At 32.5% G+C, this 105247-nt stretch carries 98 protein-coding genes and 3 tRNA genes; 49 read left to right on the top strand and 52 right to left on the bottom strand.

Annotated elements, in window-relative coordinates; translation table 11 throughout:
* The first annotated feature begins 146 nt into the window (after positions 1–146).
* Positions 147–638 carry a thermonuclease family protein gene (locus M9Q43_RS12130; RefSeq protein WP_262319152.1) on the top strand — a complete coding sequence of 164 codons (492 nt, stop codon included), beginning with the start codon at positions 147–149 and terminating at the stop codon, positions 636–638.
* A gap of 93 nt (positions 639–731) precedes the next feature.
* On the opposite strand, the gene M9Q43_RS12125 is transcribed toward M9Q43_RS12130, so the two are convergent.
* Positions 732–804, bottom strand: a tRNA-Phe gene (locus tag M9Q43_RS12125).
* Between the two features lie 123 nt (positions 805–927).
* Here M9Q43_RS12125 and M9Q43_RS12120 point away from each other — a divergent pair.
* The 6 genes from M9Q43_RS12120 (at position 928) to M9Q43_RS12095 (ending at position 7373) form a co-directional block, all read left to right on the top strand.
* The gene (locus tag M9Q43_RS12120; protein ID WP_262319151.1) at positions 928–1662 is read left to right on the top strand and encodes a type III pantothenate kinase; all 735 of its coding nucleotides are present in this window, start codon (positions 928–930) and stop codon (positions 1660–1662) included.
* Positions 1655–2908: a hypothetical protein gene (locus M9Q43_RS12115; protein WP_262319150.1), complete on the top strand. Its 1254-nt coding sequence runs from the start codon at positions 1655–1657 to the stop codon at positions 2906–2908. The genes M9Q43_RS12120 and M9Q43_RS12115 overlap by 8 nt, the downstream gene beginning before the upstream one ends.
* Positions 2909–2926: 18 nt before the next feature.
* Positions 2927–4291 carry a tetratricopeptide repeat protein gene (locus M9Q43_RS12110; RefSeq protein ID WP_262319149.1) on the top strand — a complete coding sequence of 455 codons (1365 nt, stop codon included), beginning with the start codon at positions 2927–2929 and terminating at the stop codon, positions 4289–4291.
* A 34-nt stretch (positions 4292–4325) separates the two neighbouring features.
* On the top strand, positions 4326–4853 hold the full coding sequence (gene lptC / locus M9Q43_RS12105; RefSeq protein WP_262319148.1) for an LPS export ABC transporter periplasmic protein LptC: 528 nt from the start codon (positions 4326–4328) through the stop codon (positions 4851–4853).
* A 49-nt stretch (positions 4854–4902) separates the two neighbouring features.
* Positions 4903–5085, top strand: coding sequence for a hypothetical protein (locus tag M9Q43_RS12100; protein ID WP_262319147.1), 183 nt, complete (start codon positions 4903–4905; stop codon positions 5083–5085).
* 230 nt (positions 5086–5315) lie between these two features.
* Positions 5316–7373: a peptidylprolyl isomerase gene (locus M9Q43_RS12095; RefSeq protein WP_262319146.1), complete on the top strand. Its 2058-nt coding sequence runs from the start codon at positions 5316–5318 to the stop codon at positions 7371–7373.
* A gap of 343 nt (positions 7374–7716) precedes the next feature.
* Here M9Q43_RS12095 and rpmA read toward each other — a convergent pair whose 3' ends face one another.
* On the bottom strand, positions 7717–7977 hold the full coding sequence (gene rpmA / locus M9Q43_RS12090) for a 50S ribosomal protein L27 (RefSeq protein WP_133610147.1): 261 nt from the start codon (positions 7975–7977) through the stop codon (positions 7717–7719).
* A gap of 31 nt (positions 7978–8008) precedes the next feature.
* On the bottom strand, positions 8009–8683 hold the full coding sequence (gene rplU / locus M9Q43_RS12085; RefSeq protein WP_262319145.1) for a 50S ribosomal protein L21: 675 nt from the start codon (positions 8681–8683) through the stop codon (positions 8009–8011).
* A 186-nt stretch (positions 8684–8869) separates the two neighbouring features.
* Here rplU and M9Q43_RS12080 point away from each other — a divergent pair, with 186 nt between their 5' ends.
* Positions 8870–10195, top strand: a complete 1326-nt coding sequence (locus M9Q43_RS12080; protein WP_262319144.1) for a M16 family metallopeptidase — start codon at positions 8870–8872, stop codon at positions 10193–10195.
* Between the two features lie 12 nt (positions 10196–10207).
* Positions 10208–12259: a M16 family metallopeptidase gene (locus M9Q43_RS12075; RefSeq protein WP_262319143.1), complete on the top strand. Its 2052-nt coding sequence runs from the start codon at positions 10208–10210 to the stop codon at positions 12257–12259.
* A gap of 47 nt (positions 12260–12306) precedes the next feature.
* Here the strand turns inward: M9Q43_RS12075 and M9Q43_RS12070 are convergent, their stop codons facing one another.
* Positions 12307–13176, bottom strand: a complete 870-nt coding sequence (locus M9Q43_RS12070) for a DMT family transporter (protein WP_262319142.1) — start codon at positions 13174–13176, stop codon at positions 12307–12309.
* Between the two features lie 108 nt (positions 13177–13284).
* On the opposite strand from M9Q43_RS12070, the gene M9Q43_RS12065 reads away from it, so the two are divergent.
* Entirely contained in the window at positions 13285–13659 is a 375-nt protein-coding gene (locus M9Q43_RS12065; protein WP_262319141.1) for a heavy-metal-associated domain-containing protein, read from the top strand.
* A 48-nt stretch (positions 13660–13707) separates the two neighbouring features.
* Here the strand turns inward: M9Q43_RS12065 and gldD are convergent, their stop codons facing one another.
* From gldD to mutY, 3 genes are read right to left on the bottom strand one after another with little or no spacing between them, the layout of a single operon-like run.
* Positions 13708–14265: a gliding motility lipoprotein GldD gene (gene gldD, locus M9Q43_RS12060; protein WP_262319140.1), complete on the bottom strand. Its 558-nt coding sequence runs from the start codon at positions 14263–14265 to the stop codon at positions 13708–13710.
* A gap of 54 nt (positions 14266–14319) precedes the next feature.
* Positions 14320–14721 (bottom strand): single-stranded DNA-binding protein, encoded by a 402-nt coding sequence (locus tag M9Q43_RS12055; RefSeq protein WP_262319139.1) that lies wholly within the window; start codon positions 14719–14721, stop codon positions 14320–14322.
* Between the two features lie 37 nt (positions 14722–14758).
* On the bottom strand, positions 14759–15808 hold the full coding sequence (gene mutY, locus M9Q43_RS12050) for an A/G-specific adenine glycosylase (protein WP_262319138.1): 1050 nt from the start codon (positions 15806–15808) through the stop codon (positions 14759–14761).
* Positions 15809–15939: 131 nt separating this feature from the next.
* Here mutY and M9Q43_RS12045 point away from each other — a divergent pair, with 131 nt between their 5' ends.
* A complete protein-coding gene (locus M9Q43_RS12045) occupies positions 15940–16233 on the top strand; it encodes an HU family DNA-binding protein (RefSeq protein ID WP_008254909.1) in 294 nt (97 codons plus the stop codon).
* A gap of 326 nt (positions 16234–16559) precedes the next feature.
* Positions 16560–18110 carry a ribonuclease E/G gene (locus M9Q43_RS12040; protein WP_262319137.1) on the top strand — a complete coding sequence of 517 codons (1551 nt, stop codon included), beginning with the start codon at positions 16560–16562 and terminating at the stop codon, positions 18108–18110.
* A gap of 76 nt (positions 18111–18186) precedes the next feature.
* On the opposite strand, the gene M9Q43_RS12035 is transcribed toward M9Q43_RS12040, so the two are convergent.
* Both M9Q43_RS12035 and M9Q43_RS12030 read right to left on the bottom strand, forming a co-directional pair.
* Positions 18187–18948: an SIMPL domain-containing protein gene (locus M9Q43_RS12035; RefSeq protein ID WP_262319136.1), complete on the bottom strand. Its 762-nt coding sequence runs from the start codon at positions 18946–18948 to the stop codon at positions 18187–18189.
* A gap of 79 nt (positions 18949–19027) precedes the next feature.
* A complete protein-coding gene (locus tag M9Q43_RS12030; protein ID WP_262319135.1) occupies positions 19028–19468 on the bottom strand; it encodes a nucleoside deaminase in 441 nt (146 codons plus the stop codon).
* Positions 19469–19510: 42 nt separating this feature from the next.
* On the opposite strand from M9Q43_RS12030, the gene M9Q43_RS12025 reads away from it, so the two are divergent.
* Together M9Q43_RS12025 and M9Q43_RS12020 are read left to right on the top strand one after the other, a co-directional pair.
* The gene (locus M9Q43_RS12025; RefSeq protein WP_408611266.1) at positions 19511–21286 is read left to right on the top strand and encodes a 1-deoxy-D-xylulose-5-phosphate synthase; all 1776 of its coding nucleotides are present in this window, start codon (positions 19511–19513) and stop codon (positions 21284–21286) included.
* Positions 21279–22223 (top strand): DUF3078 domain-containing protein, encoded by a 945-nt coding sequence (locus tag M9Q43_RS12020; RefSeq protein WP_262319133.1) that lies wholly within the window; start codon positions 21279–21281, stop codon positions 22221–22223. Before M9Q43_RS12025 ends, M9Q43_RS12020 begins: the two co-directional genes overlap by 8 nt.
* 58 nt (positions 22224–22281) lie before the next feature.
* Here the strand turns inward: M9Q43_RS12020 and M9Q43_RS12015 are convergent, their stop codons facing one another.
* From M9Q43_RS12015 to M9Q43_RS11980, 8 genes are all read right to left on the bottom strand, one after another.
* Positions 22282–25512: a PA domain-containing protein gene (locus M9Q43_RS12015; RefSeq protein ID WP_262319132.1), complete on the bottom strand. Its 3231-nt coding sequence runs from the start codon at positions 25510–25512 to the stop codon at positions 22282–22284.
* Between the two features lie 90 nt (positions 25513–25602).
* A complete protein-coding gene (gene dgt / locus M9Q43_RS12010; protein WP_262319155.1) occupies positions 25603–26946 on the bottom strand; it encodes a dGTP triphosphohydrolase in 1344 nt (447 codons plus the stop codon).
* A gap of 18 nt (positions 26947–26964) precedes the next feature.
* Positions 26965–27477, bottom strand: coding sequence for an RDD family protein (locus tag M9Q43_RS12005; RefSeq protein ID WP_262319131.1), 513 nt, complete (start codon positions 27475–27477; stop codon positions 26965–26967).
* Positions 27478–27483: 6 nt separating this feature from the next.
* Positions 27484–27708, bottom strand: a complete 225-nt coding sequence (locus M9Q43_RS12000) for a hypothetical protein (RefSeq protein WP_262319130.1) — start codon at positions 27706–27708, stop codon at positions 27484–27486.
* A gap of 86 nt (positions 27709–27794) precedes the next feature.
* Complete coding sequence (locus M9Q43_RS11995) at positions 27795–28088, bottom strand: hypothetical protein (protein WP_262319129.1); 294 nt, start codon at positions 28086–28088, stop codon at positions 27795–27797.
* Between the two features lie 66 nt (positions 28089–28154).
* A complete protein-coding gene (locus M9Q43_RS11990; RefSeq protein ID WP_262319128.1) occupies positions 28155–30587 on the bottom strand; it encodes a ribonucleoside-diphosphate reductase subunit alpha in 2433 nt (810 codons plus the stop codon).
* A 112-nt stretch (positions 30588–30699) separates the two neighbouring features.
* Complete coding sequence (locus M9Q43_RS11985; RefSeq protein ID WP_262319127.1) at positions 30700–31677, bottom strand: ribonucleotide-diphosphate reductase subunit beta; 978 nt, start codon at positions 31675–31677, stop codon at positions 30700–30702.
* A gap of 267 nt (positions 31678–31944) precedes the next feature.
* Positions 31945–32511 (bottom strand): DUF3109 family protein, encoded by a 567-nt coding sequence (locus M9Q43_RS11980; protein ID WP_262319126.1) that lies wholly within the window; start codon positions 32509–32511, stop codon positions 31945–31947.
* A 150-nt stretch (positions 32512–32661) separates the two neighbouring features.
* On the opposite strand from M9Q43_RS11980, the gene M9Q43_RS11975 reads away from it, so the two are divergent.
* The 3 genes from M9Q43_RS11975 to M9Q43_RS11965 are packed head-to-tail and all read left to right on the top strand — an operon-like array spanning position 32662 to position 34063.
* Complete coding sequence (locus tag M9Q43_RS11975) at positions 32662–33243, top strand: MarC family protein (RefSeq protein ID WP_262319125.1); 582 nt, start codon at positions 32662–32664, stop codon at positions 33241–33243.
* An 11-nt stretch (positions 33244–33254) separates the two neighbouring features.
* Positions 33255–33452 carry a hypothetical protein gene (locus tag M9Q43_RS11970; protein WP_262319124.1) on the top strand — a complete coding sequence of 66 codons (198 nt, stop codon included), beginning with the start codon at positions 33255–33257 and terminating at the stop codon, positions 33450–33452.
* A gap of 2 nt (positions 33453–33454) precedes the next feature.
* Positions 33455–34063, top strand: a complete 609-nt coding sequence (locus M9Q43_RS11965) for an FAD-dependent oxidoreductase (protein ID WP_262319123.1) — start codon at positions 33455–33457, stop codon at positions 34061–34063.
* Here the strand turns inward: M9Q43_RS11965 and M9Q43_RS11960 are convergent, their stop codons facing one another.
* From M9Q43_RS11960 to M9Q43_RS11950, 3 genes are read right to left on the bottom strand one after another with little or no spacing between them, the layout of a single operon-like run.
* Positions 34064–35635 (bottom strand): S41 family peptidase, encoded by a 1572-nt coding sequence (locus M9Q43_RS11960; RefSeq protein WP_262319122.1) that lies wholly within the window; start codon positions 35633–35635, stop codon positions 34064–34066.
* Between the two features lies 1 nt (position 35636).
* The gene (locus M9Q43_RS11955; protein WP_262319121.1) at positions 35637–36065 is read right to left on the bottom strand and encodes a deoxycytidylate deaminase; all 429 of its coding nucleotides are present in this window, start codon (positions 36063–36065) and stop codon (positions 35637–35639) included.
* Positions 36065–36658 carry a HupE/UreJ family protein gene (locus tag M9Q43_RS11950; protein ID WP_262319120.1) on the bottom strand — a complete coding sequence of 198 codons (594 nt, stop codon included), beginning with the start codon at positions 36656–36658 and terminating at the stop codon, positions 36065–36067. Before M9Q43_RS11950 ends, M9Q43_RS11955 begins: the two co-directional genes overlap by 1 nt.
* A gap of 135 nt (positions 36659–36793) precedes the next feature.
* Here M9Q43_RS11950 and M9Q43_RS11945 point away from each other — a divergent pair, with 135 nt between their 5' ends.
* The 4 genes from M9Q43_RS11945 (at position 36794) to M9Q43_RS11930 (ending at position 39860) form a co-directional block, all read left to right on the top strand.
* Positions 36794–37225: a tellurite resistance TerB family protein gene (locus tag M9Q43_RS11945; protein ID WP_262319119.1), complete on the top strand. Its 432-nt coding sequence runs from the start codon at positions 36794–36796 to the stop codon at positions 37223–37225.
* Positions 37226–37429: 204 nt separating this feature from the next.
* Positions 37430–37801 (top strand): hypothetical protein, encoded by a 372-nt coding sequence (locus M9Q43_RS11940; RefSeq protein WP_262319118.1) that lies wholly within the window; start codon positions 37430–37432, stop codon positions 37799–37801.
* Positions 37802–37818: 17 nt separating this feature from the next.
* Positions 37819–38334 carry a hypothetical protein gene (locus tag M9Q43_RS11935; RefSeq protein WP_262319117.1) on the top strand — a complete coding sequence of 172 codons (516 nt, stop codon included), beginning with the start codon at positions 37819–37821 and terminating at the stop codon, positions 38332–38334.
* Between the two features lie 161 nt (positions 38335–38495).
* Complete coding sequence (locus tag M9Q43_RS11930) at positions 38496–39860, top strand: T9SS type A sorting domain-containing protein (protein ID WP_262319116.1); 1365 nt, start codon at positions 38496–38498, stop codon at positions 39858–39860.
* Between the two features lie 71 nt (positions 39861–39931).
* On the opposite strand, the gene fbp is transcribed toward M9Q43_RS11930, so the two are convergent.
* On the bottom strand, positions 39932–40939 hold the full coding sequence (fbp, locus tag M9Q43_RS11925; protein WP_262319154.1) for a class 1 fructose-bisphosphatase: 1008 nt from the start codon (positions 40937–40939) through the stop codon (positions 39932–39934).
* 114 nt (positions 40940–41053) lie between these two features.
* On the opposite strand from fbp, the gene M9Q43_RS11920 reads away from it, so the two are divergent.
* Positions 41054–41530: a GNAT family N-acetyltransferase gene (locus M9Q43_RS11920; RefSeq protein WP_262319115.1), complete on the top strand. Its 477-nt coding sequence runs from the start codon at positions 41054–41056 to the stop codon at positions 41528–41530.
* Positions 41531–41539: 9 nt separating this feature from the next.
* Positions 41540–42793, top strand: coding sequence for an aspartate kinase (locus M9Q43_RS11915; protein ID WP_262319114.1), 1254 nt, complete (start codon positions 41540–41542; stop codon positions 42791–42793).
* Between the two features lie 74 nt (positions 42794–42867).
* On the opposite strand, the gene M9Q43_RS11910 is transcribed toward M9Q43_RS11915, so the two are convergent.
* Entirely contained in the window at positions 42868–43065 is a 198-nt protein-coding gene (locus tag M9Q43_RS11910; protein WP_262319113.1) for a hypothetical protein, read from the bottom strand.
* A gap of 217 nt (positions 43066–43282) precedes the next feature.
* Here M9Q43_RS11910 and M9Q43_RS11905 point away from each other — a divergent pair, with 217 nt between their 5' ends.
* From M9Q43_RS11905 to M9Q43_RS11885, 5 genes are all read left to right on the top strand, one after another.
* Entirely contained in the window at positions 43283–46687 is a 3405-nt protein-coding gene (locus tag M9Q43_RS11905; protein ID WP_262319112.1) for a hypothetical protein, read from the top strand.
* Positions 46688–46750: 63 nt separating this feature from the next.
* Positions 46751–50200, top strand: coding sequence for a T9SS type B sorting domain-containing protein (locus M9Q43_RS11900; RefSeq protein WP_262319111.1), 3450 nt, complete (start codon positions 46751–46753; stop codon positions 50198–50200).
* Positions 50201–50202: 2 nt separating this feature from the next.
* Positions 50203–50961 carry an enoyl-CoA hydratase/isomerase family protein gene (locus M9Q43_RS11895; RefSeq protein ID WP_262319110.1) on the top strand — a complete coding sequence of 253 codons (759 nt, stop codon included), beginning with the start codon at positions 50203–50205 and terminating at the stop codon, positions 50959–50961.
* Positions 50958–51140: a hypothetical protein gene (locus tag M9Q43_RS11890; RefSeq protein WP_262319109.1), complete on the top strand. Its 183-nt coding sequence runs from the start codon at positions 50958–50960 to the stop codon at positions 51138–51140. Before M9Q43_RS11895 ends, M9Q43_RS11890 begins: the two co-directional genes overlap by 4 nt.
* Positions 51141–51150: 10 nt before the next feature.
* Positions 51151–51600 carry a 6-pyruvoyl trahydropterin synthase family protein gene (locus M9Q43_RS11885; RefSeq protein WP_262319108.1) on the top strand — a complete coding sequence of 150 codons (450 nt, stop codon included), beginning with the start codon at positions 51151–51153 and terminating at the stop codon, positions 51598–51600.
* A 39-nt stretch (positions 51601–51639) separates the two neighbouring features.
* On the opposite strand, the gene accC is transcribed toward M9Q43_RS11885, so the two are convergent.
* The 6 genes from accC to pdxA all read right to left on the bottom strand — a co-directional run bounded on the left by accC (position 51640) and on the right by pdxA (position 56627).
* The gene (gene accC / locus M9Q43_RS11880) at positions 51640–52986 is read right to left on the bottom strand and encodes an acetyl-CoA carboxylase biotin carboxylase subunit (protein ID WP_262319107.1); all 1347 of its coding nucleotides are present in this window, start codon (positions 52984–52986) and stop codon (positions 51640–51642) included.
* Positions 52987–53077: 91 nt separating this feature from the next.
* Entirely contained in the window at positions 53078–53563 is a 486-nt protein-coding gene (gene accB / locus M9Q43_RS11875; RefSeq protein ID WP_262319106.1) for an acetyl-CoA carboxylase biotin carboxyl carrier protein, read from the bottom strand.
* A 26-nt stretch (positions 53564–53589) separates the two neighbouring features.
* Positions 53590–54585, bottom strand: a complete 996-nt coding sequence (locus tag M9Q43_RS11870) for a beta-ketoacyl-ACP synthase III (RefSeq protein WP_133609362.1) — start codon at positions 54583–54585, stop codon at positions 53590–53592.
* A 167-nt stretch (positions 54586–54752) separates the two neighbouring features.
* Entirely contained in the window at positions 54753–54947 is a 195-nt protein-coding gene (rpmF, locus tag M9Q43_RS11865; protein ID WP_008255033.1) for a 50S ribosomal protein L32, read from the bottom strand.
* A 9-nt stretch (positions 54948–54956) separates the two neighbouring features.
* Complete coding sequence (locus tag M9Q43_RS11860) at positions 54957–55496, bottom strand: YceD family protein (RefSeq protein WP_262319105.1); 540 nt, start codon at positions 55494–55496, stop codon at positions 54957–54959.
* Between the two features lie 81 nt (positions 55497–55577).
* Positions 55578–56627 (bottom strand): 4-hydroxythreonine-4-phosphate dehydrogenase PdxA, encoded by a 1050-nt coding sequence (gene pdxA, locus M9Q43_RS11855; protein WP_262319104.1) that lies wholly within the window; start codon positions 56625–56627, stop codon positions 55578–55580.
* A 58-nt stretch (positions 56628–56685) separates the two neighbouring features.
* On the opposite strand from pdxA, the gene M9Q43_RS11850 reads away from it, so the two are divergent.
* Positions 56686–57276, top strand: coding sequence for a riboflavin synthase (locus tag M9Q43_RS11850; RefSeq protein WP_262319103.1), 591 nt, complete (start codon positions 56686–56688; stop codon positions 57274–57276).
* Between the two features lie 9 nt (positions 57277–57285).
* Here M9Q43_RS11850 and M9Q43_RS11845 read toward each other — a convergent pair whose 3' ends face one another.
* From M9Q43_RS11845 to mce, 3 genes are all read right to left on the bottom strand, one after another.
* Positions 57286–57489 (bottom strand): hypothetical protein, encoded by a 204-nt coding sequence (locus M9Q43_RS11845; RefSeq protein ID WP_262319102.1) that lies wholly within the window; start codon positions 57487–57489, stop codon positions 57286–57288.
* Between the two features lie 221 nt (positions 57490–57710).
* Positions 57711–57784 (bottom strand) — tRNA-Ile (locus tag M9Q43_RS11840).
* Between the two features lie 59 nt (positions 57785–57843).
* Positions 57844–58245, bottom strand: a complete 402-nt coding sequence (gene mce / locus M9Q43_RS11835) for a methylmalonyl-CoA epimerase (protein ID WP_262319101.1) — start codon at positions 58243–58245, stop codon at positions 57844–57846.
* A gap of 208 nt (positions 58246–58453) precedes the next feature.
* On the opposite strand from mce, the gene rbfA reads away from it, so the two are divergent.
* Both rbfA and M9Q43_RS11825 read left to right on the top strand, forming a co-directional pair.
* Positions 58454–58846: a 30S ribosome-binding factor RbfA gene (gene rbfA, locus M9Q43_RS11830; protein ID WP_262319100.1), complete on the top strand. Its 393-nt coding sequence runs from the start codon at positions 58454–58456 to the stop codon at positions 58844–58846.
* 1 nt (position 58847) lies between these two features.
* Positions 58848–60041 (top strand): ABC transporter permease, encoded by a 1194-nt coding sequence (locus M9Q43_RS11825; RefSeq protein ID WP_262319099.1) that lies wholly within the window; start codon positions 58848–58850, stop codon positions 60039–60041.
* 59 nt (positions 60042–60100) lie between these two features.
* On the opposite strand, the gene M9Q43_RS11820 is transcribed toward M9Q43_RS11825, so the two are convergent.
* The 3 genes from M9Q43_RS11820 to M9Q43_RS11810 are packed head-to-tail and all read right to left on the bottom strand — an operon-like array spanning position 60101 to position 67651.
* Positions 60101–61975: an OmpA family protein gene (locus M9Q43_RS11820; protein ID WP_262319098.1), complete on the bottom strand. Its 1875-nt coding sequence runs from the start codon at positions 61973–61975 to the stop codon at positions 60101–60103.
* An 18-nt stretch (positions 61976–61993) separates the two neighbouring features.
* On the bottom strand, positions 61994–62914 hold the full coding sequence (locus M9Q43_RS11815) for a PorP/SprF family type IX secretion system membrane protein (protein ID WP_262319097.1): 921 nt from the start codon (positions 62912–62914) through the stop codon (positions 61994–61996).
* A gap of 54 nt (positions 62915–62968) precedes the next feature.
* Positions 62969–67651 carry a T9SS type B sorting domain-containing protein gene (locus M9Q43_RS11810; RefSeq protein WP_262319096.1) on the bottom strand — a complete coding sequence of 1561 codons (4683 nt, stop codon included), beginning with the start codon at positions 67649–67651 and terminating at the stop codon, positions 62969–62971.
* Positions 67652–67812: 161 nt separating this feature from the next.
* On the opposite strand from M9Q43_RS11810, the gene M9Q43_RS11805 reads away from it, so the two are divergent.
* Positions 67813–68565, top strand: coding sequence for a UDP-2,3-diacylglucosamine diphosphatase (locus tag M9Q43_RS11805; protein WP_262319095.1), 753 nt, complete (start codon positions 67813–67815; stop codon positions 68563–68565).
* Here M9Q43_RS11805 and M9Q43_RS11800 read toward each other — a convergent pair.
* The 3 genes from M9Q43_RS11800 to M9Q43_RS11790 form a co-directional block, all read right to left on the bottom strand.
* On the bottom strand, positions 68562–69818 hold the full coding sequence (locus M9Q43_RS11800; RefSeq protein ID WP_262319094.1) for an MFS transporter: 1257 nt from the start codon (positions 69816–69818) through the stop codon (positions 68562–68564). The two genes, M9Q43_RS11805 and M9Q43_RS11800, sit on opposite strands and share 4 nt — an antisense overlap.
* Positions 69811–71511: a single-stranded-DNA-specific exonuclease RecJ gene (gene recJ, locus M9Q43_RS11795; protein ID WP_262319093.1), complete on the bottom strand. Its 1701-nt coding sequence runs from the start codon at positions 71509–71511 to the stop codon at positions 69811–69813. The genes M9Q43_RS11800 and recJ overlap by 8 nt, the downstream gene beginning before the upstream one ends.
* 116 nt (positions 71512–71627) lie before the next feature.
* Entirely contained in the window at positions 71628–72053 is a 426-nt protein-coding gene (locus M9Q43_RS11790; RefSeq protein WP_262319092.1) for an OsmC family protein, read from the bottom strand.
* A gap of 116 nt (positions 72054–72169) precedes the next feature.
* Between M9Q43_RS11790 and M9Q43_RS11785 the strand changes: the two genes are divergently transcribed.
* Positions 72170–72637, top strand: a complete 468-nt coding sequence (locus M9Q43_RS11785) for a UvrB/UvrC motif-containing protein (RefSeq protein ID WP_262319091.1) — start codon at positions 72170–72172, stop codon at positions 72635–72637.
* On the opposite strand, the gene rsmI is transcribed toward M9Q43_RS11785, so the two are convergent.
* Positions 72638–73315, bottom strand: a complete 678-nt coding sequence (rsmI, locus tag M9Q43_RS11780) for a 16S rRNA (cytidine(1402)-2'-O)-methyltransferase (RefSeq protein ID WP_262319090.1) — start codon at positions 73313–73315, stop codon at positions 72638–72640.
* Positions 73316–73502: 187 nt separating this feature from the next.
* Positions 73503–74468, bottom strand: a complete 966-nt coding sequence (locus M9Q43_RS11775) for a hypothetical protein (protein WP_262319089.1) — start codon at positions 74466–74468, stop codon at positions 73503–73505.
* 101 nt (positions 74469–74569) lie between these two features.
* Here M9Q43_RS11775 and M9Q43_RS11770 point away from each other — a divergent pair, with 101 nt between their 5' ends.
* From M9Q43_RS11770 to M9Q43_RS11725, 10 genes are all read left to right on the top strand, one after another.
* On the top strand, positions 74570–75202 hold the full coding sequence (locus tag M9Q43_RS11770; RefSeq protein ID WP_262319088.1) for a thymidine kinase: 633 nt from the start codon (positions 74570–74572) through the stop codon (positions 75200–75202).
* 1 nt (position 75203) lies between these two features.
* On the top strand, positions 75204–77648 hold the full coding sequence (locus tag M9Q43_RS11765) for a bifunctional UDP-N-acetylmuramoyl-tripeptide:D-alanyl-D-alanine ligase/alanine racemase (protein WP_262319087.1): 2445 nt from the start codon (positions 75204–75206) through the stop codon (positions 77646–77648).
* A 67-nt stretch (positions 77649–77715) separates the two neighbouring features.
* Positions 77716–78093: a large conductance mechanosensitive channel protein MscL gene (gene mscL, locus M9Q43_RS11760; RefSeq protein ID WP_262319086.1), complete on the top strand. Its 378-nt coding sequence runs from the start codon at positions 77716–77718 to the stop codon at positions 78091–78093.
* Positions 78094–78204: 111 nt separating this feature from the next.
* Complete coding sequence (locus M9Q43_RS11755; protein ID WP_262319085.1) at positions 78205–78615, top strand: hypothetical protein; 411 nt, start codon at positions 78205–78207, stop codon at positions 78613–78615.
* 236 nt (positions 78616–78851) lie between these two features.
* Positions 78852–79841, top strand: coding sequence for an aspartate-semialdehyde dehydrogenase (locus M9Q43_RS11750; protein ID WP_262319084.1), 990 nt, complete (start codon positions 78852–78854; stop codon positions 79839–79841).
* Positions 79842–80048: 207 nt separating this feature from the next.
* Entirely contained in the window at positions 80049–80357 is a 309-nt protein-coding gene (locus M9Q43_RS11745; RefSeq protein WP_262319083.1) for a hypothetical protein, read from the top strand.
* A 64-nt stretch (positions 80358–80421) separates the two neighbouring features.
* Positions 80422–82803, top strand: a complete 2382-nt coding sequence (locus M9Q43_RS11740; protein ID WP_262319082.1) for a TonB-dependent receptor — start codon at positions 80422–80424, stop codon at positions 82801–82803.
* Positions 82804–82814: 11 nt separating this feature from the next.
* Positions 82815–83369 carry a type 1 periplasmic binding fold superfamily protein gene (locus M9Q43_RS11735; protein WP_262319081.1) on the top strand — a complete coding sequence of 185 codons (555 nt, stop codon included), beginning with the start codon at positions 82815–82817 and terminating at the stop codon, positions 83367–83369.
* Between the two features lie 108 nt (positions 83370–83477).
* Positions 83478–85580 carry a prolyl oligopeptidase family serine peptidase gene (locus M9Q43_RS11730; RefSeq protein WP_262319080.1) on the top strand — a complete coding sequence of 701 codons (2103 nt, stop codon included), beginning with the start codon at positions 83478–83480 and terminating at the stop codon, positions 85578–85580.
* Between the two features lie 78 nt (positions 85581–85658).
* On the top strand, positions 85659–86108 hold the full coding sequence (locus M9Q43_RS11725) for a hypothetical protein (protein WP_262319079.1): 450 nt from the start codon (positions 85659–85661) through the stop codon (positions 86106–86108).
* On the opposite strand, the gene M9Q43_RS11720 is transcribed toward M9Q43_RS11725, so the two are convergent.
* From M9Q43_RS11720 to M9Q43_RS11685, 8 genes are all read right to left on the bottom strand, one after another.
* Positions 86101–86547, bottom strand: a complete 447-nt coding sequence (locus tag M9Q43_RS11720; protein ID WP_262319078.1) for a hypothetical protein — start codon at positions 86545–86547, stop codon at positions 86101–86103. The two genes, M9Q43_RS11725 and M9Q43_RS11720, sit on opposite strands and share 8 nt — an antisense overlap.
* A gap of 78 nt (positions 86548–86625) precedes the next feature.
* Positions 86626–87429, bottom strand: coding sequence for a TIGR00266 family protein (locus tag M9Q43_RS11715; protein ID WP_262319077.1), 804 nt, complete (start codon positions 87427–87429; stop codon positions 86626–86628).
* 107 nt (positions 87430–87536) lie between these two features.
* Positions 87537–87857, bottom strand: coding sequence for a hypothetical protein (locus M9Q43_RS11710; RefSeq protein ID WP_262319076.1), 321 nt, complete (start codon positions 87855–87857; stop codon positions 87537–87539).
* Between the two features lie 42 nt (positions 87858–87899).
* On the bottom strand, positions 87900–88724 hold the full coding sequence (locus M9Q43_RS11705) for an SDR family NAD(P)-dependent oxidoreductase (protein WP_262319075.1): 825 nt from the start codon (positions 88722–88724) through the stop codon (positions 87900–87902).
* 10 nt (positions 88725–88734) lie between these two features.
* The gene (gene mtgA / locus M9Q43_RS11700) at positions 88735–89475 is read right to left on the bottom strand and encodes a monofunctional biosynthetic peptidoglycan transglycosylase (RefSeq protein WP_262319074.1); all 741 of its coding nucleotides are present in this window, start codon (positions 89473–89475) and stop codon (positions 88735–88737) included.
* 3 nt (positions 89476–89478) lie between these two features.
* Entirely contained in the window at positions 89479–90591 is a 1113-nt protein-coding gene (locus M9Q43_RS11695; protein ID WP_262319073.1) for an NAD(P)/FAD-dependent oxidoreductase, read from the bottom strand.
* Positions 90591–91283: a DedA family protein gene (locus M9Q43_RS11690; RefSeq protein ID WP_262319072.1), complete on the bottom strand. Its 693-nt coding sequence runs from the start codon at positions 91281–91283 to the stop codon at positions 90591–90593. Before M9Q43_RS11690 ends, M9Q43_RS11695 begins: the two co-directional genes overlap by 1 nt.
* A gap of 2 nt (positions 91284–91285) precedes the next feature.
* Complete coding sequence (locus tag M9Q43_RS11685; RefSeq protein ID WP_262319071.1) at positions 91286–92548, bottom strand: dicarboxylate/amino acid:cation symporter; 1263 nt, start codon at positions 92546–92548, stop codon at positions 91286–91288.
* A gap of 85 nt (positions 92549–92633) precedes the next feature.
* On the opposite strand from M9Q43_RS11685, the gene M9Q43_RS11680 reads away from it, so the two are divergent.
* Both M9Q43_RS11680 and M9Q43_RS11675 read left to right on the top strand, forming a co-directional pair.
* Positions 92634–94535 carry a S9 family peptidase gene (locus M9Q43_RS11680; protein WP_262319070.1) on the top strand — a complete coding sequence of 634 codons (1902 nt, stop codon included), beginning with the start codon at positions 92634–92636 and terminating at the stop codon, positions 94533–94535.
* 71 nt (positions 94536–94606) lie between these two features.
* Positions 94607–95122: a hypothetical protein gene (locus M9Q43_RS11675; RefSeq protein WP_316044638.1), complete on the top strand. Its 516-nt coding sequence runs from the start codon at positions 94607–94609 to the stop codon at positions 95120–95122.
* Here the strand turns inward: M9Q43_RS11675 and M9Q43_RS11670 are convergent.
* Complete coding sequence (locus M9Q43_RS11670; RefSeq protein WP_262319069.1) at positions 95114–96412, bottom strand: HTTM domain-containing protein; 1299 nt, start codon at positions 96410–96412, stop codon at positions 95114–95116. The two genes, M9Q43_RS11675 and M9Q43_RS11670, sit on opposite strands and share 9 nt — an antisense overlap.
* Positions 96393–97337 carry a bifunctional riboflavin kinase/FAD synthetase gene (locus M9Q43_RS11665; RefSeq protein ID WP_262319068.1) on the bottom strand — a complete coding sequence of 315 codons (945 nt, stop codon included), beginning with the start codon at positions 97335–97337 and terminating at the stop codon, positions 96393–96395. Before M9Q43_RS11665 ends, M9Q43_RS11670 begins: the two co-directional genes overlap by 20 nt.
* Positions 97338–97470: 133 nt before the next feature.
* Between M9Q43_RS11665 and M9Q43_RS11660 the strand changes: the two genes are divergently transcribed.
* Positions 97471–100191, top strand: a complete 2721-nt coding sequence (locus tag M9Q43_RS11660; protein ID WP_262319067.1) for a zinc-dependent metalloprotease — start codon at positions 97471–97473, stop codon at positions 100189–100191.
* A gap of 47 nt (positions 100192–100238) precedes the next feature.
* Here M9Q43_RS11660 and pth read toward each other — a convergent pair whose 3' ends face one another.
* The 3 genes from pth to M9Q43_RS11645 all read right to left on the bottom strand — a co-directional run bounded on the left by pth (position 100239) and on the right by M9Q43_RS11645 (position 102544).
* A complete protein-coding gene (pth, locus tag M9Q43_RS11655) occupies positions 100239–100859 on the bottom strand; it encodes an aminoacyl-tRNA hydrolase (RefSeq protein WP_262319066.1) in 621 nt (206 codons plus the stop codon).
* Between the two features lie 91 nt (positions 100860–100950).
* Entirely contained in the window at positions 100951–101553 is a 603-nt protein-coding gene (locus M9Q43_RS11650) for a 50S ribosomal protein L25/general stress protein Ctc (RefSeq protein WP_262319065.1), read from the bottom strand.
* A gap of 49 nt (positions 101554–101602) precedes the next feature.
* The gene (locus M9Q43_RS11645; RefSeq protein ID WP_166236887.1) at positions 101603–102544 is read right to left on the bottom strand and encodes a ribose-phosphate pyrophosphokinase; all 942 of its coding nucleotides are present in this window, start codon (positions 102542–102544) and stop codon (positions 101603–101605) included.
* A 166-nt stretch (positions 102545–102710) separates the two neighbouring features.
* Between M9Q43_RS11645 and M9Q43_RS11640 the strand changes: the two genes are divergently transcribed.
* From M9Q43_RS11640 to M9Q43_RS11630, 3 genes are all read left to right on the top strand, one after another.
* A tRNA-Leu gene (locus tag M9Q43_RS11640) sits at positions 102711–102790 on the top strand.
* A gap of 251 nt (positions 102791–103041) precedes the next feature.
* On the top strand, positions 103042–104298 hold the full coding sequence (locus M9Q43_RS11635) for a site-specific integrase (RefSeq protein ID WP_262319064.1): 1257 nt from the start codon (positions 103042–103044) through the stop codon (positions 104296–104298).
* A gap of 85 nt (positions 104299–104383) precedes the next feature.
* On the top strand, positions 104384–105223 hold the full coding sequence (locus M9Q43_RS11630) for an RteC domain-containing protein (protein WP_262319063.1): 840 nt from the start codon (positions 104384–104386) through the stop codon (positions 105221–105223).
* The last annotated feature ends 24 nt before the right edge of the window (positions 105224–105247 follow it).

Here is a 105247-nt window from a genome sequence, read left to right as displayed (position 1 = left end):
CGAACTTCTCCTAACGTCCCGACATATTTAACATGTCCTTTTTGTTGAGCCATAAGCTTAAATAAAATAATTATGTTTTGTGAAAAATTTCATTTAAATTTACAACATAAAGTACTGATTTACAACGTATTAAATAAAGTAAAATAATGCATTTTAACGCAAAAGAAACCACGATTAAAAAAAACCTTCTCAAAATTGTAAAGTTTGTTGATGGTGATGGAATTATTTTAGAAGATATTATTTCAAAAAAGGAATTTGAAGTTAGATTTTTGGGTATAGATGCACCCGAAATAAATTATTGTAATAAGATAAAACAAGATGAAAAAGAGTTGCAAGTTCCAGCTGCACTATTAATCAAATTAGGTTATTTATCATTTAACTTTTTAAAAGATCAAGTTAATTTGGGTGATTATTGCACATTAGTACAGGAGCAAAATAATTTAGTTGATAAATACGGAAGACATTTAGGCTATCTTATTTTAAATGATGGTAGAGTTTTGAACGAAATTATGATAAAAGAAGGCTATGCAAAGCCATATAACGATGTTTTCTGTGAAATGCTTCCATTGTATCAAGAATGGAATTTACAAGCTAAGACAAGCAAAAAAGGTTTATATTCAATAATTAATATTTTCTAAAACTATATTTAAAACACCGTACAAAAACCGTACAAAAACAAAATAAAAAATCCGTAATTACTTGATTTTCAAGTGTATTACGGATTTTAAAAGTGGTACCTCCAGGGATCGAACCAGGGACACATGGATTTTCAGTCCATTGCTCTACCATCTGAGCTAAGGTACCTTTACAATTTAGAGCATTACTGCTTGTTGATTGCGGGTGCAAATATAGAACGATTTTTATATTTTCCAAAACAAATAATAAAAAAAAATCAATTTGTATATTTGTCCCATCTAAAATAAAAGCATGCTTATTACTATCGATGTCGGGAATTCAAGAATTAAAGTCGCTGTATTTGAACAAAATACACAAATCGAGTTGTTTGTATTTGAACCGAAAGAAGCACAAAAAAAAATTGAAAATATTTTAAAAAAATATCCAAATGCAAGCCATTCTGTAATTTCTAGCGTTGGAAAACTCAATTCTTCTGTTTTAAATTATCTTCAAAAAAATACAAATCTTCAAATTATAAGTCACGAAACGAAGTTTCCGTTTACTAATTTATATGCTACACCAAAGACATTAGGAATAGACCGAATGGTAGTTTCTGCTGGTGCTGTTTTAAAATATCCCAACCAAAACAGATTAGTAATCGACGCTGGAACATGTATTACTTATGATTTTATTGATGAAAATAACAACTATTTAGGTGGTGCCATTTCGCCAGGAATAAAAATACGCTATAAAAGTTTAAACGATTACACTTCAAATCTTCCGCTGTTAGAAAAAAAAAATATTGAGCTTTTCATTGGAAACTCAACCGAAAACTCAATTCATAGTGGAATAATCAATGGTATTTGTCATGAAATAGATGGGTTTATTTCCCAATATTCTCTTAAAAATCAAGATTTAACAATAATTTTAACAGGAGGCGATACAGATTTTTTGGCTAAAAGATTAAAAAGCACCATATTTGCCAATTCAAATTTCTTATTAGAGAGTTTGAATACTTTATCAATTTATTTAAATGAAAATGATTAAAAAAATTATAGTTGTAGTTAGTATTTTCATGGCTACATTTTCTTGGGCTCAAGACAACACTTCTTCTCCTTATTCTTATTATGGATTAGGCGAAATCAAATTTAAGGGTACTCAAGATTCAAGAGCTATGGGTGGATTGAATATTGTAGGAGATAGCATTCACTTAAACTTAATAAACCCAGCTTCATATTCAAAGTTAAAACTTACCACATTTGCTGTTGGAGGAACAAGTAATTTCAACAAGCTTAAAACCGATTCAGATAACGAAAAAGCACAAAGAACAACTTTAGATTACATCGCAGTTGGACTTCCATTAGGGAAGTTTGGAGTTTCATTTGGACTTACCCCTTTTTCAGCTGTTGGATATAAAAACCAAGATATTTCTGCTATTGATGGAGAAGAAAGAACTAGATTATTTTCTGGAGAAGGTACCATTAACAGAGTATTCATTGGAACTTCTTATAGCATAAATAAATCGTTAAGCGTTGGATTTGACTTTTCATATAACTTTGGAAAATTAAACAGTCAAGCTGTAGAGTTCTTATCTGAACCAGCAATTCAATTAGGTACCAGAGAAAAAAACAGTTCAAATATTAAAGGAATATCAGCGAATATAGGATTGTTGTATAACACACCTATAAACACTAAAACAAATCTCTACACAAGTTTTACATTTAGCCCAGAATCAAAACTAAATTCAGATAATTCTAGAAACATTGCTACAATAATTTACAACATTAATGGTGCAGAATTAGTTGCCGACGAAGAAGATATCGATGTAAACGACACAAAACTTATTGTTCCTACAAAATTTAGCTTTGGTGCAGGTATTGGTAACACAAAAAAATGGTTAGTTGGAACAGAATTGACATTTTCACAAAATAGTAAATTGGTTAATCGATTTGATGATATTTTAGATGTTGATTTTGAAAATTCAACAAAAATTTCAGTTGGAGGTTATTATATACCAAAATATGATTCCTTCTCAAGTTACTTAAATAGAGTTGTTTATAGAGCTGGTTTCAGATATGAAAATACAGGTTTGATAGTAAACAATGAAAGTATTAACGATTATGGCATGAATTTTGGTTTAGGTTTACCAGTTGGAGCTTCAAGTATTAATTTAGGCTTTGAATTTGGTAAAAAAGGAACCACTTCAAACGGATTAATAGAAGAAAATTACTTCAACGTAAGTGTGGGATTATCATTAAATGATATCTGGTTTAAAAAGAGAAAAATTGATTAATAATTATAGTGTAAAAAAATGAAAACTAAATTATCTTTATTACTTATAGCAATAGCAGGTTTATTCACTCAAGCTCAAAACACAGAAGCTTGTTCAGAAAACCTTCAATTAATGGGACAATTGGTAAAAGAAAAAAACGTTGAAGCATATGACTATTTAACGTTATTGAGAAAGGATTGTCCTTCTTTTCACAAAAGCATCTACTCTTATGGTGAGGCTGCAATTAAATTGAAAATTGAAAAAGCAACAACTCCACAAGATAAAGAAAAATATGCTCGTGATTTAATGAAATTTTATGATGAGCATGATTTGAATTTCCCTAACAATGGTGCAGGAAATAAAATGAAAAAAGGATTAGTTCTTTTTGATAATAAATTAGGTACTGACAAAGAAATATATGATTTGTTAGACAATGCTTTTAAAACAGACTATGCAAATTTCAAGTATGCAAAAGCAATGTATGTATATTTTGAAATTTTAGTTAAAGACTTCAAAGCTGGAAATAAAGGTGTTGAGTTACAACAAATCTTTGATAAATATGATGACCTATCTCAAAAATTAGTTGAGGAAGAAGATGAACTTACTAATGAAAAAGACGGTTTATTAAGTAAAGAAGAAGCTGGAGAAACCTTAGCTGACAAAGAAATCAAAAGAAAAGAAAAAATTGAAAGCAACTTAGAAATTTTTGCAGGTGTTAAAAATGACATGGACAACATTATTTTAGAACTTTCTACTTGCGATAAGTTAATTCCGTTCTATCAAAAAGGATTTGAATCTAACAAAGGTAATGAAGAGTGGTTAAAAAGAGCTGCAAATCGTTTAGAAGCTAAAGGTTGTGATACAGATCCATTGTTCTCTAAAATTTCTGAAGCATTATACAAATTAAACCCAAGTGCAGAGGCTGCTGAAAAATTAGGAGTAGTAGAATACCAAAGAAAAAACATCAGCAAATCGATGGATTATTTTAATCAAGCAGCTGATTTATATAAAGACAACTCTAAAAAAGCTAATGTATACTACAAAATGGCAAGTATTTATAGCAAAAGCAACAAAGTACAAGCGCGTAACTATGCAAGAAAAGCTTTAGCGGTTAAACCTTCTTATGGAAAAGCATATTTGTTAATTGCCCAATTATATGGAAGCAGTATTAACGATTGTGGAAATGATCAATTTGAAAAAAGAGCTATGTATTGGTTGGCAGCACAATATTGTGACAAAGCTGGTGCAGCAGATTCATCAATAAAAGGATTAGCAAGTAAAACTGCTGCAAGTTACAGAGCTGCAGCTCCATCTAAAACTGAAATTTTCCAATCAGGAAAAGCGGGACAGAGAATTGCTTTTAATTGTTGGGTTGGTGAAAGTGTAATGGTTCCAAATTTATAAAATGAAGAAATTCATAAAAAATAATATAATTAACATGGTCACGATATCTATCGTGACTATGTTTTTTTCATGCGAAAGTGATATTCAAAAAGTTAAAAAATTAAGCGAAACTTCTTTTATTCCAACTGGAGAAGCAGATTCATTGAATTTAAAATATACCGATTCAGGAAAAATTAAATCAATACTTGTGAGTCAAAAAATGCTGGATTACAGCAATATTAAAAATCCATTTACGGAATTCCCAAAAGGTATAAAAGTGACCATGTATGACAACGCTGGTCAAACAACAACAATAGTTTCTGATTATGCAATTTCGTACAAAAAAACAGATATTATTGACCTACAAGGCAATGTAACCATCACATCTCATGATGGAAAAAAATTAGAAACTTCGCAATTGTATTTTGATCAAAAAAATGAATGGTTTTTTACAGAAAAACACTTTAAATATACCGATGAAAAAGGCGGGTTTCTTCAAGGTCCTGGTGTAGATTTTAGCAAAGATTTCAAAATTTTTAACATGCAAAAAAGTAGTGGGCAAGTAATGTCTATTGAAAAATAATTACATAATTATCTATAAAATTATTACTTTTGATAAAAACTAAACAATTATGTCTTATTTAAAATTCATACAATACATTTACTTAATTTTTGCAGCATTCTTTTTTTATGACGCTGCAACAAAATTTAAAAACAACGAATCATACGGATTAAGCCTAATTATTGCATTAGTTGCTATTGGAATGTTCTTTTTTAGAAGACATTTTTACAATAAATATCAAAATAAAAAATAATACTTCTCACACTTTAGAAGTGTTAAAAATCAATTACATTTATTAAAAAAAGTATTCATTGCATCCTTTTTATTCACTAATAAAAAGATTGCAAACTTTTATTTCCAACCAAATAAAGAAAAAAGTAAAATTTCTTTAAAAATTAGGCTAAAAATATGTCCTTACTATTTTATTATTAAATAGATAATTGTATTTTCGCCCTCTGAATAAAAAAATTAAACACAAATAAAATGGCAGTTTTATCTAAAATTAGACAACGCACAGGATTACTTATAATTGTTATCGGGTTTTGTTTATTAGCTTTCTTAGTTGGTGATGCTTTTCAAAGCGGAACATTTGGTTCTGATGCTAACGAAATTGGATCAGTAAACGGAACTGATATTCCAACACAAGAGTTTTTGCAAAAAGTTGCAATGGCTGAAAAACAAGGACAAGGAATCAGCAATACACAAGCTTTTAACAGTACTTGGGAACAAGAAGTTAGAAGCATTATCCTTTCTGAAGAGTTTGAAAAATTAGGTTTAAAAGTTGGTGACGAACAATTTATCAACGTAATTAAACAAAATCCTAATTTTGCTCAAAATCCACAGTTTTTAAATGCTGCTGGTTTATTTGATGAAAATAAATTTAAAGAATTTTTAAAATCAATCAAAAACGCTCCAAACCAAGAACAATGGTTACAATGGAAAGCTTTTGAAGGAAATATTGAAAAATATACTGTAGAACAAATGTACAACACTATGATTAAATCTGGTGTTTATACAACTAAAGCTGAAGGTAAATTGGCTTACAAATTAGAAGCTGATAAAGTTGATTTTGATTATGTTATGGTTCCTTTTTCATCTATTAATGATGACCAAGTAAAAGTAACTGATGCTGAAATCATTGACTTCATGAAAAAAAGTCCTAAAAAATACAAGTCAGACAATACAACATCTATTGACTTTGTTTTATTTGAAAACAAACCTTCAAAAGAAGATGAATTAGCAATGTCGTCAAAAATTAATGAATTAAAAACAAAATTTGATTCAGTATCAAATGTTGGTAAATTTGTTAATGAAAATTCTGATATCAAATTTGACTCTACTTACTTAGCCAAAAAAGATCTTCCATTAGAATTTCAAGAGCAACTATTTAATCTTCCAGCTGGTAGCGTTTTTGGACCATATGTTCATAACGGACACCAATGCTTATCAAGAATGATTGGTAGAAAAGCAAACGCAACTGCAAAAGCAAGTCATATATTATTAGCTTACAAAGGGGCTCCTCAATCTGCTGCAACAAGAACTAAAGAAGAAGCGCAAGCTTTAGCAAATTCATTATTAGCTCAAGCAAAAGCAAATCCTGACGGATTTGGAATGTTAGCAATGACAAATTCTGATGATCCAGGGTCAAAAAACAATGGTGGTGAGTATGACAACATTACTCCTGGGCAAATGGTTCCACAATTTAATGATTATGTATTTAACAATCCTGTTGGTTCAATTGGAGTAGTTGAAACAGACTTTGGATTCCACGTAATTAAAGTTTCAGGAAAAAACGATGCTGTTTTAATGGGAACAGTAGCACAAAAAATACAACCTTCAGACGCAACAATTGATGCTACTTATACAAAAGCAAGCCAATTTGAATCTGATGCATTAGAAAACAAAGATTTTGCCGCTTTAGCAAAAAAATCAGGAGTTGAAGTTGTTAACGCAAATAACATTAAAGCTTTTGACGAGTATGTTCAAGGTTTAGGTTCACAAAGAGAAATTGTAAGATGGTCATTTAGTAGTGACACAGATATTAATAGTGTAAAACGTTTTGAAACAACTCAAGGTTTTGTTATTGCAAAATTGAAAGATAAAAACGAAACAGGATTATTACCTATCGAATTAGCAAAACAATCTGTTGAGCCATTATTAAAAAACAAAAAGAAAGCAGAATTAATCAAAAAGAAAATGAATGGTAACACTTTAGAATCGGTTGCAAAATCATCTGGAGCATCTGTTCTTCCTGCAATAGGAGTTTCTTTAAAAACACCTGTTATCCCTAATATTGGAAGTGAACCAAAAGTAGTTGGAAAAGCATTTAATTTAGCTTCTGGAAAAACATCTGAAATTATTGAAGGAAATGCCGGTATGTATATGATTAAAGGGAAATCTGTTATTAAAGCTGCTGATTTACCAAGCTACACAACATACATTAATCAAGACAGAACTCAAAACCAGTCGTATTCAGTTTCAAAAGCATACACTGCATTAAAAGATAAAGCTGAAATTAAAGACAATAGAGGTAATTTCTAAAAGACAACCTCACATCTATTAAAAAAGGGATTAACACTTTGTGTTAATCCCTTTTTAATTTTTATTATCAAAACAAATTAATATATGAAAAAAAGATATACTAAATGTCTTTAATTCGATTACTTACAATGATTTTGAATTAACATCTAAAACCTCTAACAATAAATAAAATCCCTTAAAAACAACAATAACTACAACACTTCCCATTTCAAAACATAAGAATCAATATATAATCTTAAGTAAGGATGGCATTATAAAAGCAAATCAAAATAAACAACACAATGTAAAAAACAAAAAAGCCTTTCAATGTGAAAGGCTTTTTTATATGTGCTAAATAAAATTATTAAGCTTCAAATGGAATAACAGATACATAAGATTTGTTTTCCGCTTTTTTCTGGAATTTTACAACTCCATCAACTTTAGCATGTAAAGTATGGTCTTTTCCCATGTAAACATTTTCACCTGGGTTGTGCTTAGAACCTCTTTGTCTAACAATGATGTTTCCAGCAATAGCAGCTTGACCACCATAAATCTTTACGCCTAAACGTTTCGATTCTGATTCTCTACCATTCTTCGAACTACCGACACCTTTTTTGTGAGCCATGATGTTTTGGTTTTATAAGTTAATACTAAAATTAAACAGCTTTACCACCGTTTAACTCATCTTGTAATTTTTTTAATTCGTCCATTTTACCATCAGCAGCTAATTGCGCTTGTTGAGCCCAAGTAGTTGGATCTAAATGTTGTACTTTAGAAGCAGATGCATCTAAAATTGCTTTTACTTCTTCAGCAGATGCAGCAGCTAATTTTGCAAATGTATCAATTCCTGCAGCTACTAATGCTTCAGCAGCTTTTGGACCAATACCTTCTACAATAGCTAAATCATCACCTTTTTTAGAAGCTTTAGCTTTTGGAGCTTTCTCTTCTACAGCTTCAACTAATTTTTCAGCTTTTGGTGCTGCTTCTTTTTTAGGAGCGGCTGCTTTTTTAGTTGAACCACTTGCCAAAATTCCCTCAATTAAAATTTGAGTAAATGATTGTCTGTGACCGTTTTTCTTTTTGTAACCTTTTCTTCTTTTCTTTTTGAAGACAATTACTTTATCACCTTTTAAGTGTTGTAACACTTTGGCTTCTACTGAAGCTCCTTCTACAGCTGGGGCGCCTAAAGTTACGCTACCGTTGTCATCTAACAAAAGAACTTTATCGAAAGAAACTTTCGAACCTTCTTCTGAAGCTAAACGGTGAACATAAACCTTTTGGTCTTTGCTTACTTTGAATTGTTGCCCTGCTATCTCTACGATTGCGTACATAACAATGAGTTTAGTTAAAAATTTTAAGGTTGCAAATATACAATAATTTATAAATCAAACAACTAATGATTGTAATAAAATACTAAAAAAAATATTTCGATGCATTTTTATATAAAAAATAACGATTTTTGTAACATTATTAGAAAATTGCGACTTATAAAAATTATATCAACAAATTAATAACGTATGAAAAAATCTTTAATGGCTTTAGGAACTGCACTAATGCTTGGCGGAACTGCTTCAGCTCAAAAAGTAACATTCGAAGAGTTTGATTTAGACAATGGCCTTCATGTTGTGCTTCATCAAGACAATTCGGCTCCAGTTGTAATCACTTCGGTTATGTATCATGTAGGAGCAAAAGACGAACAACCAAATCGTACAGGTTTTGCACACTTTTTTGAACACCTTTTATTTGAAGGAACAAAAAATATAGCTCGTGGAGAATGGTTTAAATTAGTTACAGCAAATGGAGGAAACAACAATGCTAACACTACAGACGACAGAACATATTACTACGAAGTTTTCCCTTCAAACAATTTAGAGTTAGCCATTTGGATGGAATCTGAACGATTAATGCACCCTGTAATTAATCAAATTGGCGTTGACACACAAAACGAAGTAGTTAAAGAAGAAAAAAGACTTCGCGTAGACAATCAACCTTATGGAAACTTAATCAAAGCGGTTAAACAAAACATGTTCAAAGTACATCCATATAAATGGACAACAATTGGTGAAATGGAACATTTAGATGCTGCAACTTTAGAAGAGTTTCAAGCATTTAACAAAAAATTCTATGTGCCAAATAACGCTGTTTTAGTAATTGCAGGTCAATTTGACAAAGCACAGGCTAAAGAATGGGTTAAAAAGTACTTCAGCGCTATTCCTAAAGGAGCTCCTGTTACACGTCAAAAAGTAGAAGAAGCACCAATTACACAAGAATTCAAAGCGTCTTGGGAAGATCCAAATATTCAAATTCCAATGTTGGTTGCTTCATACAGAACACCTTCAATGAAATCACGCGATGCAAGAGTTTTAGATATGATATCGACTTATTTATCAGATGGTAAAAGTTCTAAATTATACAAAAAAATTGTAGACGATAAAAAAATGGCTTTACAAATTGGAGCTTTCAACTACAGTCAAGAAGATTATGGCATGTATTTGATTTATGGTTTACCAATGGGTGATAATACTACTGCATCAATCTTAAAAGAAATTGACGAAGAAATTGCAAAAATGCAAACCGAATTAATTTCTGAAAACGATTTCCAAAAACTTCAAAATAAATTTGAGAGTAATTATGTAAGTAACAATGCTTCAGTAGAAGGAATTGCAGATAATTTAGCAACTTACTATATGTTATATGGCGATATCAATTTGATTAATACTGAAATTGATATTTATCGTTCTATTACAAGAGAAGAAATCAGAGAAACAGCAAAAAAATATCTAAACTCAAACCAAAGAATGATTTTAGATTATGTTCCTGCTAAAGACAAAGCTCAAAACTAAGATCGAAAACATATGAAAAAAATTATATACATCGCAGCCAGTTTATTTTTAACAATAACTATGCAAGCACAAGATAGACCACAACCTAAATCAGGTCCAGCTCCAACAATTAACATTAACAAGCCGCAAAGTTTTGTGCTTAAAAATGGGTTAAAAGTTTTAGTTGTAGAAAATCATAAATTACCAAGAGTTTCTTTTAACTTAACATTAGACAATCCTCCATATGCAGAAGGAACTAAAAAAGGAGTTTCTGATATATTAAGTTCAATGATTGGAAATGGAACGCAAAACATTTCTAAAAATGCTTTCAATGAAGAAATTGACTTTTTAGGAGCAAATATTAATTTTTGGGATTCAGGCGCTTCAGCAAATGGATTATCAAGATATTCTAAAAGAATCTTAGAACTAATGGCTGACGGAGCTTTAAATCCGTTATTTGTTCAAGAAGAATTCGACAAAGAAAAAGCAAAACTAATTGAAGGTTTAAAATCTAACGAAAAAAGTGTAACAGCAATTGCTGGAAGAGTTGAAAACGTTTTAACCTTCGGAAAAGAACATTACAAAGGTGAATTCACAAGTGAAGAAACATTAAACAACGTAACATTAAACGATGTCATTTTAAACTACAATACTTATTTTGCACCAGGAAATGCTTATTTAGTAATAGTAGGAGATGTTAATTTTAAAGAGGTTAAAAAAGAAGTTGAAAGACTTTTTGGAAAATGGAAAAAAGCAACTGCTCCGCAATTATCTTATTCAAATCCAAAAGACGTTCAATACAGCCAAATTAACTTTATTGATATGCCAAATGCAGTACAATCAGAAATTGCTTTGGTAAACTTGTCAAATTTAAAAATGACTGATAAAGAATATTTTGCAGCTTTATTAGCAAACCAAATTTTAGGTGGCGGTGGTGAAGGTAGATTATTTTTAAACTTACGTGAAAAACATGGTTGGACATACGGAGCATATTCTTCAATTGGTTCAGGAAAATACATTAACAAATTCCGCTCAGGTTCATCTGTTAGAAATGCAGTAACTGATAGTGCAGTTGTTGAAGTTTTCAATGAATTAAAAAGAATTAGAACCGAATTAGTTTCTGAAGAAGATTTAAAAAACGCAAAAGCTAAATACATCGGAAACTTTGTAATGCAAATTGAAAAACCTTCAACTATTGCAAGTTATGCTTTAAACAAAGAAACCCAAGGTTTGCCAGATGATTTCTACGAAAACTACATTAAAAATATTAATGCCGTTAGTGCAGAAGATATCAAAAATGCAGCAAATAAATTTTTCTTAGCAGATCAAACAAGAGTTGTAATCGTAGGAAAAGCCGCTGATGTTTTACCTGGATTAGAAGCAATGAGTAAAAGAGAAAAATTACCAATTTTCTACTTTGATAAATATGGTAATCCAACAGAAAAACCTGAAGTTAAAAAACCAGTTCCAGCTGGAGTAACTGTACAAACAGTTCTTAATGATTACATTAAAGCTATTGGTGGTGAAAAAGCAGTTAAAAATGTAAAAACATTAGCTGTTTTATCTTCTGGAACAGTTCAAGGAACACCGTTAGAATTAGTTGTAAAAACAGCTCCTAAAAAATTAGGTGTTGAAATGAAAGCCATGGGAATGGTGATGATGAAACAAGTAGTGAACGAAAAAGAAGCTTACATGGTACAACAAGGTCAAAGAAAAGACTTTACTGGAGATGACTTAAAAGACATGCAAGCTGATGCAACAACATTTAAAGAATTAGCTTTACTAACAGATAAAGATGTAACATTAACTGGAATTGAAAACATTAATGGTGCAGATGCTTATGCTATCAAAAACGGAAAATCAACATTATATTATGATGTAAAAACAGGATTTAAAGTTGCTGAAGCTAAAGATATTGAACAAGGTGGTCAAAAAATGACACAAACAACTTACTACCAAGATTATAAAGATGTAAAAGGATTAAAATTCCCATACAAAACTATTATGAATGTTGGTATAGAAATCGAATTAACAACGTCTGAAGTTAAAATTAACGAAGGTGTTACTGATGCAGATTTTAAATAATATCAGATACTGATTTTTAAAAAGCACTCAAGAAATTGGGTGCTTTTTTATTTTCTACTCGAAAAATAAACCCCCACTAAAACAACTAAAGCACCAATTACCTGAACAATCGACAAGGTTTCATTCATAAATAAATAACCTAACATAATAGCCACAACCGGAATTATGTAAGTAACAGAAGAAGCAAAAACTGGCGATGAAAGTTGAATTAATTTAAAGAATAAAATATTAGAAAATCCTGTGCCAACAATTCCTAAAACAACAATAAAGCCAAGCGAAGTTTGTACTTTTTCTAGATGTACAATATCAAAAAAACCAGAAAAATAAAGCACTAACAAAGCAGGAACAAACATCACTACAAAATTCCCAGTACTAATAGCTAACGGTTTTAAATCAGATAAATATTTTTTAATTAGATTTACGTTAATTCCATAAAAAATTGACGCAATAACAATCAAAATTGCATAATAATAATTTTCCGTTGTGTTTTCACCATCACCAAATAAAACCAACAATACACAACCAATAAAACCAATTATTACTCCAAAAATTTGTCTTCGTTGAACATCTAATCCAAAAAAGAATAAACCAACAAGCAACGTATTCAAAGGTGTTAGTGAGTTTAGTATAGCACTCACAGAACCATCTATTTTGGATAAAGCAATAGCAAACAAATAAGCTGGCACAAAAGTTCCAAACACAGAAGTCAATGCAATATATTTCCATTTATACAATGGAATTTTTGCAATTTGCTTAAAACCTACAATCATTAAAAATAAAGCAGCAAATAATATACGTAAACTTCCTAATTGTATTGAATTTACACCTTGCAAACCCAATTGCATCAATATAAAAGAACTTCCCCAAACACAGCCTAAAAAGCCTAATAAATACCACTTTGTCGAATTGTTTTCCATAGCATAATTTTCTTCTTCAAAATTCAGGCTTTATTTTTAAAATAGCACTATGATTTTTTGTAAATTTGCAACAACTTAAATACGAGTTATATTATAAATTTTATTTCCATGAAAAACATCAAAAACATAGCTTTTGCAATAACAATTACGCTTTTTGCTGTAAGTTGTAAAAAAGAAACAACTCCAGAACCTAAAGAAGTTACAACAGCCAAAACAGAAATTGCTGCAGAAAATTTAGAAACTGCAAGTTTTACAATTGAAGGAATGACTTGCGAAGTTGGCTGCGCAAAAACAATCGAAAGTAAATTAGCAGGAACTGATGGTGTTAGTGAAGCTAAAGTAGATTTTGAAACAAAAATCGCCACAGTGAAATTCGACAAAACAAAACAAAGCATCGAATCATTAACTAAAACAGTTGAAAAAGTAGGTGGTGGTGATTTGTATAAAGTTACAAAATCTGAAAAAAGTACTGATAAAGCTTAATTATCAAAACGAATTATAAAAAAATCCGCTGAAATTCAGCGGATTTTTTTATTTCCATTCTAATGTTTCCATAATTCGTCGCATATCATCTTGAAGATATTTTGCAGCTGGTAATATTGAATCAAAATTTGGTTTTGCATAAAAATATACGCTACCAGTTATAAAATTTTTAGTGCTATCCGTTGCATAAAATTGCGCATTTGTTGCTGCATTTCCACCAACCTGATAAAACATTCCATAAACCTTCTTTTTGTCATTAATAAAAGGTTGTTCTAAAATATCATCTGCTTTAATAACGTGTTCATAAGTGAGCTTTTGCGCATCTCTAAGCAAATCATTAATATTATTATCAACTGATTTATGCGTTAAATAAATGGTGGCTTTCATTTTTGGATAATTGATTTCAAACGAGCAATTTTTATCCTTAATTTGACCCGATTTATTTACATCAAACTGATAAGCACAATTTGTTTTTAAAGTTTCATACTTTGCGTTTGGATATTCTAAGCTTAAATGACCTTTTGGTTTTGGAACAGATTCATCTCCACAAGAAAACAATCCGAATACAATAATCAGTGCAAAATATTTTGTTATTTTTTCTTTCATAATAAGCTAACGAATAGTAATAGATTTTATTTCTTTAAACTAAATAAAAATCTATTAATAAGGAGAATCATCTGGAATACTTCCAGTTGGAAGCGACGATTTGCTTAAATCCGTTTCTTTTTTGGTAGTTAAAAACGTAAATTCAGTTACTTGAATTTCTGTTGTGTATTTTGTAGCACCATCTTCTGCTTGCCATTGACGCGATTTGATTCGTCCTTCAATGTAAATTTTATCTCCTTTAGAAAGATATTTTTCGCAGATTTCGGCTGCTTTATTACGAACTACAATGTTGTGCCACTCTGTAGAAGTAATTTTTTCACCTGTTGTTTTATTAATATACACTTCGTTAGTAGCTAATGGAAACCTTCCTATGCAGTTACCTCCTTCGAAATAATGCATTTTAATTTCATCTCCAAGATGTCCTATCAAAATGACTTTGTTTAATGTACCGTTCATGGCTTGTAATTTTATTGGGTTAATCAAAAGTAATAATTTATAACGAATTAAAATAATTTGAAGCCATAAAATTATGAATCACAATTGGAAAAGGCAATTTTTTTATTTCTGTAAGTGTTTTTGAATCAGGTAATTTTACATCAAAATTGAGTTGAAAAAAACGAATATATAAATTTTGATGCGATAACTTATGCTGAATTATTTGCGAATTCAACACAAAAAAATCAGTAGGTTTTTGATTGAAGAAATATATTTCAGTTAACTGATTCATAAAATCAAGCTCAGAAACTAATTCATCTGTTTCCATTAACGGAAACTCATATAAATTTTCCCAAATTCCTTTTCCTTCACGTTTTTGCACAATATAATTGGAATCCGAATCTTTCAAAATCAAATAATTCAAATAGCGATTCGTCACTTTTGTTTTCCTAGACTTTACAGGTAATTCTGAAACTTTTTTATACTGAAGAGCCGCACAACTCGAATTTAAAACACAAGAATTGCAATCTGGATTTTTAGGAACACATTGCAAAGCACCAAATTCCATGATTGACTGATTAAAAAGCGCTGGATTATTAATTGGTAAAACTTCTTGCGCTAATTTTTGAAATTCTTTTTTTGTTTTTCCATCCGAAATATCATTATCAATATTAAAATAGCGACTCAATACTCTAAAAACATTTCCATCAACAACTGCAACAGGTTCGTTATAAGAAAATGAAGCAATTGCAGCTGCCGTGTACTCGCCTACTCCCTTTAATCTAATGAGGTCTTTGTAGTTGTTGGGAAATTCCCCATTTAATTCGTTAGCAATATATTTTGCAGTAGCGTGTAAATTTCTGGCTCTAGAATAATAACCTAATCCTTGCCATAATTTTAAAACTTGTTCTTCATTGGCATTTGCCAAGTCAAAAACTGTTGGAAATGCTTCTGTAAAAGCTAAAAAATAAGGTAATCCTTGCGCAACTCGCGTTTGTTGCAACATGATTTCTGAGAGCCAAATTAAGTACGGATTTGTAGTGTTTCGCCAAGGTAAATCGCGCTTATTTTGTAAATACCAATGAATTAAAGAGTTAGAAAATTCCATGTTTTTTTATTGGACAACAAAAATAAATCTTTAGTAATTAAAATTTAATCAATTATGATTGATTTATTGTTTTTTTAATTCTTATATTTGCAAACTCAAAAAAATACACAATATATTAAATACGAAAGAAAATGACGAAAGCAGATATCGTAGCGAAAATTTCAGAAAAATTAGGTCTTGAAAAAGGAGATGTTCAAGCAACTGTTGAGACTTTTATGGAAGAAGTAAAAAACTCATTAGAAACTGGTGACAATGTTTATTTAAGAGGTTTTGGTAGTTTTATCATCAAAACAAGAGCTGAAAAAACAGGAAGAAACATTTCTAAAAACACTACAATTAAAATCCCTGCACACAACATTCCAGCATTTAAACCTGCTAAAGTGTTTGTAGAAAGCGTTAAAGAAAAAACAGAAGTTACAGTATAAAAATAAATTATTAATCTAAACACCAACATGTTATGCCAAGTGGTAAAAAAAGAAAAAGACATAAGGTAGCAACTCACAAACGTAAGAAAAGAGCGAGAGCAAACCGTCATAAAAAGAAAAAGTAGTTTAAAACTACTTTTTCTTTTTTAGAAAAAAGTTCATTGAAATTAATCAATTCAACATTGATTATCGGGAAAAATCCTGTAAAATTATTATTTAATCCATCTGTACGGGTAAAATTCAGAATTTAGAATTCAGAATTTAGAATTTTTCTAACTTCTAATTTCTAACTTCTAACTTTATTAGTACGGATAAAAATGTACCGCATGAACAAAGAATTAATTATTCGATCAGGTTCAGACGCTGTAGATTTTGCCTTATTAAAAGATGGTAAACTAATTGAATTACACAAAGAAGAAGAAAAACAAAGCGATTTTGCGGTTGGTGATATTTTTATTGCCAAAATACGTAAACCCGTTGCCGGCTTAAATGCCGCTTTTGTAAACTTAGGTTATGAAAAAGATGCTTTTTTGCATTATCATGATTTAGGTCCAAATCTTCCTTCTTTGATGAAATTTATTAAACTTGTAAGCGCAGGTAAATTAAAAGATTATTCACTCAAAAATTTTCCTTTTGAAGCTGAAATCAACAAAGACGGATCAATTATGGATATTTTAAGTCCAAATCAGTCGATTTTAGTTCAAGTGGTTAAAGAACCTATTTCTACAAAAGGTCCCAGAATTAGTTCTGAGATTTCTTTAGCAGGAAGATACGTGGTTTTAGTTCCTTTTTCAGACCGAGTTTCTGTTTCTCAAAAAATAGATTCTAAAGAAGAAAAAGACAGACTAAAAAGGCTGGTTCAATCCATTAAACCAAAAGGATTCGGCGTTATTGTGCGAACAGTAGCCGAAGGCAAAAAAGTAGCCGAACTTGATAAAGATCTACAAACCCTTTTAGAAAGATGGTCATCGATGAGCAGACGATTACAAACTGCACATCATCCATCAAAAGTTCTAGGAGAGTTAAACAAAGCTTCCTCTATTTTAAGAGATGTATTTAACGATACATTTTCTTGTATTCATGTAGACGACGAAGATTTGTATTTAGAAACGAAGGAGTATTTGCAAGAAATAGCTCCGGATAAAGTGTCTATCGTAAAACACTATCAGTCAAAAGACTTACCTCTTTTTGAGAAATATCATATTGAACGACAAATAAAAACGTCTTTTGGAAAAACAGTTTCCATGAGCAAAGGTGCTTATTTAATTATTGAACACACAGAAGCGTTACACGTTATTGATGTAAACAGCGGAAACCGTTCAAGCAAAGCACTAAGTCAAGAAGATACTGCTCTTGAAGTTAACATGATTGCCGCAGCAGAAATTGCTCGACAATTAAGACTTAGAGACATGGGCGGAATTATTGTGGTGGATTTCATTGACATGCAAAATCCAGAAAACCGCAAAGTTTTATATGATTTCTTAAGAGAAGAAATGAGTGACGATAAGGCCAAGCACAAAATCTTGCCTCCTAGCAAATTTGGATTAATTCAAATTACTAGACAAAGAGTCAGACCAGAAGTAAACATTAAAACAAGAGAAGAAGACCCCAATAATGAACATGGGGAAATTGAAGCTCCAATTTTAATCGTTGATAAAATTGCAACTGACCTTGAACGCATTATAAAAGACCATAAAAAAGTTGTACTTAACGTGCATCCGTTTGTGGCAGCATACCTTACCAAAGGTTTTCCATCATTACGTTCAAAATGGTTTTTTGAACATAAAAAATGGGTGAAAATTATACCTCGTGACGCTTACACGTATCTAGAGTTTCATTTCTTCGACAAAGAAGGTAATGAAATTATAGTGAAATAATATGGGATGTATCCTATAAAATAAAAAACCGCCTTTCGAAAGATTGGCGGTTTTTTTGTATCTTGAAATTAAAGTTTTAATCTAATATATATTCCAATCGCACAGTAATTCTTGCTGTTTTATTTTTGCTGTAGGTGTCGTTATTTCCTCCGTAGCTATCTTCTTCGGTAGAACCTTGACCTGTAATTTGGAAAACACCCATACTTGCCGATTTTAATTTTCCTAAACTTCCATCAGCCGTTTTTACAATTTTTTGTGCACGTTCACTAGCATCTTTTGACGCGTTTTGAATCAAGCTATGCTTTAAACTTGGTAAATCAGAATAAGTATATTGAATAGAATTAGAAGACAATTCAATTCCCGAATTAATTAATTCAGATGTTTTACTAGATACTTCTTCAATTCGTTTCATTAATTCAGGGTTTTTCTTAGCTGAAAAAGTAATGGTTTGTGTAGCTTCATAACCATCAAAAACTTGTTCATATTTGGTTTGATAAGCAACTTCTGTATTTTCAGTTCTAACTTCTCTAAAACGTTTGTTGAATTGCACCGCTCCAAACGTAAATTCTTCTTTCTTGAAACCTTTGCTCAAAAAGAAATCGGATACAATTTTTTGATCAGAAATCATCTTGTTGTACGCTTCTTTAATGTCAAAACTTTTGGTTGTAAAACTTCCGGACCATAAAATTTCATCTGAAACGAAATCTTTTGTTCCTAATCCAATTACGGAAATAGTGTCTAAATTTTCATTACGATTTTTAAATGCCGAACCTAAAATAAATGCTGTAATAATTATTGAAATTCCAATAATTAATGTTGATTTTAATCTGCTTTCCATACTTTTTAAAGATTAGTTTGTTTTCTAATGCAACATCAAAAGGCATACCAAGTTACAAAATTTTAAGTCACTTTGAAAACTATCTTCTGCTTTTAAAAAAAGCAATCATTAAATCAGCACATTCTTTTTCTAAAACTCCTGAAACTACTTGGGTTTTCGGATGTAATTGTGTTCCCATTTTTTGAAATCCACGATTTTCATCGGAAGCACCAAAAACAATTTTAGAAATTTGTGACCAATACAAAGCGCCTGCACACATTTGGCAAGGTTCTAACGTAACATATAAAGTGCAATCTTTTAAATATTTTCCACCTATGAAATTCGCTGCACTGGTTATGGCTTGCATTTCGGCATGAGCGGTAACATCGTTTAATAGTTCGGTTAAGTTATGGGTGCGAGCAATTACTTTATTATCGATAACAATAACAGCTCCTACGGGAATTTCGCCTTTTTCAAAAGCCACTTCGGCTTCTTGTAAAGCTTTCTTCATAAAAAAGGTATCGGTAAAAATATTCTCCATAAGTACAAAAATACGATAACCAATTCTTACTTTTGTGCTGTGATGAAAAATTTGCTTTCAAAAATTAACAATCCTACCGATTTAAGGAAACTTCCTGAAAATCAACTACCTCAATTAGCCAAAGAATTGAGAGATTTTATCATTGATATTGTTTCGAAGAAAGAAGGGCATTTGGGAGCCAGTTTAGGCGTTGTAGAATTAACAATTGCACTGCATTATGTTTTAAATACTCCAGAAGATTTATTGGTTTGGGATGTGGGTCATCAAGCATACGGACACAAAATTTTAACTGAAAGACGAGATATTTTCCATACCAATAGAGAATTAAACGGAATTTCAGGTTTTCCGAAGCGAAGTGAAAGTGTTTATGATACATTTGGCGTTGGACATTCTTCGACTTCGATATCGGCTGCTTTAGGAATGGCGTTGGCTTCACAATTAAAAGGTGAAGTTGACAAACAACACATTGCTGTGATTGGCGATGCTTCGATTGCAAGCGGAATGGCTTTTGAAGGATTAAATCATGCAGGAGTTACCAATGCAAATTTATTAGTAATTTTAAACGATAATGCTATTGGAATTGACCCGAGTATTGGTGCTTTGAAAAATTATTTGACAGCGGTTAAAGAAGGAAAAAATCCAAAACAAAATAACATTATCAAATCCTTAAATTTTGATTATTCGGGTCCGATTGATGGTCACGATTTACCAAAATTGATTTCGGAATTAGAACGATTAAAATCAGTAACAGGCCCGAAATTCTTGCATGTTATAACCACCAAAGGCAAAGGATTACAATTGGCAGAAGAAGATCAAGTAAAATATCACGCGCCAGGAAAATTTGATGCCGAAACAGGAAAAATTCATCCGAAAGATGAATCGCATTTACCACCCAAATTTCAGGATGTTTTTGGACATACATTAGTGGAATTAGCAAAACAAAACGAAAAAATAATTGGAATAACTCCGGCAATGCCATCAGGAAGTTCCATGAAATATATGATGGAAGCTTTTCCAAGACGCGCTATTGATGTTGGAATTGCTGAACAACATGCAGTTACGTTGGCTGCAGGAATGGCAACACAAGGTATGGTGGTTTTTTGTAATATTTATTCCACTTTTTTACAACGTGCTTACGATCAAGTAATTCATGATGTAGCTTTGCAAAATTTACCTGTTATTTTTTGTTTAGACAGAGGTGGATTAGTGGGTGAAGATGGCGCAACACATCATGGTGTTTTTGATATTGCATATTTAAATTGCATTCCGAATATGATTATTGCTGCTCCAAAAGACGAAATAGAATTGCGAAATATCATGTTTACTGCTTCAGAAGGTTTAAATCATCCGATTGCAATTCGTTATCCAAGAGGAAGAGGCGAAAACGTAAATTGGGAACAACTTTTTGAGAAAATTGAAATTGGAAAGATAAAAGAACTTCAAAAAGGAAGTAAAGTTGCCATTTTATCTACGGGAACAATTGGTAATAACGTTACGAAAGCTTTAAAAGAAGTTGAAAATTCAAAATTGTTTTCTCATTATCATTTCCCATTTATAAAACCATTAGATATTGCTTTCATTCAAAATATTATAAACTCTCATAACCAAATAATTACTATTGAAGATGGAGTGATTCTAGGTGGTTTTGGTGAACAAATTAATTCTATTATTGCCTCTAAAAATTTAAAGAAACCTATTGTTAATTTAGGAATTCCAGATACATTTATTGAACAAGGTACGGTTTTTGAGCAACAACAAATTTGCAAAATCGACGTTCAAAATTTAATTCACTTATTTAAAACTTTTATCCATGATTAAAAAAGCCTTCCTACTAGGGTTTTTACTTTTTGTTATTCAAGATAACTTTGCCCAAATTATTAGAACCGAATTACCCGACTCTATTTCATATTGGAAGAAAACAAATAAAGTTGGATTAGATATCTCGCAAATTACCTTTGTAAATTGGAGCGCGGGCGGAAATAATTCGATTTCAGGACTAATAAACGGGCAATTCATAAGAAACTATAAGAGAACAAACATTCTCTGGGACAATGAATTAATTGTTCGTTACGGAATAAATAAGCAAGAAGGTCAAGATGTTAGAAAAACAGATGATCAAATACAGCTAAATTCTACATTTGGCTATAAAAGAGATACTATTTCCAATTGGTATTATGCTGGAAAATTCAATTTTAACACACAATTTGCAAATGGTTATGCTTATCCAAATACAGATTTAGCAATTTCAAAACCTTTTGCTCCAGCCTATATCTTTTTAGGAATTGGAGCTGAATATTCTAGAAAAGACTTGAATTTAAATGTTTATATTTCTCCTCTAACTAACAAAACTACACTTGTTTTTGATCAACGATTAGCTAATCAAGGAGCTTTTGGAGTTGATAAGGCAGTTTATGACATTAACGGTGATTTAATAAGAGAAGGAAAAAACACTAGGACAGAAGTTGGTGTTTTAATCACTAATCAATGGAAAAAAGAAGTGTATCAAAATATTATTTTGGAACACAGAATTAGTCTATATACAGATTACATTAATAATTTTGGCAACATTGATGTCGATTGGCAGTTGCAATTAGCTATGGTTGTAAATAAATATGTAAAAGCAAATATTGGCACTCATATACTTTATGATGATGATATTAAATCTAAAGAAGAAGAAAATGGTGTACAAGTAACTAAAGGCCCTAAAGTGCAGCTAAAACAACTTCTTGGAGTTGGAATCGTTTATGCGTTTTAGATAAATAAAAAAAGGCTCTGAAAATTCAGAGCCTTTTTTTATTCTTATTGAAGTTTTACTAATTTAAAACTATTTTCTCAGAATGCGATAAACCATCTTCACCTTCCAATTTTAATACATAAACTCCAGCTTGTAAACCTTGTAAACTTATGGCTTTGTCAGTTGAATAATTTCCAGTATTAGAGAATACTTTTCTTCCGTTAATATCATAAATCTCTACATTCAAATTACCAGAATAGTTTTCAATTGAAACATTTACAACTCCATTAGATGGGTTTGGATATATTTTAATTCCTTTATTTTTAGTAACATCATCAGAAGAAAGTGATGTAGCCGTAAATACCCCAGAAAAAATTCCTCTTCCATAGGTTGCGGCAAATACAGTATTATCATTTCTTAAAACTAAATCAACAACTTTTACATTACTCATTCCATTATATGAATGATTCCAGGTAGGTGAAGCTGCACTAAAATTATTCGTATACCATACGCCTAATTCAGTTCCAATAATTACTTCTTCAGTATTTAATGGATTTCTTTGTATTGTTTTAACTGGTAAATCAGGGAGATTTCCTTCTTTATTAAGCCATGTTGTTCCTCCGTTTGAGGTATACCAAACACTAACAACATTGTAATTATGCATTGTAACAAATATTTCATTATTGTTAGCACCAAACTCAACATCTGAAATACTTCCAACAAAACCAGGACCTGTTATATCTGTCCATGTTCCAGCGGTATTGTTAGCACCTGTTACACGTAATAATTTACCTAACCTTGTCCCAACTAATAATGTAGAAGAGGTTGTTGTATATGGTGAAACTTTTAAAGCTGTTGCTGGCGCAGTTAGTAGTGTATTTGTCAAATTTGTTCTTCCTACACCACCTGCTTTAAGATTTGTATATCTTCTTACTCTATATGTAGTACCATTTGAATAGTCTGAAAAAAGAACATCTAAATTAGAATCCAATGTCATTGGCGCAATAAATGCTCCATTATTACCATCAATGTCATTATCTAATGTTCTAACTGTAAAAGGAGAAACCATTAATCTATAATTAATGCTTTCATTGTATACATAATTTGAAATGTAATACTTATCAGCACCTTGATCAAATAATGTATATGCACCATCACCTCCTTGCGATTGGACACTTGCATTAATTCCTGCAGAAGCATTTTCAAAATATTGTGTACCGTTGTCTTGTGCTCCAGCCGCGAAATAATCATTACCTGGCAAACCACTTACTGCTGAAGTTGGAGCTACACCAACACTATAAAATTGAGTAATATTTAATCCGTTAACTCTTGTAGAAATTGCTGTAGTAGATGAAGCTGCCGTTGACAAACTAGACGCATAACTTACTCCTCCATCATGTGCAAATATTGCTTGGTTTGAATTTCCTGGTCTAAAAACCATTGCATGTTGGTCTGCATGAACAACAGATACTCCAGTTCCATAACCAGCCGTCCATTTAGAAATTGTTGCCCACGAACCACCACTATTAGTAGATCTATGTAAATCAATTCCTCCAATATAAACAATTGCATCATTAGCTGGATCTACAGAAATCATTAAATCGTAAAAAGCTTGCCCTCTACAAAAATCTGTATCTGTTGTTCCATGTATTGCAAATGGTTCACTTAATTTAGTTGCAGCAGTTGAAAAAGCATTATTAGTCAAATAAATGTCTGCCTCTCCATTTGTTGAATCTTCAACTAAAACATATATTTTATTTGTATTAGTAGTAGAAAGAGCTAATTGTGTTCTTCTTCCATTTGTAATTTGATAGCTTTGAGTAAAAGTTGAACCATCAACAGATGAAAATATTTTTCCTCCGCCATCTCCATAAACTTGACTTACAGTTGTAGATAACCATATTTTCCCATCTGAACCAATTTCAATATCGTTAGGACAGTGTTTATTTCCATTACTAGTTAATGGCAGGTTAACTTCTATCCAGTTTAATCCCCCATCTATTGATTTGTATAATCCAAAGGCAGGACCACCCATATATGTCGCTTGGTTTGCAGCACTATAAAAAGTGTCACCCGCAGCTACATAAATTTCTGAAACACCACCATTATTTCTAACTTTAATATCATTAATGTGCTGTTGACCTGGAACTAAATTACCAGTAAATGCTCCAGCTACAACAGGATTTAAAGTTGCGCTCACTGGTCCTGATCCAAGTTGAGCTTCTAGTAAATCACCATCTGCTTTAGAAATCATAATTGAAGGGATAGTAATTGTAGTATCATCACCACCCATAGCCACAGGTGTTCCATCAATATTATTCATCATAATTACGGCTATCGCACCAGCATCTTGTGCCGATTTCACTTTAATAACAAAATTACAAGTTCCTCTTCTAATTAGTGCAATTTTCCCATTTAAGGCTGCCGCATTAGTTATATTTTCACATCCATCAGAAGTTGGTGCAACATCATCAATTACTAAAACTACATTTTCTGTTATTGGAGTAGAAACTGCTGTCCCGAATGCTGTAGTTGGATAACAAGAATAATTTCCTGCAATCCCTGCAGGTGAATTAATAGTCAAAGATGCTGCAGACTGAAATGTTGTTGCTCCACTTATACCTCCAAAAACTTTAGACCATGTTAATCCTCCATCAGCAGATTTCCATACTCCGCTTCCATTAACATCACCAGCTACATATGATTCTCCTGTTCCAACATAAAAAACATTAGTATTATTTGGATCATAGGTAATAGTAGAAATAGATAAGTTATCAGGAATATTTACTCTTGTCCATAATGTATTTGCTGTTATGTCAGAATTTTTCCATAACCCTCCACTTACTCCACCAGCAAACACCGTTTTATAAGTAGGGTCATTAGGGTCAAACATGATTGCTCTTACCCTTCCACCTACATTATTAGGCCCTCTTTCTATCCAATTATTATCACTCCCATCCCCTGGTGTTCTTCCTGAAAGTAAAGCAGCCTCTCTTTGTTGCTTTAGATTTTTTTTGATGCCTTCCAAGTTTTCAGGATTTGGCCTACCAATCTCTGGATTCATAGTCAATTCCCACTCAGATTCGTAATATTTATTAGGCGGTATTCCTAATGCCTTTCTTTCTTTTTTTGTTAGCTTAGTAACTTCTTTGAAAGGACTACTTGCTAAATTTTTAGCATGTTTTTTTCTTAAAGCTTTAGTAGCTTTGTCTGGTTTTACTTTTGAAACTGATTTGTTTGGTTTTTCATTTTGTTGAGAAAAACCAAACAGAAAAAAGAATAAAAAAGAAAAAAGTAATATTTTTTTCATGGTTCAATATGGGTTAATTTTTACTATAATTCTAACAAAATTAGCGTTTTATACTAATTTTCAAAACTTTTTATTACTTATTTTGCGTTTTTAACTTTTGTTTGCCTGAATCGTTTTATATAATTCAACAGCTTTCCCATCAGTTAATAGTGACACGAAATGACATATATGTAATAATCTGTCGTATAAATTTTCTTTTTGAAACTGAAAACGCTCTGGCAATAATTTCAATAAAAGTTCATCATAATTTGAAGCACTTCCGTTTTCTTTTTTATTGGTCGCTGTGCAAAAACTATCTAATAGGTTATTAATTACTTTGTAACCCATCACTTCTTTATGAATTACTTCCTTACTTTGATATACGTTTTTAATACTGATTTGGATGATGTCGTTCATTTGGGCTTTGTATTGACTTTTATCCATCAAAGCAAATGGAAAATCTCCAGCCAAAATAGCTTTTTCATTTTCCATAAAAACAGCTACTGCATCATTGATTAAACTTCCAATAGCTAATGCGCGCAAATAACTGATTCTATCTTCTTTAGTAAGTAATTCGTTGTATTTTTTGGTATCGATACCGTTTTTAACTAGTTTGATTAGATATTCTAATGCATATTCTTCCGAAATCCAACCTAAGTTGATTCCATCTTCAAAATCAATAATAGTATAACAAATATCATCAGCAGCTTCAACCAAATACGCTAACGGATGACGTTCAAAACCAATATCACTTCCTGATTTATTTGAAATCAAACCTAAATCGTTTGCCACCTCAGCAAAAAACGCTTTGTCTTGCTGAAAGAAACCATATTTTTTATCGCAAATTTTTTGTGTTGGTTTTTTAGGCAAACTTTCTTTCGGATACTTCATAAAAGCACCCAAAGTCGCATACGAAATACGCAAACCGCCTTCAATTCCTTCACGAGATGCCGCTAATACTGAAAATCCGTTGGCATTTCCTTCAAAATCGATTAAATCTTGCCATTGTTTTTCGGTTAATTGGTCTTTGTATTGAAATCCGTTTCCGGTTTTGAAATATTCGCCAATTGCTTTTTCTCCAGAATGTCCGAATGGTGGATTTCCAATATCGTGTGATAACGCAGCCGCAGCCACAATCGCACCAAAATCATTCGCTTGATAACCGTGAACTTCTTGCAAATGTGGATATTTTGCAATGATTTGCTTTCCAACTAAACGTCCCAAAGAACGACCCACCACGGAAACCTCCAAACTATGCGTTAGTCGGTTGTGAACGAAATCAGTTTTGGAAAGTGGAATGACTTGCGTTTTGTCTTGCAAACTTCTAAAAGCCGAAGAAAAAATAATTCGATCATAATCTACTTCAAAGCCTAATCGTGTGTCGTCTTGCTCTTTTCGTAAACGTTTACTGGTGTCGCCTTGTCTTTTTAAAGACAATAATTGTTCCCATTGCATCATATTGTGATTAACTTTTTATTCTTGTGATATTCCAATTTCATCCAATTCATAAAATTGCTTTTTCTTAGCATCAAATAATTCTTTACTAACCACATAAGTATTTGATATAGAATCATGCCAGCCTCTTGCGTTTCCACCAAAAAATGAAAAATGATTAAATGGAATTAACCTACATAAAGTTCTTTTCAAAATTGTTGCACTTTCTGGTTTTTCACCATTAATATCTACAACAACTGTTTTTGTAATTAATTTGCCAATTGTTCTTGAAAAATAAGACTCCGCTATTACATAATAAAAGACCATAACGATAATTCCGAATATATATTCCTCAAATCTGCCAATATTTTCTATCCAAATAACAAAAGAATCTGAATCAAAAAGCTCAGAAATTATTATTACGATTATAGAAATTAAAAAAATTAAAACATATTGAAAAATGAAATCAATAAAATAATTACCAAATCGTTGACCTTGTGATGCCAATAAATCACTCGTAACAACAAACTTTCTTTTATTACTTAACTCCATAAAACGCTATTCTTTTTCGTTAGCTAAAAAGAAATTTCTCGATTTTTTTGGATACTGATTGTAACTTTTATCACTCGGATTTACGATAACCGATTTGATGTTAATTTCGTCTCCTAATTTGAAGTTTTTTTCTGTGTATTGGTAATCTAATAAATATTCTCCACAGAAATAGTTTCCGTCTGCGTCTTTTTCAATGATTCCTGTGTGAACCCCTTTTTTATCTTTTGACATAATCTGTTTATTTTTTTCAAATGTACGAATTGAAACGCAATTTTTTAAAACAAAAACAGCCATCTTGGTGATGGCTGTTTTGCTTTTTAATCTTCAACATAAATTAATACAATAATATTAGTCTTCTTAATTCTATTGTTATCATCTTCTATTCTATCACCATTAATCAATATTGATTCGAACTCTACTTCTACACTATTAATTTTAAACTCTGAGTTCTTCCATTTCAAAATACTTCCTTGCTTAAAAATTTCACATCCAAACTCTAAATCAACAATTCCTACGCAATCATTTATCAATTCTTCTTTATTGGAATAACTTTCTAATCTATTACCATATAAATCAGAAATCACAAAGCGTGTTTCTATAATACTTCCCATTCTATTTTTTTTTATTTAACAAATATAAGTAAAATCTATTAAAAATAAAATAGTTATTGTTTTTTCTTATGAACCACACATTTCGCAATCTTCTGGTCCAGCATTTTTTGCCAGTTCAATCATTGCTCTGTATTCTTCAGCTGTCATTTCTGCTGGTTCTTCTAAAACCGCAATAGCTTCTAATTTTTGAGCAACTGCTTGTTCTTGTACTTCGATTGGTTCTGCTTTTTTATCGTTATTTAAAGTAAACTTAATCGCATCAACTGCAGATTTAGTTCTTAGATAGTACATCCCCGTTTTTAAACCTGATTTCCAAGCGTAAAAATGCATCGAAGTTAATTTAGCATAATTTGCATCTTGCATAAACAAGTTCAACGATTGCGATTGATCAATAAAATACCCTCTTTGACGACTCATATCGATAATATCTTTCATTGACATTTCCCAAACCGTTTTGTACAATTCTTTTAAATCGGATGGAATTCTTTCAATGTTTTGAACCGAACCATTGTGACGCATGATTTCTTGCTTCAAGGTTTCGTTCCACAATCCTCTTTCTACTAAATCGTTCAACAAGTGTTTGTTTACTACGATGAATTCTCCCGAAAGTACTCTTCTTGTATAAATATTAGAAGTGTATGGTTCAAAAGCTTCGTTGTTTCCTAAAATTTGAGACGTTGAAGCAGTTGGCATTGGCGCTACTAACAATGAATTTCTAACTCCGTTTGCCATTACTTCTTTACGTAAACTTGCCCAATCCCAACGACCAGAAAGTTCTTCGTCTTTTAATCCCCAAAGGTTGTGTTGGAATTCTCCGTTAGCAATTGGCGAACCTTCAAAAGTTGAATATGGACCTTCTTCTTTAGCCATTTCCATAGAAGCGGTTACGGCTGCGAAATATAAGGTTTCGAAAATTTCTTGGTTTAATTTTTTAGCTTCATCACTTGTAAAAGGCATTCTCAACAAGATAAAAGCATCAGCTAAACCTTGCACACCTAATCCAACTGGACGGTGACGCATGTTTGAGTTTTCTGCCTCAATAACAGGATAATAATTTCTATCGATTACCTTGTTTAAGTTACGTGTTACACGTTTTGTTACATCATATAACAATTTGTGATTAAATGCTCCGTTTTCCACAAACATTGGTAACGAAATAGACGCCAAGTTACACACTGCAATTTCATCTGCAGAAGTGTATTCCATAATTTCGGTACATAAATTAGACGAACGAATCGTTCCCAAATTCTTTTGGTTCGATTTTCTGTTCGCTGCATCTTTGTACAACATGTATGGCGTTCCTGTCTCAATTTGAGATTCAAGAATTTTTTCCCAAAGTTCACGTGCTTTGATGGTTTTTCTACCTTTTCCTTGTGCTTCGTACGAAATATATAAAGCTTCAAATTCTTCACCATATACTTGATCTAAACCTGGACATTCGTTTGGACACATTAACGTCCAAGTTGAATCTTCTTCTACACGTTTCATGAATAAATCAGAAGTCCACATGGCAAAGAATAAATCTCTTGCGCGCATTTCTTCTTTACCCGTATTCTTTTTTAAATCTAAGAATTCGAAAATATCAGCATGCCAAGTTTCTAAATAAATAGCGAAACTTCCTTTACGTTTTCCTCCTCCTTGATCTACGTAACGAGCGGTATCATTGAAAACACGCAACATTGGAACAATTCCGTTTGAAGTTCCGTTAGTGCCACGAATATATGAACCTGTTGCTCTTACATTGTGAATTGCTAAACCGATTCCTCCCGCTGATTGCGAGATTTTTGCTGTTTGTTTTAAGGTATCGTAAATTCCGTCAATACTATCATCTTTCATTGTTAATAAGAAACAAGATGACATTTGAGGTTTTGGAGTTCCTGCGTTGAATAATGTTGGTGTAGCGTGCGTAAAGAACTTTTTCGACATTAATTCGTAAGTTTCAATTACTGCTTCTAAATCATTCAAGTGAATTCCAACCGAAACACGCATTAACATGTGTTGCGGACGCTCTACAATTTTTCCATTGATTCTTAATAAATACGAACGCTCTAAGGTTTTAAAACCAAAGTAATCGTAATTAAAATCACGGTTGTATATGATGTGAGAATTTAAAAATTCTGCATTTGCTTGAATAACTTCGTAAACCTCATCTGAAATCAAAGGCGCCTCTTGGTTGGTTCTTGGATTTACATAGTGGTACATTTCACTCATCGTTTCCGAGAATGATTTATTGGTATTTTTGTGTAGATTAGAAATTGCAATACGAGCCGCTAATTGAGCATAATCTGGGTGTGTAACCGTCATGGAAGCTGCGGTTTCTGCTGCTAAATTATCTAATTCAGAAGTGGTAACGCCATCATATAATCCTTCAATTACACGCATTGCCACTTTTACAGCATCCACCATGTCATTTAATCCATAACATAGTTTTTTAATTCTGTCCGTGATTTTGTCAAACATTACTGGCTCCTTATGGCCATCTCTTTTTACTACATACATACATTTTTAGTTTTTTGAAAACAGACAATCCCTTCTCTGTTTTCGGTTAGTATTTATTGAATTGAAGCGCGAGTCTCCCGACGTTTTATAGCGCTCTATATTTTATTATTTTTTAGAAATCAGCGTCGAAGCTAATTTTGCTTGATTCAGAATCCGAATTCATTACTCCTGCTTTTTGATATTCACCTACACGTTTTTCAAAGAAATTTGTTTTCCCTTGTAATGAAATCATGTCCATGAAATCAAACGGGTTTGAAGAATTATATACTCTTTCGCAACCTAATTCTACTAATAATCTATCGGTTACAAATTCTAAATATTGGGTCATTAAAGTGGCGTTCATACCAATTAAACTAACTGGAAGTGATTCTGTAATGAATTTTCTTTCAATATCTAAAGCGTTAGTCAAAATTTCGGTAATTCTTGCTTTTGGCACTTTGTTAACGATGTGATGTGTGTGTAAATGCACGGCGAAATCACAATGCATTCCTTCGTCACGCGAAATTAATTCGTTTGAGAAAGTCAATCCAGGCATTAATCCACGTTTTTTTAACCAATAAATTGAACAAAACGAACCCGAGAAGAAAATTCCCTCAACCGCAGCAAAAGCAATTAAACGTTCTGCAAAACTTGGCGATTCAATCCATTTCAATGCCCATTCAGCTTTTTCTTTAATCGCTGGAAACGTTTCAATAGCATGAAACAATTGGTGTTTTTCCGCTTCATCTTTCACATAAGTATCAATCAACAACGAATAAGTTTCACTGTGGATATTTTCCATCATTAATTGAAATCCGTAGAAAAATTTAGCTTCTGGATATTGTACTTCACTAACAAAGTTTTCAGCTAAGTTTTCGTTTACGATTCCGTCTGAAGCAGCAAAAAAAGCCAAAATATGTTTAATGAAATATTTTTCATCTTCACTTAATTTATTATTCCAATCATTCAAATCAGTATGTAAATCGATTTCTTCTGCTGTCCAAATACAGGCTTCTTGTTTTTTGTACCATTCCCAAATATCTTGGTGTTTGATAGGAAAAATCACAAATCGATCTTTATTTTCTTGCAAAATTGGTTCCACTACTGGCATAGTTGTTTAATTTATATAGGGTTAACGATTGGTTAAATTGACTTATTTGAGGTTTACAAAGTTTGTCATTTGAAATGAAAAAAGAAAGGCAAACTTATTCACAATTGGAGTAAGTTTTTAACAAAGATGATTTTTGTCAGTAAATTAATATAGGTTTTTAAGTTTCTGATTTTCAATTACTTAAAAACACATAAAACAAAAGTTAAAACCTTGCAAGCAACTGAAAAATCAGCTATTCACATCGATTTTTAGGCAATAAAAAAGTGTTTATTTTTTTAAATCTTTAGCAACTTTTTCTAACTCTTCATACCATTGTTGTCCGAATTTTCTAATCAGTGCTTCTTTAACAAATTGATAAACGGGAACTCCTAATTCTTCACCTAAAGCACAAGCATCTGAACAAATGTGCCATTTGTGATAATTTACAGCAGAGAAATCAGAATATTCTTTCACACGAATAGGATATAAATGACACGAAACTGGTTTTTTCCAATCCACAATTCCTTCATTATAAGCTTGTTCAATTCCGCAAAGCGCTGTTTTTCCATCAAAAATTACGTAAGCGCAATCTTTCCCGTCGATAAGTGGTGTTTCTAATTCTCCAAAATCGGAAACTACGTGAGTTCCTTGTTCTTCAATGGCTTTTATTCCTTCAGGGCGAAGAAATGCTTTGACTTTTGGGTAAATTTCTGCTAAAATTTTTGTTTCTGCTTCATCTAAAGGCGCACCAGCATCTCCATCTACACAACAAGCTCCTTGACAAGCTGATAGATTACAAACGAATTCTTTTTCTAAGATTTCTTCGGAAACGATGGTTTTATTTAACTGAAACATAAATTCTAATTTAGCTAACAAAGGTACAATTTTGAAGTTAAAATTCAGAAACTATAAGTTGAAAAGTAAAATTACAATTGATAATGTATCGTTAAATTAAAAAAGTTGTTGGTTCAATATGCTTATATTTGCATAAATAATAAGCGTTTTATGGATTTAGGAATCAATTGGAAAGACATTTTTACGATAAGTATGATACTTTTTGCAGTAATTGATATTGTAGGAAGTATTCCGATTATTGTGAATTTACGCAATAAGATGGGACATATTCAATCGGAAAAAGCTACTATTGTTGCTGCTGTTATAATGATAGCTTTTCTGTTTGTGGGCGAAGAAATTTTGAAATTAATTGGAATTGACGCTAATTCATTTGCTGTGGCGGGTTCGTTTGTGTTGTTTTTTTTGGCTTTAGAAATGATTTTAGGAATTCAATTATATAAAGAAGACAATCCAAGTACGGCTTCGATTGTTCCGATTGCATTCCCACTAATTGCAGGCGCAGGAACCATGACTACAATACTATCATTACGAGCCGTTTATGACAAAATAAATATTATTATCGCAATTTTAATTAATGTAATTTTGGTGTACGGCGTTTTAAAATCATCAGGAAAAATTGAACGTTTATTAGGAAATAACGGATTAGGTGTAATTCGTAAAATATTTGGTGTAATTTTACTCGCCATTGCTGTAAAACTTTTTGCAGCAAATGTTAAAGGATTATTTATTTAGAACATATACAAATGAAAATTTTTACTTACATAGCTATTGCTATTGCTTTAGGATTAATTGTTTTTAACATCTTACAAATCGATTTTTCAAATCCGTTTGAAGGTGATAGCACCATTGCAATTATTGGTGTAATTGCTGGAATTTGCGCTATTTTATTACTTTTATTACTGCGCTTTTCTAAAATTATTGTAGATAAAACAAACGAGTAATTATGCTTGATGTTTTAATCATTGGTGCTGGTGTTTCAGGTGTTTCGTGTGCTTTGATTTTGGGTTCAGCTCAAAACAAATCATTTGCAATGGATAAAAAAATTGCAATTGTAGCACATCAAAAAGCATCTTCTTTACAAAATGCTATTTTTAATAATGCATACGGAATTCCTGCGGGGAAATTAGGAACCAAACTATTAGAAGAAAGTCTGGCTCATTTATCAAAAACATATTCGCATGTAAAGCAAATTGATGGCGAAAAAGTGCTTTCAATTTCTGGTGAAGCTGGTAATTTTATTATTACTACCAATAAACATTCACATCAAGCTAAAATAGTAGTTATTGCGATAGGTGCGGGAAATCCTTTTACGATTGAAGGATTAGAAAATTTTGTAGAGCCACACATGAAAATGCCTGCTGTTAAAAACAGAATTCAACTCAAAAATGACGATCATTTAGTAACGGAAGGAATTTATGTAGCTGGCGTTTTAGCTGGTCACCGAAGTCAATTATCTATTGCTGCTGGAAGTGGAGCTGCTGTTGCAACCGACATTTTAACCTTATGGAATGAAGGAAACCATTCAATGGTTCATGATGCTCTAGGAAAATAATTATTTATTTAGTGCCTTTTTTAACATTACATCATTCTTCAATAAAACATCGTAATATTGTTTTTCGCTAAATAATTGATGTACAAATTCGGCATGTAAATAATGTAATGTTTTTTCTTTTTGCGCGTCTAAATTGAACATCAATCCGGTTTGCGAAAGATGTTTTTTAAATTCGGAAAAATAATATGGATTGGTTTTGATTTCCTTTTCTAATTCAGCTAGAGTGATTTTTTCAAACTTTTTGCGGTTTTTGTCCAATTGTTCAAACACAAAATAATTCACCAATCCAGATTGCATAAACAAAGTCGTCGATTCTTCACCGTGTTTGCTTTCAAAAGGCACAAAAACATCAGGAATAATACCACCACCGCCATAAACCGTTCGTCCTTTTTTGGTTTTGAATTTTAAACTATCTGCGATTTTGGTTTTATCTTGTTCGTATAATTCGCCACTCTCAAAACGTTTTTCAAATTCGTTAAAATAATTTTCTGCTTTGTCTTCGTATGGTTTTTGAATGGAACGACCCGAAGGTGTGTAATATCTTGCAACTGTTAATCGCACCGCTGAACCATCGCCAAGTGGCATTTCGCGTTGTACCAAACCCTTTCCAAAAGAGCGTCTTCCCACAATGGTTCCTCTATCGTTATCTTGAATAGCACCCGCTAAAATTTCACTTGCCGAAGCGCTATTTTCGTTGATTAGAATAGTGACTTTCCCGTTTTCAAAAATGCCTTTTTCAGTAGCAAATGTGGGGTCTATTTTTCCTTTTTTATTTTTTGTTTTAACGATAAGTTCTTTGTTTTTTAAGAATTCATCCGCAATAGCAACCGCCGATTCTAAGTAACCACCACCGTTATCTCGTAAATCGATAATAATTTCATTGGCTCCTTGCTTTTTCAATTGGGTTAAACCTTTAAAAAATTCATCGTAAGTGGTTTCCGCAAAGCGATTAATTTTAATATAACCTGCTGTTTTTGAAACCATCGTAGACACATCAACACTTTTAATAGGAATTACATCTCGTTTAATGTTTACTGCAAATTTTTTATTTTCGGATTTTCTAAAAACTGTTAGTTTAATGGTTGAGCCTTGCTCACCTTTTAGAATTGAAAACAAGCTATCGGTTTCGATTTTTTTATTGTACAACTGCAATTTATCAGCAAAAAGAATTCGGTCGCCAGCTTTAATTCCAGCTTTTTCTGATGGTCCTAAAGCAATTGGCTTTATAACTGCTAGTGAATCATTATACATGTAAAAATTAACGCCAATTCCGACAAAATCTCCGCGCATACTTTGTTCAACTTGAGCTAAATCACTTTTTGGAATATAAACCGAATGTGGATCGAGCTTTTCTAAAATTCCGTTAACGGTTAAATCTACAATTGAATCGGTATTTAAACTGTCTACGTATTCTTTCTCGATGAAATCAATTAGTTTGTTCAGTTTGTTTTTATTGGTGTTTCTACTAAAAAAAGTGTTTTCGGTAGAAGGATTTAGTTTACTTCCCATAAGAATTCCTATCGCAATGGCTACTGCAATAACAATTGGAAAATAAACTTTATTCATTCGCATTTTAACTCAAATCTTCCATTAATTCTACTTCAACGCCAGCTTTTCTTAAAAAATCTACTCCAGAAGTATCTTTATATTCTTGATGATACACTACTCTTTTGATTCCTGATTGATGAATTAACTTACTACAATCCTTGCAAGGTGAAAGCGTAATATACAAAGTAGCATCTTCACAAGATTGTGTTGATCGGGCAACTTTTAAAATTGCATTCGCTTCTGCGTGAAGCACATACCACTTTGTTACATTATCTTCATCTTCACAACAATTTTCAAACCCAGATGGTGTTCCATTATATCCATCAGAAATAATCATTTTGTTTTTAACAATAATTGCACCAACTTTTTTTCGTTGACAATAAGACAAATTGCCCCATTCCTTAGCAATTCGTAAATAAGCTTTATCGTATTTTTCCTTTTTTTCTTTCTTCATTATCTATTCCAAATTTCGCTTTCAATTAGCATTGGCAAAACTACACCAATTATGAATGCCGACATCACTAAAGCCCAATCTCTTTTTGAAAAACGGAAAAAAGTTTGAACAATATAAGAAATAATTAAAACCACGAGTACAACAATTAACTGTGCAGCTTCAATCCCTAATGCGAATTCTAAAAGTGGCAACAATTTATCGGAAGCATTGCCAGGTAAAATAGTTTTGAAATAATTAGAGAATCCGAGTCCATGAATAATTCCGAAAAACAAAGTAACAATAGCCACAAAAGTGATGCTTTCGTTTTTAGACGATTTCCCAGCTGTAAATAGATGAAAAATCGCTGTTATTAAAATAGTTATTGGAATTAAAAACTCCACTAAACTTGCTTGAATTTGTACTACACCATAAACGGAAAGCAACAAGGCTAATGTGTGCCCAATGGTAAAAAGTGAAACCAATACCAAGACGTTTTTCCAATCTTTAAAAGCATAAGGAATAACAAGTGCTATTAAAAAAAGCACATGATCATAAGCATTAACATCTAAAACATGCTTGAGACCAATATTGAAATACAATAGAAACTCTGACATAATAATATATTTATTGGGGAATTCAAACTTACAATTTATTTTTAGAAGTTAATAAATTCTTTCAGAAAAGCTTGTGAAATTGTTTCAAAAAAATAGATTTTTTGTGTAATTTTGCATAAAATTAAAACAATCAACATGTCAATTTCAGATTTATTCGATAGCGGTTTTAGAAATAGAAACAAAGGTCATTTTTCAGCAATTGTAAGAGTAGCCTTATCAGACGGGACAATTACTACTGAAGAAAAAAAATTCTTAGATAAATTAGCTATTAAATTAGAAATTTCTCAAGCAGAATATGAGGAAATTTTAGAAAATCCATTAAAATACCCAGTTAATCCACCGTTAATGCATGCGCACCGTTTAGAGCGTTTATATGATTTAGCAAGAATGGTATATGCTGATGATGTTTTAGGAAAAAAACAACAAGATTTATTAACACGTTTTGCTTTAGCTTTAGGCTTTACAGCAGGAAACGTAGGTTATATCGTAGATAAAGCGTTAAAATTAGTAGATATGAATGTGGATTTAGACACGTTTACTTACGAAATGCAACACATGAACAGATAATTCAAACTGTTTTAAAATACAAAAGCACAAATTCTAATGAGTTTGTGCTTTTTTGTTTGTCCTAACAAATACCTGTTTTTCATTTAATTACAAAAAGTTTAAATTGTTAAATTTCACAATAATTAAGAAAATGGTTACATTTTTACTTGCTTGAATCATTTTTTTTTTTTTTATTTAGCCAGTATAACTATAACCAATTATACAATGAAAAAATTATTATTAAGTGCCTTATGTGCTTCTGTTTTTTTATTTTCTTGTGCTTCTGCATCAGATGAAAGCATTTCTGAAACTACAAAAACAAGCCAAACCCAAGCCAAAACAAGTAGTATTACCAAAACTACAGAAATGATTAATTTTGAAAGTGCTTTAAAAAAGTACATGCAAAACAAACCTTATTTTGATGATGCCAAATTAAAAGAAGAATCAGAAAACGAACTACGTTTAAATGCTACAAAACTATTAGTTGCCATCGGTACAACTGGAAGTGAAATTAAAGAAAACGAGAGTAATGTAAACACTTTAATTCCTTTTACTTTAAAAAAATACAGTGCTTTTTTAAACGCATCTAAAAACTAACTTTTAAACTTATTATCATGAAAAAATATCTTTTTATAGTATTTGCAATTGCTTTAGGAGCAACTGCAACAGCACAGAAAAAATTATACATTTATAACCTATCAAGTAACGACGTAACTGTCTCTGATATTTTAACAAAACATGTGACTAGTGAATATCCCAAATTTGAAGACAATGTTTCAAATTTTATAATCCCTGCAATTACAGGAAATTTTGAATTATCTAACAGCTCAATACCAACATATCGATTTCCGTTTTTTTCAGAAGTTGATGCAGTTGCGAATTGGAATAGAATAACAAGTGCTACAACTTTTACTTCATTAGCTGCTGGCGCTGCAACTTTGACCCAGACCAACTCATCTCAAGCTCAAATTTTTCATTGTGTAAAATATGATGATGGTTCGGCGTCTGGAATAATAGGAACAACTCCTTTAGGCTCAAATGAAGTCGTGTTAATTGATACTACGGCATATTATGATGTTTTTATTTCTGGGACATTAGTAGAATATACAATTGTTATATTAGACAACTAATCAGACAATTAGAAGCTGTCTAAAATTCCAATATTGTTAAAATAATTGTTTTCGCTTCCATAAAATACTACTTTTAAAACTATATAAATTTGAAACAAAATTTAGAATAATAAAGTTTTTATACTTTTAGATAGTTTCATTTTTAAAAATGCTCGCTAACTATGAAAAAAATTATTTTTATAATGTTTCCACTATTATTATTTTCGCAAACCACCCCACCTGTTATGCTATGGGAACAAATTTATGATGTAACAACAATATCTTCAAATGGTGTTTCATTTTTTAATTCTATCATACAATCCCATAGCAGTAATGAATACGTGCTTACGTCAATTTACAATACCGAAAACACTCTTTTTAAAATAGACACAGATGGTAATTTAATATGGCAACAAAGTGCACCTGTGAATATTTCTAATATTGGTGGTAAAGGAGTGGCAATATTATCAGACAATTTGTATTATACCATTACAGAAAATTGCCCTAGTTCTGTACAAAATAGCATTCAACAATTTGACAATGATGGCAATATACTGGGTAATTGGTGTCTTACGAATTCAGAAAACAATAGTAATTTTAATTATATAATTTCTACAAATGATGGAGGATTACTAATCTCCACGACAACAACATTAAAAAAATTTAACAGTTCTAAAATCTTAGAGTGGTCTGCTAACCACACACCTAATAGTGTTATATCTAACATAATAGAAACATCTGATGGCCACTTTGTTGCGGTAGGCAGTATAGATCCAACTGTTTTAGGCAATACAAATGGCGGTTGTTATATGGCAAAATATGACTCTCTTGGCAATATGTTATGGCAAAGAAATTTTGGTGATAGTATTGATGTAATTGAGTCCGCTTACACTGTAGCAGAATTATCAAATGGAAATTTCATAACAGCTTGTTTTTCAAACAACTTAATTGACGATGAATTTTTTGAGGGCACTTGGATGTATACTGTTAATCCATCAGGCGATGTATTAGGACATAAAATATTACCCCCCTATGGCGCACAATCTTATTCGAACATAATAATTGAAGGTAGAGGCTATGTGGTTGCAATCATCACAGCTTCTAATGGAGAAACTTCAAAATTTAGATTAATCAAAGTAAATGAAACAAATGAAATTGAATGGGATGTTTCATTCTCAGATGGCTGGATATATGATCTAACAAAAACCTCAGAAGGCGATTATATTGCAGTAGGAACAGATTATAATGCATCCGTTTCTGGTTCTGGTAATTTAAAAGCCATGAAAATAGGTTGGGAACCTTTATCTACTCCAAGTTTTGAAAACAGTGTGAGTCTTTATCCAAATCCAGCACAAGATTATATTATTGTAAAAAATAATTTTTCTGAAAATCAAACCGTAGTAATCTATAATGTTGCCGGGCAAACCATCATGACACAAGAAATCAACCAAAACGAAAACAGCTTAGACGTTGCAAAACTGGCGAGCGGTATTTACTTTGTTCATGTTTCTGAAAGTAATACTACGTTGAAGTGGGTTAAAGATTAATTTAGATGTTTTAACACAAAAGCACAAACTCATTAGAATTTGTGCTTTTGTATTTTAAATATTTCAGAAATTTACTTCGCTTTCGCCATAAATTCTTCTGCTTTTTCTACCATGTTTTTACTTCCACAGAAGAAAGGAACTCGTTGGTGTAATTCGGTAGGTTGAATTTCCATAATTCTTCCAAAACCATCCGAAGCTTTTCCTCCTGCTTGTTCAGCAATAAAAGCCATTGGATTACATTCGTACAACAAACGTAATTTACCATTTGGTGTTTTTGAAGTGGTTGGATATAAGTAAATTCCGCCTTTAATCATGTTTCTATGGAAATCGGAAACTAAACTTCCGATATATCTTGACGTATAAGGTCTGTCTCCTTCTTCTAGCTGACAATATTTGATGTAATCTTTTACACCTTGTGGAAAATGAACGTAATTTCCTTCGTTAATCGAGTAAATTTTTCCGTCTTCCGAATATTTCATGTTTGGATGCGACAAATAGAATGTTCCGATAGCTGGATTTAAAGTGAATCCGTTTACGCCATCGCCTGTTGTGTATACCAACATAGTTGAAGTTCCATAAATCACATAACCTGCCGCTACTTGATTTACTCCTGGTTGCAAGAAATCTTCAATTGTTACTGGAGTTCCAACTGGTGTAATTCTTCTGAAAACTGAGAAAATTGTTCCTACTGAAACATTCACATCAATATTCGAGGAACCATCTAACGGATCCATCAAAACGACATATTTGTTGTTGTGTGAATTATCTGAACCTGCAACGGTAATAAAATCATCATTTTCTTCCGAACCAATTCCACAAACAATTTCACGATTGATTAAAGTTTGAATAAAAACTTCATTCGCGTAAACGTCTAATTTTTGTTGGTCTTCTCCTTGAATGTTTTGTTCTCCAGCTGCGCCAACGATATCCACTAATCCGGCTTTGTTTACCTTATAGTTTACTACTTTAGCTGCCAAACGAATGGAGTTAATAATACGAGATAATTCTCCTGTTGAGTACTGAAACGAATTTTGATGTTCAATAATGAATTCGCCTAACGTTCTATTTCTTTCTTCCATTTCGAAAACGATGTAGTTGTGTTTAAGGCACAAATATCGTATTTTTTGTGAAATCATATAAATTATTTGAAAAGATGTTTAAGTTAATTTTACTTTTGTAAAAAATTACGAAAAATGATTATCAGAAAAGCCACCAAAAACGACATGCCATCTGTTTTAGAATTGATTCAAGAATTAGCTACTTTTGAAAAAGAACCTGATGCTGTTATGGTTACCGTAGACGATTTGGTTCGTGATGGTTTTTCAGAAAATCCACTTTTTCAATGTTTTGTTGCCGAAGTTGATAATGAGATTATCGGAATGGCTTTGTACTATTATCGTTTTTCGACTTGGAAAGGCAAAACCATCCATTTAGAAGATTTAATTGTAAAAGAAAACAAACGCGGAACAGGAGCCGGATTTGCACTTTACAAAGAAATCATCAAACAAGGAAAAGCAGAAAATGTTCGCCGAATCGAATGGAATGTTTTAGACTGGAACACACCTGCCATCGATTTCTATGAAAAATCGGGTGCTAAAGTTTTAGGCGATTGGCGTGTGGTTCACATGGACGACAAAGGAATTGAACAATTTTTAAACACAACTATATAATTCTTCAAAATGAAAATTTTTAAATTTGGAGGTGCATCGGTTAAAGATGCCGAAGGCGTAAAAAACGTATTACATGTTTTAAACACGGTAGGACACGAAGATGTTTTATTGGTAATTTCTGCAATGGGAAAAACCACGAATGCATTAGAAGTGGTAATCAAAAATTACTTTGATAAATCGAAGGAATTACACGCATCGCTTCAAGAAGTTCGTAAGTACCACAACCAAATTTTATTAGACTTATTTGAAGACGAAGATCACGATGTGTTTTTTGATGTAAACGCACATTTTGATGATTTAGAATATTTCATTCGCAGTAATAAGTCGCCAAATTATAGTTTTGTTTACGACCAAGTGGTGAGCACTGGAGAATTAGTTTCTACTACGATTGTAAGTCATTATTTCAATCATAGTGGTTTAAAAAACAATTGGATTGATGTTCGCCCATTAATCAAAACCGACAATAATTACCGCGATGCGCAAGTAGATTGGGAAACCACTCAAAAACTAATTTCAAAAGGCGTTAAAAAGAAAACCTTAAACATTACTCAAGGATTTTTAGGTTCGGATGAGAATAATTTTACGACTACTTTAGGTCGCGAAGGTTCAGATTATACGGCTGCAATTTTCGCATATTGTTTGGGTGCGGAAAGCGTTACCATTTGGAAAGACGTTCCTGGAGTTTTAAATGCCGATCCAAGATATTTTGAAAATGCAGTTCTATTGAACCAAATTTCATACAGAGAAGCGATTGAGTTAGCTTTTTATGGAGCTTCAGTAATTCATCCAAAAACGTTACAACCTTTACAGAAAAAGGAAATTCCGTTGTTTGTAAAATCGTTTATCAATCCAACATTAGCAGGAACTAGCGTTTCAAAAGGTGCCGATTTAGAACCACACACGCCTTGTTTTATTGTAAAGAAAAACCAATTGTTATTATCGTTGTCATCTATTGATTTTGATTTCATCATGGAAAATCACATCAGTGAAATCTTTGCTTTGTTTGCGAAATTTAAAGTAAAAGTGAATTTAATCCAAAACACGGCAATTAGTTTTTCAGTTTGTATCGAAGACAAATACAACAACTTTGAAGAGTTACGAAAAGTATTAGCAAAAAAATTCAAAGTTTCTTATAACGAAAATGTATCGCTTTACACTATTAGACATTTTGATGAAAACGCTTCAAAAGTGGTAGAAACGAATAAAACAATATTGCTACGCCAAATTTCAAGAGAAACAATGCAGATTATAACGAAAGAGTAGTCTTAAAATAAATTACCGCAGATTCGCAGATTATTATTTAAAAAAATCTGTGAATCTGCGGTTCAAATAAAATTTTACTTTTTCAATCCAAAACGCATCACCATATAAATAACCAAAGAAGCTACATATAAAATCGTAGAGATGACTAATAAAATTTGCTTCATTTCATAGCTCTCTTCATTAGCAATATCATATGCTTTCAAAATTAAAAGAACACATGAAGCAGCAAAGAAGAAAAGGCCTGAAATAAGAAAGTAATTTGATTTTTTCATATTATATATTTAAATTTAAAAGGATAAAACGTCTTAGATTGTAAAGTTTTATTCTACAATATTAAAACATACTTATAAAACAATTGCTACAGTTTTTCTGGAATTTATATTAAATTTTCAACTTTTTTGATTTATTTTTTAAAGAAACAAATTCGAGTTTAACTCAAAACTTTCCAACAATAAATACTACTTTTGAAGATTCGGAGTTATAGTATTTATGCAAAAAATTGTTTTTTTAGCTGGATTTTTGTTTTGTTTTTTGGGCGGTTTTGCTCAGGAAACGTTACAATCGTATCCAACTAAAAAAATTACCTTTTCAAAAGACACCATTTCAATAGAAAAATTTAGTTTAAACAATTCCTTTTTTGAAATTAAAGACAAAAATGGAAAAGTCATCGATACCAGTTTTTACAAGGTAAATTTCCAAAAAGGAACGTTAGTTTTTACAAAAGAAATCACAACTTCCGATTCGTTAGTAGTTAGCTATTCTAAATTTCCTGAATTTTTAACCAAAACGTATTCCATCTATGATGACGATAAAGTGGTTTCCAACGAAGCCGGTAAATTAGTCGTTTTCAAAAAAGACAAAAACACCAAATTCAAACCTTTCGACGGATTGAATACCTCTGGAAGTATCACGCGTGGCGTTACTGTTGGAAACAATCAAAATACGGTGGTGAATTCGAATTTAGATTTGCAAATCACAGGAAAAATTTCGGACAAAGTAAGTTTGCGTGCTTCCATTCAAGACAGTAATATTCCTTTGCAAGAAGGCGGATATTCGCAAAAATTAGATGAGTTTGACCAAATTTTCATCGAATTATTTTCGGATAAATGGAACATTCGAGCTGGAGATTTATTTCTCGAAAATAGAAAATCAGCTTTCTTGAATTTCAACAAAAAAGTACAAGGTTTAGCCACTCGCTTCACTTTTGGAACACCTGATAAAAAAACCGAAGTCATTGCTTCTGGCGCTTTGGTTCGTGGACAATATGCACGAAGTTCTTTCGTTGGTCAAGAAGGAAATCAAGGTCCTTATAAATTACGAGGGAATAATAACGAATTATATGTTTTAGTCATTTCAGGTTCGGAACGGGTTTATGTAAACGGAATTTTAAAAACGCGTGGAGAAAACAACGATTATATCATCGATTACAACGCTGGAGAAATCATTTTTACTTCTTTATTTCCAATTACTTCCGAAATGCGAATCAATGTAGAATATCAATACACCGATAGAAATTTTACCCGATTTATCACCTATGGAGGCATTTCGCACGAGCGAGAAAATTGGCAAATTGGTGGTTATGTGTATTCTGAAAGTGATGTAAAAAATCAGCCGTTGCAACAAAATTTATCTTCGGAACAAATTGATATTTTGCAAAACGCTGGTGATGATATTTCGGAAATGAACGGACCTTCAGCTTATTTAGATTCCTATTCCGAAAATAAAATTTTGTATAGAAAAGTGATTATTGGTGCTGTAGAAGTTTTTGAATATTCGAATAATCCTACTGACGAATTATATAATGTTCGTTTTTCTTTAGTAGGAAATAATCAAGGAAATTATATTTTAATCAACAATCAAGCGGTTGGGAAAATTTATGAATATGTACCGCCAATTGCAGGAATTCCGCAAGGAAATTATGAACCAATTGTTCGTTTGATTGCGCCAACAAAAATTCAAATGGCAACCATTTTAGGAAAGTACAATCCAAACGAGAAAACACTTTTAGATTTTGAAGTAGCATTAAGCAACAGCGACCAAAATTTATATTCGAATTTAGATGACAATAACAATAAAGGTTTTGCTGGAAAATTCAACGGAAAACAACGTGTTTTTGATGGAAAAACCAAAATTGATGCCTTTGCGAATTATCAATTGGTGCAAGAAAATTTCAAAACGATTGAACGTTTGTACAACATCGAATTTAACAGAGATTGGAACATTACTTCTGCTTTGTTAGGCAATCAAAGCTTTTTGACTTCAGGATTGGATTTTAATTTCGACAACAAAGGAAAAGCGCTTTATCAGTTTGAAAACTTAACTTTTGGTGATGCATTTTCGGGAAATAAACATACTTTTTCAGGAAAATATGCTACCAAAAATTGGATGATTTGGAGCAATTCGAGTGTAATGAAAAGTGATTCCGAACTTTCAAATTCGTCTTTTGCTCGAAGTGAAAATCGTTCGTCGTATAAATTGGGTAAAAATTGGGTTGGTGCCACGGTGAATTTGGAAAATAATTCGGAAAAACTGAAAGCAACCAATACATTTTCGGCCTTGAGCCAACGTTTTTTAGAATATGGCGCTTTTGTAGGAAGAGGCGATTCGACGAAGGTTTTTGTGGAATTGGGATTTTTACAACGCCAAAATGATAGTTTGCAAAACAACCGAATTGAACGTGTAAATCATTCGAATTCGTACTACTTAAAATCGCAATTAATTAAAACCGAAAAAAGCAATTTGAGCATGTTTTTGAATTATCGCACTTTGAAATATGAAGATTCCAATTTAAAAGACGAACCATCGTTGAATTCACGAATTTTGTATTCGGATAGATTTTTTGGGCAATTAATTCAGACTACAACGGCTTATGAAACTAGTTCAGGAACAATTGCCCAACAAGAATTCACCTATTTGCAAGTAGAACCTGGACAAGGCGTTTACATGTGGAACGATTATAATGGTAACGGAATTCAGGAATTACAAGAGTTTGAAATTGCTCCGTATTCTGATTTAGCGATTTATGTTCGAGTGTTTTTACCGAATCAGGTTTTTGTACGAACGCATCAAAATAAATTTTCGCAAGCGTTGAATTTCAATTTTAACCAATGGCAAAATGAAAAAGGTTTTAAGAAATTTGCTTCGCACTTTTATAATCAAACTTCGTTTTTAATTGATCGAAAAATTAAAAGGAATGGTGCTAATTTCGATTTGAATCCGTTTTCAAAAGAGGAAGATGAATTAATTGGTTTGAATACCAATTTTAGAAATAGTCTATTTTTTAATCGTGGAAAACAACATCATTCTACTACTTATTCTTTTTTGTTAAACGAAAGTCAAAATTTACTTTCTGTGGGAAGTGTTTCGGCTAAAAATAAATCGCATCAATTGCAATATCAGCATTTGGTAAAGAAAAGTTGGTTGTTTAATTTTTCTGGAAGCACCACTTCAACTGAATCTACTTCCGAGAATTATCCAAATCGAAATTTTGAAATTGATGGTTATCAAATTGAACCAAAAATCGGGTACTTATTTTCCAAAAACGCGAGTTGGGATATATTTTACGAATTTCAACAAAAAGAAAATCAAATTGGAGCTTTTGAAACTTTAAAACAAACTCGTTTAGGAACATCGTTTACTTTCAACAGCGAAAAAGGATTTAGCATGAATGGTGAATTTTCAATGTATAACAATTCGTATGATGGAAATGCGTTATCAGCAGTAGGATTTCAAATGTTAGAAGGCTTACAACCTGGAAAAAATCAAACTTGGAGATTGCTTCTACAGAAAAATTTGACCCAATATTTAGACGTAAACATCAACTACCAAGGCAGAAATAGCGAAACCAGCAAAACCATTCATACAGGAAATATACAATTAAGAGCGTTTTTTTAGTTAATATTTAGATTAATTCTACATTTCTGCTTAATTTTACAAGCTATCCCAATAAAAAGAACTATGTTAAAAAGAATATTATTTTTATTATTAATCTTAATTTCAAATATTACTTATTCACAATTAAGTAATAAGCATTGGTTACCTCCTTTACATGCTCGTGATGCAAGTGTAGTTGGTGTGCAATACATATATTTATCAACACCTGAACCTGTTCCATTTTCAGTTGAAATTACAAATGGAGCTGGAGTTCCTATTGCTGGATCACCCTTTACTATTTCTCAAGGAAATCCAAGGGAAATTTTAATTGGTGAAGATCAAAATTCTTTGATGTTCTGCCCAATACGTTATGTCAATGTAGTTAACGTAGACAGAGGTCTTATCTTAGAAGGAAGTGGCGAATTCTATGTAAGTTTTAGAGTAAGGTCACAAAATCACGCTGAAACATTAGTCTCAAAAGGAAAATCAGGAATTGGAAAAAAGTTTAGATTAGGAAGTTTACCGCAAACTAGTCCTGGCTCAACAAGAAACTTTGTTTCAAGTTTTATGGCAACTGAAAATAATACAACTGTTACAATTTCTGATTATGATATAAATGTTGAGTTTGTCTCTTCAATTGGGCCAATAACATTAGATAGTCAAACTTTCACACTAAACGCAGGAGAAACCGTTATTCTTTCTGGCTACACAGATGTTGGAAATAATTTATCAGGCTTTGTAGGAGCTTTAGTTGAATCGGATAAAAACATTGCTGTTAATACTGGAAATGCATTGGCAGGAATGGCTACTCAAGAAGAAGGTCAAGATTTTAATCTCGATCAAATTGTTCCAATTGCAGAGGTTGGTTCAGAATATATTGTTGTCAAAGGAAATGGAAGCTCAAATACAGAACTACCATTAGTAATAGCAACAGAAGATAACACTTCAGTATACGTAAATGGGAGCACAACTCCAATAACAATAATTAATGCAGGTGACTATTTTTTAATTCCAACTTCTAACTATCAAGGGATAAATAATCAGAATATGTATATCACTAGTGATAAACCTATCTATTTATATCAAATTATTGCTGGAGATATTAGTGATGCTACCTCAGGATTAAACTTCATACCTCCTTTAAGTTGTTTTTTTCAAAGAAAAGTAGACTTAATCCCAAAAATTAATTTTATTGGAACAAATGAGTATTTTGGTGATGTCATAGCTGTTACATATACAGGAGCTACAGTTACTATTAATGATGTAGCTACAACAGCTTTACCGCAATCAGTTGTAGGAAATTCTGATTGGGTAACATATCGTATTCCTGATATTACAGGTAATGCCAAAATAGAATCTACAGGACCACTTGCCGTTGGTGTTTTTGGGTTTAGCGGATTTGCTGGATTTGGAGGATACTATTCTGGATTTGGAAGTACCCCTAGAGATACTGATGTTACTATTTGCTCAAATAATTCTATAGATTTATTGGATGAAATAGAAGGTAATCCTGAGCCTGGAGGTACTTGGAATCCACCTTTAGCTAGTGGAACCAATATATTTAACCCAAATATTGATATAGCTGGAGTATATAATTATAGTTATATCTCAACATGCGATATTGTAGACGTTGATGTAAGTGTAACTATTCAACAGGCCAATAATGCAGGAAATAATAATAGCATAACTGTTTGTAATAACAATTCTTCGTTCGATTTATTTCCACTTCTAGGAAGCAATGCTGAAGTTGGTGGTTATTGGTCTCCAGCACTATCATCAGGAACAGGTGTTTTCAATCCAAATGTTGATTTAGGAGGCACCTATAGCTATATTATTCCTGCAGTAAATGCATGCAATGAAATATCGGCGTCTATATCTGTTACTAATAACCCTGCCCCAATAGTATATGCTATCACAAACTATTCTATCTGTGATAACAATTTAGATGGAAATGATACAAATGGTATAGCAACTTTTAATCTTACATCTAAAACCGCAGAAATATTAAATGGACAAACTGGAATAACTGTAACCTATCACACTTCTATTACTGATGCAGAAAACGGAATTGGAGGAATAACAACAATTTTAACTAATGATAGAATAATTTATGCTAGATTAACAAATAACACTACTAATTGTTTTGCTATAACTAATTTTAATTTAGTTGTTTATTCGCTTCCAACAGTAAGCTCAACAATAACTCTTAAACAGTGTGATACCGACAATGATGCTGTTACAGATTTTAATTTAACAGAAGCAAATACAATCATATCCTCAGAAACTACAAATACTTATACCTATCATAATACCCTATTTGGAGCACAGAATAACACTGATTTAATTGTAAATGAATTAAATTTTAATGCCCCTAATGGAACACAGGTTTGGGCAAGAATTACAAATCCGAATGGATGTATACGAACTTCTTTAGTAAATTTAATTGTTTCTACAACCACAATACCTTCAACACATCTTTTTACCATTTATGAATGTGACGATTATATTAGTTCAACAGACACTGATGTTGATGGATATGACTATTTTAATTTAGACAGCCCTATTTTAGCTGAAAATGCAATAGAAAATTTATTATCATTTTTCTCAACAAGTCAACCTTTAGTGGTAACATTTTATGAAAATGAAAGCGATGCATTAGCCGAAATAAATGCAATTACAAACATTACAAATTATAGAAATATTATACCAAATTCTCAAATAGTTTGGGCAAGAATAGATAGTGAATTAAATAATGAGTGTTTTGGTGTTGGCCCGTATATACAATTAATTGTAAACCCATTACCAGACATTAATTTAGGTTTAGATTTTGTTTTATGCATTGATCCAATAACAGGATTAGGTTTACAAACTGTAGATGCAACACCTGCAACATCTGGCAATTATTCGTATCAATGGACACCAACAAATCCAAATGGAAATTCACCTTTATTTGATATTACTTCTGGCGGAACATTCTCAGTAATTGTTACAAATACCGACACAAATTGTGTTAATTTCGATTCAATTACTACTACTTTTTCATCTGAACCAGAAACATTTGAAGCCAATTTAATTACACCAGCATTTTCAAGTGGTTTGGCAACGATTGAAGCTATTGCTACAGGTGGATTCGGCATTTATGAGTACAGTATCGATGCTATTAATTGGCAGTCAAGTCCAATATTTTCTGACTTACAAAATGGAAGCTATATTGTTTATGTTCGAGATATTCAAGGATGTGGAATATTGTTTTCTGAAGAATTGCAAACTATCACTTATCCAAATTACTTCACACCTAATGGTGATGGATATAATGATTTTTGGAACATTCGTTTACCAAATGAATATGAGGGTTTAATTTCTATTTATGATAGATATGGCAAACTTTTAAAACAACTCAGTGCTCAAGGTCAAGGATGGGACGGAACATTTAATGGTAATCTTTTACCTTCAACCGACTATTGGTTTAAAGTGGAATACATTGAAAATAACCAAAGAAAAGAGTTTAAATCACACTTTAGTTTAAAAAGATAAAAATGGAATTAGGAAATCTTTCAATTATAATTGATGAAAATAAAATTGCTACGGTATGTTTTTCACATCCAGCAAGCAATTCATTTCCGAGTAATTTATTACAAAAATTAACTTCAGAAATTAACTATTTAAGTAGTTTAGATACCGTTTCCGTGATTATTTTAAAAAGCGAAGGAACAGGTGCCTTTTGTGCAGGAGCCTCTTTCGATGAACTGCTTTCAATTTCAAATGAAAAAGATGGAAATCTGTTTTTTTCAGGATTTGCAAATGTAATTAACGCTATGCGAAAATGCACAAAACCAATTATTGGAAGAATTCATGGTAAAGCAGTTGGTGGTGGTGTAGGTTTAGCTGCAGCATGTGATCATACTTTTGCAACTAATAATAGTGCCATAAAATTATCAGAAATTGCTATTGGAATTGGCCCTTTTGTAATTGAACCTGCCGTAAGTAGAAAAATCGGAAAAACAGCTTTTACCGAAATGACACTTACACCTACTTTATGGAAAACGGCTCAATGGGCAAATGAAAAAGGTTTATTTACCGAAGTTTTTGAAACAATAGAATTGTTAGACGAAAATTTAAGAAACTTTACCCTTGAACTTTCATCCTATAATCCAGAAGCTTTAGTTGAAATGAAAAAAGTTTTTTGGGAAGGAACAAACCACTGGGACAGCTTATTATATGAAAGAGCTTCAATTTCTGGACGATTAGTTTTATCAAACTTTACCAAACAAGCATTAGAAAAATTTAAGAAATGAAAAGTTTAATTATCGCATTACAGCAAGTAAACATAGAAGAAAAAATAAAAAATGACCCCGACGGAACATATCAAATTGGTGTATTAATTGGTTCATTTGTACCTGTTGCCGTTTTAGCTGGCTTAGCTTATTTTTTATATTATAGAGCTAAGAAAAAAGAAAAAAATCTTGACCAATAAATTGTAAATTATGTCAAAAATTAGAATTACAAAACAATTTAACTTTGAAACCGGTCACGCTTTATATGGCTATGATGGTAAATGCAAAAATGTCCACGGTCATAGTTACAAACTTTCTGTAACAGTTATTGGTAGACCTATTACAGATACAAATAATGTAAAATATGGAATGGTAATCGATTTTGGTGATTTAAAAAAAATCGTAAAAGAACAAATTGTTGACGTCTTTGATCACGCAACAGTTTTCAACAAAAACACACCACATATAGAATTAGCCAACGAGCTTCAATCGAGAGGTCACGATGTAATTTTAGTAGATTATCAACCTACAAGTGAAAATATGGTAATTGATTTTTCTAATAAAATTAAAAACTTATTACCCGAAAACATCGAATTACATTCATTAAAACTTCAAGAAACAGAAACTTCTTTTGCCGAATGGTATGCGGAAGATAACTAAATAAAAAAAGCGATTTCAATTGAAATCGCTTTTTTTATTTTATTCTTGTTCTTTCATTACGAAAGATTCCATAAATTTTGTGGTATAATTCCCAGCTACATAATCTGGTTCATCCATTAATTGTCTATGAAATGGAATTGTAGTTTTGATTCCTTCAATTACGAATTCATCTAACGCACGCTTCATTTTGTTAATTGCTTCTTCTCTGGTTTGAGCGGTTGTAATCAACTTAGCTATCATAGAGTCATAATTAGGCGGAATTGTATATCCTGCATAAACATGCGTATCTAAACGCACTCCGTGTCCTCCTGGCGCATGTAAAACCGTAATTTTACCAGGCGAAGGGCGAAAATCATTATACGGATCTTCAGCATTAATACGACATTCTATTGAGTGCAATTGTGGATAATAGTTTTTTCCTGAAATTGGAATTCCTGCCGCAACCATTATTTGTTCACGAATTAAGTCATAATCAACAACTTGTTCCGTAATTGGGTGTTCAACTTGAATACGTGTATTCATTTCCATGAAATAGAAATTTCTGTGTTTATCAACCAAAAATTCTACTGTTCCAGCTCCTTCGTATTTAATGTATTCTGCTGCTTTAACTGCAGCAGTTCCCATTTTTTCACGTAATTCATCTGTCATAAAAGGTGAAGGAGTTTCTTCTGTTAACTTTTGATGACGACGTTGTACAGAACAATCTCTTTCCGAAAGGTGACACGCTTTTCCATAAGAATCACCAACTACTTGAATTTCAATATGACGAGGCTCTTCGATAAGCTTTTCCATATACATTCCATCGTTTCCGAAGGCTGCTGCTGCTTCTTGACGAGCACTTTCCCATGCTTTCAATAATTCGTCTTCTTTCCAAATAGCTCTCATCCCTTTTCCACCACCACCTGCAGTAGCTTTCATCATTACAGGATAACCGATTTCTTTAGCTACTTTTTTAGCTTGTTCAAAATCTTCTAAAATACCTTCAGAACCTGGAACACATGGAACACCAGCTTCAATCATGGTTGATTTTGCAGATGCTTTGTCTCCCATACGATCAATCATTTCTGGAGAAGCTCCAATAAATTTAATACCATGTTCTTGACAAATCTTAGAAAATTTAGCGTTTTCAGATAAAAATCCGTAACCTGGGTGAATAGCGTCTGCATTTGTAATTTCTGCAGCAGCTATAATATTAGACATTTTTAAGTACGATAAATTACTTGGAGGTGGCCCAATACAAACAGCCTCGTCTGCAAATTTTACATGCAAACTATCAGCATCTGCTGTTGAATAAACCGCTACCGTTTTGATGCCCATTTCTCTACAGGTTCTAATTACACGTAGTGCAATTTCACCTCTATTGGCAATTAATATTTTTTTAAACATGTTTTTTTAATTAGATAATTAGACAATGTGTCAATTAGACAATTATGAAGAAAGAAAACTTCTAACTTCCAACTTCTAACTTCTAACTTTATTAAGATGGATCAACTAAGAATAAAGGTTGATCAAATTCAACTGGTGAAGAATCGTCCACCAAAACTTTTACAATTTTACCAGAAACTTCTGATTCAATTTCGTTGAATAATTTCATTGCTTCTATTACACAAAGAACATCTCCTTTTCCAATTGTTGACCCTACTTCAACAAACATAGGTTTATCTGGAGCTGGTTTTCTATAAAAAGTACCTATAATTGGCGATTTAACAGTAATGTATTTTGCGTTATCGTCTGATGTTGGCGCAGCAACTGTGTCAGAAACAGTTGGTTGTGCCACTACTTGAGGTGCTACCATTTGAGGTGTAGCTTGCATTGGCATTTGTTGCACATAAGTAGTTGTGCTTTCTGTTCCTTCAGCAGTTGTTTTTATGGTGATTTTAAAATCGTCCATTTCTAATTTTACTTCTGTAGCTCCTGATTTTGCTACAAATTTGATTAGGTTTTGAATCTCTCTAATATCCATAATATTTGATTTAGTTTAGTTTGTTTTTATTTAGTGTAAGCCCATTTTAAATAGATAGCACCCCATGTGAATCCGCCACCAAAAGCTGCAAAGATAATGTTATCTCCTTTTTTCAATTGGTTTTCGAAATCTGATAATAATAAAGGTAGGGTTGCCGAAGTGGTATTTCCGTATTTTTGAATGTTGATTAGAACTTTAGATTCGTCTAACTCCATACGATTTGCAGTAGCATCGATAATTCTTCTGTTTGCTTGATGCGCTACTAACCAATTGATATCGTCGTGAGATAAATTGTTTCGTTGCATGATTTTCTCACTCACATCAGCCATTCCAGAAACTGCGTATTTAAAAACCGTTTTTCCGTCTTGGAAAACAAAATGTTGTTTGTTTTTAACGGTTTCTTCTGAAGGAGGTAAAATAGAACCACCCGCTTCAATTTTTAAGAATTCTCTTCCGATTCCATCACTTTTTAGAATTTCATCTTGAAGACCTAATCCTTCTGTATTTGGTTCAAACAATACGGCTCCTGCTCCATCACCAAAAATGATACAAGTAGCTCTGTCTGTATAATCAATAATTGATGACATTTTATCGGCACCAATTAATAAAACTTTTTTGTATTTTCCAGATGCAATATAAGCTGATGCTGCAGACATTCCGTAAAGGAAACTCGAACAAGCGGCTTGTAAATCAAATGCAAAAGCATTTGTTGCGCCAATTTGTGTAGCTACATAAACTCCAGTTGAAGCTACTGGCATATCTGGTGTTGCCGTTGCCATAATCACTAAATCGATATCTTTAGGATCTAAATTGGCTTTCTCTAATAAGTTTTGAGCGGCTTTAATTGCCATGAAAGAAGTACCTTGGCCTTCTTCTTTTAACAATCTTCTTTCTTTAATTCCGGTACGAGTGGTAATCCATTCGTCATTAGTATCTACTAATGTTTCCAATACTTGATTCGACAGAACAAAGTCGGGAACATAAGAACCTACTGCCGTAATTGCTGCTGTTATTTTATTCATCTTCGATTAATTTTTCCTTCTGAATTTTTAAGGTTCAAAAAGTGGTGGAAATTACAAAAAAAATTTCAAACGAATCCTATTCGTTTTTGTTAATTATAAACGAAATAGGTACTTAACAAAAAAACTCTCACAATGTGAGAGTTTTCTCTATTTTTTCTCTGATGCAATTAAGCTACTGCTTCATTTTTATCAATTACAACTTGACCTCTGTAGTACATTTTACCTTCATGCCAGTAAGCTCTGTGGTATAAGTGTGCTTCACCAGTTATTGGACATGTTGCGATTTGAGCAACTGTCGCTTTGTAATGTGTTCTTCTTTTATCTCTTCTTGTAGACGACTGTCTTCTCTTAGGATGTGCCATTGTTCTATTTTATTTATCCGTTAATAGTTTTTTTAAATTCTCCCATCTAGGGTCAATATCATTATTTTGTTCTTCTTCTTTTTTGTTTTCTTTTGGAGAAAGCGATTCCAATTTTTCAATTACATCCGTTAAAGAACCGTCTTTAACACCCGGATGTACTCTTCGTAAAGGAACTGACAATATAATAGACTCATATATATATTGCGCTACATTTACTTGAAATTCACCATGAGGCAAAATGAGCAACTCCTCATTCTCATCATTAAAGGCATCTCCAAACTTAACTAAAAGTTTTAATTTTCCTTTAATTGGCAAATCAAACTCTTCTCCAGACACATCGCAAGGTACATTTACTGTTCCTTTGTGCTTAAAATCGAGTTCAAGCATAGTGCTTTTCTTCTCTAAAACAATATCAACTTTGACTGAAACGGCATTGTATTCGTCGTAATCAAAGTTTTTAAAGAACGTATTATCTATTTGATAATCAAACTGATGCTTCCCTATTTTTAATCCCACGAATGGTATTAAATATTCTTTTAAATCATTCATAACAACAGTTTTACCTTTTTAAAAGGTGTGCAAAGATATAAAATATTTATAAATTCAAACCAGTTGTGAACATTTTTTTGTTTATAACTGTTTTTCTTTTGTTTTTAAAGGGTTTTTAATCAGCTCTTGATAGTCATTTCTTTTGTTATAAATATCAATTGCCAAATAAACCGCCTCTTTAAATGACTCGTGATTAGCCACTCCTTTACCTGCAATTTCATATGCAGTTCCGTGATCGGGAGAAGTTCTAATTTTATTTAATCCTGCTGTGTAATTTACTCCGTTACCAAACGACAATGTTTTGAAAGGAATCAATCCTTGATCATGATAAGTTGCAATTACCGCATCGTATTTTTCATATTGTGCTGAACCAAAAAATCCGTCCGCTGGAAAAGGTCCGAAAACCATATTTCCCGCTTCAAATAATTTTTTCAAGGCCGGTTTGATGATTTTTTCCTCTTCTTGACCAATAACTCCATTATCTCCTGAATGTGGATTCAATCCTAAAACAGCCACTTTTGGTTTTTCAATTTCAAAATCTTGCTTCAACGTTTGAATGATGGTTTTAATTTTAGTCGAAATTAATTTTTCATTCAAATGTTTCGCTACTTCATTCACTGGAACATGATCAGTAAGTAATCCAACACGTAAATCATCGTGCACCATTAACATTAACGCATCGCCTTCTAACTCTTTATCTAAATAATCAGTGTGACCTGGGAATTTGAATTCTTCTGATTGAATATTATACTTATTAATAGGCGCTGTTACCAAAACATCAACCAATCCTTCTTTTAGCGCTTTAGTAGCTGCAACAAAAGATTTTATAGCATAACTTCCTACAACATCATCATTTTTCCCGAATTCTAAATTTACACCTTCACGCCAAACATTCAATACATTGATTTTCCCAACAACTAATTGTTCTAATTTATCAATTCCATGAATAGCAACATCTAACTTTAGCTCTTTCTTTAAAAAAGAAACGATTTTTACATTCGCAAAAATTACAGGCGTACACAATTCTAACATTCGAGTATCTTCAAATGTTTTTAAAATAACCTCGCTTCCAATACCATTTAAATCTCCAATCGAAATTCCAACAATTATATTTTCTGCTTTTTTAACCATGACAAATGTGATTTATTGCTTACTTTTGATGTGCAAATTTAGTAAAATTAAATCAGTTATGTTTACCGGAATTATAGAAACCCTCGGAATTATAAAAGAAATCGAAAAAGATCAGGAAAACCTGCACTTAACGGTAGAATCTGAAATTACACATGAATTAAAAATTGACCAAAGCGTAGCCCATAATGGCATTTGTTTAACCGTTGTAAAAATTGAAAATAAAAATTACACGGTAACCGCTATTAAAGAAACTATCGACAAGACTTCTATTAGGACTTGGAGTGTAGGTGATGTTGTAAATTTAGAACGCGCCATGAAACTAGGAGACAGACTTGACGGACATATTGTTCAAGGACACGTGGATCAAACTGGAACTTGCACTAATATTAAAGAAGCAAACGGAAGTTGGGTTTTTACATTTGAATACGATGCATCATTAAACAATATTACAATTGAAAAAGGCTCAATTACTGTAAACGGAACAAGTTTGACTGTGGTGAATTCAGAATTAAACTCTTTTAGTGTTGCCATTATTCCTTACACTTATGATCATACTAATTTTAATACTTTTAAAATTGGCACAAAAGTAAATTTAGAATTCGATGTAATTGGAAAATACGTAAGTAGATTGAATGAATTAAGAAAATAAAAAAGGCTCTTACAAAGAGCCTTTTTTTGTTGAGATATATTTTTTAGACAAATAATAACCTGTTACTAATGCTATAAAAAATAGCACAACCAAACTACCATCTATAGGCAAACCAGGTGGTGGGGGTGGCGTTGGTGGTGGTGGTGTTGGATTAGCCGCAATTGCTGCTTGAACGCTAAAAAGCACCACTATTAAGGTTAAAATTTTATTCATAGTTTTGTTTTATTGGGCGTAAAAGTATTAATTATATTTGCTTTTCAATTAAGAAAGGTTATTATTTAATAATAAGTTAATATTTGCAATTGTTTAACTTAATTATATAATACGAAAATATAAATATTTTTATACTTTACAAGTTATTTTAACAAAAAAACTTAAAAAAAACTTAAAATTTAGTTTTTGTAACGATATTCTGTCAAATTTTCAAACTAAAGTGGTCCCACCTGGGCTCGAACCAGGGACCACCTGATTATGAGTCAGGTGCTCTAACCAACTGAGCTATAGGACCAGTTTGAGGTTGCAATATTACTACTAATTTTTATTGCACGCAAATCTTTTTTTAAAAGATTATTTTATTTCCTGACAAAGCTCAATTAAAACCCCATTTGTTCCTTTAGGATGAAGAAAAGCAACTAATTTATTATCTGCACCTTTTTTGGGCACTTCATTCAACACTATAAAACCTTCGTTTTTCAATCTCATCATCTCTTCTTCAATATCATATACGTCAAAAGCGATGTGATGGATTCCCTCTCCCTTTTTATCGATAAATTTTGCAATTGGGCTATCCGGATTTGTTGCTTCTAACAATTCGATCTTGTTTGGACCATTCATAAAAAATGATGTTTTCACTCCTTCGCTAACAACTTCTTCTTGTTTATAAGGTGGTTGACCAAATAATTTTTCGAAAAGCAAATTTGACGTTTCTAAACTTTTTACAGCAATACCAATATGTTCTATTTTTCTCATTAGTTTAAATTTGTTATACAAAGTTAACAAAAAAACAAAAAGTCTTGCTATATAGCCCTGATTGTCGCGGAAATCCTTTTTATAATTCAAAGGTTATAAAAACTTTGAATTATAAAAAAGATTGTAGTTAAAAGCGGGAAAATGAATAACAAAACTGAACAAGCCCTTCGCTTCTAAATTATTAATAGAAAAGTCGTATTTTTGCCAAATGGAAACAAATAGACAAAAAAAAATAGGTGCGCTTTTGCAAAATGATTTGGTATCAATTTTGCAAGGTGAAATCCGTAAAAATAATATTAACAATTTAGTGATTTCGGTTTCTAAAGTGAATGTAACTTCAGATTTATCTATTGCAAAGGTGCATTTAAGTGTTTTTCCAACAGAAAAAGCAGGGGAAATTTTAGCCGCAGTTAAAAGTAATGCTCCATTAATCAAACACGATTTAGCACAACGTGTTAAAAATCAATTGCGTAAAGTACCAAATTTGATTTTTTACATCGATGACAGTTTAGATTACATTGAAAAAATTGACAAAGCGTTAACTGGAGAAGAAAACCCAATTGAAAATCCGGATTTGTTAGAAAAAAGAAAGAAATCATAATTTGAACCTTTCATTTTATATAGCCAAACGTTATGCTATTAGTTTTAGCAAGAACAAAGCCATAAATATTATTACTGGCATTGCTTCTGTTGGAATTATAGCAAGTACTATGGCATTATTTATTTTTTTATCTGTTTTTAGCGGATTAAAAGAATTTACTTTAAACTTTGCAAATGCGACTGATCCCGATTTAAGATTAGAAACCACAACTGGAAAGTTTTTTACAATATCTAAGGCGCAAGAAGAACAATTAAAATCAAACAAAAACATTTCCTCTTTTAGCAAAATTGCAGAAGAACGCGTTTATTTTTTATACAGCGAAAAAGAAATTGTTGCACATATAAAAGGTGTTGACAATAATTATACAAAAGTAAATGACTTTAAAAATCATTTGTATGCTGGTGATTGGATTGAACCAAACTCTGAAGATGTTGTTGTTGGAGCAGAAATCAGTAGAAAATTAGCTTTAGGATTGTTTGATTTCAATAATGCATTAGAAGTTTTTGCTCCAAAACCTGGAAAAGGAAATATTGAAAATCCAGATGAAGCTTTTAATAAATCGTTACTTTTTCCTTCGGGAATTTACTCTATTAATGAGGAGTTAGATGGAAAGTATGTTTTTTGTGATGTTGCTTTAGCTCAAAATTTATTGGGTTTACAATCTAATCAGTTTACGAATTTAGAAATCAAAACCACACCAAATAGTAATGAGGAAGAAATTAGAAATGATTTAGAAACTATTTTTGGTGAAAACATTAAAATTAAAAATAGGGCACAATTAAATGATTCGCTCTATAAAATGCTACAATCTGAAAATTTGTTCATTTATCTTTTTAGTACATTAGTTGTTATTTTGACTTTGTTTTGTTTAGCAGGAGCAATTGTGATGATTATTATTGACAAAAGAGATAATTTGAAAACACTTTATAATATTGGTGTAACTAAAAATTCGATTCGAAATATTTTCTTTACACAAGGCATTATTATTACGCTTTTTGGCTTATTTATAGGCTTAGCATTAGCAATAGGAATTGTTATATTACAACAACAATTTTCTTTTATAATGATTACTCCAACAATGCCTTATCCTGTTTTATTTGAGTGGAGCAACATTTTAATTGTGTTGTCAACAATTATTATATTAGGAATTGTATCATCTTGGATTGCTTCTGGAACGGCAAACAAAGGACTTTAAAATAAATAAAAAAAGGCAACTTTTCAGTTGCCTTTTTTTATTATAAAATTTCTTAATTATTATTTCTTAACAATTAAGAATTCACTTCTTCTGTTTTGTGCATGTTCTTCTTCAGTACAATTGTCACAAGCTACTTTTGGCTCACTTTCTCCAAATCCTTGTCCTGAAATTCTATCCTTAGCAATTCCTTTAGAAACTAAATACTGAACTGTAGATTTTGCTCTTCTGTCAGATAAATTTAGATTGTATTTATCACTACCTCTACTATCAGTATGTGATTTTGCAAAAATTACCATATTAGGGTGCTCAACCATAACTTGGACTAACTTATCCAATTCTGCTGCACCTTGTTGTGTAATGTTACTTTTGTTGAACTCAAAGAAAATAGGTTGTAAAATAACTTCTTTTTCTGTGATGATTGGTAAAATAGGATTTAAAAATACATCAACTTTAAAATCAGTTCCAACAGCATCATTTGGGATATCAACATTAAAAACTTCGCTTTCATATCCTTGTTTAGAAACTTGACCTGAATATGAAGTCATACAATTAAACTCAGAAATTGATTTTCCAGAGGAATCCGTTGTTAAACTAGATAATGTTTTTTGTTTCTCACCTGTTAATACAACTAAAGCGCCATCTATTTCTTTTCCAGTAACCTTATCTTTAACAACTGTAATAGCTTTAAAGTTACAAACTGGATCAGCAATATATATATCGTCATTTCCACCTCTATTACTTGAGAAGAATCCTACTTTTTTAGCAGTATTGTAAGTAAATGCGAAATCGTCTTTTTCAGTATTAACAGGCGCTCCAACATTTACAGCATCAGTGCCTTTGCTCAAATCAATTTTAAAAACATCTAAACCACCGAATCCTTGCTTTCCGTTTGATGAAAAGAAAAGTACATTGTCATCTGTAATAAAAGGGAAACTTTCATTAGCTTCTGTGTTAATTTTTGCTCCCAAATTTTCAGGAGTTCCATATTCGTCACCATTAACAGATACTTTCCATATGTCTTCTCCACCCATACCACCAGGCATATTTGAAGAAAAGTATAACGTTTTTCCATCTTTGCTAATACTTGGGTTTCTTACATCATAGGCAGCATTATTAAAAGGTAATGGTTTGCTATTAGACCAAGAACCTCCAGAGTTAGTAGCTTTGTAAAGATAAATTTTACCAAATTTTGCTTTCTTTTCTTTGTCTTTTATGTATTCTTTTTCGTTGAAACTTTCGCTTCCATAATACATTACACTTCCATCAGAACTAACTGACGCTGGACCATCATGCCATCTTGTATTCAAATTATCAACAGCTACAGCTTCACTAATTGTTTTATTAGCGTTGTAAGTTGCTTTATATAAATCTAAATACGGCTCTTCATTCCAATTACTGTTTTTCTTGGAAGTATTTCTAGAACTTGAAAAGTAAACGTTATTATCATTAGTTAAAACTGCACCAAAATCTGTTTTATCACTGCTGATATCAGATTTTACCACATCATATAATTTAGCTTGACTTTTTAAAGTTGGCAAATATTGTGGATTTGAGTTAAATGTCTTAGCTCTTTGATCGTTAGGTGCTAAACTTGCAAATTGTTTCATTTGTTTATCAGCTTCAGCGTAATTACCTTCAGCTTTTAACATTTGAGCATATTTGTAATACGTTTCAGCATCTTGCTTTTCTTCGGTTGCTTTTGCAAACCATTTAACAGCTTCTTTGGTATTAAAAACATTATAATAACTATCTGCTAATTGCTTATAAACATAGTTATCTGCTTTACCTTTTTCTGTTAATTTTAAATATTCTTTAGCAGCATCAACATATTCATATCTGTCGAATAATTTATCTGCTGTCTTGGTATCTTTGTTTTGTGCACTAAGTAAACCACTTGCGATTACAAAACTCAATGTTAAATATATTTTTTTCATGTCGTTATCGCTTTTAGGTTAGAAAAATCTTGGAGAACTTGATACCTTTTTCGGGAAGTTCAAATCAAACAACAAGATAAACTCATGAGATGAAGGTGTTGTCACATTCAAATCAGATACAATGTGATCGTATGCATATCCAATCTTAACATTTGGAGTTATAGCATAGTTTACCATAGCACCAAAACTATCATCTAAACGATAAGTTAAGCCAGCTTCAAATTTTTCATTGAATAAAAAATTTGTCGAAACATCCAAAGAAGAAGGAGCATCAAATGCTGATTTTAACATAAAGAAAGGCTTAAATTTAATATTTTGAGAAACATCAAACACATATCCTCCTGTTAAGAAGTAATGTGATGTTTCTGATCCAAATTCACGACCATCAAAATCTAAATGTTTTGATTTCATCATATTAGGAACAGAAAATGCTAAATAATATTTGTTTGTGTAGTAAAACAATCCAGAACCTAAGTTAAAATAACTATTGTTTGTGTCTGCAGAGAATGCAGGGTCATTAGGGTTTGGCAAAGTATTATAGATATCACTATATAATCCAACTTGATGTAGCGTTATACCAGCTTTAATACCAAAAGCTAATTTATGCTCGCCACCTAAATTAAGTGTATATGAAAAGTCTCCATAAATATTATTTTCTTCAACAGGACCAATTTTATCAGAAATAACAGATAATCCTAATCCAACATTTTTACCTACTGGTGAATGACCAGACAATGTAAATGTTGTAGGTGCATCTTCTATTTCAACCCATTGTTTTCTATACAATAATCCTATTGATAGATTCTCTTTACTACCTGCATAAGCTGGATTAATAACATTCATATTATACATATATTGCGTATAATGTGGATCTTGTTGTGCGTGTAAATCTACCCATGAGGCAATTACAACTAAAGCTACTAAATATAGTTTCTTCATTTTATTTATTTTTAAAAAAGTTGGCTATCAAGAAAATGATAGCCAATCATTTTATTATTGTTCTCTGTTAATATAAATCCAACCTGTTTTAGTTTCAATATCGGTAAACTTAATTACAAAATAATAAGTTCCATCTGGCAATTCATTCCCATTATCAGATTGACCATACCATTCGTCTTCATAATTATTTTTACTGTAAACTATTGTACCATATCTATTGAAAATCTCTAATTTACTAACATTATAACCTGATAGATCGAAGTTATCATTTCTACCATCATTATTAGGAGAAATTCCTTTTTGAATAGTACAAGTCTCTACGATTACGTCTTCAGAAATTGACAATGTAAGCGTACAAGAACCTTCCATAACATCTTGTAATTCAACCATTGTTGTAATTGTTGCTGCAGGAATAGTAATTGTAGCATTTCCAGCACCGTCAAGAACAAGTGTTTGGTTCGAACCTCCATTGATTGTATATGTTATTGTAGAATTTGCAGAACCAGAAACGTTAAAAATAACATCTTCTCCAATACAAACTGATTCTGAAATAGAAGTTAACGTTGGAATAGAAGGACTTGGATTAACAATTACTGTTTCAGAATTTGTCAATACAGCATTACAAACACCATCATTAATACTTGATAAGCTAATTGTAACATTACTTAACGCATTAGTTTGTGTTACTGTCGCATTTCCTGATGCGTTTAAAACCACAGTACTAGAAGCTCCTCCATTTATTGAATAAGTAACAGTTGCATTAGGTGTACCTACAATTGTAAATACTGCGTCTTGAGTTTCACAAATTGGAGTGTTTGAAGTTAAAGATGTTACAAACGGCAATGCATTTACTGTAATAACTTCAGATAATGAAAGTGGAGTTATACAAGAACCTATTTGCGCTTGAGAAACTGATAATGTTACATCTGAAGAAACAGATGAAACTGTTACAACACCCTGTCCAGTAGCATCTAATGTTATTGCCGTAGGAGCTCCACCATTAATAGTGTATGTTACTGTCGTATTAGATGTTCCTTGTATAGTAAATACTGCGTTATTACCATCACACAATGCTGTTGCATGTGTTATTGTATTAACTGCTGGAACAGGATTAACAACAATAGTTTCTGTCATTGATAATGGCGCATCACAACCTAATTCATTATAGCTGTAAGAAATACCATCTACGTATGTATTACCATTGTTTCTAGTTATTGTTATAACATCTGTGAATGTTCCCGTGGTAAAACTAACATGTTGTAAAATATTTAATGCTCCAGGATATGTAGTTCCATTAAATGTTAAACTATTAACTCCATCAGAAATTGTTACACTTCCTGCGTTATTATTTCTTGCAATACTCACAATAATTGGAGTTCCAGGAGGCAACTCATTTGCAAGAGTTAATGTTACTAAAGAGTTAGCTGCATTTACTGTTGTTGAATTTGTTGTATTTGCAGTAGTTCCAACGGCTGAAATAGCACCTATAGAATTATTTGGATTAACACCACCTACTGTTGAAATTACATTTCCAGTAGTTGGAATTGGTGGAGCCGTGATGTAAGTAGCATTTAATGTTGTTGAAGCTGTTAAACCTGTCAAAGAAATTGTAGCATTACCTGCAGCATCTAAGACAATTGTTTGATCTGAACCTCCATCAATGTTGTATGTTACCGATGTATTAGGTGATCCTTCAAAAGTAAAACTTCCATCTTCTCCAACACAAAGCGGAGCAGAAGCTGTTAAATCCGTTAAACTGACACCTGGCAATACTTCGATACAAACTTGTTCTGAGTATGTACATCCAAAATTATCTGTTACATTATAAGTGTAACAATTAGTTCCAACAACTGTAGGAGTTACTGTTATTGTACTTCCAGTAGTTGAAACAATACTTGGATCTGGAGTCCAGTTTGAAGAATCAATTGTTGGAGTAAATGCATAATCAGTTGGTAAAATAGAACTATCAAAGTTTATACCCCAAGAGAATATATATCCATTATCAATTCCTAAATTATCAGTTACAATTAAAGACCAGTTTCCATTTAAAGGACTTCCAACTAAATTTGAAAATGGTTGAACAGGCATATAGTTCCCTGCATTAATAGATGCACCAGAAGGAGTTCCACAATTTGTCGTTGCCCCATTAACTAATAATGTAGTAGCTGTTGGAGTAAAACAATATGTTCTTCCTGTACCAGGCCCTACAGCAGGATCATCTAATGGACAACCTAAATAAGTTCCACCACCACCTGGATAGGCTTTTAAGATGATTGACTGTCCGTTAGGACTTACCAATCTTATTTCTAAATCTCCAAGATATGAATGCTCCATATCTAAACAAACTGATGTAATTTGACTTGCCGATGTAATAGTACTTCCAAAAGGGAAACAATCAACAGGCACCGTTGTTTGATAAGAAACACCACTACCGTCCGGTAAGAAAGTTGTACCACTAACTGGTGGAGCACATTCCCTAACAAAAGGCACAGGAGCTGAAACTCCTGTAATAGTAGTACTTTGCCCTAAACAAATCTCATCATCGAATGCAGCAGATCCTGTAAATACTGGTGTAGTAGAAACATACACTTTTTGGTTTAAAGCATTATTATTTCTACAACCATTAGCATCAACAATTGTTAAATTTACTAAATAAATACCTTCGTTTGCGAATACATGTGAAGCAGTAGTCCCTGTAGCAGTTGAACCATCATCAAAATTCCATTCATAAGTAGCTCCAGCAGCCCCAGATGGATCTGCAAATGTTCCACTACCATTGAACTCAACACTTGCTCCTGGACAAATTCTAATAGTATTTTCTGAACCAGCTGCAGGAACAGTACTGTTTAAAACCGATGTAATTGCTGGACATGGTGGTCCACAAATAATTGTTGCGTCCCAACCTGGTGCATTTTGTGAGGCATTAGATACAAAAGAAAAAGTTAAACACCCTGTTGGAGATGTTGAAGTATAAGAAGAAATAATATTAGTTCCAAAATAAGTCCCAACGATTGCACCAGTTGTGTTATCACCATCATAAATCGTTAAAGCATCTCCAATACTACTAATTAATTCAAAAGAATTAAAATATACAGTTACAACATCTCCAGGATTTTCTGGACAAATTGTTACAACTGAATTAGCATTATTAGGATAGTTCCCAGAAGGTCCACCCAAATCATAGAAATGATCACCTGCACAATAATCAGGATTAGTTGCTGCAGTTGCATGAACAGTTGACCATGGTCCTACATCAGTACCTGATGCACATATTGCTCTCACATAAATATCATAAGTAGTTGATGAAGGTAATCCTGTAATTGTATAAGTAGCAGGATCCGTTGTTATTGCACCTGTATCTGTTGGAAGCGGAGCTGGAGAACCCGCTGGCACCCATATTACTTCCCACTGTGTAGCTGATGGCGCATTATTTGTCCAGTTTACAACTATACTTGAAGAAGAAATTGAATTTGCTGTTATATTAGTTGGTTTAGGACAAGATGGGAAAGGCTGACAAACAATATTTGCAGTCCATCCTGGATTGTCGATAATTCCATCACTAACAAATCTAAAAGTGATACATCCTGAAGCACTTGTTCCTTCAAATGGACCAGGAAGTGCTGCATTCAAATTACCCCAAAATCCTCCTGGTAAAGTAACAGGACCAAAACCTCCTGGGTTACCACTTGAAATTTGTGGAGCAGCAGTTGAGTTACCATCATAAACATATAATTTGTCATAAGAATCTTCTGTATAAAAAGAAGTAAAATTAACAGTTACATAATCACCTGGATTATCAGGACAAATTGTAATTACATAATCTTGGTTATTAGGATAATCTCCTGCCGCACCTCCGTCATCAACGAAATTTCCACCACATCCTGGCGGCAATGCAGAAGTAGTAAAATCAAAACCTGTTGACCATGGGCTAATATTATCTGTAGCGCACAACGATCTTACATAGTAAGTATATTCTGTTAAAGGTGTTAAAGGAGATAAATTGAAATTCACATTGGTAGCAGCAGAAACAATTGTTCCAGTTCCTTGAGTGAAACCAACAGGACCATATTCAATCTCCCATGGACCTGTACTTGATGATGTCCACGAAAGCAAAGCAGATGTTGCTAATGGAGTAGCAGACAATGCTGTATTAACTAAACATTGTTGATCAACATTCACATTATCAACACACCATCTATCTCCGTTGTCATTTGACATTACAAAAGCAATATAAACATTTTGACCTGCATAAGCACTCAAGTTAACACTCTTTTGTAAGTATGTAGATTGTTGAGCTAAAGTTGAGCCAGAATCCCCCATATCATCATCATCCATTATTTGAGGCTCAGTCCAAGTTCGTACAGTTGTAAAATCTGCAGGAAGATTTTGAGAAGCGGTAGATACTCTTATTGTATAGACACTCCCTTGATCACCAGCTTGAGTTAATTTTGTGTAAAAACGCAACTGACCATTTGCAGGCACAAGAACTTGTGAAGTAACAAGCCAATCCTCTGCTAATCCAGAAACGACATTTTCTCTATTTAAGAAAGCAGCTTTTGTTCCTGCGAATACCAAAGCTGTTGTAGTAGTCTCATCCCATTGTTGAGCCGTTCCAATTCCATTGTCAAATCTTATCCATCCAGTCGGCGGAAACGTAGGCCCTTCAAATCCTTCAGGGAACTGACCGTAACTTAAAACGGAAAAAATAGACATGAAAAAAAGTAATAGTTTTTTCATTATGTTAATATTTTGTTATGGTTTGATTAATTTCCCAAAGTTAACAATAAATATTATTTAGCACACATCTATCGATGAAATGTAACATATATCCGACAAAATGTGTTTTTTAACACGGCATATTTTACGTATTTTTGTAAAAACAATATAAAAACAACAACTTGAAATCAAATTCAAAAATCTATTTCGCATCAGACCAACATTTTGGAGCACCAACAACTGAGTTAAGTTTTCAAAGAGAGCAAAAATTTGTCGCTTGGTTAGATGAAATAAAGAAAGATGCTGATGCGATTTTTTTACTTGGTGATTTATTCGACTTTTGGTTCGAATATAAAACCGTTGTTCCAAAAGGTTTTGTAAGAGTTTTAGGAAAATTAGCTGAAATTAAAGATTCTGGCATTCCAATCTATTTTTTTGTAGGAAATCACGACTTATGGATGGGCGATTATTTCCAAAAAGAGTTAAACATTCCTGTTTATCACGACAATCAAGAATTTACTTTTAATGGTAAAACATTCTTAATTGGCCATGGTGATGGAAAAGGTCCAGGCGACATGGGTTACAAACGAATGAAAAAAGTCTTTACTAATCCGTTTTCAAAATGGTTATTTCGTTGGTTACATCCTGATATTGGTGTGAAATTAGCCCAATATTTATCAGTAAAAAACAAATTGATTTCGGGAGCAGAAGATGTAAAATATTTAGGTGAAGAAAACGAATGGTTGGTACAATATTGTAAACGAAAGTTAGAAACTAAAAAATATAATTTCTTCGTTTTTGGTCATCGTCATTTACCATTAGAAATTGAATTGACTGAAAACTCAAAATATGTGAATTTAGGCGATTGGATTGGTTATTTCACTTACGGTGTCTTTGACGGAGAAAAATTGGAATTAAAAGAATTCAAAAACTAAATTGTTTCCAAATCTTTTTCGATATCCAGTTCTCTGAATTTTGGTGATGCAACGGCAGTAACGCCCACAATTCCTAAAGTCATCATGCCGCCAAAGACCACAGCTGGAACAACTCCCATGATTTTGGAAGCCAAGCCACTTTCAAAAGCACCTAGTTCATTAGACGAACCCACGAAAACAGAATTTACAGAAGACACGCGTCCTCGCATATGATCAGGTGTGTAAATTTGAAGAATGGTTTGTCGAATTACTACTGAAATTCCATCGGTAACTCCACTTAAAAACAAAGCTACTACAGATAACCAAAAGTTAGTTGATAATCCAAAAACAATAATACAAATTCCAAATCCGAAAACAGCTAACAATAACTTTTTACCTGCTTTTTGATGTAACGGAATGGATGTAGCCACTAACATTGTTATTAATCCACCAATAGCTGGCGCTGCTCTTAAAATTCCAAATCCTTCCGAACCCACTTTTAAAATATCTTGAGCAAAAATGGGTAATAAAGCAACAGCTCCTCCGAATAAAACTGCGAACATATCAAGCGAAATCGCATTTAAGATGGTTTTATTTTGAAACACAAAAGACAAACCTTCTTTCAAACTCTTAAAAATAGGTTCGCCAATTTTTGGATTTAAAATCGGCTTTCTTTCAATTTGTGTTAGCACGATTAAAGCCATAATCACACAAAAAACCACAAAAACTAATGACCAAAATGCACCCACCCAACCAATAGCAAATCCCGCCAAAGCAGGTCCAATTACAGCTGCAACTTGCCAAGTAGAACTGCTCCATGTCGCTGCATTAGGTTGTTCTTTTTTAGGAATAATCAATCCTAATAAACTAAAAACAGACGGAATTAGAAAGGCACGAATGATGCCGCCTACAAAAACTAAAGTGTAAATTCCGTAAAGAATCGTGCTTTTGGAAAAGGAATCAATAAAATTTGGATGAACTAAAAGACATAACAAAGCGCTAATTGTTGCTAATCCTGAAAAACATTTGATTAATAAACCTTTTTTCTCGTTTTGATCCACAATGTGTCCGGCAAACAATGCCATACTAATTGCAGGAATTATTTCCATCAAACCAATTAATCCTAATGACAATGGGTCTTTTGTGATACGATACACTTCCCACTCAATCAATACAAATTGCATCGACCAAGCCAATACAATAAACAATCGCATGGCTAAAAACCAGCGAAATTCGGGTATTCGTAAAGATGAAAATGGATCTTTTTTAACCATTTGAAGCATTGATATCGCGTAATTGCAGTTGCAAAGTTACAGTATCTTTCCATTCATTTTCTTCTAAGGAGAAAATTGCATCAAATTTATTTTTTTTGGTAACCAAGTCTAATTTATTACCTAATCCAAAACCAATCGCACCAAAAGATTCCGAATTTCCTTGTTTTACAAATGCCTTCAAATGTTCATTATCGGAACCTAAAGTCTTAGCATAACCTGAATCGATTAATTCTTTCGCTAAAAATAAAGGTGTCATATTTTCAGGTCCGAATGGTTCAAATTGCTTCAATAAACGCATCAACTTCGGATTAATTTCGGATAATTCGATTTCGGCATCGTAAGAAATTTCTGGAGTCAACAAATCGGGATGAATGGTTTCTTGAACGACTTTTTCGAAGGCATTTTTGAAATTTTCGTAGTTTTCTTCCAAAAGTGTCATTCCAGCTGCATACATGTGGCCGCCGAATTGCTCCAAATGTTCCGCACAAGCTTCCAACGCATTATAAACGTCAAAATCTTTTACAGAACGTGCTGAAGCTGCTAATTTTTCACCACTTTTCGTAAAAACGATCGTTGGGCGATAATAATTCTCTACAAGTCTTGAAGCGACAATTCCGATAACACCTTTGTGCCAATTTTCTTGGTACACAACGGTTGAAAATCGGTTTTGCTCGTTATTTTCTTCGATTTGAAGTAAGGCTTCTTTGGTAATTTGTTTGTCTAATTCTTTTCTGTCTGAATTATGTTGCTCGATTTCGGAGGCAAATTGCTCCGCTTGATCTAAATCGTATTCGGTTAATAAAGCAACTGCTTCGTTTCCGTGTTTGATTCTTCCTGCTGCGTTGATTCTTGGTGCGACGATGAAAACGACATCAGTAATCGTCAAGACTTTTTTCTTTACATTTTGAATCAAAGCCTTAATTCCTGGTCGTGGATTCGAATTAATCACTTCCAAACCAAATTTTGCCAATACTCTATTTTCACCCGTAATCGGAACAATATCTGCTGCAATTGCTGTTGCTACTAAATCTAAATACAACACCAAATCATCAATTGTTTGGTTTCTGTTTTCGGCTAAAGCCTGAATCAATTTAAATCCAACACCACAACCACACAATTCATCATACGGATACGAACAATCTTCTCGTTTTGGATCTAAAACCGCAACCGCATCTGGCAAAATATCGCCCGGTCGGTGATGGTCGCAAATAATGAAATCGATATTTTTTGCTTTGGCATAATTTACGTGATCAATCGATTTGATACCACAATCCAACGCAATAATTAAGGAAATATCGTTGTCTTCTGCATAATCAATTCCCATGTATGAAATGCCGTAACCTTCTGCATATCTATCAGGAATATACGTCGCAACATTCGGATAAAAACTACGTAAATAACTCGAAACTAAGGAAACAGCGGTTGTTCCATCGACATCATAATCACCAAAAATTAAAATATTTTCGTTGTTAGCAATGGCTTTTTCAATTCGCGCCACGGCTTTATCCATATCTTTCATCAGATACGGATTGTGCAAATCAGCTAAAGTGGGACGGAAAAAGGTTTTGGCTTGTTCGAAGGTTTCAACACCTCGCTGAACTAATAATTTTGCGATGATTTCATCGACTTGAAGGGCGCTCTGAATGGCTTGTACTTTTTCTGGATTTGGCTTAGATTTTAGATTCCAACGCATAGTTTAATTACGAATTAAAAATTATGAATTATTTTATTTTGGCTTATATAATTGAATCACAAAGGTATAAATATTTTTTAAACCTGACGGGTTTTCGAAACCTGTCAGGTTTAATTTTACTTGTTATGATAAAATATTTTCACCTCAACTTTTGCAAATTGACGGAACATTTCCATCACACCACAATATTTTTCTACGGATAAATTCACTGCTTTTTCTAGCTTTTTCTCGTCTAAATTGTTGCCGTAAAAATGGTAATCTACTTTTACTGTGTGATAGGTTTTTGGATGTTCTTCGGTTAGTTCACCTGAAGTTTCTATTTTGAAATCGGCTACTTCTAACTTCATTTTTTCGATTAAAGAAGCTACGTCTAAACCTGTGCAACCCGCCAAAGCTGATAACATCAACACTTTTGGACGCAAGCCTTTTCCTTCGCCTCCATTTTCAGGACCAGCATCAATTGAAATAATATCGCCACTTGGGTTCGTGGACTCAAATTGCATGTTACCTTTCCAGGTGGTGGTTATGTTGTGTGTTTCCATAATATTTTAAAATTCAAAGTTAAGCTTTAATCATTTAAATAAAAAAACTTTAAAAATCTTGTAACAAAAATAGTAGTGATTTAGTTTTAATAATATAATCTCATAAAATATTAAACATGATCAAAATTTTCAACAAAAAACAAAATTCAGAAATATTAATTGATGAAAAAGCTTCTTGGATACAATTCACACCAAGAATATACGAGGATATTCCTTATATTATAATTGAAATGAAAGAATTCAATTTAATAACACATTCTACAAACTGTAATGACTGTAAAAATTTTCTAAATTCATTTGGCAATGATTCTTTAGACTGGTATTTATATATTTCAGAATCTAACAAAATTTACAGACTTAACACAAAAGAAATAGGAAATAAAAAGTATCCAAGCAATGAAATCAAAATAACTGATTTATCCGATTATGAATCTGGCACAAAACTGACTTTATTAATTCATAAAATACCAACTGATAAAACAGAATTGATTATTTTACTTAACTCAGCAGTTGAAGATGAAAATTATGAGGAAGCATGCAAAATAAGAGATTTAATCAACGAAATTGACACCATTCTTATGTAATCACTTCAAACTTTTCCCACCAACACAAACCACAATCTCTCCTTTAGCGGGTTTCGCTTCAAAGTGTTTTAGAACTTCTTCGGCGGTTCCTCTTACGGTTTCTTCGTGTAATTTGGATAATTCTCGAGATACTGAAACAGGTCTGTCGGCTCCGAAATATTGTGCAAATTCGGCTAAGGTTTTGTTTAATTTGTGTGGCGATACATAGAAAATCATCGTGCGATATTCTTCTTGTAAGGCTAAAAATCGGGTTTGTCTTCCTTTTTTATCAGGTAAAAAGCCTTCGAAAACAAATTTATCATTCGGCAAACCACTGTTCACCAATGCTGGCACAAAAGCAGTTGCTCCAGGCAAACATTCCACGGCAATTCCGTTTTCCACACATGCGCGTGTAAGCAAAAATCCTGGATCGGAAATGGCTGGAGTTCCCGCATCGCTAATTAAAGCAATGGTTTCGCCTGCTTGTAAACGCTTTACCAAATTTTCAACGGTTTTGTGTTCGTTGTGCATGTGGTGGCTGTGCATGTGCGTAGCAATTTCGAAGTGTTTTAGCAATTTTCCGCTGGTTCGCGTGTCTTCTGCTAAAATTAAATCGACTTCTTTCAGTACTCTAATGGCACGAAAAGTCATGTCTTCTAAATTGCCAATTGGCGTTGGAACAATATATAATTTACTCATTTAAAACTATTTATAAACACAGATTTCACGAATTAGCACAAATTTTAAAAACATATAAGTCATATAAGTTGTTTGAAGTGAGTTGCAGAAAATGAAAAGTTCATAAAAGATTGTACGAACTAAAACGCTCTGTGTTTCTCACTAAAAAAGAATCTAATCCAAAAAAACTCTGTGAATCTCTGTGTAATTAACTAAACTTTTTCTCAACAATTTCCATGAAACGCGCTTCAAATTCTTCGTTGCCTTCCCAATTGTTATAATCCGGTTTTACGAAATCCAAAACAAAAGATTTTGCTTCTTCAAAACTATCAAACGTATTCAATTGCGAAATCACACGGTTGAAATCATCCGAACTTCCGCCAAATAATTTCTTCTCAAATCCGATTCTATCGTTCAAACCAAAAGAAATCGTTTTGTTTAATCTGTCGTTTAATGAGCTTATTTTTGGTTCTTGACTTACTTTTTCGAAAGTTGCTTTTACTTCTTCTTCCAATACTTTTGGAGTTTCAGCCACTACAGTTTCTGGTTGGATTTCTTCCTTAACTTCTTCAACTGGAGTTACGGCTTCAAAAATAGTTTCTGATACTTTTTCTACCTCAGCAGGAACATCTTCTACTTTTACAAAATCTAATTCTTTGTAATCGTGCACCAATAAATCTTCAAACGAAATTTGTTTCGCTGGTTCTTCTGCTTTTGGTTCCGAAACTTCGGAATCAGCAACTGGTTCTTCTTCGATTATTTCTTCCTCAATTGGTTCTTCTTCTATTGGAGTCATCAAAACTTCTTCCTCTTCTTCATCATCTTCCACAATTAATTCTGCGATTACGACTCTTTCTTCCGCAATTGATTCGGCAGGAGTTTCTTCCTCTTCTGGAGCAACTTCTACTTTTACTTCTTCCGGAGTTTCAACAACTTTATCCTGAATTGGTGCATCAAAAACTTCGGTTGGTTTTCCTTCTAATTTTACTTCTAAAACTTCTTCCGAAATTTCGTTTTTTACCAATTCGAAATTTTCTTCATAAAAACGCAAAATCGTTAATTGATCGTACAAGTTTTTAGCTTCTTGCTGTAATTGAACCGTTTCTGAATGGTTTTTTAACTTTAAAATTCGGTGTGCAATACTGATTAATTCAGCGGTTACTCTTTTCTTCATAACTTTATTAGATGGAATTGAATATATCGATAGTTTTTTAATATTTTTGTTTTGCTTACAAATGTAGCAGAAAATAATTTTTAACGTACGAAAGATACAAAATGTTTCTCGAAAATACCGTAAATCAACAAGAACAATTTGGCTGGATTGAAGTAATTTGTGGCTCCATGTTTTCGGGTAAAACCGAAGAATTGATTCGCCGCTTAAAACGCGCCCAGTTTGCCAAACAAAAAGTGGAAATCTTTAAACCGGCTGTCGATACAAGATATCACGACGAAATGGTAGTTTCGCACGACGCCAATGAAATTCGTTCTACGCCAGTTCCTGTTGCCGAAAATATTCGAATTTTGGCACAAGGTTGCGATGTGGTAGGTATTGACGAAGCCCAATTTTTCGACGAAGAAATTGTTGCCGTTTGTAATGATTTAGCCAATTCAGGAATCCGAGTTATCGTTGCGGGATTAGATATGGATTTTAAAGGAAATCCTTTCGGACCAATGCCTGCGCTTATGGCTACTGCCGAATATGTTACAAAAGTACATGCGGTTTGTACACGCACTGGAAATTTAGCTCATTATAGTTTTAGAAAATCGGATGATAAAAGACTGGTAATGCTTGGCGAAACCGAAGAATACGAACCATTAAGTCGTGCTGCTTATTTTAAAGCTATACGAGAAAACATGGAAGTGAAAGATGTTGAAATTGTAAACAAGCAAAAAGACGATAATCAATAAATTGAATCTCAACCTTACTCATATTATTTCGTTTTGTAAAGGCGTTTTTCACGGAAATTCGACTGAGTTTATGGCAAGTCACATTTCGATTGATAGCCGTTCGTTGCAAAATGGAAATAACACCTTGTTTTTCGCCATCAAAGGTCAAAATCACGATGCGCATTTGTATTTGGAAGAGTTGATTGCAAAAGGCGTTCGCTATTTTGTGGTCGAATATATTCCAGAACATTTATACGAAAAAGCGAATTTCATTATCGTTGAAAATTCGTTAAAAGCGTTACAACAAACTGCGATTGGCTATCGAAAACAATTCTATTTTCCATTTGTGGGAATTACCGGAAGCAACGGAAAAACCATCGTAAAAGAATGGCTGAATTTCTTATTGAGTCCGAATCATTTGATTGTTCGAAATCCGAAAAGTTATAATTCGCAAGTCGGAGTTCCCTTATCGATTTTAGCCATTGAAGGCAATTATGATTTCGGAATTTTTGAAGCCGGAATTTCGTTACCGAATGAAATGTCGAATTTAGAACAGATAATTCAACCGAAATATGGGATTTTAACAAATATTGGTTCTGTTCATGATGAAGGTTTTGCGAATCGTGAAGCCAAAATCAAAGAGAAAATCAAACTTTTTAAAAATTGTTCTAATATTTTCTTGGAAAAGAATGCTGAAATTGAAGCTTTACTTCCAGAAAACAGTCAAAAACATACATGGAGTTTTTCAGATGAAAATGCTAATCTTTTCGTTTCGAAGAAAAATGAAAATAGCAAAACCGAATTAACTTTCAAAAACGCAACCAGTACTTTTACTGTAACAATTCCATTTTCCGATGAAAATTCGATTGAAAACGTAATTACTTGCGTGAATTTCATGCTGTTTTTGGACGAAGAAATTGCTTTTATACAAAACCGAGTTGCCGATTTATACCCAGTCGAATTAAGACTTCAAGCTAAAAAAGGCATCAACAATTGTTTGGTTATTGATGATAGTTATTCAGTAGATTATCAATCGTTGAAAATTGCGTTAGATTTCTTAGAACAACAAAAATTACACGATAAAAAAACAATTATTTTATCTGATATTTTTACGAGTGGCATTGCTGTTGAAACGCTTTACAACCAAGTAAAACAACTGCTTTCGAAAAATAAAATCGAGCGTATTATTACCATTGGCGAAACCATCGGAAAACAATTAAACGATTTACCGAATGTGATTTCGTTTGCCACTACGCAAGAATTTTTACAGCAATTCAACACGCAATCATTTCAAAACGAAACCATCTTAGTGAAAGGTGCGCGTGGTTTTAATTTTCATGAAATTGTGGTTGTATTGGAAGAGAAAAATCACGAAACCATTTTAGAAATTAATCTCGATGCAATCAGTCACAACTTAAATTTCTACAAATCCAAACTAAAACCAGAAACTAAAATTATGGTAATGGTGAAAGCATTTGGTTATGGAAATGGCGGTTACGAAATTGCAAAATTGCTCGAACATCATAAAGTTGATTATTTAGGCGTAGCATTTGCCGATGAAGGCATCGAATTGCGAAAAGCAGGAATTACGACTCCAATTATGGTTTTAAATCCCGAAAACAGTAGTTTTAGAGCCATGATTGCCTACAACTTAGAACCCGAAATTTATTCGATTACAGGTTTACAAGCGTTTTTAAAAATTGCACAACACCAAAATATTTCCCACTATCCGATTCATATTAAATTGGATACAGGTATGCATCGTTTAGGATTTGAACCGCATTTGATTTCCGAATTGTGTTCCTTACTAAAAAACAACAATTTCGTTAAAGTGAAAAGCGTGTTTTCACATTTATCAGCAAGTGATGATTTGCAATTTGATGATTTCACGAAATTACAATTTCAACGTTTTGATGCGATGTATTCCGAATTAGAAAAAGTATTGCCTTCAAAACCGATTCGCCATATTTTAAACACGTCTGGGATTTTCAATTATGCTGAAAAGCAAATGGAAATGGTGCGTTTAGGCATTGGTTTATATGGTATTGGAAATTCGGAACAAGAATTACAAAGTTTAGAAAATGTGAGCACTTTAAAAACGATTATTTCCCAAATAAGAGAAGTCTTACCCGAAGAAAGTATTGGTTATAGTCGAAGATTTCGAGTAACGCAAAAAATGAAAGTTGCTACGATTCCGATTGGTTATGCTGATGGAATAAGAAGAGCATGGGGCAATGAAAAAGGTTTTGTTACCATCAATAATCAAAAAGCCACCATTTTAGGTTCGATTTGTATGGACATGATGATGGTTGATGTTACAAATATTTCTTGTAAAACGGGAGATGAAGTGATTGTTTTTGGGAAAAACCCAAAAGTAACCGAAATGGCAAATGTTATTGGTACGATTCCTTATGAAATACTGACTGGGATTTCGCAACGTGTTAAAAGAATTTTTTACAAAAATTAACATTGTGTTAAAATTTTTGTAAATTCGTTACAATTAAAAACAAAAACTAACTCTTAAAATTAAAACTATGGGAATGATTTCAGAATTTAAAGATTTTATTGCAAAAGGTAATGCAATGGACTTGGCTGTTGGAGTAATTATTGGAGCTTCATTTGGAGCAATTGTAAACTCTTTGGTTTCAGATGTAATAACTCCAGCTTTATTAAACCCAGCTTTAAAAGCAGCTCAAGTTGAAAATTTAGCTGACTTAAAAACCGATGGTGGTATTTTATATGGTAAATTTTTAGCAGCTGTTATTAGTTTCTTAGTAATTGCTTTTGTTATTTTTATCATGGTAAAAGGAATCAACAACATGAAGAAAAAAGAAGAAGCAGCACCAGCGGCACCAGCAGGACCATCTCAAGAGGAATTGCTTACACAAATTAGAGATTTATTGAAAAAATAGTCGATACCGCTACATTATATATTCTAACTAAACCACGCCTTTGGCGTGGTATTTTTTTGATAGAAATTGATTAGTTTTGTTTTAGGCATTTGATAAAATAATAATCGAAGTATGAGAGAAATAAAATTGATACGAAAAGTTAAAAAAACTGATACTTTTTTTCCATTTACAATAAGTGTCTTTTTAATTATTTTTGTATTATTAACAAAAGGAATTGCTTTAAATTTCTTTGTGATTATTATAAGTGTATCAGCAATCTTAATTTTTCTGCAACGATATAATGCTGTGAATTTGACTATGTATGAAGATACAATAGAAATAGATTTTTATTTGCTATTTAAAAAAATAGAAGTAGAATATAGCGAAATAATTGAAATAAAATCACTTTGGGATTCTGGATTAGGAGCAAATTTAAGGTTTAAAGTAAAAGACAAAAATGAAGTTTACACTTTTAGAGTAAAATTTTTAGATGATGAATTTTGTGATTTTTTAGAAGAAAAAACTGGCATGAATATAAAATAATTAAATGTATTGATTAAAATCTTTCGAATAAAATCATCTTTCAAAATCCTGTTACAAATCAAAACTTTTGTTATAATTTCATCAATATTTGCTAAGTCGTTTGAATATTCTATATTTTTGCATCATTAAATAACACACACAATGAAATCGCTACAAAAAACTCGTTTGCGTAAGCAAACATCCATAAATAAAAAGGCGATTCCATATGTTTCCGCTAAAAAATAAAATCAAAACATATGAAAGTAGCCGTAGTTGGCGCTACCGGTATGGTAGGCGAAATAATGCTTCAAGTATTAGCAGAACGTAATTTTCCTGTAACCGAGTTAATTCCAGTTGCTTCTGAAAAATCAGTTGGGAAAGAAATCGAATGGAAAGGTAAAACCTATAAAGTAGTAGGTTTACAAACCGCTGTAGATATGAAACCTGAGATTGCTTTGTTTTCGGCAGGTGGAGAAACTTCTTTAGAATGGGCTCCAAAATTTGCCGCTGTAGGAACAACCGTAATCGACAATTCTTCTGCTTGGCGAATGGATGCTACTAAGAAATTAGTCGTTCCAGAAATCAATGCTTCGATTTTAACTAAAGAAGACAAAATTATTGCGAATCCAAACTGTTCTACAATTCAAATGGTAATGGCTTTAGCGCCTTTACATGCTAAATATGACATCAAACGTATTGTAGTTTCTACTTATCAGTCTATTACAGGAACAGGTGTAAAAGCGGTTCGTCAGTTAGAAAATGAATATGCAGGCATTCAAGATGAAATGGCATATAAATACCCTATTCACCGAAATGCGATTCCACAATGTGATAGTTTTGAAGTAAACGGTTACACCAAAGAAGAGATGAAATTGGTTCGCGAAACGCAAAAAATCTTAAACGACAAAACTATTGCCGTTACTGCAACAGCCATTCGTATTCCTGTTGTTGGTGGACATAGTGAAGCGGTAAACATTCAGTTTGAAAATGATTTTGATGTGAACGAAGTGCGTCAAATTTTACAAAACACGCCTGGTGTAACGGTTCAGGATAATTTAGAATCGTTTACCTATCCAATGCCAATTTACGCACAAGGAAAAGACGATGTTTTTGTAGGTAGAATTCGAAGAGATGAAAGCCAACCCAACACCATCAACATGTGGATTGTTGCCGATAACTTAAGAAAAGGAGCAGCAACGAATACGATTCAAATTGCGGAATATTTAGTTGCAAATCATCTAGTATAAATTTTAGCCACAGATTACACAGATTAACACGGATTGAATCCTTTTGAATCTATAAATCCGTGGCAAAAAAACAAACAACCACGAACTAGCGAATAAGTCATCAAAACATAAAAATTCGTTAATTCGTGGTTTGTTTTTTGGCTTTGTTCTAAAAGCAGTATATTTGTGATGGTGAAAAAGAAATTATTACATATGAATTTGTTTTTGATGCTTGCAGTATTATTTGCTGTGAGTTATCAATCTATTCACACTTTTTCGCACGATCACCATTTAAAAACAGAATGTTGTGATGATTCGCATCATTTGAGTTTTAAAACTTCTGAAAAAACGTTTACTGAAAGTGAAGACTGTCCCATTTGTGATTTCAAATTTGCGGCTTTTCTCTCTCCAGAAGTTTTTCACTTTGACTTTATTCCTTCTTTTTACGAAATTCCGTATCAATTTAACAGTAAAGAATCTTGTGTTACGTTTGAAGGGAATTCGTTTTACCTTCGCGGTCCGCCTGCTTTAGTTTAAAAATATATTTCGATATCATTACCAAAAATAATGATACGTTGTTGTTACATTTAAACTAAAAGAAATGCGATTCTTATCGATATTATTTTTCTTTTTGGTTGGCTTTTTCGGATATACTCAAGTTACGATTACTGGTGTTATTTCGGATGAAAATGGCTTACCACTGAGAGATGCTCACGTACACATTGCCAATAAAACTACTTCAACCGATGTAAACGGAACTTATGTTTTATCAGGCATTCCAAAAGGGAAACAGAAACTCTATATTTCGTTTATAGGCTATTATGCTATTGAGGAAACTATCGAAATTTCAACCGATTTAACTATCAATCGTCAATTGAAATTAGATGTTACCAAATTAGACGATATCACCATCCAACAACTTTCGAATTCAAAAAGCGAAAGTAGTAACGAACAAGTCTTGAAAAGTGCTACTATTGAAAAATTTAGCAATCAAACCTTGGGTGAAGCCTTGAAAGAAGTTTCTGGAGTTTCTATTTTAAAAACCGGAAGTACTATTGTTAAACCAGTAATTAATGGTTTGCATAGTAATCGTGTGCCAATTATCAATAATAATGTTCGATTAGAAGACCAACAGTGGGGAACCGAACACGCGCCTAATTTCGATATTAATGCTGCTGGAAAAATCACGGTGATTAAAGGCGCTTCGGCTTTGCAATATGGTGGTGATGCTATTGGCGGAATTGTTGTCATCGAACCTGAAGTGATTAAAAAAGACACTTTGGTTGGAAAAACAATTCTCAACTTAGCCTCTAACGGATTGGGCGGAAGCTTGAGCTCAAGTCTTCAAAAAGGAAATCGCTATGGTTGGAGTTGGAATGCTTTGGGAACTTTCAAATATTTAGGTGATAGAGAAACACCTGATTATGTGTTGTCCAATTCTGGAAATCGCGAACAAAATTTTTCGGGCGGCATTCGTTTTACCAAAGAAAAGTATAATTTCAATGCGATGTACAGTTTTTACAATGCGCAAATTGGAATCATCAAAGCATCTCATATTGGAAATGTAAACGATTTGTACAATTCCATCAACAACCAACAACCGAGCGTAATTGAACCTTTCACCTACTCGATTAATGCTCCAAAACAAGAAGTGCAACATCATTTAGCAAAAGTGAATTACCAAAGATGGCTTAGCGAAAACACTTCGATTGATTTTCAATATGCGTTCCAATTCAACAATCGTTTAGAATTTGACGTTAGGAGAAACGACGAAAATACTAACAAAGCTGCTTTGGATTTACAATTGGCAACGCATACTTTTTTAGCCGATTATAAAACGAATGTTGGAAATTGGCGATTGAAATTGGGTTTGAATTTAGGTTACCAAAATAACTTTGCGAATCCAAAAACAGGTGTTCGTCCACTAATTCCGAGTTATGAGAAATTGGATGCTGGCTTGTACGGAATTGCCGTTTATAAATTTGATAATGCGACTTCTTTAGAATCGGGAATTCGTTATGATTTTTCGACTATTGAAGCAACAAAATATTATTTGAAATCAAGATGGACAGAACGTGGTTATGATGCCGAATTTTCACATTTTATTGTGGGCGAAGAAGGCAATCAATGGTTAACCAAACCTACTTTTGATTATCATAATTTTACAGCAAACATTGGGTTTAGAAAGCAATTTCATCATGAAATGGAATGGTTAATAAATGTGAGTTTGGCTTCTCGAAATCCAAATCCGTCTGAATTATTTAGCGATGGATTACATCATTCAACTGGTCAAATTGAATTAGGTGATTTGCGCTTGGAAAAAGAGCAAGCCTATAAATTCAACACAACTTTTAAGAAAGATTGGAAATCGTTTCAAGTGCAACTTAATCCGTTTATTAATCGAATTTCAAATTTCATTTATTTGCAACCTATTGGTTTTGAAACTACTATTCGCGGGGCTTTTCCAGTTTGGGAATTCAAACAAACAGAAGCTTTGTTGACAGGTTTCGATGTCAATACCAAATGGAGTATTTCCAATCATTTTTCACACGAATTGGGATTGGCTTATGTAAACGGGCAAAATCTAAGTACTGACGAGTATTTAATCGATATGCCGCCGTTTGTCATCAACAATAAAATTCAATATAAAAATGAATCTTGGTTCAATTTCGTTAGCGAATTAAAAAGTGAAGTGGTTTTCAGACAAAATCAATTCCCGAATTACAATTTTGAAACCAATATTATTGTAAATGATGCACTAACACCGGTTTTGGTTGATATTAGTTCGCCACCAAAAGGCTATCATTTAATGCATTTTTACAGTGAAATGACGTTTAAAATCAATAAAAAAAACAGCTTAACCACTTCTTTCAGTGTACAAAACATTGGAAACACAACGTATCGAGATTACCTAAATCGTCAACGCTTTTTTGTAGACGAAATGGGTAGAAACATTCAAATTCAATTAAAATTTAATTATTAAAAAATCAAAACATGAAAAATTTAAAACTTATCGCGCTATTAGTAATTCCAGTAATATTTTCAACTTCTTGTTCTAACGATGATGCTCCTGTTAACGAGGAAGAAGTTATCACAACTGTAACAACAACGCTTGTTGGAGGTGGACAAACTATTACTTTAACTTCAAGAGATTTAGATGGTGACGGACCAAATGCACCAGTTATAACAGTTTCAGGAAATTTAACAGCAGGAACAACTTACACAGGTTCAACAACATTTTTAAATGAATTAGAAAGTCCGGCTGAAGATATTACAGTGGAAGTTGAAGAAGAAGGAGCTGATCATCAGGTTTTTTACCAACTTCCATCATCTATTGGAACCGTAACTTACACCGATACAGATGCTAATGGAAGACCAATAGGATTAAACTTCACTTTAATTACTGGAACTTCTGGCTCTACTGGAACTTTAACTGTAACCTTGAGACATTTACCAAATAAAACCGCTTCTGGAGTTTCGGGTGGTGACATCACAAATGCTGGTGGAAATACGGATGCAGCTGTTAGCTTTTCAGTTGCAGTAAACTAAAAACAAATCAAATTTGTTACAAAACGGCTGAAATTTCAGTCGTTTTTGTTTTTTAACAAATCTTTAAAACCCTTTTGAATATCTTTGTTATTCAACAATAAAATTTTTATGAAAAAAACAATAACAATATCGGCTATTGTTTGTACACTTTTTATGAACGCACAAACAAAAATCAATTATCCTGAAACAAAAAAAATCGACCACGTTGACACGTATTTTGGCGAAAAAATTAACGATCCATATCGTTGGCTAGAAGACGACCGAAGCGCAGAAACGGAAGCTTGGGTAAAAGCACAAAATGTGGTGACTTATGGTTATTTAGAGCAAATTCCATACAGAAGTCAACTTAAATCCAGAATGGAAAAATTATGGAACTACGAAAAAATTTCGGCTCCGTTCAAAGAAGGTGATTTTACGTATTACTATAAAAACAATGGGCTTCAAAATCAGTCGGTTTTATATCGAAAAGATAAAGCAGGTAAAGAAGAAATCTTTTTAGATCCAAATACATTCTCAAAAGATGGAACAACTTCATTAGGCGGATTAAATTTCAGCAAAGACGGAAGTTTAGTTGCTTATTCTATTTCAGAAGGTGGAAGCGATTGGAGAAAAGTAATTGTAATGGAAGCTAAAACTAAGAAAATCATCGGTGATACAATTGTAGACGTAAAATTCAGTGGCGTTTCTTGGTACAAAAACGAAGGTTTCTATTATTCAAGCTACGACAAACCTGTTGGAAGCGAATTATCGGCAAAAACAGACCAACATAAATTGTATTATCACAAATTAAATACGGCTCAAAAAACAGATAAATTGGTTTTTGGTGGCGATGTAAAAAGAAGATATGTTGGTGGTGGCGTTTCGGAAGATGAGAAATATCTATTTATTTCGGCAGCGAATTCAACTTCTGGAAACGAATTATACTATTTAGATTTATCAAAACCTGATGCTAAAATCGTAACGTTAATTGACAATTACGAAAACGATAATGATGTTTTAGACAACAAAGGCTCTAAAATTTATTTGGTAACGAATTACAAAGCACCAAACAAACGCGTGGTGACTTTTGATTTATCAAATCCAACCAAAGAAAATTGGAAAGATTGCATCGCTGAAACTGAAAATGTATTGTCGCCAAATACAGGAAGCGGTTATATTTTCGCAAGTTATATGAAAGATGCCGTTTCATTCATTAAACAATATGACTATAACGGAAAATTAGTTCGTGATATTCAATTGCCAGGTGTTGGAACCGCTGGTGGTTTTGGTGGAAAAGAAAAAGAAACTACTTTATATTTTTCGTTTACGAATTATGTAACGCCAGGAACCATCTACACTTTTGATCCAAAAACAGGAAAATCAGCAATCTATCAAAAACCAAAAGTTGATTTTAATTCTGCTGATTACGAATCAAAACAAGTGTTTTATACTTCAAAAGATGGCACAAAAGTTCCGATGATTATCACGTATAAAAAAGGAACTAAATTAAACGGACAAAACCCAACTGTTTTATACGGTTACGGCGGATTTAATGTGAGTTTAACTCCAGCTTTTAGTATTGCAAATGCGGTTTGGTTAGAAAACGGCGGAGTTTACGCTGTTGCGAATTTACGTGGTGGTGGAGAATATGGTAAAAAATGGCACGATGCTGGAACGCAATTGAAAAAACAAAACGTTTTTGATGATTTCATTGCCGCTGCTGAATATTTAATTAAAGAAAAATACACTTCTTCAGATTATTTAGCAATAAAAGGTGGTTCAAATGGAGGTTTATTAGTGGGTGCGGTGATGACACAACGCCCAGATTTAGTAAAAGTAGCGTTACCAGCGGTTGGTGTTTTAGATATGTTGCGTTATCATACATTTACCGCTGGAGCAGGTTGGGCTTACGATTATGGAACATCTGAACAAAGCAAAGAAATGTTTGAATACATTAAAGGATATTCACCAGTTCATAATGTAAAAGCAGGTGTAAAATACCCAGCTACCATGGTAACAACTGGAGATCATGATGACCGAGTAGTTCCTGCACACAGTTTCAAATTTGCTGCAGAATTACAAGATAAGCAAGCAGGAGACAATCCCGTTTTAATTCGTATTGATGTAAATGCGGGTCATGGAGCTGGAAAATCTGTAGCGGCGACCATTCAAGAAAATGTGGATATGCAAGTCTTTACACTTTACAATATGGGTGTTAAAGAATTAAAATAGAAAAGTTAAAAAACTGATAAAAGAGCCTTCGGGCTCTTTTTTTATGCAATAAAACTTCAAAAAACGGGTTTTCTATTTATGAGAATTCTAGTTTTTATATTCGTTTTAATTATTTCCATTGGATTGCAAAGTTGTAATTCAACCGTAAAAAGTGTGTATCGTGATGATTTTAGAAGTGCTTCAAAAACAGAAATCGAAAAAGTTCAGAAAGAAGCCAATGCAAAAAACAGTAACAAAAGTATTTTATTTCTGACTCAAGTGTACAAAGGAGAAAAAATCATCATTTCGCAAAACGGAAAAACGATTTACTCTGAATATCCCATCACTAATTTAAACAATAGAATTGCTTCTTATTTAAGTTTTAACAACCAACAAGATTTAGTAATTAAAGATATGAATTCTAAAAAAGAAATTTTAATTCCAACAAAAAAATCAAGCAAGCACAAATACATTTATGTAATGAAAAAAGTAACTAAAGGAAAATTTCAATTTATCATTACGTATAGTAATACACTTAGACCTATTTAATATTTTTGGCAATTGCCACATCACCATAAAATTGCATCAACACAAAAGCACCTATTAAGCTCGAAGCAACGCCTTCAAAAAATAAAACGCCACAATATTGTATGATATTAATTTTTCCAACAAAAAAGAAAGTATCCGATAATGTTGTTAAGTAACATTCTCCTCCTTTTATGTAGATGAAAGCAATTAAACCAACTATTCCCAGAAAAACGCCTAATATTCCGGTTATAAATCCTGAAAATAGATTTTCAAAATAATCCATTTTTCCTTTATCGTAATTATACTTAATGGTTCTATGAATTCCATATAAAACGATAAAAGCATTTAATGAGCGTAAATAATTCTTACTTGCCAATCCTAAAAAATCCATTAGTAGGAAAAACAACCCGATTCCTAAAAAGATTAGAAATGCATTTTGTAATACTGTTTTATTTTTCATGACTTTCAAAGTTTAGATTAATAAATTTACGCTTTTTAATCTAAACTATTGAAAATCAATACATAAAAATAAGTTAAATTAAAAACGGTTATCACCATCAAGCATTCTTCCTAAGCCACCAAGCAAACTTCCTTCTTCTCTACTGCTTCCTCCTGCTTTTGGTGCCGATGCAATAATTCTATCTGCTAAACGTGTAAATGGTAACGACTGAATGTAAACAATTCCAGGCCCACGAAGTGTTGCAAAGAAAACACCTTCTCCTCCAAAAATGGTGTTTTTAATTCCGCCTACAAATTCAATATCATAATCTACATCTTTTGTAAACCCAACTAAACAACCGGTATCAACACGAAGCAATTCACCTGATTGTAATTCTTTTCTAGCTAAAGTTCCGCCAGAATGTACGAAAGCCATTCCATCTCCTTCTATCTTTTGCATGATGAAACCTTCTCCACCAAATAAACCTGTTCCTAATTTTTTAGAAAATTCAATTCCAACAGAAACTCCTTTTGCGGCACATAAGAACGAATCTTTCTGACAAATGAATTTTCCACCAAATTGTTGCAAATCAATAGGCACAATTTTTCCTGGATATGGAGATGCAAAAGAAACTTTACGTTTTCCCATGTCTTGATTTTGGTAAGCGGTCATGAATAAACTTTCTCCAGTTAAAACTCGTTTTCCTGCTGAAAGTAATTTGCCGAAAATACCAGACTGTTGTTCTTGGCTTCCGTCTCCAAAAATAGTTTCCATTTTGATGCCGTTTTCCATCATCATGAAACTTCCAGCTTCGGCAACAACTACTTCTTGCGGATCTAATTCGATTTCAACATATTGCATTTCTTCACCATAAATATGGTAATCTATTTCGTGTGCTCTCATAATTTTTATTTTTATTAATTAGTCGAACAGACAAATAAAATGTTACTCTAAAAACAAAAAACCGAAAACAATTTTGCTTTCGGTTTTAACTTATAATTAGAAATGTCTTATTTCATCAACTCGGATAATTTTAATGTTTTTCCGCACATATCGGCTGTAATTTTAAAGATCACATCTCCTTTTTTACCTTCATTTGCCCAGCGAACTTCTTTACCAACATTACATCCAATACTCGTTTTAGAACCTTTATTCAAAGACACAAAACCAGTTCCGGTGTGGATGGAAATTTTGTCTTTGGAATCGTTTATAAGCGAGAAGCTTTCTCCAACAACAACTTCTGTACCTAACGTTTTTCCTAAAATTACTTTTTCTACTGTTCCAAAAGCGGTTAACATTACAAAGCTTAAAGCTAAAATGGCTAATTTCATAGTATTACGTTTTAAATTATTAATTACTTGTTGATTTAAAAATTAAAAATGTCCTAAAACCGATTTTCGAATTAACGAATTAAATAATTTATATCCTAATAAACGTCTAATAAAACTCATAAAATTAGCATCAAACCCAATGGTGTATCGTTTGAAATTTTTCTTTGGATTTTCAGCTATATGGAATAAAGTTTTAGTGATTATTGGTGTTAGATTGATGTTCTTTTTTGTTTTTTTATGTAAAATCGCGGTCACTTTATCCATTAATTTATTATAGGAATCAATCCGAGTAGCATTACATTTTGTAACATTAGCCTGAAAAGAGGTAGGTGCATTTCCAAATTGAACAGTACTAACACTAATATTAAAATCTAAAAGTTCATACGCCATACATTCCGAAAAACTTTCAACCGCTTGTTTTGTGGAGTGATAAAAACCCCCTAACGGTAAATTAACCAAACCTGCAATCGAAGAAATAGTAATGAATTGACCGAAATTTTGTTTTCTAAAAACAGGTGTAAAAGCTCTACACACTTTAACAGCGCCCAACCAATTAACATTAACAATGTTATCAATTTTATTATCTTCAGACAACTCTACAAAACTTCTGTAACCTAAGCCGGCATTATTTAAAACAACATCAATTGTTTTGTGTTGGTTTAAAATCATATTTTTTGCTTTTGCAATACTTTCAGTTGATGTAACATCTAATTCATAACAAAACACATTTGGAGTTGTTGCTAAATCATCCGCCAAATCAATTGCAATCATAGTAGCTATAACTGTCCAATTATTTTTTGCAAAATACAACGTTGTTTCTTTGCCAATTCCGCTTGAAGCACCTGTGATTAATATTGTTTTTTTCAAATTTGTATTTTTAATAATCCAATTTCACGTAACCAATTTCTTTGCTAATTTTCCCTTTTCTACGATTGATGTAAGAAGAAGAATTTGAAGCTTTGTATTTTCTTGGATTTGGTAAAATTGCGGCTATTCCGGCAGCTTCATATCGTGTTAAACTGGCAGCATCTTTTCGAAACCAATGTTTTGCAGCTGCTTCTGCTCCGTAAACACCATCACCCATTTCTATACTATTCAAATAGACTTCCATGATGCGTTTTTTGCCCCAAATTAGTTCAATTAAAACCGTATAATATGCTTCTAAGCCTTTACGGACATAGCTTCTTCCCTGCCATAAGAAAACATTTTTTGCTGTTTGCTGCGAAATGGTGCTTCCGCCTTTGAGTCTTTTACCTTTAGAATTGTTTTTGTATGCTTTTTGCATCGCTTCAAAATCAAAACCCCAATGTTCTAAAAAACGACCATCTTCACTAGCAATTACAGCTTTTTGAAGATTTAAAGAAATTTCGTCTATTGGAACCCAATCATGACTACAAGTCATTTCTTTATTTTCTTTTTTATGCTCCAAAGCACGAATTCCCATTAATGGTGTAAACGGAACTGGAACAAATTTGAATAACAAAACAACTGAAAAACTGATGATGTTAAACCATAGAAAAAGCAACCAAAAGAAACGTAAAATCTTTTGACCTGTGGTTCTTTTTTTTGCAGGTTTTTTTGCTGAAGTCTTTTTACTTGGAGTAGTTTTTTTTGCCATATTTTAAACTAAATCTGCTAATTCTTGTCCGACTAAACTGCCAATCGCAACACCCATTCCACCCATGCGAACTCCGCAGTAGACATTATTTGAAAGTTGTTCTACGATTGGTTTTTTATGAGTTCCTACTCCCATTGTGCCGCTCCATCGATGTTCAATTTCGAACGCTTGATGAGGCAAAATTACTGTTTTTAATAACTCTTCCAATTTATTTTGAATCAATTCTGTGGTATCGTGTGAAGTTGTGGTTTCACCTGCAAAATCTAAATTTCTTCCGCCACCAAAAAGAATTCTATCGTTGATATTTCTAAAATAAAAATAGCCTTTATCTAAATGAAAAGTTCCTTTAATGTCTAAATTCGGAATCGGTTTTGTAATCAAAACTTGCGCTCTTGCCGGCTTAACTTGATTATTGGTCAATTGCGATGCAAAACCATTTGTGGTGTATAATAATTTATTGGTTTTGAATGTAATTCCATTCGTTTCAACCTCAACACCATCATTTAGTTCTTGAAAGCTTGTTACTGTTTGATTGTTTAAAATAAGGATGTCGTTTTGATATGCTTTTTTTAGCAACGCTTGCATCATATTCCCAGTGTCGATTTGCGCTTCAAATGGATTGAAAATCAAATTTTCGAAAATACCTCCAAAATTAAATCGATCTATTTCTTTCGAAAAAACATCCGTTTTAAAAAGCGGTTTGATAATATCATTAATGAACGGTATTTTTTGAATACATTCGTTATAAAACGATTCGTCTTCTTTCAAAAACAATTCATAACCACCATAAGGTTTTAAATCAATTACAGCATCTCCGAGATTTTTTCGAAGTAATTGTAACCCAGTGTATCGTTTTTGAATCAGTTGAATAACTTCTTCTTCTGTATGGGTTTTTAAATCGTCTATGATTTCCGAAATGCTTCCAAAGCAAGCAAAACCTGCATTTTTTGTACTCGCTCCTTGAGGTAAAATTCCTTTTTCGAGAATTAAAATTTTAGCAGCAGGAAATCGTTCGCGCAAAGCTAACGCGGTATGCAAACCAACAATTCCACTACCCACGATAGTAAAATCTACGTTTGAAAACCAATTTTTTATTTCCCAATAACTGAGTTGCATTATTCTTCGGTGTTTTCAGTATTTTTTCTTGCTTTAATTGCTTTCATAATCAATGGAAATGTAGTTACTGCAATTAAAATTAGAATGATTTTTTCGATGTGTTTCTTTAAATCGATGCCAAATTCTTCGTTAAAGAATCCGTACAAATAATGTCCAGCAAAAACCAAAAGAAACGACCATAAAAGCGAACTCAACACATTGTAAAACATAAATTTGCTTTTTTCCATGTGAACAATTCCTGCTATAATAGGAACGAATGTTCTAACAATCGGTAAAAAACGAGCAAAAATGATAGCTTTTCCACCATGTTTTTCAAAAAATGCTTGTGATTCGTATAAATACTTCTTTTTGAAAAAGAAACTATCTTCTTTATTATATAAAAATTGGCCACTTTTTGAACCAAACCAATAGCCAAAAATATTTCCTAAAGTTGCCGCTGTAGCAATTAATAAAGCTAAAATGGTAACATTAGACAAATCGCTTGGAATCATGAAAAAAGTTTCTACCAATTCACGACTGTAAATTCCTGACAAAAACAAAAGACTGTCGCCAGGAAGAAAAAACCCAGCAAACAAACCTGTTTCAGCAAAAACAATGAACAATACCATGTAAATCCCAATAGGAATTCCACCTACTTCCATGGTGATGTAGAATTCAGGATTAAAAAGTTTGGTCCAGTGAAAATCGTTCATAACTATGCCAATTTATTAACAGATTTAGCTACAATCATAGAAACTGCAGCATCACCTGTAACATTTACAGTAGTTCTACACATATCTAAAGGTCGATCGATGGCGAAAATTAAAGCTAAACCTGCTTCAGGAATTCCAGCTTGTGCTAACACAATTACCAACATTACCATTCCGGCACCAGGAACAGCAGCACTTCCGATAGAAGCTAAAGTTGCGGTTACAATAATTCCTAATTGAGTAGCTAAAGATAAATCCATACCAAAAGATTGTGCAATAAAAACAGCTGCAACCGCTTGATATAAACTGGTTCCATCCATATTAATTGTGGCACCAATAGGTAAAACAAAACTAGCTACTTCATCATCAACTCCTAAATTATCTACGGTTCTTTCCATAGTAACTGGTAAAGTTGCCGCACTTGAACTCGTTGAAAAAGCCAATAATTGAGCTGGAGAAATTCCATTGATAAAGAATTTTGGGCTTTTCTTAGCGAATACTTTAACCAAAAATAAATAGAAAGACATCACTAAAATTAATCCTATAATTACGGTTAAGCCATACATCCCAAGTGCTTTAAATAAATCTAAACTTGGTGATTCGGCTACAATAGCAGCTAGTAATGCAAAAACACCAATAGGCGAAAATAACATGATAATATCAATCATTTTCAAAATAATTTCATTGAAACTATCGAAAAAATCTTTAACGGGCTTAGATTTATCTTCAGGCAATAAAATCATAGCAATTCCAAAAATTACTGCAAAGAAAATTACCTGCAACATATTTCCGTTATCAGCAGAAGCTTTAATAATATTATCAGGAACAATATCAATCAATGATTGTAATGGTCCGACTTCACTTTGCTTATTTGCTGCTTCAATTTTTGAATTGGCATCAGCTGTATAACTTGAAACTAATTCGGTTCTAGTTTGTTCAGAGATAAAGCTTCCAGGTTTAATAATATTAACAATTACTAATCCAATAGAAACCGCAATAACCGTTGTTAAAACATATAAACCAATAGTTCTTCCTCCCATTTTAGATAATTTCGAAATGTCTTTTAAGTCGGAAATTCCTTTAATTAATGAAGCTAAAATCAAGGGAACAGCAATCAATTTTAATAAATTAATAAAAATGGTTCCGAATGGTTTTACCCAATCAACAATAAAGTCTTTTCCCCATGTAAATTGAATCAATATAAAAGCGAATAAAACTCCAAAAACCATTCCAAGTAATATTTGCCAGTGTAGTGCTAATTTTTTCATTATCAAGTTTGCTTTTAAGATTGTGAAAATAGGGATATTTTTTGAAAAAATTGCTACATTTAGCTTCGTTTTAAAAATAACAGATATGAAAAATTACATTTTTCTCATTTTCAGCATGATAAGTATGAGTACATTAGCACAGCAAAATCTAACTCCAGAAACCTTATGGCAATTAGGAAGAGTAACACCATTAGGAATTTCAAAAGATGGAAAACTTTTAGTTTACAAAGTGGGAACTCCTTCTATAGAAGAAAATAAAATAAACTCAAAATATTATACAATTCCAGTTCAAGGTGGTACTGCCACTTTGGTGGAAGATTACAAATCGTTATTAGCTGACAAAAATGTTTCTCCTGATGGAAAAAACTTATTGTTTTCGAAAGAAATAAAAGTAGAAAAATTATTAGGCAAAGACCTTTATCCAGAACTATCAAAAACTACGGCTCAAGTTTATACTGGTTTAGATTACCGTCATTGGGACACTTGGAACGATGGAACACACAACCACGTTTTCTATTCGGAAAATAAAAAAGATGCTGTTGGAATTGACATTATGCCAAACGAACCGTTTGATGCACCTCAAAAACCTTTTGGTGGTGATGAAGATTACATTTGGTCTCCTGATGGAACAAAAATCATCTATGTTTGCAAAAAGAAAGCCGGAACTGCTTATGCAACCAGCACCAACACCGATTTATACGAATACGATTTAGCTACAAAAACCACAAAAAATCTTACCGAAAGTAATTTAGGTTACGATACGCATCCTATTTTTTCTCCTAAAGGCGATTTGTCTTGGCTACAAATGAAACGCGATGGTTTTGAAGCGGACAAAAACGACATTATTGTTCGTCACAAAGGTCAAGATTTAAATATCACTTCAAATTGGGACGGAACAGTTGACAGTTTTTCTTGGAGTAAAGATGGAAAAAGAGTGTATTTCATTGCACCGATAAAAGGAACAAAACAATTATTTTTTATTGAATTTCAAGGATATAAAAAGATTTCATTTGAGGTAAATCAAATTACTGATGGTGATTTTGATGTAAATGCGATTATTGGTTTTTCAGGAACTTCTGTTTTAGTAACTAGAAACGATATGAATCACGCACCAGAAGTATATTCGTATGATTTAGTTAAGAAAACTTGGAAACAAATTACCAAAGTTAATGATAACGCTTACGCTAAAATCAGTTCTTGTAAAACAGAAAAACGTTGGGTTACAACTACCGATGGTAAAAAAATGTTGGTTTGGGTAATTTTACCACCAAACTTTGATAAAACTAAAAAATATCCAGCACTTTTATACTGCCAAGGTGGACCACAAAGTGCGTTGACACAATCGTATTCTTTCCGTTGGAATTTCCAATTAATGGCTTCGCAAGGCTATGTAATTGTGGCACCAAATCGTAGAGGAATGCCAGGACACGGAACCGCTTGGAACGAACAAATTTCAGGCGATTGGGGCGGACAAGTTATGGATGATTACTTAGCTGCAATTGATGATGTAGCAAAAGAATCATACGTAGACAAAACACGTTTAGGTGCTGTGGGTGCGAGTTACGGTGGATATTCTGTGTTTCAGTTAGCTGGAATTCACAAAAATCGTTTCAAAACATTCATTTCGCACTGTGGTATTTTCAATACAGAAAGTATGTACGGAACTACGGAAGAAGTTTTCTTTACGAATTGGGATTCTGGTGGCGCGTATTGGGAAAAAGATAATGCTACAGCACAAAAAACCTATAACGAATTCAATCCAATTAAGTTAATCAACAATTGGAATACTCCGATTTTAATTATTCAAGGTGGAAAAGATTACCGTGTGCCAATTGGACAAGGACAAGAAGCTTTTCAAGCCGCACAATTAAAAGGAATCAAAAGTAAATTCTTATTGTTCCCAGATGAAAACCATTGGGTACTAAAACCTCAAAATGCTTTAGTTTGGCAAAGAGAATTTTTTGGTTGGTTGAAAGAAACACTTTAAAAGTTCAAGGGCAAGAGCAAGTTCAATTTTCAAATTGTTCTTGCTCTTGAATTTGATTTTTAACCTTGAAAATGATGCAATTCCAAGACATAGAACTCACCATTAAAACCTTTTATAAGCACAACTTAACAAAGGAGGCAGCGCTATGGCTTTTAAAAGTATATAAATTAGAACATCCTAATTTTGCTGGTTTTGAATTTAGAGAAGCTGCAAAACCCGATTTTATTTTAATGACTGCCGAAGGAGAAATTGGAGGTAAACAAATCATACGCATTCCAGAAAATACGTTTGAATTCCCATTGGTTTTGATGTTGAATTTATTGGCTCATGAAATGATGCATGTAAAACAAAAAGCACCAGAAGTTGCCATGCAAGACAAAAACGAGCGCGAATGGCAAGCGTATTACGAAATGTTATTTCACAAAGAATTTCCTTTGATACCAAAAGCATCTACTTATCATCAAAAGTTTTTTGCAGAAAAAGCGATGGTGTATTACGACCGTTCTGAAAAGGAAGCCAATCCGTTGCGATTAAAATATGAAGAACAAAAACGTGAAATTGAAGAATTGATTAAAAATTTAGTGTAATAAAACCCATTCGTTGTGCCAAAAATAATTCCATTTGGCCTTTGCAAAATCTTGTTTTGGATCAATTAGTGTTTTGAATTCGCCGTTATTGATGTTGTTTTTACAGTCGATAAAAATACTGATATTTTTACCACTATATTCTTGTTTGATTCTTTGACAATATTGCCATATAAAATCGGGTTTTGAGGCTAAAGTGTTAGCTTGTTTAGGCGAAAGATTTTTATGGTAATCATATGAAGTAATTTCTCCTGTATCATTGTTTTTTATCTTGAAATTTATAAAACCATCTCTTTTTCGTAACATCATTCGCCAACTCAATCGATGTCCTTCTTCGGTCCACAGCACGTCTCCTTCAATTAAATGATGACGCAAAGGCAAAATGAACTGTATGAATAAAAAAGGAATTAAAAAATACAAAAAAATTCGTTTTCTAGAATAGTTGTAAGCTATAGGTTCTTCAATTGAAAGCTTGTTTTTAAAAAATAATTTTCTAATTTTTTCAGGAGGATAAAAGAATAGACTAAAACTCAATGCAAAAAATGGAAAAATTCCGATTTGTAGAAAAATAGCATTAAAAAGATGAAACGATAAGGAAGCGGCTAATGCAATTGTTCTTGTTTTTTTGAATAACAATAGAGGAACAATTAGTAAATCAAATAAAATTCCGGCATATGCTATGAAAAGATAAAAATACTTGTTTAAAAATATTTTCAAAAGAAATTCATTTGAAGTTGTACCGCTGAGTAAAAGTTTTGTAAATGTTCCATCAAGCCAATCGGGATAAAACTTTGCAATTGCCGCATAAAAATAAACAATAGTAACTTGAACAATGAAAAGCAAACTAATCCAATAAGGCATTGTGTTTTGTTTATGTATTCTTTGCTGTTTAACATCAAGGGAAGCATATTGATTAGCAGGAAGAAAAATCATATAAAAACTAATAATCAGTAACAAATAATAATGATTATTGTATGATGTTTTTTGCATAAAATATACGCCAGCCCATAAAATGGTATATCCAATTATTGCAACTCTGTAACGATAACCCAACATAATTGCAATTCCAAATAATCCCATAATTATGAAATAAAAATACATTCCATAACCAGGTAAAGGTTGCAACCATTCAAGACCAATAAATGAAAAGGTGAATTTAGGTTCAATCAAAACTCTTTTAACCCAACCTGTGATAATTGCACCAAAACTTTCGCACGAGATTAAAAATCCGAAAAAAATCCGAAAAACTATTAGAGGAGAATTGTCTATGTTTTTAAAAAAGAGTTGATTCATATTCGGTTAAAAATTGCATCGAAAATTCTTTATCTTTGTCAAGTTGAGCTTTCAAAGCTAGTAACGATTCGAATTTTTGTTCTTCTCGAATGTACTCGATTACAGAAATATTGATTTCTTTTGAGTAAATATCGGAATTAAAATTAAAAAAATGAATTTCTATGGTTTGCTCATTTTCTCCAAGCGTTGGATTTGTTCCAATATTCATCATTCCATAAAAAACAACTTCATCTATTTTACTCGAAACAATATAAACTCCATTTTTTGGAATTAACTTGTAGTTTTCAGCAATCTGAATGTTTGCTGTCGGATAACCAATTGCTCTTCCGTTTTTTTTGCCCTCAACAACTTTTCCATTAAAAGAGTACTTGTATCCTAAATAATTGTTTGCGGTTTTTACATCTCCTTCTAATAGCGCTTTTCTAATTTTTGTTGAACTTATTGAAATATCATCAATTTCTTTGGCAGAAATTTGCTCCACTTCAAAGTTATATTTAATACCAAAGTTAACCAAATCATGAATATTTGCACTTCTATTGATGCCAAATCGGTGGTCGTAACCAATAATTATCTTGTGAATATTTAATTTTTCAACCAAAATTGTTTTTACAAAATCTTCGGCAGTTAATTTTGAGAAAGTTTCATCAAACGGATGAATTATTAAAGTGTCGATTCCGAAATTTGCCAATAAACTAGTTTTTTCTTCAATAGTATTGAGTAATTTAATACTCATATCTTGATTTAAAACCATTCTTGGATGTGGAAAAAAGGTAAGCACAACAGATTCATAATAACCATGATGTGTTGCTTTTTTTAATTTATCTAAAATAGATTGATGTCCAATATGGACTCCGTCAAAAGTTCCTAAGGTAAGAATGGTTTTCTTTTGTGAAGAAAAATTAAAAATTGAATTGTATGTTTTCAAAATTAAATATATAATGTCTACAAAGATAAATTCTATAATCTTAAAACTAAGAAAGTTTATAAAAAAAATAACAATGTTTCGAATTTCATATTTTTTTAATAAGTTTGTATATTAATCAATAATTTAACCAAAAATGAAAAAAACTTTACTACTAATTGTTTTTACTTTTTTGTCGATTAGTTTTGGCTATTCACAAACAGATAAAGCATGGAAGACCTTCAATGGGGGTGATGTTAAAGTAGCATTAACCGCAGAAAGACAATCTTTTCCACAAGATTACACTTTAATGCAATTAGACTTAGCTGCTTTAAAACAAGTATTAAACACTGCAACAGATAGATTTGCAGAAAATAAAACAAGTGCAATTATTTCCCTTCCTAATTCTGAAGGAAAATTAGAGCGTTTTCGTGTTTATGAAGCTTCAAATTTTGATCCAGCTTTGCAAGCTCAATTTCCAGAAATCCGTTCTTATGTTGGTCAAGGAATAGATGATAAATATGCAAGACTTAGATTATCAATAAATCCGAGAGGTATTAACACAATGATATCTAGAGCTGACAGACCTACAGAATACATGGAGCCATATTCGTTAGATGGAAAAATACATGCAGTTTATAGCTCTGAAAGAGTAAAAGGTAAAATTCCTTTTACTTGTTCAACACCTGTTGATGAATCTTTAATTAATGATTTAACAGATAAAGCAAGCAGTGTATCTCGCTCAAGTACAGGACAGTTATTAAACTTTAGATTAGCAATGTCAGTTACTCCAGAATACACTACTTATCACCACACTGCTTTAGCATTAGCAACTCCTAAAACAAGTGCATTATCAGCAATCAACACTACTTTAACTCGTGTTAATGGTGTGTTTGAAACTGATTTTGCAATACATATGAATTTAATTAACAACATGACTATTATTTATGATGGTTCCGTTGCAGATCCATATGGAGCAACAGACGCTAATTATAATAGTGAATTAGCTAACACATTAAATACGGTTGTTGGTAATGCAAATTATGATGTAGGGCATTTAATGGGTAATGTGGGAAATAACGGTAATGCGGGATGTATTGGTTGTGTATGTAGTAATGTAATAACAGATGTTGACGGAGATGGAATTGCACCAGACATTTACAAAGGGAGTGGTTACACTACAAGTACTGCACCAGTAGGAGATGCTTTTGATATTGATTTTGTGGCTCATGAAATTGGACATCAATTTGGAGCAAATCACACATTTTCTTTTAGTGATGAAGGAGCTGGTGTTAATAAAGAAGTAGGTTCAGGTGTAACCGTTATGGGATATGCGGGTATCACCCCATATGACACACATTTACATTCTATCGATGTATTTCACTCAGCGAGTATTGCTCAAGTTCAGGCAAATATGGCAACAAAATCTTGTCAAACTACAGTTGCAATTTCACATTCGGCTCCAGTTGTAAATGCTGGTGCAGATTGGACAATACCTAGAAGCACACCGTTTATGTTAACTGGTTCTGCAACAGATGCAGGTGGAGCTGGGGCCATAACCTACACTTGGGAGCAAAATGACAATGTAGCAGGAAATATTGATGCTGCAAGTGCAGCTTCAGCAACTAAAGCTTCAGGACCAAACTGGGTTAACTACCAAGATTCAGCAAGTCCAATTAGATATTTTCCAACAATGTCCTCAATTTTAGCTGGAAGTACAACTACTGCAGGTTTAGATGTAACTGCAGAAGCATTAAGCTCTGTTAATAGAACATTAAACTTTAGATTAACTGCTAGAGACAATGTCTTAGGGCAAGGTCAAACAAACTTTGACAACATGGTTGTTACAGTTGCAAACAAAACAGCATTAACAGTAACTATGGCTGCTGGTACTAGCTACCCTGTTGGAACAACTCAGACTGTTGTATGGACTGGAGCAACAGGAGCAAGTGGACATCAAACTATTGCAGGAGGAGCAAATGTTGACATCTCTTTTTCTGCTGATAATGGAGCAACTTGGACATTATTATTAGCTGGAACTCCAAATGATGGAAGTCAAGCTGTTACTTTACCAGCTGGTGTAGCTGCACCATATTGTAGATTTATGGTAAAAGCAAGTGCAAATATTTTCTTTAATATTTCACCTGTTTTTGCAGTTGGCTATACAGTTACTACAGCATGTAACAATTACACAATGAATACTGGATTTACTATACCAGATGGAGCAACTAGTTTTACAGTAAGCTCTATAAATGTACCAACAACAGCTAATATTACAGATGTTAATTTGGCAGTTAATTTAACACACACATGGGTTTCAGATTTAATAATCATACTTCAAGGACCAATGGCTACAACAACACAATCAACAGTATTCAATAGATCTTGCGGTAGTAATGATAATATTAATGCTACATTCAATGATCAAGGAGCAGCAATCGTTTGCGCTACAACTATTACTGGAAATGTTGTGCCAGCCACACCTTTAAATGTATTTAATTCATTGAATCCTAATGGAAATTGGTTGATAGGAATCAGAGATGTGGCCGCTGACGACACAGGAAGTGTGGCATCATACACATTAACTGTATGTTCTGAAACTGCAACTTTAAGCACAGAATCATTTGGGTTAGATAACTTTGCAATATATCCAAATCCAAATAATGGTAATTTCAATATTCAGTTTAATTCAAACTCTGGAAATGAGATTTCAGTTGAAGTACACGATATGAGAGGAAGATCTATTTATAATAAATCTTATACAAATAATGGATTATTCAATGAATCTTTACAATTAAATAATGCTCAAGCTGGGGTTTATCTTGTAACTGTTCAAGATGGATCTAAAAAAGAAGTTAAGAAAATTGTTGTTCAATAAGCAATTATCTTTAAGACAAAAAAAGGGAAGCTAGATGCTTCCCTTTTTTATTTTCCATTAAATTCATTCATGGTATTATTTAATCCGGCTAAAGCAAACGATTTTATAATTTTTGAACTAATCTCAAGACGTTCTTTTAATTTTTCTTTTTCTTCTGTGTCCCATTCACCTAGAACGTAGTTGACTTGTTGCCCTTTTTTAAAGGAATCACTGATACCAAATCTAAAGCGTGGGTATTCCGTTGAGTTTAATAATAATTGGATGTTTTTAAGTCCGTTATGACCGCCATCACTTCCTTTGGTTTTAATTCGGATAGTTCCAAAAGATAAATTCAAATCATCGGTAATAACCAACATGTTTTCTTTTTCAATGTTTTCCTTCTCTAACCAATATTTTACCGCTTTACCACTTAAGTTCATGTAGGTATTTGGTTTCAGTAACAATATGGTTCTTCCTTTTATTTTTAGTTCGGCAACTTCACCCAATTTCACTGTTTGAAATGAAATCCCTTCCTGATTAGCAATGTAATCTAAAATTTTAAAACCGATATTGTGTCGTGTATTTGCGTATTCTGAGCCAATGTTTCCAAGCCCAACAATTAAGAATTTCTTCATTGGAATAGTATCTTCTTGTTTGTTTTTCTTAAATAAAGTTAAAAACCAATTCATGATGTAAAAGTAGTGCAAAGTTTAGAAAGTTGAAAACATAAAAAAAGCACCAGTAAAAACTGATGCTTCTTTTGTATAGTTTGTAAAGAAATTATTTTTTCTTTTTTGCTCCTTTTTCTGCTTTTGCAGCTTCTTGAGCAGCTTTCATTGCAGCACGAGAAATTCTTACTTGACAAACAACAGTGTTGTCTGGGTGCATTAATTTAAAATTGTTAGTTTCCAATTTAGTTACATACAATTTGTTACCCATTTGTAATTCAGAAATACTTGCTTCAACAAAGTCAGGTAAGTTTTTAGGTAAAGCTTTAACTTTTAAACGACGTTGGTTTAAACGTAAAACACCTCCTAATAATACACCTGGAGAAGTTCCTGTAATTTTAACTGGTACTTCCATGATGATTTCTTTATCGTCACTTAATTGGAAGAAGTCAATGTGTAAAATTTTGTCAGAAACTGGGTGAAACTGAATGTCTTGCATAATTACATTGTAAGACGTTCCGTTTAACTCAACTACAACTGTGTGTGCGTTTGGAGTGTAAACCAAATCTTTAAATGCTCTTTCGTCTGCAACAAAATGAACTGGCTGATTTCCTCCGTAGATAACGCAAGGAACCATTCCAGCATCACGTACGGCTTTAGTTGCCTTTTTACCTACGTTTTCTCTTTCTGATCCTTTAATCGTAATTGATTTCATTGTAAAATATATATAATTAATAAATACTTATTAAGTTGGTTGTTCTTGATTACATCAAAAATTTACCACTAATAGAGTTGTTGTTTTGTACCATGTGCATTACTTCTGCAAATAATGGAGCACAACTTACCACTCTTATTTTCTTTGATTCTTTTCGTAACGGAATTGAATCGGTAACAATTAATTCTAATAATTTAGAATTTTCTATTTTTTCATATGCCTCACCTGATAAAATTGGGTGTGTACAGATTGCTCTTACGCTTAATGCTCCTTTTTCCATCATAACATCAGCAGCTTTTGCTAATGTTCCTCCGGTGTCAATCATATCGTCAACTAAAATAACATTTCTGCCTTTTACGTCTCCGATTAGCTCCATTGTATCAATTACATTCGCTTTTTTTCTTTGCTTGTAACAAACCACAACATCAGATTCTAAAAATTTAGAATACGCATATGCTCTTTTAGAACCTCCCATGTCTGGAGATGCGATAGTTAAATTTTCTAAATTTAAACTTCTCACATAAGGCAAAAAGATTGTAGAAGCAAACAAATGATCTACTGGTTTTTCAAAGAAACCTTGAATTTGATCAGCATGTAAATCCATGGTCATAATTCGGGTTGCTCCGGCAGTTTCTAAAAGTTTTGCAACTAATTTTGCTCCAATTGGCACTCTTGGCTTGTCTTTTCTGTCTTGTCTTGCCCAACCAAAGTAAGGAATAACTGCGGTAATATGTCTAGCAGATGCTCTTTTTGCTGCATCTATCATCAATAATAATTCCATTAAATTGTCTGCACTTGGAAATGTAGAACAAACTAGGAAAACGCGCAATCCTCTTATTGATTCTTCAAAAGAAGGCTGAAATTCGCCATCACTATATTTAGAGAACGTAATCTTACCTAGCGGAACGCCATACTTTTCAGCAATTTGTTCGGCTAAATACACACTCTGAGAACATGCAAAAATTTTTGCTTCTGGTTCTTGATACAGCATGTTAATTTATTGTTTAGTAGTTAGTTAGTGTTGTGTCGTGTTAACGAGGTGCAAATTTAGAAATAAAATCGAACTCTGAAAGGATATTTTTAACTATTTTTTTATGAATTGCAGAAATATTTTTTACATTTGCACCCACTTAATGATACAAATATCATTTTCCATTGCCCGGATGGCGGAATTGGTAGACGCGCACGACTCAAACTCGTGTACTTAGGTGTGTGGGTTCGATTCCCACTCCGGGTACGATTTTAACTGCAAAATCATACAAAACCCCTTAAATCACACGATTTAAGGGGTTTTTTCATTTTCAATCCATCCAAATTGTTCGAGAAATAGCATTCGCAAGGTGTCCAATTAGGTGACCTATTTTGAAATTCAAAAAAGGGTCCCCTAAAATGACGAAAAGCCCAATAAAATAAGGCTGTTCAATCATTAAACATCTTGACTAAATATTAAAAAATTAGTAAATTATTTAATCAAAAGGTTACCAGACTATGAATGCAAAAATCTCTTCAACATTTATTTTGAAGTCCGCTAAAACGACTTCAAAAGGACTAATTCCAATTTACATGAGAGTTACTGTAGATGGAAAACGATTCGAAATTTCTACACAAAAACAAGTAGAAAAATCCAAATGGTCAACTGAAATGCGCAAAATGAAAGGAAATTCAGAAGAAGCTCGTTCAGTGAATGAATATCTAACATTGTTAAGCAACAAATTGTTTGAAGCTCAAAAACAACTACTTCTGGAGAATGAAGTAATCACATTTGAAACATTACGAAATAAATTATTTGGTAAAGAAGAAAAAGCAATCACCATTGTAAAGGTGTTTAAAGAACACAACGATAAAATGGATAAACTTATTGGAACTGAATATTCCTATAATACTTGGAAGAATTTCAAAACCACATTGTCTCATTTTGAAAAGTATCTTGTTGATAGTTATAATGTTTCTGATGTTCCTGTTAAGAAAATAGATTTTGCAATGATGACCGGATTTGATTTTTATCTTAGATCTACTTTGAAGTGTAACAACAATACGACTATTAAATATGTAAAAAGTGTCGGTAAGATTATAAATATTTGTATTGATAATGGTTGGATAGAAAAAGACCCCCTATCTAACTACAAAGCCAAACTCAAAGTTGTAGAGAGAGAATATTTAACCGAGCATGAAATTGAAAGTATGTTGAACAAACAATTCGTGGTGCCAAGATTAGAACTTGTAAGAGACATTTTTGTTTTCAGTTGTTTTACAGGTTTAGCCTATGTGGATGTGCAGCAACTTAAAAAGGAAAATATTAGCATTGGGATTGATGGTAGTAAATGGATTTTTAAAAATCGTCAAAAGACAGATATAGCTTCAAAAATTCCATTATTGCCAGTTGCGGAAATGATTATTGATAAATATTCTGATAATCCAGTTTGTTTGAACACAGGTAGTATTCTCCCTATTCTCTCTAACCAAAAAATGAATGCTTACTTAAAAGAAATTGCCGATGTATGCGGAATCAATAAAGAACTAACTTTCCACATAGCACGTCATACTTTTGCAACAACCGTAACATTGAGTAATGGTGTTCCAATCGAAACCGTAAGTAAAATGTTAGGACATACCAATCTAAAAACCACACAGCACTATGCCAAGATTTTAGACAAGAAAATTAGTGAGGATATGCTAATTTTGAAGGATAAATTAAAAAGTTTGCATAAACAGGAAAACATTGTAAATCAAAGCTTTACTTTATAGGAAAACTTTTATAGTTTTAACAAAATTCTTGCAATATTATTAATAGATTTTAGTTTAATTTGACAAACTAAAATCTATTTTTTTTATGATAACAGCTATAAAAAACAACTCCCTATTAGATTTTGAAAACGAATTAAGTTTAATCCTTAACACCTATTCCGATGAAATAGAAAAAGCAAAAAAGATTATTATTTTCATTGAAGACATTTTAAAGCAGTTAACAGACTGGCTTAAACATCATGTCTTCGAAACCATCCAAGAGGAAATCAAATTCTTCAAAGAAATTAAACCCAATATTGTAGCTAAACTTATTTTTTACAAAGAAATTCTTTCTTTAGTGGCATCTCTTCCATTAGACAAAAGCAAAAGGATAAAACACTTTGAGAAAAAGCTGGATGCAATCAACCATTTTTACAGGAAAAATAGAGAATTTATCAAATACATAAAAAGTCACTCAACTCATTTTGATGAATTGTATTTTTCTAGGAAAAAGTACAAAGACATATTTTTAAATGATTGTTCCGTGATTATTCATGATGCTAAATTATGTACATCACATGATTATTTGTTGGCTGAAGTAATTGCTTTCGAATTACTAGTATTACACATCGAAAATCGTATTGATAGTTTAAATCAATCATGTGCAATCTCCAACAATCAATTCAAATCCAATCTTCATTGGACAGCCAAAAAAGTAGATTTAATAGAACTCATATACGCCTTACACGAATCTAAAGTTTTCGATAACGGTCAAGCCGACATCAAAGAGATTACCCATGTTTTTGAAAAAGCCTTTCAAATCGATTTAGGCGATAACATCACTAGAAGCTTCATTGATATCAAAAACCGAAAATCGGATCAAACCCGATTTTTAAATCAATTGCAAGATGCATTGGAGACAAAAATCGAAAACGATTTAAGCTAAAAACAACTAATTTTCCTCAAAAAG

Origin of the sequence: Flavobacterium odoriferum, assembly GCF_025499515.1 — a bacterium.
Taxonomy (GTDB): Bacteria; Bacteroidota; Bacteroidia; order Flavobacteriales; family Flavobacteriaceae; genus Flavobacterium; species Flavobacterium odoriferum.
The sequence above is the reverse complement of the archived record's forward strand: the minus strand, read 5'-3'. Positions and strand labels throughout refer to the sequence as shown.

Bases quoted from the DNA above. Each gene is read 5' to 3' on its own strand.
- M9Q43_RS11900 (WP_262319111.1), top strand. From the start codon at position 46,751: ATGTTAAAAAGAATATTATTTTTATTATTAATCTTAATTTCAAATATT.
- dgt (WP_262319155.1), bottom strand. From the start codon at position 26,946: ATGCAATGGGAACAATTATTGTCTTTAAAAAGACAAGGCGACACCAGT.
- M9Q43_RS12110 (WP_262319149.1), top strand. From the start codon at position 2,927: ATGAAAACTAAATTATCTTTATTACTTATAGCAATAGCAGGTTTATTC.
- M9Q43_RS12020 (WP_262319133.1), top strand. From the start codon at position 21,279: ATGATTAAAAAAGCCTTCCTACTAGGGTTTTTACTTTTTGTTATTCAA.
- M9Q43_RS11995 (WP_262319129.1), bottom strand. From the start codon at position 28,088: ATGGGAAGTATTATAGAAACACGCTTTGTGATTTCTGATTTATATGGT.
- M9Q43_RS11680 (WP_262319070.1), top strand. From the start codon at position 92,634: ATGAAAAATTACATTTTTCTCATTTTCAGCATGATAAGTATGAGTACA.
- M9Q43_RS11660 (WP_262319067.1), top strand. From the start codon at position 97,471: ATGAAAAAAACTTTACTACTAATTGTTTTTACTTTTTTGTCGATTAGT.
- pth (WP_262319066.1), bottom strand. From the start codon at position 100,859: ATGAATTGGTTTTTAACTTTATTTAAGAAAAACAAACAAGAAGATACT.
- M9Q43_RS11755 (WP_262319085.1), top strand. From the start codon at position 78,205: ATGAGAGAAATAAAATTGATACGAAAAGTTAAAAAAACTGATACTTTT.
- M9Q43_RS11735 (WP_262319081.1), top strand. From the start codon at position 82,815: ATGAAAAATTTAAAACTTATCGCGCTATTAGTAATTCCAGTAATATTT.
- M9Q43_RS11975 (WP_262319125.1), top strand. From the start codon at position 32,662: ATGGATTTAGGAATCAATTGGAAAGACATTTTTACGATAAGTATGATA.
- M9Q43_RS12065 (WP_262319141.1), top strand. From the start codon at position 13,285: ATGAAAAACATCAAAAACATAGCTTTTGCAATAACAATTACGCTTTTT.
- M9Q43_RS11710 (WP_262319076.1), bottom strand. From the start codon at position 87,857: ATGAAATTAGCCATTTTAGCTTTAAGCTTTGTAATGTTAACCGCTTTT.
- M9Q43_RS11850 (WP_262319103.1), top strand. From the start codon at position 56,686: ATGTTTACCGGAATTATAGAAACCCTCGGAATTATAAAAGAAATCGAA.
- M9Q43_RS12095 (WP_262319146.1), top strand. From the start codon at position 5,316: ATGGCAGTTTTATCTAAAATTAGACAACGCACAGGATTACTTATAATT.
- M9Q43_RS11915 (WP_262319114.1), top strand. From the start codon at position 41,540: ATGAAAATTTTTAAATTTGGAGGTGCATCGGTTAAAGATGCCGAAGGC.
- M9Q43_RS11970 (WP_262319124.1), top strand. From the start codon at position 33,255: ATGAAAATTTTTACTTACATAGCTATTGCTATTGCTTTAGGATTAATT.
- M9Q43_RS11920 (WP_262319115.1), top strand. From the start codon at position 41,054: ATGATTATCAGAAAAGCCACCAAAAACGACATGCCATCTGTTTTAGAA.
- M9Q43_RS12005 (WP_262319131.1), bottom strand. From the start codon at position 27,477: ATGGAGTTAAGTAATAAAAGAAAGTTTGTTGTTACGAGTGATTTATTG.
- M9Q43_RS11980 (WP_262319126.1), bottom strand. From the start codon at position 32,511: ATGTTTCAGTTAAATAAAACCATCGTTTCCGAAGAAATCTTAGAAAAA.
- M9Q43_RS11845 (WP_262319102.1), bottom strand. From the start codon at position 57,489: ATGAATAAAATTTTAACCTTAATAGTGGTGCTTTTTAGCGTTCAAGCA.
- M9Q43_RS11630 (WP_262319063.1), top strand. From the start codon at position 104,384: ATGATAACAGCTATAAAAAACAACTCCCTATTAGATTTTGAAAACGAA.
- M9Q43_RS11690 (WP_262319072.1), bottom strand. From the start codon at position 91,283: ATGAACGATTTTCACTGGACCAAACTTTTTAATCCTGAATTCTACATC.
- pdxA (WP_262319104.1), bottom strand. From the start codon at position 56,627: ATGGTTAAAAAAGCAGAAAATATAATTGTTGGAATTTCGATTGGAGAT.
- M9Q43_RS11810 (WP_262319096.1), bottom strand. From the start codon at position 67,651: ATGAAAAAACTATTACTTTTTTTCATGTCTATTTTTTCCGTTTTAAGT.
- M9Q43_RS11720 (WP_262319078.1), bottom strand. From the start codon at position 86,547: ATGAAAAATAAAACAGTATTACAAAATGCATTTCTAATCTTTTTAGGA.
- M9Q43_RS11650 (WP_262319065.1), bottom strand. From the start codon at position 101,553: ATGAAATCAATTACGATTAAAGGATCAGAAAGAGAAAACGTAGGTAAA.
- M9Q43_RS11635 (WP_262319064.1), top strand. From the start codon at position 103,042: ATGAATGCAAAAATCTCTTCAACATTTATTTTGAAGTCCGCTAAAACG.
- M9Q43_RS12000 (WP_262319130.1), bottom strand. From the start codon at position 27,708: ATGTCAAAAGATAAAAAAGGGGTTCACACAGGAATCATTGAAAAAGAC.
- M9Q43_RS11745 (WP_262319083.1), top strand. From the start codon at position 80,049: ATGCTTGCAGTATTATTTGCTGTGAGTTATCAATCTATTCACACTTTT.
- M9Q43_RS11965 (WP_262319123.1), top strand. From the start codon at position 33,455: ATGCTTGATGTTTTAATCATTGGTGCTGGTGTTTCAGGTGTTTCGTGT.
- M9Q43_RS12045 (WP_008254909.1), top strand. From the start codon at position 15,940: ATGACGAAAGCAGATATCGTAGCGAAAATTTCAGAAAAATTAGGTCTT.
- lptC (WP_262319148.1), top strand. From the start codon at position 4,326: ATGGTCACGATATCTATCGTGACTATGTTTTTTTCATGCGAAAGTGAT.
- mscL (WP_262319086.1), top strand. From the start codon at position 77,716: ATGGGAATGATTTCAGAATTTAAAGATTTTATTGCAAAAGGTAATGCA.
- rbfA (WP_262319100.1), top strand. From the start codon at position 58,454: ATGGAAACAAATAGACAAAAAAAAATAGGTGCGCTTTTGCAAAATGAT.
- M9Q43_RS11885 (WP_262319108.1), top strand. From the start codon at position 51,151: ATGTCAAAAATTAGAATTACAAAACAATTTAACTTTGAAACCGGTCAC.
- M9Q43_RS11910 (WP_262319113.1), bottom strand. From the start codon at position 43,065: ATGAAAAAATCAAATTACTTTCTTATTTCAGGCCTTTTCTTCTTTGCT.
- M9Q43_RS11890 (WP_262319109.1), top strand. From the start codon at position 50,958: ATGAAAAGTTTAATTATCGCATTACAGCAAGTAAACATAGAAGAAAAA.
- rpmA (WP_133610147.1), bottom strand. From the start codon at position 7,977: ATGGCTCACAAAAAAGGTGTCGGTAGTTCGAAGAATGGTAGAGAATCA.
- M9Q43_RS11670 (WP_262319069.1), bottom strand. From the start codon at position 96,412: ATGAATCAACTCTTTTTTAAAAACATAGACAATTCTCCTCTAATAGTT.
- M9Q43_RS12120 (WP_262319151.1), top strand. From the start codon at position 928: ATGCTTATTACTATCGATGTCGGGAATTCAAGAATTAAAGTCGCTGTA.
- M9Q43_RS11750 (WP_262319084.1), top strand. From the start codon at position 78,852: ATGAAAGTAGCCGTAGTTGGCGCTACCGGTATGGTAGGCGAAATAATG.
- M9Q43_RS12100 (WP_262319147.1), top strand. From the start codon at position 4,903: ATGTCTTATTTAAAATTCATACAATACATTTACTTAATTTTTGCAGCA.
- M9Q43_RS11950 (WP_262319120.1), bottom strand. From the start codon at position 36,658: ATGTCAGAGTTTCTATTGTATTTCAATATTGGTCTCAAGCATGTTTTA.
- M9Q43_RS11815 (WP_262319097.1), bottom strand. From the start codon at position 62,914: ATGAAGAAACTATATTTAGTAGCTTTAGTTGTAATTGCCTCATGGGTA.
- M9Q43_RS11940 (WP_262319118.1), top strand. From the start codon at position 37,430: ATGAAAAAATTATTATTAAGTGCCTTATGTGCTTCTGTTTTTTTATTT.
- rsmI (WP_262319090.1), bottom strand. From the start codon at position 73,315: ATGAGTAAATTATATATTGTTCCAACGCCAATTGGCAATTTAGAAGAC.
- M9Q43_RS12030 (WP_262319135.1), bottom strand. From the start codon at position 19,468: ATGGAGAATATTTTTACCGATACCTTTTTTATGAAGAAAGCTTTACAA.
- accB (WP_262319106.1), bottom strand. From the start codon at position 53,563: ATGGATATTAGAGAGATTCAAAACCTAATCAAATTTGTAGCAAAATCA.
- M9Q43_RS12075 (WP_262319143.1), top strand. From the start codon at position 10,208: ATGAAAAAAATTATATACATCGCAGCCAGTTTATTTTTAACAATAACT.
- M9Q43_RS11725 (WP_262319079.1), top strand. From the start codon at position 85,659: ATGAGAATTCTAGTTTTTATATTCGTTTTAATTATTTCCATTGGATTG.
- M9Q43_RS12080 (WP_262319144.1), top strand. From the start codon at position 8,870: ATGAAAAAATCTTTAATGGCTTTAGGAACTGCACTAATGCTTGGCGGA.
- M9Q43_RS11685 (WP_262319071.1), bottom strand. From the start codon at position 92,548: ATGAAAAAATTAGCACTACACTGGCAAATATTACTTGGAATGGTTTTT.
- mtgA (WP_262319074.1), bottom strand. From the start codon at position 89,475: ATGGCAAAAAAAACTACTCCAAGTAAAAAGACTTCAGCAAAAAAACCT.
- M9Q43_RS11800 (WP_262319094.1), bottom strand. From the start codon at position 69,818: ATGGTTAAAAAAGATCCATTTTCATCTTTACGAATACCCGAATTTCGC.
- M9Q43_RS11790 (WP_262319092.1), bottom strand. From the start codon at position 72,053: ATGGAAACACACAACATAACCACCACCTGGAAAGGTAACATGCAATTT.
- M9Q43_RS11935 (WP_262319117.1), top strand. From the start codon at position 37,819: ATGAAAAAATATCTTTTTATAGTATTTGCAATTGCTTTAGGAGCAACT.
- M9Q43_RS12015 (WP_262319132.1), bottom strand. From the start codon at position 25,512: ATGAAAAAAATATTACTTTTTTCTTTTTTATTCTTTTTTCTGTTTGGT.
- M9Q43_RS12025 (WP_408611266.1), top strand. From the start codon at position 19,511: ATGAAAAATTTGCTTTCAAAAATTAACAATCCTACCGATTTAAGGAAA.
- M9Q43_RS11930 (WP_262319116.1), top strand. From the start codon at position 38,496: ATGAAAAAAATTATTTTTATAATGTTTCCACTATTATTATTTTCGCAA.
- M9Q43_RS11645 (WP_166236887.1), bottom strand. From the start codon at position 102,544: ATGCTGTATCAAGAACCAGAAGCAAAAATTTTTGCATGTTCTCAGAGT.
- M9Q43_RS11960 (WP_262319122.1), bottom strand. From the start codon at position 35,635: ATGCGAATGAATAAAGTTTATTTTCCAATTGTTATTGCAGTAGCCATT.
- mutY (WP_262319138.1), bottom strand. From the start codon at position 15,808: ATGGAATTTTCTAACTCTTTAATTCATTGGTATTTACAAAATAAGCGC.
- M9Q43_RS11675 (WP_316044638.1), top strand. From the start codon at position 94,607: ATGATGCAATTCCAAGACATAGAACTCACCATTAAAACCTTTTATAAG.
- M9Q43_RS11945 (WP_262319119.1), top strand. From the start codon at position 36,794: ATGTCAATTTCAGATTTATTCGATAGCGGTTTTAGAAATAGAAACAAA.
- M9Q43_RS11870 (WP_133609362.1), bottom strand. From the start codon at position 54,585: ATGAATAAAATAACAGCAGCAATTACGGCAGTAGGTTCTTATGTTCCC.
- M9Q43_RS12040 (WP_262319137.1), top strand. From the start codon at position 16,560: ATGAACAAAGAATTAATTATTCGATCAGGTTCAGACGCTGTAGATTTT.
- mce (WP_262319101.1), bottom strand. From the start codon at position 58,245: ATGAGAAAAATAGAACATATTGGTATTGCTGTAAAAAGTTTAGAAACG.
- M9Q43_RS11695 (WP_262319073.1), bottom strand. From the start codon at position 90,591: ATGCAACTCAGTTATTGGGAAATAAAAAATTGGTTTTCAAACGTAGAT.
- accC (WP_262319107.1), bottom strand. From the start codon at position 52,986: ATGTTTAAAAAAATATTAATTGCCAATAGAGGTGAAATTGCACTACGT.
- M9Q43_RS11990 (WP_262319128.1), bottom strand. From the start codon at position 30,587: ATGTATGTAGTAAAAAGAGATGGCCATAAGGAGCCAGTAATGTTTGAC.
- M9Q43_RS12055 (WP_262319139.1), bottom strand. From the start codon at position 14,721: ATGAACGGTACATTAAACAAAGTCATTTTGATAGGACATCTTGGAGAT.
- M9Q43_RS11775 (WP_262319089.1), bottom strand. From the start codon at position 74,468: ATGAAGAAAAGAGTAACCGCTGAATTAATCAGTATTGCACACCGAATT.
- M9Q43_RS11985 (WP_262319127.1), bottom strand. From the start codon at position 31,677: ATGCCAGTAGTGGAACCAATTTTGCAAGAAAATAAAGATCGATTTGTG.
- M9Q43_RS11905 (WP_262319112.1), top strand. From the start codon at position 43,283: ATGCAAAAAATTGTTTTTTTAGCTGGATTTTTGTTTTGTTTTTTGGGC.
- gldD (WP_262319140.1), bottom strand. From the start codon at position 14,265: ATGAAAGAAAAAATAACAAAATATTTTGCACTGATTATTGTATTCGGA.
- M9Q43_RS11785 (WP_262319091.1), top strand. From the start codon at position 72,170: ATGATCAAAATTTTCAACAAAAAACAAAATTCAGAAATATTAATTGAT.
- recJ (WP_262319093.1), bottom strand. From the start codon at position 71,511: ATGCGTTGGAATCTAAAATCTAAGCCAAATCCAGAAAAAGTACAAGCC.
- M9Q43_RS11715 (WP_262319077.1), bottom strand. From the start codon at position 87,429: ATGAGAGCACACGAAATAGATTACCATATTTATGGTGAAGAAATGCAA.
- M9Q43_RS11955 (WP_262319121.1), bottom strand. From the start codon at position 36,065: ATGAAGAAAGAAAAAAAGGAAAAATACGATAAAGCTTATTTACGAATT.
- rplU (WP_262319145.1), bottom strand. From the start codon at position 8,683: ATGTACGCAATCGTAGAGATAGCAGGGCAACAATTCAAAGTAAGCAAA.
- M9Q43_RS12130 (WP_262319152.1), top strand. From the start codon at position 147: ATGCATTTTAACGCAAAAGAAACCACGATTAAAAAAAACCTTCTCAAA.
- M9Q43_RS11730 (WP_262319080.1), top strand. From the start codon at position 83,478: ATGAAAAAAACAATAACAATATCGGCTATTGTTTGTACACTTTTTATG.
- M9Q43_RS12035 (WP_262319136.1), bottom strand. From the start codon at position 18,948: ATGGAAAGCAGATTAAAATCAACATTAATTATTGGAATTTCAATAATT.
- fbp (WP_262319154.1), bottom strand. From the start codon at position 40,939: ATGGAAGAAAGAAATAGAACGTTAGGCGAATTCATTATTGAACATCAA.
- M9Q43_RS11740 (WP_262319082.1), top strand. From the start codon at position 80,422: ATGCGATTCTTATCGATATTATTTTTCTTTTTGGTTGGCTTTTTCGGA.
- M9Q43_RS11820 (WP_262319098.1), bottom strand. From the start codon at position 61,975: ATGAAAAAAATATATTTAACATTGAGTTTTGTAATCGCAAGTGGTTTA.
- M9Q43_RS12115 (WP_262319150.1), top strand. From the start codon at position 1,655: ATGATTAAAAAAATTATAGTTGTAGTTAGTATTTTCATGGCTACATTT.
- rpmF (WP_008255033.1), bottom strand. From the start codon at position 54,947: ATGGCACATCCTAAGAGAAGACAGTCGTCTACAAGAAGAGATAAAAGA.
- M9Q43_RS12070 (WP_262319142.1), bottom strand. From the start codon at position 13,176: ATGGAAAACAATTCGACAAAGTGGTATTTATTAGGCTTTTTAGGCTGT.
- M9Q43_RS11770 (WP_262319088.1), top strand. From the start codon at position 74,570: ATGTTTCTCGAAAATACCGTAAATCAACAAGAACAATTTGGCTGGATT.
- M9Q43_RS11860 (WP_262319105.1), bottom strand. From the start codon at position 55,496: ATGAATGATTTAAAAGAATATTTAATACCATTCGTGGGATTAAAAATA.
- M9Q43_RS11895 (WP_262319110.1), top strand. From the start codon at position 50,203: ATGGAATTAGGAAATCTTTCAATTATAATTGATGAAAATAAAATTGCT.